Source organism: Streptomyces sp. NRRL F-5122 (assembly GCF_001507435.1).
Taxonomy (GTDB): Bacteria; Actinomycetota; Actinomycetes; order Streptomycetales; family Streptomycetaceae; genus Streptomyces; species Streptomyces lannensis.
This window is the reverse complement of sequence record NZ_LMWH01000245.1, coordinates 1-83,903: the sequence shown is the minus strand read 5'-3', so window position 1 is coordinate 83,903 and position 83,903 is coordinate 1. Positions and strand designations below refer to the sequence as shown.

Here is an 83,903-nt window from a genome sequence, read left to right as displayed (position 1 = left end):
TCACGACCCACGCGACGATGCCACCGTCCTGTGCCTGGACTGGCCCGGGCCGTGAGCACCTCGGCAGCCGCTTCACCGAACCTCGACCGACGATCCTGACACCGTCGTGGCGCGAGTCGCCGTGGGTTCAAATCACACATCCACCGCGCAAGCGAACAGCCGCTGACCAGGCGTTACGGTCAGGGCTGCCGCGTTGTGCGGTGCCCGCTCGACACCGTGATTCCCCACGGTTCCCCGAGCGATCGGGCACGGATGGGGCGCGGGCACCTTCTGATCCACAGCTCTATGCAGAACGGTCGCTGGTGGTCATATCGGCGCTGCCTGGGGCAGAGAAAGGCGACTCGGTTCGTCGACGGCTGCCGTGGTTGCGGCACTCCGCTGCCGTACACATCATCACGATTCACGATTCCCTGAGTTCAGGATTCCATGTACTGTCTTGGTGTGCTCACCGTAGCTCCCGACATCGAGGTGCTGGCCCGCTTCGGCCGCGCGCTCGCCGATCCGATCCGCTGCCGCATTCTGCTCACCCTGCGACAAGCCCCGGCCTACCCCGCCGATCTTGCTGATGCGCTCGGCATTTCACGCACGCGCCTGTCCAACCATCTGGCCTGCCTGCGGGACTGCGGCCTGGTCGTGACAGTGCCGGACGGTCGACGCACCCGCTACGAACTCGCCGACGAACGCCTCGGCCACGCACTGGATGACCTGCGGACCACCGTGGTGGCCGTGGAAAGCGACCGTACGTGCCCCGACGCCGACGAAAAGGGCTGCTGCCGATGACCGCGATATCCCTTGGCCCATCGCCCTCCCGACGCGATGGGCTTGCCCGCCGAATACGTCTGCTGGTTGCCGCGACCATCACCTATAACGTCATCGAGGCGGTCGTGGCCATCTCGGCCGGCACCATGGCGTCCTCCACCGCGCTGGTCGGCTTCGGTCTCGACTCGATCATCGAAGTGTCCTCTGCGATCGCCGTCGCCTGGCAGTTTTCCGCCCGAGTGCACGCCGTGCGGGAAGCCCGCGAGAAAACCACGCTGCGGATCGTCGCCGTCTCGTTCTTCGCGCTCGCGGCCTACGTCATCGTCGATGCAGTGCGCGCTCTGGTCGGCTCCGGTGAGGCCGACCGTTCCATCCCTGGCATCGCCCTCGCCGCCCTGTCGCTGGCGATCATGCCGTTCCTCTCCGCGGCCCAACGTAAGGCCGGACGCGAACTCGGCTCGGCCTCCGCCGTCGCCGACTCCAAGCAGACCCTGCTGTGCACCTACCTGTCAGCCGTGCTCCTGGTCGGCCTGGTCCTGAACGCCACCGTCGGCTGGTCCTGGGCCGACCCGATCGCCGCCCTCGTCATTGCCGCCATCGCCGCCAAGGAAGGCCGCGACGCCTGGCAGGGCAAGGGCTGTTGCGCTACGCCACCTGCAACGCCTGCGAGCAACAGTGTCGAGGACTCGTGTGGATGCAGCCCCGGATGCGCTTGCTGCAACTGACCGCAGGAGCGCCACTGCCTCACGTCGAGCACCGTCGGTGCAGGTTCAGTGGTGGCGAGCGAGCTTGACCGAGGGAAAGAGCAGGATCACGGCTGGCACGGGGATGGGCACCGTCTCGGAGAACACTCCGGCCGGCAGCCCGCCCGGCAACGCACCTGCAATCGACCCTCCGGCCATGGTCATGGGTGATGTCGCCGGCCACGACATCCAAGCCGCCTCCCGCATGAGCGAACTGCGCAACATGCTCCGGGCCTTGGCGGTCGACCGCCCCGACGAGTCCCCGGGCCAGATCCTGCGTCGCCTGGACACTGCCCAGGCCCGCCTGACCCTCGCGGACTGCGCCACCGCGATCCTCGCCCGCCTGCACCGAACCGCTGACGGGGCCTGGCAGGCGTCCTGGTCCGTTGCAGGTCCCCCCGCCCCTGCTGATCACCGCCGACGGTAACGCGAGCTACCTCACCGGGGGACACGCCATGCTCCAGGGGCTCCGCCCCACCGAGCGCCCCACCACTCAGAGCTCTCTGCCTGACGGCGCCACGCTCCTGCGCTACACGGACGGCCTGGTCGAATCGCGAACCCGTTCCCTCGACGACGGCGTGACTCGCCTACGTCAGCACGCCACCACCCACCGCCACCTACCTCTGCACCGGCTGTGCGCCGAACTCGCCCACGATTCCGGTGACACCCGCGACGACATCACCCTCATCGCCGTCCGTACCCCCATCCGGCCGCAGTTCGGCTGACCGCTGAAACGGGCGCACGCTCACACGCGGTGGGGTTTCACCGACACACGAGGCTGCACGAATATCAGGCGCCGCGGCGTTCACCCATCGCCGGCTGGTCTGCACGGACGGGCGAGTCCTTGAACCGGGTCAACGCTCGCTGCAACTCATTCCGTTCGGCGTCCGGCAAGCTGCCGCCGCGGGCGAATTTCAGCACATCCTCGGCGACGACACGCAGCTTCGTGTTGGTGTGCTGCGAGACGGCCCGAAGCGTTCGCCACGCTTCGTCGGGTGGAATCTGCCCGAGAACCACCAGGGCGCCCATGGCCTGATCGATGATGGCGTGGGAGGTCACGGCGTGTTGAAGCTGCTCGTTTTCCGCCTGGAGACGCTCGTTCTCCGTCGCGAGGTCGGTGGCGGACATCTCTGGGGAGCGGTGCTTGGAGACTGCGAAGAACGCCATGAGACCACCCGGTCAAAGGGGGCGGGACCCTGTACAGCTACCCCGCTTGCATGGGGATAGTTTCCCGCACGCAACCTTTACCTGCGACCTGGGAACCCTTCACGCCGCACACGCGAGGGCTCTCCGCTAACGGTGAACGGAGAGCCCTTGCGACGGGGCACGCTTCCTGACCCCGCTCTTGGCGAGTAGCCCTCGCTCTGCAACCTAACCTGGCTCGCCGATGTCAGCCGACTCTTTCTCGGCTCGCCACGACCGGCCGACAGCCGTGAGAATGCATGAGGTGTACCTGCCGGATGGCGCAGGAGCCGAAGCGGGTCTACGGCACGACCTGTTACTGGATCTTGCAGGGCAAGTGCCTGGCTGGTCCCCACGGCGGCTCCCGGTCTGAAGAAACGACTCGAAGCCGCCGGAGACCGGTCCCGTTCGCCCGAGGTCGGCTGACTCTCCCGGCGGAGAACTTCGCCGCGTATTTGCCGCAGCCACCCGCAATAACCCGGTGACAGCCGGACAGCCCGGCGCCTTCCCTTGTTCTTCGGGGGAGTGCCCGGGGCTTCGCCGTGCCGCGTCGCACCTGCTCCGACCAGCAAAAAGGCCCTCCCGGAGGGAGGGCTCTCAGTGGCGCCCCCGGCAGGACTCGAACCTGCGGCCAAGCGCTTAGAAGGCGCCTGGCGGGACGGATACCACACCTCCGCTGACCCGGGTCTTCTGCTGAACTTGATGTCCCGTCGACTGGTCTTCGACACGCATTCGACCCGGCTCGGTCTACTCGTACACGGTCGCCGCTTGCAGAGCTCGTGCGAAGAACTTCCAGTCACCGCCGGGCGGCATCTCCAGGCCGCTGTTGGTGTACCAGCCGTCTGCGTCGTCGATCCAGCCTGCCAGGGCTTCCAGAAAGCTCGCAAGGCCCGCGTTCTCCCACAAGCTTCCGCCCTCGGAGTGACTGCGACGCAACGAACGAAGGCGGCCAGGTCTTCTCAGCTGTCGACGTGACTAGATGACTGATTCCAAGGGTTAGTGGTCGTAGTCGGTCAGGGACCGCGGGACGGGCCGGCCGGTGTGGTGGTTGTGCCATGTCGCGGCGGTCAGGGCGAGGAGTCGCTGGAGGATGCGGACTGCCCGGTCACCGGGTGAGCGGCCGCCGTGCCGTTCCAGGCCGAGCCGGCCTTTGAGGGTGTCGTTGACGGGCGAGGTGGTCTGCGCGGTCCGCCCCGAACCGGCGCAGTAGCCGTGCCGCCCCCTGCTACGAAGCCGCCCCGTCAGTCCGTACGGCGAGGCGGCTTCAGCGTGTTGGACACCGTCCAGATCATCCGCCCCGGCATCGCTACCAGCCGGGGTGGGCGGCGGCAGCCCCGTGCCCACCCCGGCTCCGCAGGTGCGTGTAGGACTGCGGCGGCCCTGGATCACTTCGCACCACGCACCCGGGCCCTGTGCCGTCAGAAGACCGTCTCTGCGATCCGACCCGCGAGGGTGAATGCGTGTGTGCCGTAGACGGCGAAGACCGCGATGGCGGCGAGGACGATCAGCCCGAGCGGGACAGCCCAGCCGAGACGAATCTTCATGCGTGCTCCTTGTTCTTGACGGGCCCCGGCTCCGTCGCACTTCCGACAGCCAGTACGGTGTCGCAGCGGTCTCGGACGGCGTCGTTGTGGGTGGCGATGACCACGGCGCAGCCGTCGTCACTCATCGTGCGGAGAATATCCACCACCAGGGTGGTGTTCTCGTGATCGAGGGCGCCGGTAGGTTCGTCGGCCAGCACGAGGGCCGGTTCCTTGACGATGAGGCGAGCGAGCGCAACGCGCTGCTGTTCGCCGCCGCTGAGCCTATGGACCTGCTCCTTCTCACGGCCGTCGAGCCCGACACGTTTGAGGGCGTCGGCGACGGTCGGGGAGCCTCCTCGCTTCCTGCGCGGCTTCATGGCTACTTCGAGGTTGGCGGCGACCGTCGCGTTCTCGATGAGGGCGTAGTTCTGGAAGAGATAGCCGAGGACATCGCGCCGGTAGCGCCGGGCCGCGCCCGGTCCGAAGCCCGTGATGTCCTTGCCCTCGTGGTGGATCGCTCCTGTACTGGGGCTGTCAAGAAGCCCGAGACAATTGAGCAGGGTCGATTTGCCGGACCCACTCGGGCCGACCAGCGCAAGCAACTGACCGCGCTGGACGGTGAAGTCCAGGCCGGACCAGAGGGTTCGGGGGCCGTAGGACTTGCCGAGTTTTTCGATCTTGATCATGCGCTGGCTCCGGGAGAACGGTGCGATGTCATGCTTCTGCCGCCCCTTCCTTGACGATCCGGCGGTGGAAGACCGCCAGTGCCACGACAACCGCCGTGACCTCGACGGCGACGAGCAGGGCGTTGGCGGTGAGATCGAGGCCGGTGATCTCAATGAGGGCAGTGGGCCGCGCCGCTCCCAGGGCGGCCCGCTCAAGGTTCTGCTGGTTCTCCCGCCATATCTGGAACGGCATCCAGACAGCGAGAAGAACGGCCAGGACACCCTCCAAGGCCAGGAGAGAGCGGTGGGTGACGGGGAACCGCCAGCCGCTGATGTGCCGGGCGAAGATGGTCTGTGCGTTCTTCCGGGCATGGACGATGCACGCTCCCACGCCAGTAATGAGCAGGACCGATATCGCTACCGCCAGGTTGAAGAGCTGAAGCCTGAAGTCGGCGACGAGGTCCCGGAGGTTGAGGGCGGCGTTCTGGCCGACCGGGCTCATGCCGGTGACGTAGGTCTCCAGGTGGTACTTCGCGATTCCGGCCGTGACATCGTCCGGGTCCTTGAAGACGAGACTCTGCTGCGAGGCGTAGGACATGTACCCACGGTCACTCATGTAGGGAGACCCGTCGGGAAAGACGATGAGAACGGGATCTTGTACGAAGGACTCGTCCGCATCCGGGTTGGTTCTCCGCTGCAGCCGACCTCGGGGGTTGTAGGTGAAGAGACGTTGACCGTCTTCGATGGAGACAGCGGATACCCGCTTGCCGGGGACCTTGCCCGGTTCGTTCGGGTTCAATGTCTCCGGGACCATGGCGGCGAGCCGGTCGGTGTAACGGCTCAGACCCTTGGGCACCAGCAGCCGTATCCGGGTGCGGTCGGCTGTTGTCTCGGGAAGGCGCCGACCGCCCGCGTCGAGGACCGGCTGCGCGGCGAGATAGGACTCGTTGACCAGAAGAAGATCACGGTCGGGGAGTGCGGCCCGGTTGGCGGAATCCCGGAAATGCCGGTGTCCGACGACAAGAACCTGTCCGTTTTTGTCCGCCTGGCGCAGCCACCCCCCTACCTGATCGGTGAGCGCCTTCAAGCCGCTCTCGCTTGCGACACTGCCGTTGAGAGCGAGCGCCGTCGTGTCCCCGATCTCGCGGTAGGTTTGGATGCTTGATTCACGGGCCATGATGTTCTGGCCAGCCAGGACGACGTCACCCGTGATGCCCACCGCGAGCAACAGGGCGGGAATCCGTACGAGGTAGGTGCTCACCGAAGCGGTACGGGTGGGCAGTTCACCCTTGAGGGCGCGCAGCAGCTCGGCCCGGAAGGTCAGCTGGAGGACGATCGAGTGGGCCGTCAGGGCGACGAGGCCCAGCGCGGCGGCGAACCCCAAGGCCACGAGAGCGAAGGTCCCGATCCAGGCCAGCCCGTTGTACCAGGCCAGCAGAAGGAGGACCAGGGCGGTCACGACCAGGAGTGCGGCCATCCAGAAGACGGCCAGCTGACGGAGGTCCCGCAGGAGTATCCGCCCGAAACTTCTGCCCTGCAGCCGTTGGACCCCGTACGCCTTGGCGCTGAGCATGACGCCGGCACCTGTCATCGTCACGACGGCCAGGGCGACGACGAAGAAGGAGCGGAGAAGAGCGCTGCCGCTGTAGACCGGAGTCAACTGGTCGATGGAGTAGGGGTGGTATACCGCGGCCTCGAATCCGAGGCCTGCCAGGACCTGGACGAGTCCGCCGGCGGCTTGGTCCGGTCCGAACACGTAGTAGTAGCCGCGGGGATCGCGATTGCCGAGTTCGGCGATGGGGTGCACCTCGGTGCTGTAGTCGCGGTCGAACGCGGGGTAGCCATCGCGCAGCCAGTCGGAGCGGGGCCCGCCGGCGGTGAGATAGAGGTGTCGACGGCTGTACGGCGCCTTGAGATCGGGGGTCTCACGGGCGATTGTCGCCCGGTGGGTATCGGCGAACTCCGTCAGCACGTGGGTGACCTGTGCACCGCTGGTCGCACCGTGCGAATCCGTCACCCATACGACAGCTGAATGCCCCATGGCCCAACGCCCATCGAGGTCTCGGATGAACAGAAAGGCGAGTACTGCGGAGAACACCAGCACAGCGGCGTGAACGAACTTGATACTTCGGTGCAGCATGAACGACCCGGGATCGGGGAGCGCGGCTCCGGAAGGGCAGAGTCAGACAGGTGACGGGCCGTCCGCGCGAGACCTGGCGTCTGCGTCCGCGGGCGACCCGCTCACCCTGTGGTCAGCGGGCGGGCAGGCCCGCCCGCATCAGCAAGAGGTGTTGTAGTAGGCCTTGTTCCCCGACAGCGCCACGTCGGCCTGCGCGAAGGACCAGCTGCCGCTGGCTGCCTCGTCACTGTCGATGTACTTACCGACGGCGGTCGAGCCGTGGCACTTGCTCCCGTGGTAGTAGTCCGACCACACGATCGCCGTTCCGGCTCCGTGGTCCCAGGTGCCGCCCTCCGCCGGGTAGGTGATGGTCGCCAGCGCCGGGGTGGCAGCCGCGATGACCAAGGCGCCAGCTGCCAGGCTAGCCTTCAGACCACTCTTGATCTTCATAGTCAACCCTCAAGTCGTCATGTGGAAGTCAATGGATGACATGGCCATGCAGATGATTCAAGATCGTCGCCCCCCCGGCTAGATCATTTTTCGGTCACCTTGCGGTTGACGGATCGTCGCGTTCAGGCGAGAGCCAGAAGCCTTGGCGAGTGGCTGGAACGCGCTGGGGCAGCGTCCGCGCGGCGCGGAGTTGGCGCGAAGCAGGCGCTCAGCGCGCCCGGCCGGCGACCGGCCCCGTTTCTGTTTCCCCTGGTCAGGGCGCTATAAAGATGACGAACGGTGACTTTGTATTCAGCGTCACTCACTGCCTGGCGGGCCGGATGCCCAGCAGACCGAGGCGAACCGCAGGCATCCGCACGGGACCGGCTCACCGGCCGCGCGACTGCTCAGCCTCCGCCGCTACGTGGTCCGCCCACGCTGGGCCGCTCACGGGGTGGACGGCCACCCGGCTTCGACGAAGACCGGTACCAGGAACACGACACCATCGAGCGGGCGATCGACCGGCTCAGGCGGCCGCGACGGACCATGCTCACTCTCGCGGAGGTCTGCGAGGAACTGGCCGTCTCCCGCTCGACCTTCTACGACTGGCGGGCCGGACGCCGCGCGCCGCGCTGCATCAAGCTCCCGAACGGCCTGCGGCCCACGACCCGAGGAAGCCGTGGCCATGCGGGTGGATGACGTGACCCTGCCCGAGCCCGACGCCGACGACCAGTGGTGCGAGGTGCTGATCCACACGGCGACCCCGGCGGTCGGCAAGCAGTGCACCGACCCGGGGGAGATCCACGAACCACGCGAGCTGAAAGGTCGTGCGGAGGGTGAAACACGCACGGTGCCGGGGCATCCCGCCCTGACACGCATCCTGCGGCAGCACATCGCGGACGAACAGGTCAGGCCGGGTGATCTGCTCTTTCAAGATGAGAACGGCGGCATCCTCGCCGGTTCCGTCATCCGTCGGGCGTGGCGCAGCGCGCGTAGGGTCGTGCTGCCCCGCACATGTTCGACTCGCCCACCGGGCGGTGCGTGTACGACAACCGGAACACGCGCCTCACGAAGTGGCTCAACGACGGCATCCCGCCCGCCCGGGTGGCGGAGTGGGCCGGGAACAGCGTCGCCGTGCTCCTGTCCACTTGTGCCCGCTGCATCGACGGGCAGCTGCCGGACCTGAAACGGCGGCTCGAAGCTGCGGGCGACCTCCCTGAGGTGCCGGGCGCCGGCTGACCTCCGGCCGGGAACTTCGACACGTATTCGACACGGCCACCCGCGAAAACCCGGTGACAGCCGGACAGCCCCGGGACGTTCCCTTGATCATCGGGGGAGCGCCCGGGGCTTCACCGTGTCGAGCTGCATCCGCTCTGACCAGCAAAAAGGCCCTCCCGGAGGGAGGGCTCTCAGTGGCGCCCCCGGCAGGACTCGAACCTGCGGCCAAGCGCTTAGAAGGCGCCTGCTCTATCCACTGAGCTACGGGGGCCGGTGTGGTGGCCTGTCGTGGTGCCCGGGTGTGGGCCGTTCCGTGACCTTGCCGGGGACAAGGATAGGGCTCTCCGCTCCTCGTCCCTGGTGCTTCACCTCCGTGGCTCGATGTGGAGGTTCAGTGAAGCGGTCCGATAATCGCAGGCAGGTGCGAATCCTGCATCGCTTTTGACGCCTGGCGCCCCGGGTGTTGTGCACTCGTTATGCCTGCGTCCCAGTCGCGCCTTCCGTCCCTTGTGTCCTGTCGGCGCGCAGGAACGCACATATGCTTCATAAAGCCAACAAAAGCGGGCATTCTTCGCATGTGGTGACCTTGGACGTACGGCCTCAGCTGCTCGACGCACTCTCCGCTCTGCGTGAGCGTGTCGCCGCCGCACGCTTCCCGCTGCCCCTGATGGGGGCTCCACGCGCGCGTGCGAACCGCGACGAGCTCCTCGCGCAACTCGACGACTATTTGGTGCCCCGGCTGAGAGAGCCTGAAGCGCCTTTGCTGGCCGTGGTCGGGGGCTCCACCGGAGCGGGCAAGTCGACCCTCGTCAACTCCCTCGTGGGGCGCAAGGTGAGTGAGGCGGGCGTACTGCGGCCCACGACGCGTACTCCCGTGCTCGTCTGCCATCCCGCAGATCACCACTGGTTCAGCGGCATGCGCGTACTGCCCGATCTCACCCGCGTCTGGGTGCCGCATCAGGAGACCGGCGACGATCTCGAGGGGGTCGGCGGGCGCGAGGAGCGGCTGCTGCGTATCGAGACCGCCGACACGCTCCCGCGCGGACTCGCCCTTCTGGACGCGCCCGACATCGATTCCCTGGTCGCCGACAACCGGATGCTCGCCGCGGAGCTGATCACCGCCGCCGACATCTGGGTCCTGGTCACCACAGCCGCCCGGTACGCCGACGCCGTCCCGTGGCATCTGCTGCGAACCGCCAAAGAACACCGGGCGACGTTCATCACGGTGCTCGACCGGGTGCCGCACCAGGTCGTGTCCGAGGTGTCGCGGCAGTACGGGGCCCTGCTCACCAAGGCGGGACTCGGCGCCGTGCCCCGCTTCACCGTGCCCGAACTGCCCGAGTCCGCCTGTGGCGGCGGGCTGCTGCCCGCCACCGCCGTCGCGCCCCTGCGGGCCTGGCTCACCCTCCAGGTGAGCGATCCCGCCGCCCGGGAGACGGCCGTGGCGCGTACGGCGCACGGCGTGCTGAACTCGCTGAAGTCGCGACTGCCCGAGCTGGCCGGCGCGACCGCCGCGCAGTACGCGGCAGCATTGAGGCTCACCGCGGCCGTCGACACGGCCTACGACGGCGAGTACGCGCGCGTGCGGAGTCGTCTGGACTCGGGGGCCGTGCTCGCCGGCGACGCCCTGAAGAGGTGGCACAGCTACCCGCTGGACTGCACCGCGGGCGAGCTGCTGGACGCCCTCGTGGAGAGCCTGGGCTCCCTGCTGCTGTGCGCCGTCACGGCGGCCGACGAGCGCGTCGACGAGGCCTGGCGGCGTGAACCGGCCGCCGAGGCAGCCGAGCTGACCAATCGGGATCCGGCCCTGGAGAACGCCGAGCACCGCATCGGGATGGGCGTACGGCGCTGGCGCCGCGTCCTCGAGGAGTACGCCGAGGAAGCGGTCCGCGACATCGACAAGAGCGTCGCTCCGGACACCGAGGTGGTGTCCGCCCTTGTCGCCACCGCACTTCTCGGCGGACGCCGGGCGGGGGCGGCGGGCGAGGAACTCGCCGAACGGATCGGTGCCCAGGGTGCCTTGCGGCTGCGTGACCGTGGATCACGACTGCTGTCCGAGTATCTCGACCGTGCGCTGCGCACGGAGCGTGAGCGCCGCCTCGCCCCCCTCGACGCCCTCGGTGTGCACGCCGAGCCCCAGGCCGAACTCATCGCCGCGCTGTCCGTACTGCAGAAGGAGAGGTGACCACGGTGGCTGCCGTCACTGACCGCACGGATCACGTCGAGGGCCCCGAGGGCGAACCATCGAAGGCAGGGGCCGCGGCGGCCGAGGAGCGACCAGAGGGCGAGGGGCGTGGTCCGGCTCTCCGCGAGTCGGGCCACCAAGGCGGACACGCACGCGTGCAGCGCGGATCCGGCCGGGCGCGGCGGGACCGGGGCGCGGGCGCGGCGGAGGACGAGGCGGACAGGGACACGCACGACACGTCCCGGGAGGCTCGGTCGGAGGACGGGACTCCGCAGGCGGACGACGGGGAGAGTGCCCTCCACGCGCGCGTGGAGCACGGCACCGGGCACGCGCGTGTGGAGGGCGACGATCAGGCGGACCGCGGCGAGGCGGCGGGCGAGTGGGACGACGGGCTGATCGCCCGGCGGCTGCCCGAACCGGCCGTGGCCCAGCAGGAGATCACGATCGTCGAGCCCCGTTCGCCCAGCGCGCGACAGCCCGCGCAGCTCGCCTACGAAGGGCCCCTGCGATCGCGTCTGGACGCGTTGCGCGAGCTCGTGGGACTGTCGCGCACCCGGCTGGACAGCAACACGCTCGCCGAGGCCGGCCGGGTCCTGGACGAGGCGGCCGCGCGCCGCAGACTCTCCGGGGAGCACACGGTGGTCGCCATCGCGGGCGCCACCGGCAGCGGCAAGTCGACGCTCTTCAACGCGCTGGCCGGGGTCGCTCTTTCGGAGACGGGGGTGCGGCGGCCGACCACGGCAGCACCCATGGTGTGCAGTTGGAGCGACGGCGCGGCGCCACTCATCGACAGACTCGGCATCCCCGGGCGGCTGCGCCGGCGCCCCTTGCAGACCCCGGACGGCAAGACGCAACTACAGGGGCTTGTCCTGGTCGATCTGCCCGACCACGATTCCGCGGTGGTGCAGCACCGGGAGCAGGTCGACCGCATCCTGGCGCTCGTGGACGCGGTGATCTGGGTCGTCGATCCCGAGAAGTACGCCGATGCCGTCCTCCACGAGCGCTATCTGCGGCCGCTGGCCGGGCACGCCGAGGTCATGTTCGTGGTCCTGAACCAGGTGGACCGGCTGCCGGGGGAGGCCGCCGAGCAGGTGCTGGACGATCTGCGGCGGCTGCTCGACGGGGACGGGATCGCCCTCGGCGAGTACGGCGAGCCGGGCGCGACCGTGCTCGCGGTGTCCGCCCTCACCGGAGAGGGGGTGGACGAACTCGAGGAGGTGCTGGGCCAGTTCGTGGGCGAGCGTGGCGCGGCCGCGCGGCGCATCTCAGCCGACATCGACGCGGCCGCCGTCCGGCTGCGGCCCGTTTACGCGACCGGTGGGCGCGGCGGGCTCAGCGAGGAGGCACGTGAGGACTTCACCGGACGGCTGGCGGACGCGGTGGGTGCCACCGCGGCGGGGGAGGCCGCCGAACGTGTGTGGCTGCGCCATGCCAACCGTGCCTGCGGCACTCCCTGGTTGCGGCTGTGGCGGTGGTACCGGGAGCGGCGCGAGCCCTCCACCGGACGGCTCCCGGCGCAGGCGCCCGCGGACGAGGAGGCCACCGCCCGGCAGCGGGTGGAGCAGGCCGTCCGGACGGTGGCGGACCGGGCCGCGCTCGGGCTGCCCGCGCCCTGGGCCCTGGCGGTGCGGGAGGCCGCGGTGCGCGGCGCGCAGGGGCTGCCGGAGGCGCTGGACGAGTTGGCCGCCGGTTCCGCGGTGCCGCAGGGTCGGCCGCCCCGGCCCGGCTGGTGGCCCGCTGCCGTCCTCGCCCAGGCCACGATGACGCTCTTCCAGGTCCTGGGGGTGCTGTGGATGTCGGGGCAGGTCGTCGGATTCCTGCCGTCGAACTTCGGTGTGCCGGCGCTGTTCCTGCTGGCCGGTCTTGTCGGAGGCCCGGTCATCGAGTGGACCTGCAGGCTTGCCGCGCGTGGTCCGGCGCGACGTTACGGGCTCGAGGCGGAACGTCGGCTGAGGGAGGCGGCGGCCGGGTGCGGGCGGGCCCGGGTGCTGGACCCACTGGCGGCGGAGCTGCTCCGGTTCGGGGAGGTGCGGGAGGAGTACGCCAAGGTCACGGGAGCTACGGCGGGCGCGCGTGTGGGGTGAGTTGCGTCCGGGCGACGTGAGCCGCGTCCGCGCGAGGTGAGCCGCGTCCGGTCGGCAAGGAGGACAGGGGGCAGAAGTACTCGTTCGGGTGGCGGAGTTGTCCACAACCGGCCAGTGGCCCACAGCGCTCAGCGGGCCCGGCCCGGCGGAGGCAGTCTGATCTCGCGGCGATCGCAGCGAAGGCGATCGGCGCGGGGGGCGGCGACACGTGACAGGTCACCGCCGCATCAGACGCAGCCGTACGGGACGGGCCCGTACGCGTTTCTGCCCGGCCCGCAGGCCGGGGTGAGGGAGGGGTTCCGTATGAACGAGACGATGGTGTGCGTGGTCGGCAACGTCGCTACGCAGCCGGTGTACCGGGAGTCGCCGACGGGTCCCACGGCACGCTTCCGGCTGGCCGTGACCGCACGTTATCTGGACCGCGAGAAGAACGCGTGGACGGACGGACACACCAACTTCTTCACGGTCTGGACTCGCCGCACCCTGGCCACGAACGTCGCGGCGTCCGTGGCGGTGGGCGATCCGCTGGTGGTCCAGGGGCGCCTGAAGGTGCGGACCGAACAGCGGGACGGGCAGGGCTGGTTGTCCGCGGATCTCGATGCGGCGGCGATCGGCCATGATCTGTCGCGCGGCACGTCGGCCTTCCGGCGGTCGGCCAGGCCCGACGTGCAGACGGGTGCGCCACCCCAATCGGAGCCCAGTTGGGAAACCGAACCGGAGACAGAGGCGGCCGGTCGGTCACAGGAGGCGGAACAGACCGAGAGCGCTCCCCAACCGCAGTTGGAGCCGGCCGGGGCGACCTGAGGGCCGGCGCGGGACGACGGCTGCGGTGGGCGCGCCGAGCAGTGGCGGTCAGGGGCAGGGACCTCCGCGGCGGCCGGCCGGATTCTAGCGCGCTGCCCCAACTGCCGCTTATCCACCACTACATCGGTCGGCGTCCGAACGGTCCACATGTATTCGAGCGGTAAGCGCAGCTCACATGCTGTGTGTGCGATAACGATTCCGATTCGGATCGGTTATCTGACGATCTGGCTGGGGAGAGGGGTGTGCCGCGCTCCCTAGGATGCCAGGCATAGCTCTTGTGGCTTCTGATTCTGCTGGTGGGACCGTCCCCCCATGTCAACGGGTCCTGCTCGAAGGGGAATTCTGTGTTTTCTTCGTTGTCTGCGTCGTCCGCGTTCAGGCGAGGGGCTATCACCGCCGCGACGCTGGTGTCCGGACTCGCCGTGGCGGCTCTGCTGGGTTCCGCGGGGATGGCGGCCGCCGACACGACACCGCAGAGCGAGGGCGGGGCGACCGCGACCATGGGCGGCCTCAAGACGTACGGTGCCGCCGTCATCCACGACGGTGGCACCGACGAGCAGGTGTCTGCTGGTCTGTTCGAGATGTCCGTCGACGGCGGCGGCACCCTGCAGACCTACTGCATCGACATCCACAACCCGGCGCAGAAGGATTCCAGGTACCAGGAGACGCCCTGGAGCGGTACGTCTCTGAGCGGCAACAGGAACGCCGGGAAGATCCGCTGGATCCTGAGCCACTCGTACCCTCAGGTGAACGATCTCGCGGCACTGGCCGCCGAGGCCGGCGCCAAGGGCCTGACCGAGCAGGACGCCGCGGCCGGTACGCAGGTGGCGATATGGCGGTACTCGGACGACGCCGACGTGGATGCCGTCGACTCCCAGGCGGAGAAGCTCGCGGACTATCTGCAGAAGCACGCACAGAACATCCCGGAGCCCGCGGCGTCCCTGACTCTTGAACCGGCCGCCGTCTCGGGCCACCCCGGCGAGCTGCTCGGCCCGGTCACGGTCCACACCGACGCCGACAGCGTCACGGTGACCCCGCCGGTGGACGCCACGACCTCGGGCGTCAAGATCGTCGACAAGGACGGCACGGAGATCACGTCCGCGACCAACGGTGAGCGCGTCTACTTCGAGGTGCCGGAGAAAGCGCAGAACGGTTCGGCCGAGGTGACCGTGCAGGCGTCGACCACCGTGCCGGTCGGCCGGGCCTTCGCCTCCGAGACCCGCAGCCAGACGCAGATACTCGCCGGCTCCAGCGAGTCGACCGTCGCAGCGACGGCCACAGCCAACTGGGCTGCCACCGGAGCGATACCGGCGCTCTCGGCGGAGAAGAACTGCGCCAAGGGGGGCGTGGACATCACCGCGGTGAACAAGGGGGACGAGGCGTTCACCTTCGAGCTGATGGGCGTCTCCCACACCATCCCGGCGGGCAGGACGCAGATCGTCACGATCCCTCTTCAGGAGGATCAGGCGTACGACTTCACGATCAAGGGCTCGGACGGCTACGAGAAGTGGTTCAAGGGTGTTCTCGACTGCAAGACGGAGAGCAGCACGGGCGGTCTGAGGGCGCAGACCTTCAGTGAGCCCAGCCCGGCGACCGTGGGCGGCACGGCGGCGACGGACACCAACCTGGCCGAGACGGGCGCCTCGAGCATGACCCCGATCATCGCCGGCACGGCCATCGGCCTGGTCCTGATCGGCGGTGCGACGCTCCTCCTGCTCCGCGACAAGCAGCAGCCCACCCGCGACTGACGGGCACGGCCCCGGGCCCGGCATGTCACCGGGCCCGGGGCCGCCATACACACCCTGTGGACCGCGACAGACGTCACCGTCGCGGCTGAGAAGACCCGTGCGCTGCATTCAGCTCACCTGGGCCCCTGGTCCGCCGTATGAACGCCCAGGGGACCCTCCCAAGACATCCGGTTCAAAAGGCAGCCGGACGTCCGGGCCGCAAAAGATGCGTCCCGGGTGCAGAGATCCAACTGGGAAACGCGCAACCCGCCACCTGCACGCAGCCGGCCGCGGGGGCGCTTTCAGCAAGGACGGCCGGTCAGCACATCTTGTAGTCGACCCGAGTGGAGTTGTACGAGCAGGAGTCGATCCGGCTGCTGCCCTTGTACAGGGTGGCGGTGTCCTTGTCGTTGTTCCACACGTACCAGCCACGGCCCTGGTACACGTGGCCGCCGCTCTTGGTGCCCTTGCCGGTGTGGACCTTCACGGTCTTCCCCGCGCCGATCTTGTACGACGGGAACGTGTACCAGTGCCCGGACGCGTCCTTGACCCGGTAGCCCCGCAGTTCGATCGCCGAACGGCCGGTGTTCTTCAGCTCGACGTACTCGGCGTTGAGCGAGGCGTTGCCGCCGCGGTCGGAGCCGGGGCTGTCGTAGTAGATCTTGTAGATCTGAATGGAGCTTGCGGCCTGTGCCTGGGACGGCATGAGCAGCACAGTGGCGCACCCTGCCGCCACGAGGGCAGGCAGGACTGTACGGATGCGAGTCATCGGTTCCCCCCAATGATCAAGCCGCGCACACCCTGGCGCGCGGCAGGACCGACAATCTACAACACCGTTTCTTCACAACTCCACCATCGAGTGATTACATCACCGGCGTGCACCCTCTGCGGTAGAGGCTGCGGTTGAAGCAGGGGGGCGCCAACAACTACTCGCAGCGGCTCCGATGCCCTCGCCAACAGCGTGAACCAGGTGTTGTGGCACTGGATCAGCGAACCGTCGGGAGTCGGCGTGTGCGCTCGTCGGACGGTTGTTGAGACTCCGCGGGCCCGCGGGTGCGTTTGCGCCGGCCGCAGGTGTCGTAGGTGCGCTGTACGGTCCGGTCGAACGACAGGAGGGTCCCATGGCGACCGCATGGAGTTTGACGATCGACTGCGCGCGTCCGAGGAGGCTGGCCGAGTTCTGGGCGCTGGCATTGGGCTATGCGGAGAGGCCCGCACCCTCGGGGTTCGGGAGCTGGGAGGAGTGGTTCTCCCGTCACGGGGTTCCGGAAGAGGAGTGGGACGACGGCGCGTATCTCGCTGATCCGGACGGCCTGGGCCCCAATCTGTCCTTCCTGCGGGTGCCGGAGTCGAAGGTGGTGAAGAACCGGCTGCACTTGGACGTGCAGGTCGGGGGCGGTCGCGAAACCCCATGGGAGGTTCGGTGGCCGCGAGTGGCCGAGGCGGTGGAGCGGCTCACTGCTGCGGGGGCGACCGTGGTCCGTGAGGAAACCTTGCGGGGCAGGCCCGACCACATGGTGATGGCCGACCCGGAAGGAAACGAGTTCTGCCTGGTCTGACCGCGGCAGGGAGCGGGCGCGCGTCTTTGAGGGATCCGCCGTCGACTGGCCAAGGAGCGGAGACGGCGAGTGACTTCGGCATCGGAGCCCTTTTGGCTGCCAGGCCGTTCGTACAGTGACGCGCTTTTCCCGGACGCCATGAACCACGTCCGCTCCACGATGTGTGCCTCGACGGTGGACGGGGTGGGAGCTTGGACGGTGACGGGTTGAGGTGATGGGGACAAGGCCGCGGTTTAAGCTCCCGCCAGGGTTAAGAGGGGGCGGACGCTCGTGCAGCAGCAGTGGCCGGAGGGGCCGAACGCAGATCCTGATGCGGCAAGAGAGCGCTACAAGGCAGACATGCAGGCATCGCGGGGAGCGTTGCGGGAGCTGCTTCGCGTGGAAATGCCCGTTGCCCACCTGGGCTTGGCGATAGCGATCATTGCGACCATCGTCGCAGCAGTGGTCTGGTCGCCCAGGACGGGCGCAATCATCGCCGGAGCCTTTGCCGGGCTGTTCGTGATCGCCCTGGCTGTGGGCTCCTGGCAGGCAGCCAAGGTTGGGATGCGGCACGCGCCGCCTACAGGTTCACCTTTGGCTGGGCGGACTGGATCACGCCCTGACGGCGTGCCGCATCCATGCCCGACAGACGGGGAACTCGCGGAGATCCACGGTTACCAACGGGCAACGCGGATGACGAACCTCCGGCCGATGTTCCTGGTCAGGGGCCTTCAACCTGCGTGGTGGGCGGGGGATTTGCACCCACGGTGACTCGTGCCACGACGGTTTTTCAAGATCGATCAATCACCGACGAACCAGAGGTATCGGTGTGTACCAGCCTGAACAATCTGGCACAACTCCCGAGCTTGCTCCAGCCCCGTACCGCCGTAGGTTTCAGGAAGCCGATCAAGCTCTGCCAGCAGCAAAGGAACCTGCCGCTCATTGAAGGCGGCGTCCCCATACGGATTCAAGGCCCACAGCATCGGGAAGTTCATCGGGTCCAGCGCAGGAAAGAGGTCCGTCCACTCCGGTCCGACCTGGGCACGAGTGATGGACTTTCCCGGATCTCCGCGTACCTGCATATTGATGACGCGATGACCGTACCGGCAGCCGGCGTCTGCATCGGGTTTTCCAGCGGAGGAAACCTGCAGTCACGAGTGTCCGTCTCAACGCCGGCGGACAACTGCGAGCAGAGCCGCACGCCTGCGAGTGATCGGAGCAGCTCAGGCGCGTACCACGTCAAGGTCGAGCGGACATCTGAGTTGTTTTGGGATGAAGAGGTCGTGAGGTGAAGGAAGTCGCGCTCGATCAATGAGCCGTCAGGGCTCACTGCTAGCTCAGCGCCATCGCTCCTGAGGGGCGAAGACGCAGATGGCCGAGATCTCGAGGAAGGCTCAGGGCAATAATTATCCCAAGTCTGCATCCAGTGGCGGATCTGGCAGATTGTGCCACTCGTGACCACACCTCTTGGCGCAATGCGTCCGCCTGCGGGTGTCTGCGATGGTGAAGAGGCTGACGAGCAGGCGAAATAACTTCGCGAGTTCATAGGCCGGAAGCTGCTCCATCCCGAAGCGCCACTCGGCAAGCATCACTGCCGGCGTGTGAGTCGGGCGAACGCCAGAACGCGCGATGCTCTCCGGCACATCATCCTGCCGGGCACGTGCCTGCCCGCAGAACAGCACCAGCGCGTGCAAGACCTTGCGTTGCCCATCCTCCGGAAGGTCCTCGAACCATTCGACACCCTCAGCCGTCGGTCTGAGCCCCTGCGCGAGTTCGTTCAGGATCACCTCGTGTGCGTACAACACAGGCTTCCACCCCCATGGTTCAAACCGACGGTATCGGCCACGACCGCCCATGAGCTCGCTGCACGGATGCGGAGTCGGTTGGCGAGCGTGGAGAAGTCAGCGTTTTTGAGCCCTTTGGTCGGGTCGACGCGATGGAGGAGCGACGGACCGGAATGTTGGGCAGCGCCCCAGAGGCCGTCCATAGAGTTGTCTCGTCACCGACCCGGATGAATGGGCGGCGATTGGCCCACTCGACAGGATGACCGGTCGTCCAGCGAAGGCCGCGCGGGCTGTCGTCGGCCAGGGCGTCCGGCCACTCCACGACGGGCAGCCTTGGCAGTCCGATGTATGGGGCGACCGCCTCGTTCGCGTCATCCATCCAGGTGGCGGCCCACACGATCTGACGACCCGGCCGGCCGAGATCACCGCCATGCCGCGCGGGATGGAGTTGCCCCCGTGGGCGCCACGCGGAGGGTGAGGTGGTTGATCATGCTCACCGCAACCGTCAGGTGAAGATTCGACTGCCTGTTGATCGCTCCCGGGCCGTCGCTGGGCCGGGCGAGGTCGCCCGAGGGCGCTCGACGGCAACCGGCAGTGACAGGAAGCCATAGTCGCCAGCGGTGAAACCCCAGGTCAGCGCCCCCGCGTCTAACGGGTTTCCGTCCAGGGGTGGCGGTCAGGCAAGATGGGGTGTATCTGCCCACTGCCAGATTTCAAGCTGCCGGACGGTTTCTCTTGGCTGAGTTCATTTACACCATGCGCAAGGCGCGCAAGGCGCACGGCGACAAGGTGATTCTCGACGACGTCACCCTGAGCTTCCTTCCGGGTGCGAAGATCGGCGTCGTCGGCCCGAACGGCGCCGGTAAGTCCACCGTCCTCAAGATCATGGCCGGTCTTGAGCAGCCGTCGAACGGTGACGCCTTCCTCACGCCCGGTTACAGCGTCGGCATCCTTCTCCAGGAGCCGCCGCTGAACGAGGAGAAGACGGTCCTGGAGAACGTCCAGGAGGGCGTCGCCGAGATCAAGGGCAAGCTCGACCGGTTCAACGAGATCGCCGAGCAGATGGCGGTCGAGTACACCGACGAGCTCATGGACGAGATGGGCAAGCTCCAGGAGCAGCTCGACCACGCCAACGCCTGGGACCTGGACGCACAGCTGGAGCAGGCCATGGACGCCCTGGGCTGCCCGCCCGGCGACTGGGCCGTGACCAAGCTCTCCGGTGGTGAGCGCCGCCGCGTCGCGCTCTGCAAGCTCCTGCTCGAGCAGCCCGACCTGCTGCTGCTCGACGAGCCCACCAACCACCTCGACGCCGAGTCCGTGAACTGGCTGGAGCAGCACCTGGCCAAGTACGAGGGCACCGTCGTGGCGGTCACCCACGACCGGTACTTCCTGGACAACGTCGCCGGGTGGATCTGCGAGGTCGACCGCGGCCGTCTGCACGGCTACGAGGGCAACTACTCCAAGTACCTGGAGACCAAGGCCACGCGTCTCAAGGTCGAGGGCCAGAAGGACGCCAAGCGGCAGAAGCGTCTGAAGGAAGAGCTCGAGTGGGTCCGCTCCAACGCCAAGGGGCGGCAGGCCAAGTCCAAGGCGCGTCTGGCCCGCTACGAGGAGATGGCGGCCGAGGCCGACAAGATGCGGAAGCTGGACTTCGAGGAGATCCAGATTCCGCCGGGCCCGCGTCTGGGCAGCGTCGTGGTCGAGGTCGACAAGCTCAACAAGGCTTTCGGCGAGAAGGTCCTCGTCGACGGCCTCAGCTTCACCCTGCCGCGCAACGGCATCGTCGGTGTCATCGGTCCGAACGGCGCGGGCAAGACCACGCTGTTCAAGATGATCCAGGGCCTCGAGGAGCCCGACGCCGGCTCGATCAAGGTGGGCGAGACCGTCAAGATCTCGTACGTCGACCAGAGCCGCGAGAACATCGACCCGAAGAAGACGCTGTGGGAGGTCGTCTCCGACGGTCTCGACTACATCAACGTCGGTCAGGTCGAGATGCCGTCGCGGGCGTATGTCTCCGCTTTCGGCTTCAAGGGCCCGGACCAGCAGAAGCCGGCCGGTGTGCTCTCCGGCGGTGAGCGCAACCGCCTCAACCTCGCGCTCACCCTGAAGCAGGGCGGCAACCTGCTGCTCCTCGACGAGCCGACCAACGACCTGGACGTCGAGACCCTGTCCTCGCTCGAGAACGCCCTTCTCGAGTTCCCGGGCTGCGCCGTGGTCGTCTCCCACGACCGCTGGTTCCTCGACCGTGTGGCCACGCACATCCTGGCCTACGAGGGCGACTCCAAGTGGTTCTGGTTCGAGGGCAACTTCGAGTCGTACGAGAAGAACAAGATCGAGCGGCTCGGCCCGGACGCGGCCCGTCCGCACCGTGCCACCTACAAGAAGCTGACCCGGGGCTGATCTTGCGGCACATCTACCGCTGCCCGCTGCGCTGGGCGGACATGGACGCATACGGCCACGTCAACAACGTGGTGTTCCTCCGTTATCTGGAGGAAGCGCGTATCGACTTCCTGTTCCGCCCGGACAAGCAGTTCAAGCAGGGGTCCGTGGTGGCGCGCCATGAGATCGACTACAAGCGGCAGCTGGTCCACCGGCACGCGCCGGTGGACATCGAGCTGTGGGTCACGGACATCAAGGCCGCGTCCTTCACGCTCACCTACGAGGTCAAGGACCCGGACCAGATCTACGTCCGGGCCTCGACGGTGATCGTGCCCTTCGACTTCGAGGCGCAACGGCCGCGCAGGATCACGGCCGAGGAACGGGAGTTCCTCACGGAGTACCGGGATGACGAGGGGGAGGCCGTCGCCGCATGACGGTGCTCCATCTCGCCGACGAGGGGGAGGCGGCGGACTTCGCCGCCTTCCTGGCGCGTCTGATCCACTACGACCGCGGCGCCGCCGTGCGTCTGCAGGCGACCGGGAAGACGCTGGCGGTGTTCGGGCGCCCGCCGTCGTTCGAGGTGCTCGCCATCCGTGCTGTGCGGCTCGCCAAGCCGTACGAGAACGGGCTGGAGGCCCGGCTCGATGTGACCGTCTCGGCGGGCGAACTCCTGGAGTCCGTAGACGAGGCGGCGGCGACGGCCGAGGTGCCGGCGGCCGTCACCGGGCCCCCGTGGGCGGGGGTCCTTCCGCCGCGCGGCGGCTGGCGTCCCCGGCCGGGACTGCCTGCCACGGACGTCCTGCGGGCCACCGTGGCCGCGGCCGTCGGTGAATTCCGTTCGCGCACGGAGGAGTTGGCGCCCGAGCAGCGGACCCGTGTCGCCCTGGACCGCATAGGCCGGGAGATCTGGTCCCGCACGCTGGGGGACACCGAGCTTCCGGTGCGGGCGGTGCATGCCGCGCAGTCGCTCGGCTTTCTGCGGCCCGTCCCGCAGGCCTCCGACAGCGAGCCGCCGGCGTTGTTGTCGTCGGGCACCTGGCTGAGGCTGCGCACACCGTTCGGTTCGATCGCCGTGCGCCGGGCGGGACTCGGCGCCCTGGATGTCAGCGTCCGCTGACCTCTCCTGTCGGGGGCCGGGCTGACGACGGGCCGGAATCCGGTGCACCGGCGGCCCGCGGGCCGGACGGCCGCCGGCTCACTCCGGGGTGTTCACCATCGAGGCAGCGGCGTACGTCAGGTAGTTCCAGAGCGTGGTCCTGTGCTCTTCGGACAGGCCCAGTTCGTCGACGGCGACGCGCATGTGCCGGAGCCAGGCGTCGTGCGCGGCCTGGTTCACGGCGAAGGGGGCGTGACGCATCCGCAGACGGGGATGGCCCCGGTTCTGGCTGTACGTCGTCGGACCGCCCCAGTACTGCATCAGGAACAGGGTGAAGCGCTCCTCGGCCGGGCCCAGATCCTCCTCCGGGTACATGGCCCGCAGCAGCGGGTCCTCGGCGACTCCCTCGTAGAACCGGTGCACCAGGCGGCGGAAGGTCTCCTCACCGCCGACCTGGTCGTAGAAGGTCTGCTCCTGAAGCGTGCCGCGCCGAATCTCTGTCACATGCTCCATGGTCTCAGACGCGGAGACCGAGGACCCGAGGCTTAGGACCCGCCCTCCCGTGGGACCCGCCCTCTCGACGGCAACCGGTCCCACGGGCGGATACGCGATTCCGGCGCGGGGAGGGGGGCTCGCCCCCGGGCCGTCTCCCGCAGCACAGTGGAGGTATGGCCACGCACTCTCTTGAACGTGAGCTGGAGGCCCTCGCGGCCTCGGCGCGGGCGGAACTCGTGCGCGAGATCGATGCGAGCGGCGTCTGGGAGACCGATCCGGGCTGGCGGGAGGTGTTCGAGACGGTGCCGCGCCATCTCTTCGTGCCGTACTACTACGTGGGCGCCGCCGACGGTTACGAGCGCAGATCGGGCGACGACCCCGACCCCTGGCGCAGGGAGCAGTGGCTGCGCGGCGCCTATGAGGACGCCCCGCTGGCCACTCTCGTACGGGGCGACGAACTCGTCTCCTCCAGCAGCCAGCCCTCGCTGATGGCGCAGATGCTGACCGAGCTCGAGGTCGAGGAGGGGAACACCGTCCTGGAGATCGGAGCCGGCAGCGGGTACAACGCGGCGCTCCTCGCGCACCGGCTCGGTGACGATCTGGTCACCACCGTCGACCTCGATCCGGAGATCACCGAGTCGGCCCGGCAGCATCTGGCCGCCGCGGGACACCACCCGGCCGTGGTCACGGGCGACGGCGCTCGCGGTGTGCCGGAGCGGGCACCCTTCGACCGGATCATCGCGACCTGCGCGCCGACCACGGTGCCGGCGGCGTGGCCGGCGCAGTGCCGCCCCGGTGCGCGGATCCTCGCGCCGTTCGCGACCGGCCTCATCTCGCTGCGGGTGGGGAGCGCCGGGCACGCCGAGGGGCGCTTCCTGCGCACGCCCGCCTACTTCGTGCCGCTGCGCGGCGGAACGCGGGTCGAGCCCGAGGCGCTGTACCTGGACGGGCTGCCGTCCCGGGCCCGCGGTCACGAGCTGTTCAGGTTCCTGCTGGCCCTGACGCAGCGCAGCCTGGACCCGTACGAGGCGTACGTCTTGTGGGAGCGGGAGGGGCGGCCCGCACGCGAGCGGTTCGGGATCACCGTCAGCGGAGACCGCTCCTGGGCCTGGCTGGACGACCCGGAGGGGCCGAACCGCTGGGCGCTGCCGTGACGGCCGCGCCACGGCCGCAGGGAACGCGGGCCGCGAACGCCGAGACAGCCGGCCACGGTGAGCGGATCCCGCCGATTGCGCGTACGAGAGCCCATGAGGGCCCTCGCACGCGCAGAGCAGCCGCCGTACTCAGCCGCGACGGATCGTGATCGTCGTCCACGCGCCCACGTGCACCCGGTCCCCGTCCTGCAGGGGCACGGGCACGAAGGGCTGGATGGGCTCCTCACCGCCGTTGACCGTGGTGCCGTTCGTGGAGTTCTGGTCGACGACCGCCCACGAGCCGTCCGGCTGCTGGACCAGGAGCGCGTGCTGGTGCGAGACGCCCGGGTCCTCCGGCGGCACGGACAGGTCGATGTCCGGGGTGTCACCGGTGGAGTGGCGGCGGCGCCCGATGGTGATCTGGTTGCCGGTGAGCGTGCGCTGCTGCTCCGGGGAGTAGGCGGGCAGGTTCAGGCCGGCGGCCTCGGGACCGGAGCGCTGCATCATCGCCATGAAGTACTCGCGGTCCGGACCGATGGTCGCGGTCCAGGTCGCCGGCTGCTGCTCGTAGGGCGACGGCGGTGCCTGGGCGGCGCCGGGCTGCGGGAAGCCGTAGTCACCGCCCTGGCCGCCGGCCCCGGGGGCACCGGGCGCGGGGGAGTTCGACGGCGGAGAGATCACCCAGTCTTCGTCACCGCCGCCGAAGGACGGACCGCCCTGCTGCGGCGGGGCGGAGGGTGGGAAGCCCTGGGACGAGGACGAGGAGGGCGGGGTCGGCCGCCGGAACACGGACGGGGCACCGCCCTGGAAGGCCGACGGTGCACCCGGGGCACCGCCCTGCTGACCGCCGGGGCCGCCGGCGGCGGGTCCGGGCGGCGGCCCCGGACGCGTGGGATCCGTACCGTAGGGAGGCTGGGGCGAGGTGTCGCCGCCGAAGGCGGGCGGACGCGGGGGCTCGTTCCCGAACACGGACGGACGCGAGGAGGCACCGCCGAAGCCCGTGGGACCGGAGGGCTCGTCGCCGAAGGGCGGGCCCGGCGGAATCGGTTCAGCGGGCCGGTTCACCTGCGACGGCCTGGACCGCTCGTAGTCGAACGAGTCGGGACCCGGCATCGTCTGTCCGCCCTGCTGGAAGCGCAGCGCCGGGTTGGGCGCGGGCGGGCGCGGGGCGGCCGGGGTGTAGGAGGTCGCCGTGTTGGTCAGGAAGTTCCAGCGGCACTCCTCGCAGAACGGGGCGCCGCCCTCGCGGGGCGTGCGGCACTGCGGGCAGAGTTCCGGCTCGAGGTTCGGCATCGCGGACTGCGGGCGGCCTCCGGGCCGGCCGCCGGGCCCCGGAGGGGGCGGGGCCGAACCGGGCGGCGGAAAGCCGTAGCCGGCGGTGGGCGGCGGTGGAGGCGGCGGGGGTACGGCACCGGCCATACGGTGACCGCAGACCTCGCACCAGTCGTCGGAACCCGACTGGTGTCCGTTCGGGCAGGTCGGCATGTCGGCGCTTCCCCCTCTCCGTCTCCGGTCGCTACGACCGGCGTGGTTCTCCGACCCACCGGGGGCCGGGCTCGTTGCTGTCGGAACTCTCAGGTCACTTCTTTACACGAACAGTCTTTGTGGACCGTGTCTCGAGAGTCATCTCGTCGGCTTCCGTGACCTTTGCCTTAAGTCGCACAGTACCTGTCGCGGCGTCGACCACGTCCACCACCTTCGCAAGCAGTTTCGCAGTATCTGCGTTCCCCGAGACGCTCGCGAGCTGAACGGCGCGGCCCAGTTTGGCCGTTGCGCCATCAAAATCGCCCACTTTGCGCAGATCCAGACCCTGCTGGATGACCTGGGCCAGTTCGGCCTGCCCTGTGTAGTGGGCGACCTGGGGGTTGATCGACGTGGACGCCACCATGTCGTCGGTCCACACGGCCCGTACGAGCCCCTGGGCCCCGAGGTTCTGGGCGGTGCCCCCGGCCTGCGGTATCACCAGCGAGACCCGGGCGGCCAGCATCTCCTGGCCGAGCCCGGCGGTCGGGACCTGGACGCACACGTGGTAGTCGCGGGACTCGTCGCCCCACGAGCCCGTGGGGTAGTCCCCGGCGCGCGGACCGGCCTCGGTGCGACGGTCGGTCAGTTCCTCGACCGTGGGGGCCACCTGCTTGACGAACTTGATCTCCGTACCGACGGGGGTCCACAGCCGCAGTGAGACATCGGCCACTTCCTTGCCCATGGCCGTCTCCATCATCCGGGTGAAGTCGGCGGCCAGTCCGGCCGGATCGGCGACGATGTCCGCGGTGCCGAGCAGCGCCGAGGCGATCCCGGTGACCTCCTTGACCTCCCAGTCGGTGCCCACTCCACGCGCGTCGCATGTGAAACGGCCGGCGCAGGCGTCCAGCGTCGCCTTCAGGTCCTCGGGCGACTCGTGTTCGTTGCGGCCGTCGGTGAGCAGGATGCCGTGGCGTATGGAGACGTCCGCCGAGGACAGCAACCGGTCCGCCAGACGCAGCCAGGTGCCGATCGCGGTCCCGCCGCCCGCGCTGATCCTGCGCAGCGCCTGCTTGGCCTGGTCGCGGGTGGTCGCGTCGGCGACGGCGACCCGGCCGCCGCCCGGGTAGACCTCCTTGGCGACATGGGTGCCGCCGATGACCGCGAAGTGCACACCGTCGCGCAGGGTGTCGATGGCGGCGGCCGTGGCGTCGCGGGCGTTGCGCATCTTGGTCGGCGGGTAGTCCATCGATCCCGAGCAGTCGACCATCACGGCCACGGCGGCGCTGGGGCCACGTCCCGGCGAGTAGAGGTGGGGCGCGGCGGACGCGCTTCCGATCGTGCCGCCCCCGGTGGCCGTCACCGTCACGATGGCATTGACCTCGCGGCCGCCCTCCGGCAGGTATTCGTTCTGGTAGACGTCCACCGAGAACTGCGGCACGTTCGACTTCGAGAAATTGGCCATGCCCTCTTCGAGCCCCCTCGAGAACCCCAGCGCTGTGGGGTGATGACTGGTTGCGGACCGGTCCCCTCCGGTCCCGTGGCCGGTCCCGCCGGCTCCGGGTGTGTCCCCCGGGACACGCCTCAGGCGGATCCTGCCCCCTGGAGCGGGGCCGGGAACGGCAGGACCGCCACTGTTACGTTGTCGTGGCCCCCGCCGTCCAGGGCGTGGCCCACCAGGACCTGGGCGGCGTGCAGCGGACGCCGTTCGGCATCGGACGGCACCGCCTCGGCCATCTCCTCGGCGGCCTCGGCGTAGTTCCACAGGCCGTCCGTGCACACCACCACCACACCGGGCCGGTCCGGCTTGAAGGAAGCGGTGTGCGGCTCCAGTTCGTACGCGTCAGCGCCGAGCCAGCCGGTGATCGCGTGGGCGCGCTCGTCGGCGTATGCCTCCGTCTCACTCATCAGGCCTGCGGCGACCATCTGAGCGGCCCACGAGTCGTCCTCGGTGAGGCGGCCCGGGGACGCGCCGCGGTCGACGGGGATCCAGTAGACGCGGCTGTCGCCGACCCAGCCCACGACGAGCAGGCTGGTGGTGACGACGGCGCCGACGAACGTGCACGCGGGGGCGTTCTGGTGTGGTGAGTGCTCCTGGGCCGTCTCCGGCTCGGTGGCGAGCGCGTTGACTGCGTGGGACGCCGCGATGATCGCGTCGTGCATGGCCTGCTGGGGGTGCGTGCCGAGCGGCAGCGCCGCGAGCAGCGCCTCGTTCGCGGCCCCGGCGGCGGCGATCGACGCCTCGTCGGGCCGGGTCGCCGAGGAGACGCCGTCGCAGACGACCGCGACGACGGCGGGCGAGCCGTCGGGCAGCGCGGTCGAGGAGACGGTGAACGCGTCCTCGTTGCGGTGGTGACGCAGGCCCCGGTCGCTGACCGCGGCGACCGCGTCCAGCTCCTGCTCGACATGGTCGCGTTCGCGCGGCTGTGCGTGGCCGCAGTTCTCGCAGTAGCCGTCGCTGTCCACCCGGCCGCTGCGGCAGGCCACGCAGACCTTCGTGCCGGCGGGGGGAGTCGAGGGGACCGAGGTGCGCGGGTCGACGGGCTGCGGTGCCGCGAGGTGGTAGTCGTCGGCGTCCGACGGGCGGTCGAACCGTACGCCCTTGGACACGCCCTTGGCCGGGGTCGTGGCGGGCAGTTGGGAGCCGCCCGAGTCCGTGCCCTGGATGTCGGAGGGCAGATGCACCGCGGCCGGCGTGTTCACGCCGCCCGCCTCGGGAGCGGTCGGCCAGTCGACGGCGGCCGTCTCCGAACGGGGGTGCGGGGCCATGCCGTTCATGGTCAGGGTCGGGGTGTCCGGCGGAGGGGCCGGCACCACCGAGAGGTCGTACCCGCAGGCGCCGCAGAAGCGGTCACCCGACTCGAGGGGCTCCTCGCAACTGGGGCACCTGGACAGCGCCGTCGACTGGGGCATCTGCGACATCGATCACACCCACGTCCGGGGGCGGTAACGGTTGGCACGTTCCACCAGGTCGATCCTCTCATCGCTGCCCTGTGCGAGCCGGGCCAGCGTGCGGTACGAGCGCTCCAGGCCGAAGCGCAGGCCACGCTCGTCCAGATCACTGCCGAGCAGTGCCCGCCCGCCCTCGGCGGACGGCTCCGGGCCCTGGCTACCGGAGAGTACCCAGTCCAGGGCGCAGCCGAGGACCTCTGTGGACAACTGCTCGCGTCGTACGGCGTCCAGACCGTACCCCTCGAGCGCCTGGATCTGTCCCGCGGCGGCGACGAGGTCGTCCAGGAAGGCCGGGTCGGGCACCCGGCCCGCACGCTGCCGCAGCCGCGCCCGTACGGCGGCGACGCGTGCGGCGGTGTAGTGGATGGACGCCTCCGGCACGGACTCCAGTGTGCGCACGGCGTCGTTGCGGTCGCCGGCGGCGAACTGGACGCGGGCCAGGCCGAACGCCGAGCTGACGTAGCTGGGGTCGGTACTCCACACGAGGCGGTAGTACTCGGCGGCGTTGTCGAGCTGGCCGAGGACCTCCGCGCACAGGGCAAGGGCCAGCTTCGGAGCGGGCTCGCCGGGGAAGGCGTCGTAGATCGCGTCGAAGGAGACGGCGGCGGCCTCGTGGTCGCCGGTGACGAGCGCGGTGACACCGCGGTACCAGACGACCCGCCAGTCGTCGGGGTGGTCCGCCTCCAGGGTCTCCAGGGCGCGCCCCGCACTCGCCGTCTCGCCCATCTCCAGCCGGGCCCGCAGCTCGCGCAGCCGCAGTTCCAGGGAGCTGCCGGGTGCCGCGCGCAGCGCCGCGATCAGCTCGCCCGGTGCGGACGTCATGAGACCCGCGAGGAAACCGGCGTTGGGATCACCCGGATCGACCAGCGGGACGGGCAGCGCGAGGGCGGCGGCCGACGTGTCGACCGGCTTGACGAGGGCCGGCGCGGCAGGAGCGCCGGTGGCTCCGGCGTCCGAGGCCCCGCCGGAGCGGGGGGCGGGCACCATGACGCCCGCCCGGGCCGCGGACGCAAGGGAGCCGGCCGGGGATGCCGCGGGCCTGCGCCGCGAGGGCACCACTCGTGCGCCCAGCCGTGACACGTCCTCGTCCAGCTTCGGGAACATCTCACTGTCCGTGACCTTGACCTCGGGCCCGAACAGCGTCGACAGAGCGGGCCGCGGGCGACCGGTCTGGACGGCGACGACCTCCCGGAGCACTCCCGTCAGCTGCTCCGACATCTCCTGCGCCGAGGCGAACCTGCGGGCCGGGTCCGGGTCGGTGGCCCGGACGAGCAGACGGTAGAAGGACTCGTACCGGCGGAACACCTCGATGGTGTCCGGGTCGGGCAGGGAGTCAGCGAAGACGGTCGTGTAGCCCTGGAAGTCGAAGGTGAGCACCGCCAGGGTGCGCGCGACCGTGTAGAGGTCGCTCGCCACCGACGGACCGACGTCCGCGACCTCGGGCGCCTGGTAGCCCACCGTGCCGTAGATCGCCGACTCGTCGTCGTCCATCCTGCGCACGGCGCCCATGTCGATCAGCTTAAGCTGGTTCTCGGTCTGGATCGCGTTGTCGACCTTGAAGTCGCAGTACAGGAGATTGCGGCTGTGCAGGTGGCCGAGGGCCTCGAGCGCCTCGATGCCGTACGCGCACGCCTGCTCGACGGGGAGCGGATCGCGTCTTCCGTCGGGTGTGCGGCGCTCGTTGGCGATCTCCTTCAGCGACTTGCCGCCGACGTACTCCATGACGATGTAGCCGTCGAGGGAGCCGGTGCGCTGGTCGAGGTGCTCCACGAAGTTGTAGATGCGCACGATGTTGGCGTGCTCGATCTCGGCGAGGAACCGCCGCTCGGAGATCGCCGCGGCCATCGCGTCCTGGTCACCTGTGTCCAGCAGGCCCTTCATGACGACCCACCGGTCGGAGACCGCGCGGTCCACCGCCAGATAGATCCAGCCGAGCCCGCCGTGCGCGAGGCAGCCCACGACCTCGTACTGGCCGTGCACCACGTCGCCGGCGTGCAGCTTGGGCACGAACGAGTACGGGTGGCCGCACTTGGTGCAGAAGCCCTCCGTGCGACCGGCCCGCTCGCCGCGCGAACGCCCCACCGGGGCACCGCAGTCGGAGCGTGAACAGAACCGCTTGCGCTCCGGCACCTCGGGGTTCTCGAGGACCATCGCCCGGGGGTCGGGCCGCGGTACGTCCGGGACCTGCACCAGGCCGAGGCCGAGCCGGGCACGGCCCGAACTCCCGCTCGCGGTGCCGGAGCTGCGCACCGACACCGAGCGGCCGGTGGAACTGCCCGTCAGCCGCCCCGACACCGAGCGCCGGGACTGGGACGACCGTGACGACGTACGGGAACTGGAGCGCGAACTGTCACCGTCGGACCCCTTGCCGCTGGCCGTGACCCCGGTGGCCGGGGAGCCGACCGCGCCGTTCGCCGAGACGACCGGCGCGAGGCCGCACGTGTCGCAGTACAGCTCGCCGCCGCCCACGTCCTCGTACGACCCGTCGCACCCGGGGCGCTGGCACTTCTGCCCAGCCTGACTCATGCTTCCCCCCTACGATCGGCCGGCTCGCCCTGCCGGGGCACGCGCGGTCCGAGCAGTTCCGCGGCAGCCCGCTGGTAGCGCAGCACAGCCTCTTCGGCGACCCTGAGGTCGCACGGCGCGCTCCACAGCATGCGGCGCGCCGCGTCGTACCGCTCGACCAGCAGCGGGTCCTCCGCGAGTCCGTGCCGGGCGACCTTCGCCTTGTACGCGTCCAGCCGTCCGCGCAACTCGGCACGGACCGCGAGGGGAGCGGTGACCGCCGTCAGCGACTCGCGGGCGCGCAGCAGTTCCTCCTCGGCGTCCTGCTCCAGCGATTCCAGGAGCGGCGACAGACGGTGCCACTGCGCGTGTCGGCGGTACTCGGCCGCCGTCGCCAGTTGCTCCTGCAGCGCGGTCGGCGGACCGCTGACCGCGGGCACCTCCGAGGCGGCGATCTTCGCGAGCACCTCACCGCGTGCGTTGCGGGCCTCGGCCAGTGTGCGATCGGCACGGCTGAGCAGGTCGCGCAGCTTGACCAGCCGGGTCTCCGCGTCCTGGCGGACGGCGAGGACGGCGTCGATCTCCCGGCGCACGTCCTCCAGGGAGCGCGCCTCGCGGTCGTACGTCGATGTGTCCGGCCTGCCGCCGCCGGGCGCCGAACTCCCCTGCGAGGGGACCCAGTAGGCGAGGGGGTCGGAGATCACCTGCTCGCGCAGGTGGGTCAGCGTGCGGGTGATGCGCTCCAGGTCGTCGCCCGCCGGATGCTCACCGGGACGCACACCCACGGAGTGCGCGAGCTGCCGGGTGCGCTGCAACTCGGCGGCCAGTAAATCGATCCGGGCGGGCAGGGCCGACCACACCGCGTCCGCGGCGACGACCATGTCGAGCGAGGAGGCGTACAGGTCGTTCATCCGCTCCACGAGCTGTGCCAGCGTGAACTGCTCGCTGAGCCGCGCGGCGCCCGCCGACGTGTTCGCCCCGCCGCCGGCGACGGTGACGCCGGTGCCGCGCAGCAGCTCGGTCAGCTCGACCAGGTCCTCACGGCTGGACCAGCGCCGCCGGGTGCGGATCTCGCGCGCGCGTCGCAGAGCGCCCGTGTAGGCGTCGAAGTACGTCCACAGCAGGGTGATCGATGCCTCCGCCGAGGTCCAGCGCTCCTTGGTGACGCCCGTCAGCTCGGCGCCCTCGAGGAGTCTGCGGCCCGCGTGGTCCTGCAGGGCGAGGAGCGAGGTCTCTATGGCCTCGTGCTCCGCGCCGAGCCGCGCCAGCGCACGGTCCACCTCGTCCCGGTCCAGCACCGGCCCGGTGGGTCCCGTGACGCCCATCGATCACCTCTCGTCCTGTCGTGCCCAGTGCGCGTGTCCGGTGCGCCGGGGGTAACTCTCCAGTGGTATCAGGTCGGTTGCTTCGGTCAGGAGGAAGGCGGCCGTGACGCCGCCGAGTCCGTGCCCAGCGTCGGGGACAGCCATTTGTCGTACGAGGTCTGCCAGCCGTCCTTGCGGTAGTCCACGAGCACCTGGTTGACCCGGCGTACCAGATCCCCGGCACCCTTGTTCATCGCCACGCCGTAGTACTCGGTCGTGAAGGGCTTCCCCTTGAGCTCCACGGTCGGGTCCTGGGCCGCCTGGCTCGCGGCGAGCGCGCCGTCGGTGACGATCGCGTCGACCTCGCCCAGCTGCAGTTTGACCAGGCAGTCGAGCTGATTGGGCACGGTGGTGGAGATGTCCGTGGAGGCCGCCAGCTTGTGGTTCTTCTTGTCCTGCGTCAGCGCGGTGTTGGCCGTCGACCCCTCGGCGGTGCAGATCTTCTTGCCGGCCAGCGACGAGTCGTAGCCCGTGATGCCGGACGCCTTGGGGGCGAGGACCTGCTGCCCGGTCGCGAAGTACGGGTCGGAGAAGGCGACTTCCTTCAGCCGGTCGCAGGTGATCGTCATGGTCCGCACCACCATGTCCAGCTGGCCGCTCTTGATCGCCGGGATGCGCTGGTTGGTGGGGATCGCGTGGAAGCGGACGGCGTTCGGGTCGCCGAGGAGCTGCCGCGCGATCTCGTGGGCGAGGTCGATGTCGAAGCCCTCGAGGTCGCCGCCCGAGCTGTTGGGGTCGCGGTAGCCCCAGCGGTAGCTGTTCTGGTCGACGCCGACCGAAAGATAACCGCGCTGCTTGACGGCCGTGACCGCGGGGCCGCTCTCGTCGCCGGACGGCTGCGGGCTCAGCTGCTCGGGGTGCTTGCCGCAGGTGTCGGCCTTGGCCTGGGTCGCCTCGGCGAGCCTTGTGCTCCCGGAGCCGGGCGCGGAGTCCACGGGCGCGTGGGTCAGCGGCAGCAGCAGGGCGAAGGCCACGGCGAGGACACAGACGCTCAGCATCGCTCCTACACCGCCCCAGCCCTTCAGGCTCGCCCTCAGGCGTCGAGCGATCATCGCCCGTCCCCCTCTCACCGGTACTCCGAAAGCCTGCGTCCGATGCCCAGCAGCGCGCCGGACGCGGCCAGCACCGCGAGGACCGCCGCGCCGACCGGCAGTCCGGCGATGGCGTTCCGGCCGTCGCCCGCCCGGTGCTGGAACTCGCTCTCCTCGTGGCCCAGCGCCTTCGCCAGGTTCTCGTCGACGCTGTCGAAGCACTCACCCGTCGGCTGGTCGGCCGCGGAGCCGATGATCTTGTTCAGGGCGGCCTGGTAGTTGCCGTCGTCGTCGGCGGTGCGGGCCTGCTTGTGCCGCTGCTGCCAGACCTTCATATTGCCGGTGGCAGCCGTCACAGGCGCCCTGCCCGTCTGGTCGTCGGCGAGTGTCACGGCCTTGGCCAGCCCCGCGGAGAGTGTCTTCATGTCCTGCTGGAACGCGTAGTCGTACGCGTCCTCGACCGTCCCGTCGGGCAGTTGCTTGGTCTCGGCGCCCCGGCTGACGAGGGTCAGGTTCTCGTTGCCGCGGGCGTTCAGGGAGGCGATGCGCGCGTCGTGCAGCACGTTCAGCGAGCGGACGCCGTGGTCGTAGGAGGCGTTGAGCCCGGCGCGGGCGACGCTGTGGCCGACGACCGTCCACAGCAGGACGATCGCCGAGGCGGCCGTTGCGGCGACCAGTCCGCGGTTCAGCAGGCGGTTCGTGCGCCGGTAGTTGCGCCGCTGCGTCCAGCCGAGGGCCGCGAGCGCCAGCACACCGAGGGCGATGGCGAACCATGGGTAGGGGGTCGCGTCGGCGTAGTCCGAGCGCAGCCGCTCGTTCTCCTTGGTGTACAGGTCCTGTGCGGCCGGCAGCATCTGCTTCTGCATCACCTCGTTCGCCGTCCGCAGATAGGCGCCGCCCACCGGGAAGCCCTGCCGGTTGTTGGCACGGGCCCGCTCGATCAGGCCCTTGTACTCCGGAAGCAGCTTGTTGAGCTTGGTGATGGTGGCTGCCGAGGGTGAGCCCGGCTCGGTGCTGGCGGCCGCCGTGACGAGCCCCGCGGCAGCCGTTCGGATGTCCCGGTCGTACCGCTCGGTGGTCGCCCTGGGCTCCTGGCCGCCGGCCAGGAAGCCGCTGGAGGCGGTGGTGTTGGCGTCCGCGAGCGAGCGGTAGATGTCCGCGGCTCCCGCGCTGAGCGGCTGGCTGCTGTGCAGCACGTCGTCGGCGGCGTTCGAGCGGTCGGTCATCTGCCAGGCGGTGACGGCCCCGAACGCGATGACGAGCAGGGCGAGGACGGCACCGATGACGCGCAGCCGGCCCGGCTCGGTGGTGGCGGCCGAGCGCAGTCGGTCGGCGCCCTCGGCGAAGGCGGTGCGACTCGGCGGGCCCGGCGGGTCCTGTGGCACGGCGGCACGGCGCCCCCCGGACCCCGCCGTGGCCCGCGCCGGTGCATCGGGCATCGTGGGCGTCGCGGGTGGCGCGCCGCTCTGCTGCGGGTGTGTCACTCGACCTCCCCCATGGTCATCCGTCGGTCGCCTCCGCCCGGAGCGTGGGAGCGGACACAGGTGTACGGCGGCAAGTATCGCCGCCGGGACGGGTATCCGCACAGGCCTTTATACGATCTTGTTTCCGGATCGCAGCGTTTGTGCGGATGCCCCTTCACGCCGTTGCCGCGCACCACCCCCGCTCATGAATACGCGACGTGCCTGTGTTCGGTTCCCAGGGGTGGCGCCGGGCCTCGAGCCGGGGGTCGCTAGCGCTCGAAGTGGGCCCGCACCCGCGCGTGCGCCCGCCCCGCCGCGCGTTCGTGGTCCAGGCCCAGAAGGGCGGCGCCCAGGACCGGTCGGGCCGAGACCACCTGGGGGACCGCCTTGGGCGCGCGGACGGTCAGCAGCTCCCGGACGCGGTCGTCGAGTTGGGGGTGGCGGGCGGCGAGGATGCTGCCGCCGAGCAGGACGGGTGTCTCCTCGTCGAGCAGGTCGAGGCGGGTCAGTGCGACCGTCGCCATGACCACCACCTCCTCGGCGAGCCGGTCGACGATCGCGCGCGCCACCGGATCCCCCTGCCCGGCGGTGGCGAACAGCACCGGCGTCAGCTCGTGCCGCCGGTTGTGCTCGATGTGCTCCAGATGGAGCGCCTCGATGAGCGCGTACATGGAGTCGAGCCCGAAGTGCGCGGGAAGGGTGCGCGCCAGTTCTGTGGGCCCGCCCCGGCCGTCCTCCGCGCGGGCCGCCCACCACAGGGCCTCGTCCGCCAGACCCCAACCACCGCCCCAGTCACCGGAGATACGGCCGAGTGCCGGGAAGCGGGCGGTGCGGCCGTCGGGACGCATACCGACGCAGTTGATGCCGGCCCCGCACACGACCGCCACCCCCCGGGGCGCGGAGACACCGGCCCGGAGGATGGCGAAGGTGTCGTTGCGCACCTCCACGGTCGTGCCCCACCCGCGTGCCCGCAGCGCGGCAGCCAACTGCTTCTCCTCCACCGGAAGATCGGCGTTGGCGAGACAGGCCGAGACATGGTCGGCCGCGGTGACCCCGGCCCGGGCGAAGGCCTCCCCGATGACCTCGCCCAGGGCGTCCACGGCCGCCTCGACACCCACGACCGGTGGCCTGAAGCCCCCGCCCCGCGCGGTGCCGAGGACCTCGCCGTCGCCTGCCACGACGGCGACGTCGGTCTTGCTGTTGCCCGCGTCGATGGCGAGGACACTTGCGGTCAGGCCCACGCGAGGTGCTCCCGGTTGTGCGCGATCAGCAGATCGGTGAGGGCGTCGGCGTACGCGTACTGACCGACTAGGGGGTGGGCGAGCAGCGCCCGGAAGACGCGGTCACGGCCGCCGTGCAGGGCCGCCTCCAGGGCCAGCTCCTCGTAGGCCGTCACGTTCGCCATCAGGCCCGCGTACAGCGGGTCCACCTCCGCCACGGGCAGGGGGGCCGGGCCCTGGGGCCCCACCGCCGCCTGCACCTCGATCACCGCGTCGTCCGGCAGGAAGGGCAGCGTGCCCTTGTTGTACGCGTTCACCACCTGGTAGGGCGAACCCCCTCCGCCCAGCAGGGACGCGGCGAGGTCGACCGCGGCCTCCGAGTAGTAGGCACCGCCGCGCTTGGCCAGCAGCGCGGGCTTCTCGTCGAGCGCCGGGTCGCCGTACATCTCCAGCAACTGCCGCTCCATGGCGGCGACCTCGGCGGCGCGCGACGGCTTCGTCCTCAGTTCCCGTACGACCTCGTCGTGCGCGTAGTAGTAGCGCAGGTAGTAGGAGGGGACCGCGCCGAGCCGGTCGAGGAGGGCGCGCGGCAGCCCCATGCCCCCGATGATCGAGTCGCCGTGCTCGGCGATCAGCTTGGGCAACACGTTCTCGCCCTCGGGGCCGCCCAGGCGCACACCGGTCTCCCAGGTGAGGTGGTTGAGGCCCACATGGTCGAGGTGGACGTCGGCGGGGGTGACCCCGAGGAGGCGGGCGAAGGACCGTTGGAAGCCGATCGCCACGTTGCACAGACCGACCGAGCGGTGGCCTGCCTGGAGCAAGGCGCGGGTGACGATGCCGACCGGATTGGTGAAGTCGATGATCCAGGCCTTCGGGTTGGCGTTGCGGACCCGTTCGGCGATGTCGAGGACCACGGGCACCGTGCGCAGGGACTTGGCGAGACCGCCCGCGCCGGTCGTCTCCTGGCCGATGCAGCCGCACTCCAGCGGCCAGGTCTCGTCCTGCTCCCGCGCGGCCTGGCCGCCGACCCTCAGCTGGAGCAGCACGGCGTCGGCGCCCTCGACCCCCTGGTCCAGGTCGCTCGTCGTCACGACGCGCCCGGGATGACCCTGCTTGGCGAAGATGCGCCGGGCCAGTCCGCCGACCAGCTCGAGGCGTTCGGCGGCCGGGTCGACGAGGACGAGCTCCTCGACGGGCAGGGTGTCCCTCAGCCGTGCGAACCCGTCGACGAGTTCGGGTGTGTAGGTCGAGCCTCCGCCGACCACGGTGAGTTTCATTGCGTTGCTAGCCCTTCACTCCGGTGAGCGTGACACCTTCGACGAACGCCTTCTGGGCGAAGAAGAACACGAGGATCACGGGGGCCATGACCAGCACGGTCGCGGCCATGGTGAGGTTCCAGTCGGTGTGGTGTGCGCCCTTGAACGACTCCAGGCCGTAACTGAGCGTCCACGCACCCGGGTTCTCCGAGGCGTAGATCTGCGGGCCGAAGTAGTCGTTCCAGGCGTAGAAGAACTGGAAGAGCGCTACGGCGGCGATGCCCGGCCTGGCCATCGGCAGGACGACCTTGAGCAGCGTGCGCAGGTCACCGCAGCCGTCGACCCTCGCGGCGTCCAGGTACTCGTTGGGGATGGTCATCAGGAACTGGCGGAGCAGGAAGATGGAGAACGCGTCGCCGAACGCCATGGGGATGATCAGCGGCCACAGGGTGCCGGACAGGCCCAGCTGCTTCGCCCAGAACAGGTACATCGGGATGATGATCACCTGAGGCGGCAGCATCATCATCGAGATCACCAGCATGAGGGAAAGATTGCGCCCCGGGAAGCGGAACTTGGCGAGTGCGTAGGCCACCGGGATCGAGGACACGACGGTCAGGACGGTGCCGAGGCCCGCGTAGATCAGCGTGTTCTTCCACCAGGTGAGGAAGCCGGGTGTGTCGAAGACCTTCTTGTAGTTGCCCCATTCCCAGGTGTGCGGGATCAGATCGCGGCTGAGCGCCTGGGTGTCGCTCATCAGCGAGGTCAGGAACACGAACACGAAAGGCAGGGTGAAGAAGAGCGCGGCGGCCACGCCGAGGGAATGGACGCCTATCCACTCGAGGAGGGCCTTGCGGCGTGCGGTGCGTTCGGCCGGCGAGACGGGCGTCCTCGACTCCACCGGCTTGTCGAGTACTTGGGTCATGGTCAGTCACCTGCCAGATTGAGGCCGCCCCGGCGCCGCATCAGGAACGCGGTGAACACCATCGACAGGGCGAAGAGCACGAGTGCGACCACACAGGCCGAGCCGTAGTCGAAGCGCTGGAAGCCGAGGTTGTAGACGAGCTGGGGCAGGGTGAGCGTGGACTTCTCCGGATAGCCCGGCTCGAACTGCGTCCCGGCGCCCTGGATGACGCCCGAGGCGACCTTTCCGGCGATGAGTGGCTGCGTGTAGTACTGCATGGTCTGGATCACGCCGGTGACCACGGCGAACATCACGATCGGCGAGATGTTCGGCAGGGTGACGTACCGGAAGCGCTGCCAGGCCGACGCCCCGTCCAGCTCGGCCGCCTCGTACTGCTCCCTGGGCACGTCGAGCAGCGCCGCCATGAAGATGACCATCAGGTCGCCGACGCCCCACAGGGCCAGCAGGGTGAGCGCGGGCTTGGACCAGGTGGGGTCGTTGAACCAGCCCGGCGCCGGTATCCCGATCTTGTCGAGGATCGCGTTGACCGGGCCCGTACCGGGGTTGAGGAGGAAGGCGAAGGCCATCGTCGCGGCGACGGGCGGGGCGAGGTAGGGCAGGTAGAAGAGGGTGCGGAAGACGCCCGTGCCCGTCCTGATCTTGGTGATGAGCATGCCGACGCCGAGTCCGAAGACGACCCGGAGGCTGACCATGACGAGCACCAGCCACAGGGTGTTGCGCAGGGCGGGCCAGAAGTACGGATAGTCGTTGAAGACGTACGTCCAGTTCTTCGTCCCGCTCCACGACGGAGGCCTGAAGCCGTCGTAGTGCATGAACGAGAAGTAGACCGTCGAGATCAGCGGGTACGCGAAGAAGACCGCGAAACCGATCAGCCAGGGCGACATGAAGGCGAGCGTGCGAAGCGCCGCCCGGCGGCGCTTCGACGCGAGGGTGATCGTGCTCATCGCTACTTCGCCTGCGCGATGTCCGTGTCGATCTGCTTGGCCGCGCCGGCGAGGCCCGCGTCGAGGTCCGTGACCTTGCCGCTCTCGTAGTCGTAGCCGAACTGCTGGATGGTCACGAGGTACTGGCCGCCGTTGATGGAGGCGGGCGTCGTGGTCGAGTTCGGGTTCGCCGCGATGTCCAGGAACGTCTTGAAGCGCGGGTCGTACTTCAGCTTCGGGGACTTCAGCGCCTCCAGCGTGGAGGGCACGTTGTGGATGGCGTTGGAGAAGCCGACGACCGCGTCCGTGTCCGTGGTCATGTACTTCACCAGTTCCCAGGCCGCGTTCTGCTTCTTGCTGGTGGCTGCGATGCCGGCGATGGTGCCGGTGATGTAGCCCTTGCCGTACTGGTCGGCCTGGTCGTCGGGCACGGGCAGCGGGGCCACGCCGATGTCGAACTTCGGCTTCGCGTCCAGGGCCATGCCCAGGCGCCACTCGCCGTCCAGCTGCATGGCGACCTGGCCGGTGTGGAAGGGGTGCTTGGGACCCCACTCGTCGCCGAGCTTGGAGCGGTACTTCTCCAGCTTCTGGAATCCGCCCAGTTCGTCGACCAGCTTCTTCTGGAGCGTGAATCCGGCCTTGAACGCCGGGTCCTTGGCGAGGCCGGACTTGCCGCTCGTGTCGAAGTACGTCGGGGAGAACTGCGCGAAGTAGTGCTCGGTGGTGGTCTCCCAGCCGTGGTAGTCCGGCATGAATCCGAGCTGCTTGTAGCCGTCCCCGGCGGGGATCGTCAGCTTCTTGGCGTCGGCCTCGAACTCGCTCCAGGTCTTGGGCGGGTTCGTGATGCCCGCCTTCTCGAAGGCCGTCTTGTTGTAGTAGAGCCCGTAGGCGTCACCGAGCAGCGGCACCGTGCAGCGGTTGCCGTCGTACTGGGTGTACTCGTTCATCGCCTTCGGGAAGGTGGCGTCCGGGTCGACGCCGGACTCCTTGAAGAACGGGTTGAGGTCGATCAGGGCGTCGGAGGAGCAGAACTTGCCGACGTTATTGGTGGTGAAGGAGGAGATGACGTCGGGGGCCTTGTCGCCGCCGGTGCGCAGGGCCTGGTTCATCTTGTCGTCGGTCATGTTGGCGACGACATTGACGTGGATGTTCGGGTGCGCCTTCTCGAAGCCCGCGATCAGGTCCTTCACGGCCTTCGTCTCGGAGGGCGCGCTCCAGGCGTGCCAGAAGTTGATGGTGGTGTCCTTGGAGGCGTCGTCGTTCGCGCCGGAGGAGGACTGACCGGTACAGGCGGTGGTGAGGAGTGCGAGGGACGCGGTGAGGGCGAAAGCCGTCTTTCGGATCACTTTGGGCATGACTTCGGGCATGACGGGGTCTCCCTGGGACGGGCTGGGTGTGATTCGACCGGAGCGGGTGCCGGGGCCGGCGCCCATGGCTCAGCGCGAGGTGTCGAAGACCTCGTCGCGGGTGGTTGCGAGGGCGCTCTCCAACGCGCCTCGCAGTACGGGGTGTTCGCGTACATCGCCGACGACGAGGCGCGGCCGGGACGCGGCCAGCTCCTCCAGTTCGGCCTGGAGCAGGGTGCGCAGCGGCTCGCCTCCGGCGGTGAGCGAGGCGCCGCTGAGGACGACGAGTTCGGGGTCGAGCACGGAGACGAGCGCGGCGAGGCCGGTGGCCAGCCGGGTCGCGTACGTCTCCAGGAGCCGTCGGTGGGGGCCGGTGGTGCTGTCGGCGCCCAGGGCGACGAGGGTGGCGGCGACCTCGGTGTACGGACCGGAGGGCACGTCCGTGACACCGAGTTCGCGGGCGAGCCGGGGGATGGCCTGGGAGCCCGCCAGTTCCTGGTAGCCGCCGCTGTTGGCCTTCGTCACCTGGCGGACCAGGGGAGCCCCGGGGACCGGCAGGAATCCGACCTCGCCGGCGCCGCCGGTCCAGCCGCGGTGCAGCCGGCCACCGAGGACGAGTGCGGCACCGAGACCGCCTTCGTTCCACAGCAGGACGAAGTCCGCGTGGCCCTTGGCCGCGCCGAGCCGCTGTTCGGCCAGGGCGACGAGGTTGACGTCGTTCTCGTACTCGACGGGCATCGGGAGGCCGGCCGCGAGTTCGTCGAGCAGCGCGGGGGTGTGCCAGCCGGGCAGGTGGGAGGCGTAGCGCAGCCGGCCGGTGTTGGGGTCGAAGGCGCCCGGGGTGCCGATGACCACCCGGTGCACGTCGGAGACGGCGAGCCCGGCGGCCTTCACGGCGCCCTCGAGCGCGTCGGTGACCTGGCGTACGACGGGTTGGGAGGGGCGGCGGCCCGGGGTGGACAGTCTGTGCTCGCCCACCGTTCTGCCGGTGATGTCGGCGACGGCGGCGAGGATGCGTTCGGGGGTGACGTCGAGGGCGGCGACATGCGCGGCGGCCGGGTTGACGACGTACAGCTGTGCGCTCGGGCCCGGCCGGCCCTCGCTCGTGCCGGTCATCAGGACGAGACCGGCCGCCTCGAGGCGTGCGAGGAGCTGGGAGGCGGTGGGCTTGGACAGTCCGGTGAGCTTGCCGATGCGGGTGCGGCTGAGCGGACCGTGCTCCAGGAGGAGGTCCAGGGCGGCGCGGTCGTTCATGGCGCGCAACACACGCGGGGTGCCCGGTGTGCCGGCGGATCCTGCCATGTGTGTCGCCACCTGCCTTTCAACGGCCCAGCTTCTCAGCGGGGCCGCCGGGAAGTCCACCGGGTGATCGTTCGGGGGATTTCCCGTGTTCGGGGCGGCCCCTGGAGATCACTGTTAGGAAAGTTTCCTATTGGTGACAGGAAGGTAGGCCCGCCGCTACGAAGGCGTCAATACCGGCCACTGGCGGCAACCAACTCGTTACCTGACGGCCTTGAAGGCGGGCGCCTGGCCCGGCCGGTCGGACGGCTGGAGCCGGTGCCCAGGGGCCGATGGCGCGCACGGTTCGTCCGGCGGACCGCCATGGCCCGACCCGGGGGCGACGGCCTTCGGGCACGAAAAAGGCGGCGCCCGGTGGACACCGGGCGCCGCCTCCTTGTCGTCGGACCGCTACCGCGCCGCCGGCCGCGGTGACGCGATCGGCGCCGCCGCCTCCGCCTGGGGCGAGGCAGTGTTGGAGTAGACCGAGGGGGCCGCCACCGTGGCCGCCGGGTCGGGAGCGGCCTCCAGCGCCTCGACCGTCGGCAGGCCGCCCACTATGCGGATGCCCGCCTCGTCGAAGGCCCGCTTGATGCGCCAGCGCAACTCGCGCTCCACCGACAGGGCCTTGCCCGGCATCGTCTTCGCCGTGAGGCGGACCACCATCGATTCCAGCAGCACGCTGTCCAGGCCGAGTACCTCGATCGGCCCCCACAGGCGCTCGTTCCAGGGCTCGTCCTTGCTCATCTGCTCGGCCACCGCCTCGAGGATCGCCTTCACCCGGTCCAGGTCCTCACTGGGGCGGACGGTCACATCCACTCCGGCGGTCGCCCAGCCCTGCGAGAGGTTGCCGATGCGCTTGACCTCGCCGTTGCGGACGTACCAGATCTCGCCGTTGTCGCCGCGCAGCTTGGTCACCCGCAGGCCCACCTCTATCACCTCGCCGGAGGCCACGCCCGCGTCGATGCTGTCGCCGACGCCGTACTGGTCCTCCAGGATCATGAACACGCCGGACAGGAAGTCCGTCACCAGGTTGCGCGCGCCGAAACCGATGGCCACACCCGCGACACCGGCGGACGCGAGCAGCGGCGCCAGATTGATCTGGAAGGTCGACAGGACCATCAGTGCCGCGGTGCCCAGGATGAGGAACGACGCCACCGAGCGGAGCACCGAGCCGATCGCCTGCGAGCGCTGCCTGCGGCGCTCCGCGTTCACCAGCAGGCCGCCGAGCGCCGTGCCGTCCACCGCCTGGACGGTGCGGGTCATACGGTCGATCAGCTTGGTGATCGCCCGCCGCACCATCACTCTCAGTACCGCCGCGACCACCAGGATCAGCAGGACCCTGAGACCGATCGCGAGCCACGTGGACCAGTTCTGCTGGACCCAGCTCGCGGCGTTCGTCGCACTCTCCTGGGCGTCCTGGAGGGTGGGGACCGCCGGAGGCGTCGACTGCGACGGCGACGGCGAAGGACTGGCAGCGCCGGCGAACGACAGCGCGGTCAGGGACACGGCAGGTACCTCCTGGTGCAGCGTCTGCCTCCGGCACGAGCGGGCACGGTCGTCAGGGTCGGCGAGGTCACGGAGAGGTCACCGGATGGGCAGCCCCACCACACTAACGGGGCATCGTGTGAGGATCATGCCGAAGTGGCGAGGAGAGACGGTGCTCACCCGGAGAAGTCACGGGGCGCATCTCGGGGAATGCTTGAGGTGTGGTCGAAAACACTCCCAGCCCGTTACCGGGACATGGTGGCGCTTCCACCAGGCATGAGGGGAAACTGGCTGCAGATCGTCCCGGCGCGAGCCACGCGCCGCCGGCGTACAAGGAGGCATCCGTGCCGCACGTCCTGGTCCTCAACGCGTCGTACGAGCCACTCGGCGTCGTACCGCTCCGCCGCGCGCTCGTCCTCGTCCTCGAGAACAAGGCCATCTGCCTCGAGGAGTCCGGCGCCTTTATGCACAGCGCAACCGTTACTGTCCCCGCACCCAGCGTGGTCCGGCTGAAGCGATTCGTGCGGGTTCCCTATCGGGGGCCCGTTCCTCTTACCCGGCGCGCGCTGTTCGCGCGCGACGGCGGCCGGTGCATGTACTGCGGTGGCGTCGCAACCAGCGTCGACCACGTCATTCCGCGCAGCCGCGGTGGTCAGCACGTCTGGGACAACGTGGTGGCGTCCTGTCGCCGCTGCAATCACGTCAAAGCCGACCGGCACCTGTTCGAGCTGGGCTGGCGCCTGCGCCACAAACCCGCTCCACCCACAGGGCTGGCCTGGCGCATCATCGGCACCGGGCATAGGGACCCGCGCTGGCTGCCATACCTGCAGCCGTTCGGCGCGGACGACGCCTTGGCCCGGATCGACGGCATTTCCGCCTGACGATCCGGGCTTTTGCATACCCGGAGAGGAGGCCCGCGTCTCAGACGCGGGCCCCCTCGGGGCGCGCTCCGCGTGCCACGTACAGGGCTCCGCCCGCGGCGAAGGCGGCGAGGGCGGCCGCCCAGGCGCCCGTCTGTGGGCCCGGCTGCATCGGCCAGGCCCACACCGTGACCGCAGGTCCGCGCGCGCCGCCGGAGGCCAGGTACACCGCACTCACATAGCCGAAAGCCGGCAGCCAGCTCAGCCGTGCGCCGAACAGCACGGCCGCGGCCGCCGTGACGCCCGTGCTGCCCAGCGTGTTGCGGATCATGGCAGGCGGCCCGAAGACGAGCGTGTCACCGAGCACGGCCGTCGGCAGCAGCGCGGCCGCCACAGCGCTCAGGCCCAGCAACTGCACCAGTCGCCGCGGCCACCACGGGCGGACGGCGGTGCGGTCCAGTTCGTCGGACGCCGTGTACAGGCTCGTACCGATCACGGCGGCGGCCATGAGCGGGGCCAGTGCCACGACCGGCACCCGCCGGGACGGGTCCAGGTAGGCGTCCATGAGGTGTGCGGCCCACAGGGCGAATCCGGTGGTCCCGACGAGCGCCGCGAGGGTGGGCCACAGCGCGCGGGAGCGGGCGTACAGCCGGGGACCGATGGCCGTCACAGGGCCGGCACCCCCCGCGCACCGCAGCTGCCTGCCGTCGCGAAGTACGCCGACAGCCAGATGCGGCGCTCCTCCTCGCCCATGGACGCCAGCCGGGCCCTGGCCCGTTGCCTGGCCGTCAGCTCGGCGCGCTCGGCGGCACTGCCCTCGGCTGCCAGTTTGTCGAAGTATTCCTGGTGAGGGCCGGGGGCCAGATAGTGCTCGACCGCGTCGTCCGCCCTGCGCACGCGCGGGTCCACTGTGCTCTCGCAGTCGCCGCGGCCCTCCAGCTCCACCACCGCCTCCCACGCGTACTGCTTCGGATCGGTCAACCGCCCCCGGACGACGGACCAGCCGAACGGCGCCAGCATCGGCAACTGCGCTTCGCCGTGTCGCGGCGCGCCCGGACGGTCCTCGAACCGGACCGGAAGGTTCTGCACGCCCTCCAGTCGACCGACGACTTCTGACAGGGCCCCACGTATTTGGGGCAACAGGCCCTCGTAGCGGGCGTTCACACAGATCTGGGGTGTGGTCGACGTGTCGCAGACCTGACGGCTCGCGAGCGGGTCGTCGTGCCACAGACCGTCCCCGGTCCGTACCAGAAGGGCGCCGGCGGCGATCGCCGCGGCGAGTGGTACCAGCGCCGTGTACCGGCGCCGGGCGGCGTACGCCAGTACCGCTGCCGACGCCAGACCGCCGGTCCACACCGCCATCACCACCGGCTGCCACCAGACCGGGTCCGAACCGACCGGCGCCGGAAAGGCCGCGTCCAGATGGCGGCCGGCCCCAGGGGAGGCCATCGCCGGAACGGCCAGAACGAGGTACCCCGCCATCGCGAGCACAGGGGCCGCCGGCCGCCAGGCCACGAGCCGCCCCACGACATGACCCGCCACCGCACAGGCCGCCAGCAGCACCGCGTCCCCCGGCAGCAGGCCGAGGTGCGGACGATCGCCCTGGGCGTAGGGCCAGGTGGCGAGCAGGGCCAGGGCCGCTGCAGCCGCGAACCCGGCGGCAGCCCACAGCGCGACCGGCATGGCCGACGCGAGGAACCGTGCGAGTCGCCCGCGTACGGCGGTCTCCCACAGCTCGTCGGTACGGCGCCGGCGTTCCCGCCCGCCCTGCAGGCAGCCCGCGGCTGCCGTGAGGGGGGCGATCACGAGCATCGAGTCGTGCAGCTGGGAGCGGGTCTCGGCCCAGCCGCCCTGCCACCGCGCGGAAGTGCCGGTCAGCAGCACGCCGAGCGTCAGCAGCACGACGGCTCCGGTCCAGGGGGCGAAGCCGCGGACGACTTCGGCGCGCAGGGGGTGAAGCGGGCGCGCGGGCGGCTTCCTGCCATCGGCCGTGAGAGTCATGGCGAGACCTCCCGGGCGGCCGACGGTGCGCGGTGCGCCCGCAACGCCGCCATGAACCCACGTTCGATCGCGCTGTCACCACTGCCGTCTTCCGATCCGCCGAGCGCGGCCAGCGACCCGGGGGTGCCGCGGTAGGCGATCTGCCCCGCGTCCACAAGGGTGACCTCCGTGCAGGCGGCGGCCACGTCCTCCACCAGATGGGTGGAGACGATCACCGTGGCGTCGGCGCCCAGCCGGCGCAGCAATGCACGGAACTCCACCCGCTGCTCGGGGTCGAGTCCGGCCGTCGGCTCGTCGAACAGCAGGATGTGCGGTTCGTTGACGACGGCCTGGGCGATACCGACGCGGCGGATCATGCCGCCGGACAGTGTCCTGATCTTCGCGTCGATGCGGTCGGTCAGCCCGACCCGGGCCACGGCCCGTTCCACGGCTGCCGGGGTGGCGGTGGCCGGCATCTCCTTCAGCCAGGCCACGTACGAGACGAACTCGCGCACCGTGAACCCCGGGTAGTAGCCGAACTCCTGGGGCAGATAGCCCAGACGACCGCGCACCCTGCCACGACGGCGGTGGTCGCCGACATCCTCTCCGAGGATCTCCACCCGGCCGTCGCTCGGTGCGGCCACCGTGGCGAGGACGCGGATCAGGGATGTCTTGCCCGCGGCATTGGGGCCCAGCAGTCCGTGCACGCCCGGGCCGAACGCGAGGTCGACCCCGTCGAGGGCGGTGGTCCTGCGGTGCCGCACACGCAGACCGGTCACTCGTATCGTGCTCAACGCTTCTCCAGAGGGGGGCGGCGACGCGCGCCGGTGGGCTCGTACAGGGGCTCTCGGGTCGTCAACGCTGCTCCCCGTGGTCGAAGGTGGCCCGGCGGGCGACCAGCAGGGCGACGCAGAGCGTGGCCGCGGCCGCCCAGGCGCCCTGCGCCGGGGCCCCGTCGAGGCAGCGGGAGAGTTGCTCGGCGAGGCGGGCCGTCGGGTGGCCGCCGTGGGCGGCGAGTGCCCGGGCAGGCACGGCGCAGAGCCAGCCGCCCGCGATCACGGCCGTCGCGGTGCGGCAACCGACGTAGGAGCCGAGGGCCAGCGAGGCCGATGTCAGTGCGAGCCCGGGCAGCAGCCAGGCGGCCGCGCCCGGCGCGCCGGATGCGGGCAGCAGCAGCCCGGCAAGGGTCAGCAGCGGCAAGCTCACGGCCAGCACGGCGGCCGTGCGCGTCAGCACCAGTCGCAGGCCTCCGGAGGGGGTGGCCGTCACGATCTCGTGCAGCGGGTCGGCGTGCGCCCCGTAGGAGAGGGCGACCCCTGCGACGGGCACGACCGGCGCGACGGCGAGCAGCAGCGGCCGAGTCCCGTCGAAACCGCCCGCATGTGCCAGCGCGACAGCTCCGAGGGCCACGAGCAGCACGGCCGCCGGCCAGGCTCCGCGGACGGCGGGGCCGGCGGCCCACAGGACGCGGGCCAGACGGGGGCGGGAGGAGGGGAGGAAGACGCGCGGCGACCACAGCCGGGCGTTCGACACGCGCCTTGCGGGGGCCGGGACGGGAGCCGCTGCCAGTACCGCCGTCCGCACGTCCACCAGGACAGCGCCCGCCGCCGTTTCCCGTACCGCCCGCGACACGCGTGTCGCGCAACTGCCGCACTCCTCCAGATGCTTCTCCAGCGACCACGCGTCCGGCTCCGGCAGCGCGTCGTCTGCATAGCGGGTGACCAGGTCGTCGGGCGCGTGCCAGCCGGTCATGCCGGGCCTCCCAGCGGTGTCGGGCTCAAATGGGCAAGGGCCGAGCGGAGTTCGGCGCGGGCGCGCATGGCGCGGCTCTTGACCGTGCCTTCGGGTATCCCGAGCAGACGGGCGGTCTCACGGGTGGTCAGCCCGTCGACGACCGTCGCGCGCAACACGTCCCGCAACTCGGGGGAGATCCGGTCGAGAGCGGTGCCCACGTCGCCGAACTCCAGCCTCGCGAGCACCCGTTCCTCCGTGGACGGCGCCGCCACCGACGATTCGTGCTCGACCCGTATCGCGTCCATCGGTGACGTCTCGATCCGTGCGGTGCGCTCCTGTGCGCGGCGCGCGTCGACCAGACGCCGTGCGGCGATCGTCCACAGCCAGCCGCCGACCTCCTCGCCGCGGTGTGCCGCCGCCGACCGCCACACCGTCACAAAGGTGTCCTGCAGGACCTCCCGCACCGCTTCGGCGTCGCCGCAGCGCCGCGCGAGCCGCATGTGCAGCCATCCCGCGTGCCGGTCGTACAGGGCGGCCATCGCCGTCGAATCGCCGTCCGCGACCGCGCGCAGCAGGGCCGCGTCCGTGTCCTTCTCCCGGTGGCCCCCCATGGGGCGGAACAGTCTCACACCCCGTCTATCGCTCCGGTGGGGACCGCCGGTTCGCAGGCGGCCTCCTCCGGTGGCGCCCGGCGACGTCGAAGACGCCGCCCTCCTGACTAGAGTGTCGACGGGAGTGGTCGATGTGTCGCGTTTTGCCCCTTGGGTGGAGGTGCACGGGAACGAAATGTGACCAGACACACGTTGTTCGTCCTCGTACGTCTGCGAACGCGCCCACTGGGTAGGGCTGCTCTCACCCGCATCTGTCGTACGACGACGAGGAGGCCCCCGTGGCCGCACCGGTACACCCCTTGCTCCCGGCGCAGTACAAACCCGACGCGGTGCCGTCCGCCGACGCCGACGCCCTGCTGTGCGTGCTCAGCGCCGAGGGCGCCTGCGCGGAGGCGCCGCTGACCAGCGAGCCGCCGCTGCCCGACGCCGAGCCCCTCACCAGTGAACCGCCCCACACCGATCTCACGCCGCTGACCAGCGAGCCCTCGGCCGCCGGTGCGGACCCCACGGGGTACTAGATGACGTCGGCCGACCCCGCGCGCGACGGGACGCCGCTGGCCCGGCTCGCCGCGCTGCACGGCGTCGCCACCTCCTACCGCCCGTCAGCGGACCGTACGGTCGCGGCGTCGGACACCGCCGTCACCGCCGTTCTGGCCGCGCTCGGCGTGGACGCGGGCACCCCGGACGCCGTGCGGCAGGCCCTGGCCGCCCGCGAGACCGAGCTGCGTGAACGCCTGCTGCCGCCGACCGTGGTGTGCTGGGGCGGACGCGCGCCCGCGGCGCTCGCCGCACTCCCGGACGGCAGCCGCGTCACGGTCGAGACCGAACAGGGCGAGACGCGCGCGTCGGCCGAGCAACTCCCGCCCGGGGTCCACGCCCTGCACGTCACCGCGCCCGACGGACGCACCGCCCGGGCCCATCTGATCGCCGCGCCCGCCCGGCTGCCCGTACCTCCGGCCCGCTCCTACGGACTGCTCGTCCAGCTCTACTCCCTGCTGTCCCAGAGGTCCTGGGGCATGGGAGACCTCGGTGACCTCGCCGAGGTGACGGCCTGGGCCGGACGGGCCCTCGGCGCCGGCTTCGTCCAGGTGAACCCGTTGCACGCGGCCGTGCCCGGCGTACCCACCGATCCCTCTCCGTACCGCCCCTCCTCCCGCCGTTTCCCCGACCCCGTGCATCTGCGTGTCGAGGACGTTCCCGAGTTCCCGTACGTCGAGGACCGGACCCGCCTGCGTACGCTGCTGGAGCGCGCCGCGCGACTGCGTGAATCCGTCGTCGAGAAGGGCGAGTTGATCGACCGGGACGCGGTGTGGGAGCTCAAGCGCGAGGCGCTCGAACTTGTGCACGCGGTGCCGCTCGGCCCCGGACGGCGCGCCGCCTACGCGGACTTCCTCGCCCAGGAGGGCGAGGTCCTGGAGGACTACGCGACGTGGTGCGCGCTCGCGGAGGCGTACGGCGCCGACTGGCACTCCTGGCCCCCCGGGCTGCGCGATCCGCGTTCGCCCGAGACCGCCCGGGCCCGCGCCGAGTTGATGGAGCGCGTCGACTTCCACAGCCATCTCGCCTGGCTGACCGACGCCCAACTCGGCACCGCCCAGCGCACCGCGAGGGACGCCGGGATGGCGGTCGGCCTGATCCACGATCTCGCGGTCGGCGTGCACCCCGGCGGCGCCGACGCCTGGGCGCAGCAGGAGCACCTCGCGGCCGGAATGTCGGTGGGCGCTCCGCCGGACGCCTTCAACGCGCGCGGCCAGGACTGGGGCCTGCCGCCCTGGCGCCCCGACCGCCTGGCGGCGTCCGGCTACGCCCCTTTCCGCCGGCTGCTGCGCGCCCTGCTGCGGCACGCCGGCGCCCTGCGCATCGACCATGTGATGGGCCTGTTCCGGCTGTGGTGGGTACCGCAGGGGCAGCCGCCCACGGAGGGGACCTACGTCCGGTACGACGCCGAGGCCATGCTCGCCGTCCTGGTGCTGGAGGCCTCGCGGGCCGGGTCGCTCGTCATCGGTGAGGACCTCGGGACCGTGGAGCCCGGGGTGCGTGGGACGCTGCACGAGCGCGGTGTGCTCGGCACATCCGTGCTGTGGTTCGAGCGCGACTGGGAGGGCACCGGGAAGCCGCTGCCGCCCGAGCGCTGGCGCGCGGACTGCCTGGCCACCGCCACCACCCACGATCTGCCCTCGACGGCCGCCCGGCTCACCGGCGAACACGTCGAACTGCGCGACCGGCTCGGTCTGCTGACCCGCCCGCTCGACCAGGAGCGGGCCGCCGCGGCCACCGACACCGGTGAGTGGCTCGCCCTGCTGTCCCGGCTGGGACTGCTGAAGGGAGGGAGCGGCGGGGTCTCGGTGGTGTCGGAGGAGATGGAGATCCAGGCGGTCCATCGCTTTCTGCTGCGCACCCCGGCCCGGTTGATCGGCGTCTGGCTTCCGGACGCGGTGGGCGACCGCCGCCCGCAGAACCTGCCGGGCACATGGGACGAGTACCCGAACTGGCGACTGCCGATAGCGGATGCGGAGGGACAACCCGTGACCCTGGAGGATCTGGCGGCCTCACCGCGGCTGCACGCGCTGATGGGAGTGTTGCGGGGCAGGGCCGGGTGACGGCCGGCGTGAGCCGTAGCGCACCCCCGGGCGCGCGGGCCGTTCCGGCGTTCGCTACTTTTGCACCGTGGACAAGAAGAACGCCCTGCGCGCCGGCGCCCTGGCCGCCGGTACGACGCTGATGATGCTGCTCATGTCGTCCCCCGCGCTCGCGCTGACCCGCGACGACGGTGACGACCCCGGCACGGGCCTGAGCGTGGCGGAGACGCTGGGGCTCTTCGTGGCCGCGCCGATCGTGCTGTTCGCGATCATCGCCGGTCTCGTCATGGTCACCGACAAGACCCGCAAGCAGGCGAAGCAGGGCTGACGCCCCGCCGCGCCGTGGGCCCGGGCCAGGCCCGCGGGGCAGCCGCCTCCTTCCCCTTCCGCGAGGGAGTCCGCGCACCTGTACGGGGCGCGGACTCCCTCGATGCCTTTCACCCGTACGGACGTAACCCGCGTGGGTTTCCGGCGTGCGCTCGCCCGTCGTTCCGTAAGCCCCCGTCCGGGCCGCGTTCTCCTCGACGGGAAACCCGGGCACGTGCCGAACGGGCGGCGGTCAGTCGGCCGGGCCGGCGCCGACCGTACCGGCGAGCAATCGGCGCAGCAGGTCGGCGAGGTGCCCGGCCTGCTGCGGGTCCAGGGCGCCGAGCGCCTCGGTCTGGACGGCCAGACCGGCGCCCACCGCCTCGTCGATCAGCCGGAGGCCCTCGTCCGTGAGGGTCACCTGGAGTCCGCGCCGGTCGTGCGGATCGGGCGAGCGGCGCACCAGCCCCGTACGCTCCAGCTTGTCGAGGCGGCCGGTCATCCCGCCCGTGGTGAGCATCAGGGTCGACGAGAGCAGGCGCGGGGAGAGTGTGTACGGCGCACCGGAACGGCGCAGGGCCGCCAGCACGTCGAAGTCGCTGCGCCCGAGCCCGAACCGCCCGTAGGCCTTCTCCATCCGGTCGCCCATCTCCCGTGAGAGCCGGAAGACGCGCCCGAAGACCTCCATCGCGGCCGTGTCGAGGTCGGGCCGCTCGGTGGCCCACTGCTCGATGATCGCGTCGACGGGATCCCTGGGCGCCCGGTGTCCTTCGTCGTTGTTGTCCCTGGCCATGGGGACAGTATCCGCTCCGATCAGGTCGCATGGGAGAAAGCGACTTGACGGTAAGTGGCTTGGAGCCATGCCGGCTGCTGCCCGTCGGCCGATGCACGGCCGGACAAAAGCGCGTGGCCGGGGGCGACGCCGTATCGCGCGAAGGGCGCCCGGCACACGGCCGGGCGCCCTTGGTGTTCGGGGTACGACTAGGAGGCGGCCGCGTCCGCGGCCTGTGCCTTCAGCGCGCGTTCGACGCCGGCGCTCGACTCCATGATCAGGCGACGCAGCGCCGGGGACGGCTCGGCCGAGGCCAGCCAGGAGTCCGCCTTCGCCGACGTCTCAGCGGAGACCTGGATCGACGGGTAGAGCCCGACCACGATCTGCTGGGCCATCTCGTGGGAGCGGGAGTCCCAGATGTCCTTGACCACCTCGAAGTACTTCTCCGTGTAGGGGGCGAGCAGTTCGCGCTGGTCGGTCTGGACGAAGCCCGTGATCACCGCCTCCTGCACGGCGTTGGGCAGCTTGTCGGACTCGACGACCGAAGCCCAGGCCTCCGCCTTGGCCTCCGGCGTGGGGCGCGCGGCCCGCGCGATCGCCGCGTGCCGCTCTCCGGCGGCGGTCTTGTCCCGCTCCAGCTCTCCCGCGATCTCGGTCTCGTCGAAGCGGCCGACGGCCGCGAGCCGTTGCACGAACGCCCAGCGCAGCTCGGTGTCGACGACGAGGCCCTCCACGGTCTGCGAGCCGTCGAGCAGCGCTTCCAGCAGGTCCAGCTGCTCCGGCGTACGGGCCGTGGCCGCGAAGGCGCGGGCCCACGCCAGCTGGTGGTCGCTTCCCGGCTCGGCCGAGCGCAGATGGGCCAGGGTCGCGTCCGTCCAGCGGGTCAGCAGCGCCTCCCGCGCGGACGGGTCCGCGTACAGGTCGACGGCCAGCTTCACCTGGCGGTGCAGCGACTGCACGACACCGATGTCCGACTCCTTGCCGATGCCGGACAGGACCAGGGACAGGTAGTCGCGGGTCGCCAGCTCCGCGTCCCGCGTCATGTCCCAGGCCGAGGCCCAGCAGAGGGCGCGCGGCAGCGACGAGTCGAAGTCCCCCAGGTGCTCGGTGACGAAGGCGAGGGACTGCTCGTCCAGACGGACCTTCGCGTACGACAGATCGTCGTCGTTGAGCAGGATGACGTCGGGACGGCGCCGGCCGGTCAGCTGCGGCACGGCGGTGAGCTCGCCGTCGACGTCCAGCTCGATCCGGCCGTCCTCGGCGCGCAGCAGTTTGCCGCTGTCGCCGTCGAGGTCGTACAGGCCGACGGCGATGCGGTGCGGACGCAGGGTGGGCTCGCCCTTCGCGCCGGCCGGGAGGGCCGGGGCCTCCTGGCGGATGGCGAAGGAGGTGATGACGCCGTTCCCGTCGGTCTCGATCTCCGGGCGGAGGACGTTGATGCCCGCGGTCTCCAGCCACTTCCCCGACCAGGTCTTCAGGTCGCGGCCGGAGGTCTCCTCCAGGGCGCCCAGCAGGTCGGACAGGCGCGTGTTGCCGTAGGCGTGCTGCTTGAAGTACGCCTGCACGCCACGGAAGAACTCGTCCATGCCGACATAGGCGACGAGCTGCTTGAGGACCGAGGCGCCCTTGGCGTACGTGATGCCGTCGAAGTTGACGAGCACATCGTCCAGGTCGTTGATCTCGGCCATGATCGGGTGCGTCGACGGCAGCTGGTCCTGCCGGTACGCCCACGTTTTCATGGAGTTGGCGAACGTGGTCCAGGAGTGCGGCCAGCGGGACCCGGGGTGGTGCGCCTGGCAGGCGATGGACGTGTAGGTGGCGAACGACTCGTTCAGCCACAGGTCGTTCCACCACTCCATGGTCACGAGGTCGCCGAACCACATGTGGGCCAGCTCGTGCAGAATGGTCTCCGCCCGCACCTCGTACGCGGCGTCCGTCACCTTGGAGCGGAAGACGTACTGGTCGCGGATCGTGACCGCACCGGCGTTCTCCATCGCGCCCGCGTTGAACTCCGGCACGAAGAGCTGGTCGTACTTCTTGAAGGGGTACGCGTAGTCGAACTTCTCCTGGAACCAGTCGAAGCCCTGGCGGGTCACGTCGAAGATCGCGTCCGAGTCGAGGAACTCGGCGAGGGAGGGCCGGCAGTACACGCCGAGCGGGACACTCCGGCCGTCCTTCTCGTACACGCTGTGCACGGAGTGGTACGGGCCCACGATCAGCGCGGTGATGTAGCTCGAGATGCGCGGCGTCGGCTCGAAGACCCAGACGTCGTCCTTGGGCTCGGGCGTGGGCGAGTTGGAGATGACGGTCCAGCCGCTGGGCGCCTTCACCGTGAACTGGAAGGTCGCCTTGAGGTCCGGCTGCTCGAAGGACGCGAAGACGCGACGGGCGTCCGGCACCTCGAACTGGGTGTACAGGTAGGCCTGGTCGTCCACGGGGTCGACGAAGCGGTGCAGACCCTCACCGGTGTTGGTGTACGCGCAGTCGGCGACCACGCGGAGCACGTTGCGGCCCTCCAGAAGGCCGGGCAGCGCGATCCTGGAGTCCTTGAAGACCTCGGCGGGGTCGAGGGCGTCGCCGTTCAGAGTGACCTCGTGGACGGTCGGTGCCACCAGGTCGATGAAGGACTCCGAGCCGTTCTCGGTGGAGTCGAAGCGCACCGTGGTCACGGACCGGTAGGTGCCGCCCTCCTGCGCGCCGGAGAGGTCGAGATCGATCTCGTACGAGTCAACGGTGAGCAGCTTCGCCCGCTGCTGCGCCTCTTCGCGAGTCAGGTTTGTGCCAGGCACGCGGTCATCTCCTCGTTATGTGTGGGTTGCGCCATCCTTCCATGTCACCTGCGTCTCGGGCGATGACCGGGGCCCGCTCGGCCCCCGGCCCGGCCCGGCCGGGGAACGCGATGTCCGTTTGCCGCCGGTGGACGGGGCGGACGAACGGGAGCCTGGAGCCATGACGACGTACACGGCACGGCCCATCGGCCCGGCGACCCTGAAGGAACTGCGCACCGCGGACGACGCGGGCCGCCCCATGGGCCCCTTCGTGGACGAGGAGGAGGGCGGCGCCCCGCTGCGCTGCTGTCTGCGACGCAGCACGCCGGGCGAGCGGATCGCCCTGGTCTCGTACGCACCCCTGCGGCGCTGGGCGGGGGAGACGGGCGTGGATCCCGGGGCCTACGACGAACAGGGACCGGTGTTCCTCCACGCGGACCCGTGCGAAGGCCCCGACCTCGACGGGTATCCGTTCACGGGCGCCCACCGCACGGTCCGCCGCTATGGGCGGGACGGCCGTATCCTCGGCGGCCGCCTGGTCGAGGACGGCGTCGGGCCGGCGATCGAGGAGGCGTTCGCGGATCCGGACGTGGCGCTCGTCCATGTGCGGGCCGTGGAGTACGGGTGCTTCCTGTACGAGGTCCGCAGGGGTCGGTGAGCACGGCGCGGGGGCGCCCACCGAAGTGGTGGGCGCCCCCGCGCGGCGTCCCCTACCGGTTGAGTTCGGCCGCCACCAGCTCCGCGATCTGCACCGCGTTCAGGGCCGCGCCCTTGCGCAGGTTGTCGCTGGAGACGAACAGGGCGAGGCCGTTCTCCACGGTCTCGTCCGTGCGGACGCGGCCCACGTACGAGGGGTCCTGTCCGGCCGCCTCGAGCGGGGTCGGGATGTCGGAGAGGACGACACCGGGGGCGCCGGCCAGCAGCTCCGTCGCACGCTCCACGGACAGCGGACGCGCGAAGCGGGCGTTGACCTGGAGGGAGTGGCCGGAGAAGACCGGGACGCGCACGCAGGTGCCGGAGACCTTCAGACCGGGGATCTCGAGGATCTTGCGGGACTCGTTGCGGAGCTTCTGCTCCTCGTCCGTCTCGTTCAGCCCGTCGTCCACGAGATTGCCCGCGAAGGGGACCACGTTGAAGGCGATCGGGCGCTTGTAGACCTGCGGCTCGGGGAAGTCGACCGCCGCGCCGTCGTGCGTCAGCCTGTCGGCGTCCGCGACCACCTTCTGGGCCTGGTTGTGCAGCTCCGCGACGCCCGCGAGGCCCGAACCGGACACCGCCTGGTAGGTGGTGGCGACCAGTGCCTCGAGGCCCGCCTCGTCGTGCAGCGGCTTCAGCACCGGCATCGCGGCCATCGTGGTGCAGTTCGGGTTGGCGATGATGCCCTTCGGGCGGTTCACGACCGCGTGCGGGTTCACCTCGGAGACCACCAGGGGCACGTCCGGGTCCCGGCGCCACGCGGAGGAGTTGTCGATCACCACGGCGCCCTGCGAGGCGACCTTCTCGGCCAGCGCCCTGGAGGTCGCGCCACCCGCGGAGAACAGCACGATGTCCAGGCCGGTGTAGTCGGCGGACGCCGCGTCCTCCACCGTCACCCCGTCGAGAATCGTCCCCGCCGAACGCGCCGAGGCGAACAGGCGCAGCTCCGTGACCGGGAAGTTCCGCTCGGTGAGGATCCTGCGCATGACCGTGCCGACCTGACCGGTGGCTCCGACGATTCCGACCCTCACGGTGACTCCCTCTGCGTGTCTTTACGTGTGTGTTGCTCGGCCGAGGCTTTTCCATCATGCGGCCGGCCCCGGGCCGCCTGTCCAATTCTTTGCGCCGTACGCCCGGGGTATGGGACGCGACGGCCCGGACGACGGTTGCGGACATTCGGTGTCCACCCGCACTGAGCTGGAGAAATTCGTTCGGCGGGCACCCTCCGCCGCAAGCTCTGCTGTCCCGTGCCTGCCCGCGGGCCCCGGGTGCACGCAAGGTGTGACGTACGCCTCTGCGGCGACTCGCACGAGAGACCCGAACGTTTCCGGCCGCCGCGGCGTCGTAGAGGTAACGCGCAAGGGGAGGGGTGGCTGTGCTGCGCAGAAACGCCCGCCGCGGGCGGGGGGCCGACCACGCGGTGGACGACCCCCTGGACGCGGCCCAGGAACGTCGGGTGAGGGCGGTGCTCGCACTCGGCGGGGTGCCGCAGGCGGACCTGCCGGACGGGGTGCAGCAGGTCCGCCTGCGGCTGCTGGAACGGGCCGCGAGCGGGCGCGAGGCGCCGCGGGACGTGTCCGCCTGGGTGGCCGTCGTCGCCTCGAACCTGGCGATGGACTGGCACCGTGCCAAGCGCCGCCAGGAACGCCTGGGTGAACGGCTGGCCTCCCTCCGGGAGCCGGAGCACGCTTCGGGCGAGGACTCCCGCCTGCTCCAGCTCGCCGTGGCCCAGGGCCTGGACGAGTTGCCGGACGCCCACCGCCAGGTCCTCGTCCTGCGCTTCTACGCCGACCTGCCCGTCCGGGGGATCGCCGAGGAACTCGGCATCCCCGAGGGCACGGTCAAGAGCAGGCTCCACTCGGCGGTGCGCGCGCTGCGCGACCGTCTGCACGAGGACGAGGTGGTGTGACGTGGCCGCCGAGTACGACGGCGCCGATGCGCTGATGGCCGCGATCACCGGCGAGCCGCTGCCGGAGGCCGCACGGGCCGACGCCGAGTTCATGGCCGGGCACCGGGCGGCAGTGGCCGACGTGGCGCTGCTGCGCGAGCAACTGTCGGCCATCGGGGACATGCTGGCGGCTCCGCTGGCCGGGGCTCACTCCCCGGTGACGGCCCCGAGCCGTCCGCGCGCCCCGCGGCCCGCGAGGCCCGTGCGCCGCGGCCGCGCCCTGCGCATCGCCCTCGGGTCCCTGGCGGCCGTGGTGGCCCTGTCGGCCGTCGCCGGGCTGGCCCGGCTCGTCACGGAGAACAGCGGCAGCGACGCCCAGGCGGCCAAGAGCGCCGGCGCGGCGGACGCCAAGGGCGGCCCCGGTGAGGCGGACCGGCGGTCGGGCGACGGGCCCCCGCCGTCCGATCCGGAACTGACCCTGGCCTGCGACCGGCTCGTAGTCGAGGGCACCGTGGCCCGGGTGGAACCGAAAGGCGGGCAGGGCAGCCGGATCGTGCTGACCGTCACCCGCCGGTACAAGCCCGACCGGGGCCCGGCCCAGGTCGCCTTCCTCCTCGCCGAGGGTGCGCATCCGGGGCCCCGCCGGGGTCAGCATGTGCTGGTCGAGGTGGCGCGGGGCACCGACGACGCGAGCCGGTGGGCCGTGGGCGAGGACCGCGTGGCGGCGAACCGGGCGTGGATCGTCAAGGCCCTGTCCGGCTCCCGTCACACCGCGTGTCCTTCGGACGGGTCGACCTGAGCCGGACGGGCGGTGCCGACCGCGCGGGGCCGGACACCGTCCGGGACGGCGAAGGGCGGGCGCCCGTCACGGACGCCCGCCCCCATGGCCGCGATCGCTACGGAGTGACCTTCTCGATCTTCACGCTGCCCAGCCCCGCGGTGGTCCCGCGCGCGTTGACGAGACGGACCTGGCCGAAGAACTCCCGGCCCTCGGGAGCCGCCGCGGTCGCCGTGACCGTGCCGGACACCGTCGCGGAGCCACCCGTGCCGAGCTTGACCGGGGCGGACTCGTCGACCGTCACCTGGCCGAGAGCGGGGGAGAAGAACACATCACGGTAGTCGTACGCCGTCGAGCCGGACGGGACCGAGAAGCCCACGATCTCGACGGTGTACGTGCCGGCGGCCGGCGAGGGGATGTGCACCGATTCCTCGGAGTCGCCGTCCGCGGACTGCGCGACCTGGTTGCCGCTCGCGTCGTAGACCGTCAGGTCCAGGTCGGCGGCGGTGTCGGAGACGTTGCCGATGGCGACGTCCAGCGATGTGGCGCCCGCGGGCACCTCGACCGTGCCGGTCTGCGTCTCGCCGCCCTTGATGGTCGGCCGCTCCGACTTCGAGGAGCCGAGCGGGCCGCCCTTGAGACCACCGGAGAGGGCCGCGTACTTGTTGGTCACCTTCCAGGAGACGGCGGCCGGGGTGCCGACCTTGGCCTCGGGCACGGTCACGGTCTCCGGGTCGAAGGCCGCGCCGAGCACGGTGACGTCCAGCTTGTAGGGGTTGTCGAGCAGCGGCGACGTACGGCGCGACTCGACCTCGATCTCCCAGACACCGGCCTGCGGGTCGGCGTACGAGCGGACGTCGGGCTTGCAGCCGTTGCCGTCGAGGTAGTTGTTGTAGCAGACCGGGGTGGACGTGTCGTCGACCGGAACACCGTACGGGTGGATCGCGATGAACCGGGTCTGGCTCTTGTCCTTCAGCCCGCCGATCGCGACCTCGAGCGACTTCGCGCCCTCCGGCACGCTCAGGAAGTACGAGCGGGTGCTGTTGCGCTGCACCGAACCCGAGGCCGAGTACGTGTACTTGACCGGGGTCGACACCACGACCGTCGTCAGGATCTGCTCGTCGAGCCCCCCGGTCCTCGGGTCGTCGACCTCCAGGATCGCGCTCTTGATGCCGGCCGACCGCGGCGAGGCCTGGACCTTGACGGTCACCGGCCGGCCGAGCGGCAGGCTCACCTCGTCGGAGCCGATGACCCTGAAGGTGTCGTCGTAGTTGTTGGCGAAGTGCAGCTCGTGGCGCACCGCGCGGTCCGGGCCGGACGTACGGGTGACGGTGATCTCGTACGTCTTCCGCTCGCCGGCCTTGAGTCCGCCCTCGCGGTCGTACAGGCCGGTGCCGAAGCCCGGGGTCTTCAGGGCGAAGTCGATCGCGGTGTCGACCGGGGCCTTGACCGTGTAGCCGTGGGCGGTGGCGTCGTCCTCGACTGCGTCCCAGGCGTCCTCGATGTCGATACGGCCCGCGCCCTCCTCGTAGGCCTGCACACCCTTGATGTGGTGGGCGGTCGAGGTGAGGGCCGTGCGCAGCTTCGCGGGCGTCAGGTCGATACCCCTCTGCTTGGCGGCCGACAGCAGCAGCGCCGAGGCGCCCGCGGCCTGCGGGGACGCCATCGAGGTGCCCTGGAGCATCGAGTAGCCGGCCGGCAGAGAGTAACCCGCCTCGGGGACCGGGGCGCCCGGCAGCCACGTCTGGGTGCTGTTGATCGCGGCACCGGGCGCGACGAGTGTCGGCGTGAAGCCGCCGTCCTCACGCGGACCACGCGAGGAGAAGGGCATCAGCGCGTAGTCCTTCTCCACCCGCGAGCCGTAGTCGGCGGCCCAGGTCTCCTTGGAGATGGCCGCGCCGACCGAGATCACCTTGTCCGCGAGGCCGGGGTCGCCGATGGTGTTGGCGCCGGGGCCCTCGTTGCCTGCGGAGATCACCAGCTGGACGCCGTAGGTGTCGATGAGCCGGGTGTACAGCAGGGCGCGCGCGTTGTTGCCGTCGTTCAGCGCCGGGAGGCCGCCGATCGACATGTTGACGATGTCGACGCCGCGGTTGACGACGAGGTCCATCATGCCCTCGGTGAGCGCGACGTTGGTGCAGCCACCGGTCCAGGTGCAGGCGCGGGAGGAGACGATCTTCGCGCCCGGGGCCGCGCCGTTCATCTTGCCGCCGAACAGGCCGTTCGCCGCGGTGATGCCCGCGACGTGCGTGCCGTGCTCGGACTGGATGACGCCGATGTTGACGAAGTCGGCCTTCTTGCCGACCCACGTCCCGCCGTAGGGGTCCATCGGCACGTCCTTGCGGATCTGCACGACGAACGGCTGGCGCTCGACGACGTCGGTCTTCGGGTCGTCGGTGCCGAAGTAGCCGATCTGGTAGCCGTCCCTGTACGGCTTCATCGGCTGGTCGTCGGTGAAGTCGCCGTTGTTGTTCAGGTCGACGCGGACCGTGCCGGCAGCGGCGTCGTAGAGGACACCCCAGGAGTCGGTGGTGTCGCCGTCGCGGTTCGCGTCGCCCGCCGCGTCGCCGCCGGTGGTGTACGACTCCTTGAAGGTGCTGATCCCGTACGAGCCCGACGGCGCCGTCCAGGTCTGGCCGTTGTAGGTGAAGGTGGGCCCGGAGACCGCGGCGACCATCGGACGCCAGGTCGCGTCGTTGTCGACGATCGGGTCGGTCGCGGTGACCCAGTCGACGATCTTCCGCTCGCCGGTGGTGGTCTTCTGCAGCGCCGGATGCCCGAGGTCCACGCCCGAGTCGAGGATGCCGATGGTGATGCCCCGGCCGTCCGCCTTCGGGTGGTCCTGGACGAAGTCGACGGCACCGGTCTCGAACGACGGGTTGTAGGGGTTCTTGGCGGGGGTGTGCCGGTCGGGACCGGAGTGGCCGGCCGCGCCCGTGCCCCTGCCGGCCGCCCCCTTGGCCATGTCCGCGCTCGGCGTCGGGTCGTCGAGCGCGATCTCCTGCCGCAGGTCGATGGCGTGCACGGAGGACAGCTTCTCGGCGGTGGCGATGGCCGAGTCGGCCCGGCCCGTCGGCACGGTGGCGCGGACGTAGCCGAGCTTGTCGTACGTGCGGCCCACGGAGGCGCCGCTCACCGCGTCCAGCTTCTCGGTGACCTGCTCGGTCTGCCCGGGCGCGGTCGCGATCATCATCGTGACGTTCTTGGCGCCGTCGGCCTTCGCCTCGGCGAGAAGGTCCGCGTCGTCCGAGCCGAGCTTCGCGCCGGCGGACTTGGCGGCCGGGTCGGTGGAGGCGGGCGGATGGTCGGCGGAGAAGGCCAGGGGTATCGGCCCGGCCGCCGAGAGCGCGGCCACGAGACCCGTGGCGACGGCTATGCGGGCCACGCGTCTCGCGCCCGATATCGGGGCGCGGTGAGGCTCGGTGGTCATCAGCATCCCTTGTAGGTAAAGGAACGAGAACGGCGCGGCCGGAGCCCGAAGGTGATCAAGTCCTGACCGCGGACGTCCGGATTTCGGGTCCGGACGATCGCTCTGGTTTACCCAAGGGATGGATGTTTGTGGAGAGTTGACCGAGACGGGATGGAGTCATGGCGTGATTCCGCCATACGCCATCGGGGACTTAGCGGTGCAGGCCATGACATTCCTGTGAGCCGGCTGTCCCTGTTACGCGTGTAGTGCGCGGGTTCTGCCGCTGTGTGTGAGCACATGGTGACGGACGGCTCCATGCGACCGCGGGTGGCCGCGGGAGGCCGGACGGCGCCGTTCCGGGGCGGGCCGCAGAAGGGACGGTGGCTGCCGTGGTGGCGCGCGGTCCCCGGCCGAATACCCGCCTGCCGATTCCGGCGCGGCGCGTTAACGTCCCCGAGTGCGCAAGAACTTGAGGGTGGCGGCCTACGCCGTCTGTGTGCGTGACGACCGCCTGCTGCTGGCCCGCATGACCGGAGCCGACGGCACATCCGAGTGGACCCTGCCCGGCGGTGGCATGGAGCACGGCGAGGACCCCTACGACACGGCCCTGCGCGAAGTGGAGGAGGAGACCGGCTACCGCGTCGAGCTCGTCGGGCTGCTCGGGGTGGACTCGATCCGCCGCAGCCTCAGGGGCCGCTTCGGCCGCACCGTCGACCATCACGGCGTACGCCTCGTCTACGAGGGCCGTGTCATCGCGGGCGAGCTGCGCCACGAGGTCGGAGGCTCCACGGACATGGCCGCCTGGCACGACCTCACCGCCGTGTCCGGGCTGCGACGCATCGGGCTCGTCGACGCCGGGCTCGCGCTGTGGCGGCAGCGCCCCGCCGCGGGCCGGTCCGCATTCCCCGGGGAATAGCTTCGGATACCCCGGAAGATGAACGCTGAGTGACGGTCTTCCGGCCGGTCGGAGAGGTGTCGCCGACGCGCCGGTCGGTCCAAGATCCACGTACGGCGATCGGCGCTGTGCGTTGCCGCCTCGTTAACGTCCAGGTCATCCCCGGTGCGAACGATCCAGAGTGAGCGGGAAGTTCGCGACTGCGACCGACCCGCGACCACTGCCGACGCGTTCGCACTCGGGGAGACGCGCCATGTCGCGCATACGCTCTGTCGCCACAGCGGCTGCTCTGAATCGTCGCAACCTGCTTGCCGCCGCCGGGGCGGTGTCCCTCACGGCGGGCCTCGGGCTCGCGCTGCGCCCCGAGGACAGCCTCGCCGCCGGAGCCTCGGCTCGCCGCGCCTCCGGCGCTTCGGCCCACCCCGCCGCCGGCGAAACCCCCGCCGCCGTCTCCCGGCAGGCGGTGTCCGCGGCCCTCGCCCCCTACACGGCGGGCACCACACTCGCCGGTGTCGCGGCGCCCCGCACCTCTTCGGGGTACCGCCGCCTCGGTGACGGTCCCGGCTGGAGCCGCGTCGTGCGCGGCGAGCTGGCGGCACCCCGGTCGGGCCGCGCCGAGCGGCGCACCGCGCTCGCCGCGTTCGTGCAGTTCACCGATCTGCACCTGATGGACAGCCAGCACCCGCTGCGCCTGGAGTTCCTGCGCTCCAACGACCGGCACGCCTGGCGGCCCCACGAGGCGCTGACCGTGCCCGGTGCCGTCTCGCTGGTCGAGCGCGTCAACTCGCTGCGCGGGGCACCCGTCACCGGAACGCCGCTGCACTTCGTGATGACCACGGGCGACAACACGGACAACAACGCGAAGTCCGAGCTCGAGTGGTTCATGAAGATCATGAGCGGCGGCCGGATCACCCCCAACTCGGGCGACCCCCGCCACTACGAGGGTGTGCAGAACAGCGGGCTCGCGCTGTACTGGCAGCCCGAATCGACCGTGCGTGACGCCGACAAGCAGCTCGGATTCCCGCAGATCCAGGGGTTCCTGGACGCCGCGATCCGCGAGGTGCGCAGCCCCGGCCTGAACCTGCCCTGGTACTCCACGGTCGGCAACCACGACGCTCTGCCGCTCGGCTGCTACGCGCACGGCGACCCCTACCTCGCCGAGTACGCGATCGGCGGAAGCAAGCTGATGAGCCTGTCCGCCGACGAGGCGAAGAAGCTCCAGGACGCGATCAAGAACGCCACGGACCCCATGGGCCTGCAGTTCCGCGATCTGCTCAAGGCGCACACGCGCGACCTGCGCTCGGTCACCCCGGACGAGAAGCGGGCCCCCTACACCCCCGCCGAGTACCTCAAGACCCATCTCGACCCCCAGTACACGGGTCGCGGTCCGGTGGGGCACGGGTACTCGTCGGCGAACGTGGACGCCGGCACGCAGTACTACTCCTTCCGCATCGCCGACGACGTCATCGGAATCAGCCTCGACACCACGGACGCGGGCGGTCACTACGAAGGCTCCATCGGCACCGCCCAGTTGAAGTGGCTGGACAAGACGCTCCAGGACAACAAGGACGCACACGCCGTCGTCTTCAGCCACCACACCAGCCAGTCGATGGACAACACCCACCCCGACCCGGCCCGCCCGTACGAGGGGCGGCACAGCGGTGCGGAGGTCGTGGCCCTGCTGGGCCGGCACCCCAACGTCCTGGCCTGGGTCAACGGCCATATCCACAAGAACGTGATCACGCCGCACTCCGGGTCCGACGGCAACTCCTTCTGGGAGATCTCGACCGCCTCGCACGTGGACCACCCCCAACTCGCCCGCGTCATCGAGCTGGTGGACAACAAGGACGGCACACTCTCGATCTTCACGACGCTCATCGAGTCCGCCGCCCCGCACCGCACGGATTTCGCGGACCTCAGCCAGACGGGTCTGGCCGCCCTCTACCGTGAGCTGGCCTACAACGCCCCCGGAGCCAACATGACCCTGGCCGGCAACGCGGTGGACCGCAACACGGAGCTCGTGCTGAAGAAGGGCTGAAACCCGCTCAACTCGCGCACCACGGGCAACCCCGCCGCCCCGGGCGCGGTCCCTCCCGCCGACCGGTGCTCATCGGTGACGAGGGGGATGACATGTCCGTACGCAGGGGACTGCTGGGAGCCGGGGCGACGGCGGCCGTGACGGCGTTGGCTCTCACCACGCCGGCCATCGCCGCTCCGGGAGCGCTGGACCACACCGCGACCCGGCAGGCGATCGACGCGGCCGTCAAGGACGGGGTCCCGGGCGCGACCGCCACGGCCAGGGACGTACACGGCACGTGGAGCGCGGTCTCGGGGGTAGGCGACCTGCGCACGGGGGCGCAGCGTTCGGCGCGGGACCGCTAGTCGCGTCGGCAGCATCACCAAGACGTTCGTGTCGACGGTGCTCCTCCAACTGGAGGCCGAGGGGCGGCTGTCGCTCGACGACACCGTGGAGAAGTGGCTGCCCGGCCTGGTCCACGGCCACGGCCACGACGGGCGCCGGATCACGGTCCGGCAGCTTCTGAACCGTACGAGCGGCATCTACAACTACACGGCCGACGACACCTTCGGCCGTACGTACTTCCTCAAGGACGGCTTCCTGCGGCACCGCTACGACACGCTGCGGCCGGAAGCTCTGGTGCGCATCGCGACCTCCCACGAGCCGGACTTCGCCCCGGGAGCCGGCTGGAACTACTCGAACACCAACTACGTGCTGGCCGGGATGGTGATCGAGAGGGTCACGGGCCACGCCTACGCGCGCGAGATCCGCACCCGCATCGTCGAACCCCTGGGTCTGCGCGCCACGTCGCTCCCCGGCACGAGGGCCACGGTCCCGCGGCCGAGCAGCCGTGCCTACGGCAAGCCGGCCGAGACGGCGACCGGCCCGACGTACGACGTCACCACGCTCAACCCCTCCCTCGCCTCCTCGGCGGGCGAGATGGTCTCCGACTCCGCCGATCTGATCCGCTTCTACTCGGCCCTGCTCAGGGGCGGGCTGCTGCCGCCCCGGCAGCTGAAGGAGATGAAGACGACGATCAAGGCCGAGGGCATCCCGGACGCGGGCTACGGGCTCGGACTGATCGAACGGGAACTGAGCTGCGGAGTGCATGTCTGGGGCCACGACGGAGGCATCCAGGGCTCGTCGTCCTCGGCGGTCACCACGGAGGACGGCCGCCACTCCCTCGCCTTCAACGTCAACGGCGACTGGTCGGGGGACGGCGACGCGGTGCTCGAGGCGGAGTTCTGCGAAGGCTGAGGCACCCCGGGGCCGGTCCTCCCGGGTCGGGACCGGCTCCGCCTGCCCCACGGCAGGGCACCGGCGCCCGTCGAGCGGTCGGCGGGGCCGCGCGCCGCCGACCCCGATCACGGTCACACCGGGAATACCGGCGGGACCAGCGCATTCCCCGGCCCCCGGGATTCCGGTGTAAATCGATCCGACCCGGACATGAGACGCGCCGTTCATTTGTCTGAAACATCTATGCCGCCTCATATCGGACAACCCGCTGTTCACGGGGATGGTTCGATAGTTGTGCAAGGCGGGTGGTCGTGTGCTGACGAGGCACGGTCTGCGCGTGCTCTCGGTCTACGAGGGCTTCTTCTCCGGTGGCGCCCGGATCCTCCACACCGATGTCGTCCTGGGTCTGCAGGAAGGCGGTCAGCATCACCGTGTGCTGAGTGTCCACGGGGAAGTGCTCCGTGAGGCCACCCGGCAGCGGATGGAGGACGACGCCTCCTACCGGTCGCTGACCGCGGCCGGCGTGGAGGTCGGCACTCTCGGCCGCACGTTCGGTCTGCCCGGCGCCCTCGCGTCCGATCCCACCCGGTTCACCGGTCCGGAGCTGGCGACGACGGCGAGGGCGATGGCGGGCGCCGATGTCATCCTGTCGCTCAAGGAGCAGCCGCTCGGTCTGCTCAACCAGGCGGGCCTGCCGCGCCGGCCGGTGGTGGTCGGGCTGCACCGCTCGGATCCGGAGAACCAGGGCGCGGCGCTCGGCGAACTGAAGGCGGCCATCGCCGACGGAACCGTGGCGGCCTGCGTCTGCTGCGCCGAGTCGACCCGGTCCGCCTACGAGGCCGCCGGTGTCCCGCCCGAACTGCTGCACGTCATCCCCAACGGCGTCGATCTGCTCCGCTTCCGGCCCGACCCGGCCCGCCGGGTCCAGCTGCGTGCCGCGCTCGGCATCCCGGACACGGCGCCGGTCGTCGTGTTCGCGGCCCGGTACGACGCGATGAAGAACGTCCCGCTGTTCCTGCGCGCCGCCCGGGAGTGGCTGCGGCACGAGCCCGACGGGCACGTGCTGATGTGCGGCGCCGGCATGAGCGAGGACCAGCCCGGGCTGTGCGCCGACATCGGCATCGCGTTCGGGGACGACCTGCGGCTCACCGAGCGGCTGCACCGGCTCGGGGTGCGGCGCGACATGGAGAGCCTCTACGCGGCCGCCGACGTGGTGGCGCTCACCTCGGCCTGGGGCGAGGCGGCCCCGCTGTGCCTGATCGAGGGCATGATGTGCGGTGCCGTCCCGGTGTCCACCGATGTGGGCGACAGCGCGGCGATCGTGGCCGGGCACGGTTTTGTCACCCCGCCGGACCCCGTCGCGATCGCGCGGGCCTGGAGCGACGCGGTCGCCGCCCGGCCCGGCCTCGAGCCCGTCCTCGCCCGCAGTCGCGAGCGCTTCAGCCGTACACGCATGATCGCGTCGTACGGCGCGCTCCTCGACCGGGTTCATACGGAGCCGATCAGGCCGTCGCTGCCCGAGCCGCCCCTGCCTGAACCGCTCTGACCGGGACGGCGTCGGCCGTCGTGGGTCCCGGGGCGTGGGGCCGGACGGTGCGCGCCGGCCGTGGAGGAGGGGCGGCCGACGTCTCGGCGGCCCCTCCTCTCCCCCCGACCGGCGGGTGACGCCTAACGGGGCAGCACCACGACATGGGCAGCCGGCTCCCGGTCGGCCGACGCCATCAGGGCCGTGCGGACCACGGTCGCCTGCTGCTCCAGCCCCTCGCGCAGCTTCTTCGGCGTGATGTGGACGACCGTGATGCCGAGCCGCTCCAGGTGTTCGCGCTTGCGGGTGTACTCCGACCACACGGTGTCGTTCTCCTGGCCGACGTCCTGGCGCGGGGTTCGGGCGTCGAGTTCCAGGGCCACCGCCTGCTCGGGCCAGTACGCGTCCAGGCCGCCGAGGTAGGGGCCGCCCGGGAGCCTCAGGTCCACGTTCCACACCGGGTCCGGGAGCCCGTACTCACGCACCATGCGGTACAGGCGGTCCTCTGCCCTCGCCCGGCCCTCCGCCAGGAGGGATTCCACGGCGTCCACCACGTGCGGGCGGCTCAGTAGTTTCGCCTGGTTCAACTCCCGCACGATCGCGGTCGGTTCGCAGTGGCCGGCGTGCACCGCCTCGGCCAGTAACCGGCGTACGGCGGCCGCGTCCGGCAACTGCGCCACCGCGTCGGCCACGGCGCGTGGCACCGGCGCCACGGGCAGTCCGGTCACCAGCCGGGCGGCCGGCAGCGCCGCTGTGCGCACCACCCGGGCGCAGCCGGAGCTGCGCAGCCGCCGCATACGGGGGACCAGGAGGTCGATCTTCTCCAGCGACGTCAGCGGGGGCGTGCAGCCGAAGCCGTAGAGCGCCAGGGCGGCCAAGCCCGTGATCATCGCGTCCGTCTGGCGCACCGAGGGGTGTGCGCCGGCGGAGCCGGGCTGGGGCGGGACCCCGGGCGCCGGGTCCTCGAGCGACGAGCGCGACGCGTAGAGGAGCACCGCGTGCAGGCGCTCCTCCGAGGTCGGCGGGCCGGGGTGCAGCAGGTACACGCCCGGCAGGAACTGCTGCCAGGGGCCGCCGGGCCGGCAGTGCCCGGTGGTCTCGGCGGCGGTCACACCGTGGGCGCGCAGTTGTGCCGTGGTCAGCACCCGGCGCTGAACCTCCGTCAGGTGACGGAGGGGGCGGGGGGAGAGCGGGGTGTTGTAGGTCATGACCCCGGAGTTCCCGCGCCCGGTCCGTCTCCTAACCGCTGTTACACGGCTGTCGGCAAATACGGACAACACGGCTCTAAAGTACGCACGTTCGACTGCCGAAAGAGGCTGGTCCGAGTGGGGGAAGGGGCGGGTTACGGGTTCAGATTCTCGTATTTCGTAACTGTCGTCCCTGCGTATCCACCGACCGGGTTCCTTCGGCGGGAACTCGTCCCCCGAAGGAACCCGTGGCCCGAGGTTGTCTAGCGGGTCGCCTGCGCGTCGCACACCTGGCCGCGCAGGGTGCGTGCCAGGTCGTCGCGTGCCTCGAGCACCAGCCTGCGCAGCGCCGGCGGCGCGTCCTCACGGGTGGTGAGCCAGGCGTCGGTGGCGTCCAGCGTCCCGGGGAAGTCCTGGAGCGAGGGGAACAGGCCCCTCACCACGTCCATCCCGATCTGGATGGAACGCTCGGCCCAGACACGGTCGATGGCCGCGAAGTACTTCTCGGCGTACGGCGCGAGCAGTTCCCGCTGCGACGGCTGCACGAATCCCGCGATGGTCGCCTCGACCAGCGCGTTCGACAGGGCGTCCGACTCCACGACCTGGGCCCAGGCCTGCGCCTTGACCGCGGCCGAGGGGCGCGCTGCCAGGCAGCGGACCTGGTGGCGCTTGCCGGATGCCGTGTCGTCGCGCGTCAGTTCCGCGGCGAGCACCGACTCGTCCGCGGCTCCGTGCGCGGCGAGCGGCTCCAGGAACGCCCAGCGCAGCTCCTGGTCCACGTCCAGACCGTCGATCTTCTCAGTGCCCTCCAGCAGGCCCCGCAGCTGTTGCAGATCGCCCTCGTCGGACGCCACCGCCGCGAAGAACCGCGCCCACGTCAACTGGTGCTGGCTGCCCGGCTCCGCCTGCCGGAGCTCGCGTTGCGCACCCTCCGCGAGCAGCCGCCCGCCGGTCTCCCGCCACCCGGGCGCGGCGTAGTGGGTCAGCGCCGAGTCCGCCCAGGCGTGCAGCATCTGCAGAACGCCGATGTCGGACTCGCGACCGGCGAACCGGAGCACCAGTGCGATGAAGTCCCGCGCCGGCAGCAGTGCGTCGCGGGTCAGGTTCCACAGCGCGGACCAGCACAGGGCGCGGGCGAGCGGGTCGGTGATCTCGCCGAGCCGGTCCTTCAGGGTCGCGAGGGACGTGTCGTCGAAGCGGATCTTGCAGTACGTGAGGTCGTCGTCGTTGACCAGGACCAGGTCCGGCGCCTCCACCCCCGACAGTTCGTCGACCACCGTGCGCGGACCGTGGACGTCCAGTTCGGCGCGCGCGTACCGGACGAGTGCGCCCCCCTCGCTGCGGTACAGGCCCACCGCAACCCGGTGCGGCCGCAGCGTGGGATGCGACTCGGCGGCCTCCTGGAGCACACTCAGCTCCGCGATCCGGCCGTCCGCTGCGAGCAGCACCTGCGGGGTCAGCGAGTTGACCCCCGCGGTCTGCAGCCAGGACCGCGACCACGCCGCCATGTCCCGGCCGCTCGTCTCCTCGAGGACCGACAGCAGGTCGCCGAGGCGCGTGTTGCCATAGGCGTTCCGCTTGAAGTAGCGCCGGGCGCCCTCCAGGAAGGCGTCCCGGCCCACGTACGCCACCAGCTGCTTCAGCACCGAGGCGCCCTTGGCGTAGGTGATGCCGTCGAAGTTGAGCTTCGCGTCCTCCAGGTCGCGGATGTCCGCGGTGACGGGGTGCGTGGACGGCAGCTGGTCGGCACGGTACGCCCACGCCTTGCGGTTGTTGGCGAACGTGATCCAGCCGTCGGTGAAGCGGGTCGCCTCCACCAGCGAGAACGAGCCCATGAAGTCGGCGAACGACTCCTTCAGCCACAGGTCGTCCCACCACGCCATGGTCACCAGGTCGCCGAACCACATGTGCGCCATCTCGTGCAGGATCACATTGGCACGGCGCTCGTACGACGCCTGCGTGACCTTTCCGCGGAAGATGTACTCCTCGCGGAAGGTGACCAGGCCGGGGTTCTCCATCGCGCCGAGGTTGTACTCGGGCACGAAGGCCTGGTCGTACTTCCCGAACGGGTACGGGTAGTCGAAGTGGTCGTGGAAGAAGTCCAGGCCCTGCTTGGTGACCAGGAAGACGTCGTCCGCGTCGAAGTGCTTCGCCAGGCCCCTGCGGCACATCGCGCCGAGCGGGATCTCCAGCGTCGTTCCGTCCTCGAAGGTGCGGGAGTAGGTGTCCGTGACGTAGTGGTACGGACCCGCCAGCACCGTGGTGATGTACGTCGAGATCGGCTTCGTCTCGGCGAACCGCCAGACCCCGTCGTGCGGTTCGCCCGCCCCGTTGCTCCACACCGTCCAGCCCTCGGGGGCGCGCACCTCGAAGCGGAAGGGCGCCTTGAGGTCGGGCTGCTCGAAGTCGGCGAAGACGCGGCGCGCGTCGGCGGGCTCGTACTGGGTGTACAGATACACCTCGCCGTCCTCCGGATCGACGAAGCGGTGCATGCCCTCGCCGGTGCGGGAGTAGGCGCACTGCGCGTCGACGACCAGCTCGTTCTCGGCGGCCAGGTCCTCCAGCTGGATGCGGGTGCCGTCGAAGACCTCGCCCGGATCGAGGTCCTTGCCGTTCAGCGAGACCGCGGTGACGCTCGGGGCGATCAGGTCGGCGAAGCTCGCGGCGCCCGGCTCGGCGCAGCGGAAACGGATCGTGGTGACGGAGCGGAACGTGCGCGGTCCGGCGTCCGCGTCGCCGGGTGCCTCGCCCACGGCGGAGCGGAGGTCGAGCGACACGTCGTACCCGTCGACGGACAGCAGGGCGGCCCGCTCGCGGGCCTCGTCGCGGGACAGGTTCTCACCGGGCACGGGCGGCACTCCCTCAGGATCGGCTGGGTGGGGCGAACAGGACCGATCCTCCCATGTGCACCTGACGCCGGGCAGAGGGGCGCACCACCTCGTGAGAAACGCGGGAATGCCCGGTGCGACCTCGGATGTTGCACGATGAACAACCGCTTCCCTAGGAGAGTCATGTCCGAGACCGTGACCGCTTCCGGCAAGACCCCCGTCGACTTCTGGTTCGACCCGCTGTGCCCCTGGGCCTGGATGACCTCCCGCTGGGTCCTGGAAGTGGAGAAGGTGCGGGACATCGAGGTCCGCTGGCACATCATGAGCCTCGCCGTCCTCAACGAGGACAAGCTGGACCAGCTGCCCGACGAGTACCGGGAGATGCTCGCGACCAAGGCGTGGAAGCCGGTGCGCGTGGTCACCGCGGCCTGGCAGAAGCACGGCGACGACGTCCTCGGCCCGCTGTACACGGCGCTCGGCACGCGTATCCACAACCAGGGCGAGGGCCCGACGCTCGAGGCGATCGCCGGTGCGCTCGCGGACGTGGGCCTGCCCGCGGACCTGATCGACTACGCGGAGCAGGAGGACTTCGAGTTCGACGCCGAGCTGCGCTCCTCGCACAAGGAGGGCATCGAGAAGGTCGGCCAGGAAGTGGGCACGCCGGTGATAGCGGTGCCGGGCTCCGACGGCGAGCAGATCGCCTTCTTCGGACCGGTGGTCACCCCCGCTCCCAAGGGCGAGGACGCCGCGAAGCTGTGGGACGGCACCCTGGCGGTCGCTTCCGTGCCGGGCTTCTACGAGATCAAGCGCACCCGGACCAAGGGCCCGGACTTCAGCAACCTCTGACCTGAACCCTTCCACGGGCTCCCGCCGGCCCTCGGCCGCGGGAGCCCGTCGGCGTTGCGGTCCGCTCCCGGGCCGCTCGCCGACCTCGCGCCCCTCGGCGGGCAGCGGCAAAAGCGGCTAACGGGGTGTGCGGACCCGCTGCCAGGTGTAGCCCACGGCCGCCAGGATCAGCGTCATCGCGCCGGTCGAGTACAGCTGCACACGGGTGTCCGGCTGCCGTGCCATGAGGACGAAGATCCCCGCCATACCGGCCAGTGCCACCCAGGTCAGCGCCGGGAACGCCCACATCCGCACCACCAGCTTCTCGGGCGTCTCGCGCTCCAGCCGGCGGCGCAGACGCAGCTGCGAGATCGCGACGAAGAACCAGACGACCAGGATGACCGCGCCGATCATGTTCAGCAGCCACGGGAAGACGTCGTTCGGGCGCCAGTAGCTGAGCACCACGCAGGCGAACCCGAACACGCAGGAAACGAGCACGGCGACACGCGGGACCCCGCCGGGGACACGGGCCAGCGCCCGGGGTCCCTGACCGCGCTGCACCAGCGAGTACGCGATGCGTGAGGCGCCGTAGACGTTGGCGTTCATCGCGCTCAGCAGCGCCACCAGCACCACGACGTTCATCAGCGGGCCCGCGCCGGGGATGCCGAGGCGGTCGAGTGCCGCGACGTAGGGGCCCTTCTCGACGACCTCCTTCGAGTCCCACGGGACCAGGGTGACGATGACCGCCATCGAGCCGATGTAGAAGACCGCGATGCGCCACATCGCCGTACGGACCGCGCTCGCCACTCCCTTGACCGGATCCTCCGACTCGGCCGCCGCGATGGTCACGGTCTCCAGACCGCCGTACGCGAAGACCGACGCGAGCAGGCCGATGACGAGGCCCTCGCCGCCGTGCGGCAGGAAATGGGTGAGGTTCGAGGCGCCGGGGGAGTCCGTGCCGGGCAGGACGCCCGCGATCGCCAGCACGCCGAGCAGCAGGAACAGGCTGATGGCGCCGACCTTGAGCGCCGCGAACCAGAACTCGAACTCCCCGAAGTTCTTCACCGCGGCCAGGTTCGTCCCGCAGAAGACGACCATGAAGAGCGCCACCCAGGCCCACTCGGGCGTGCCGGGGAGCCAGCCGGTGACGATCTTCGCGGCGCCGATGCCCTCCAACCCGACGGCCGTGCACAGCAGCACCCAGAACGACCAGCCGGCGGTGAAGCCCGCCCACGGCCCGATCGCGCGCTCGGCATGCGCGGAGAAGGAACCCGACGAGGGGTGGGCGGCCGACATCTCGCCGAGCATCCGCATCACCAGCATCACGAGGAGACCGGAGACCGTGTAGGCGAGGACGATCGAGGGACCGGCGGCGGCGATGCCGGCGCCGGAGCCGACGAACAGGCCGGCGCCGATGACACCGCCGAGGGCGATCATCGACAGATGGCGCTGCTTGAGGCCGTGGGAGAGGGGGACGTCAGGGGATCCCCCCTGCTCCGGGAGATCCACCCGCTCGGGCGAGGCCGGGCTGGGGGAGGGGGCTGACGGCTCGGACGTGGTGCGGGGCATGGAGCGGCTCGTTCGGTGCTGTGGGGGGCAAAAACGCCCCACAGTCTGGGTGGGTTCGCCGCTCACATGGGCAGGCCGCCCACCATCCGGACATGCGTCGCACGGACCGTGAGGGCCCCGTCACGCAGCGGCCGGACGCGGTGCGAGGCGTTCCCCTGGTCGGGCGGCGGGTGGACGCCGGGGGGAGAGGTGTTGGCGAAACCCTACAGGCGCCGCCGGAATCGGCCCCGTGATGCCGACGGCCCCACCTCAGTGACCCGTATCACGCCGCGTCAGGTGTAACTCGCAGCTTTTGTCGACAGCCCACCAAGCCCCGGATCCTCGCTTTGTCGAGCGGTGACGGTGATCGGCTCATGGCCCCTGGGATAGCGTCACCGTGTCCCGAACCGTCCTCAGCGCCGGAGTGAGTCCTCATGAGCACCGCCACCGCCATCACACGCCCCGGCGAGGTCCTCGCCGACCTGCTGCCCGCGTCCCGCGTCCGTGACATCGCCCTCGTGGCCGGCGGCGCCGTGCTCACCGGTCTCGCCGCGCAGATCGCGGTGCCCGTGCCGGGCTCCCCGGTGCCGGTGACCGGCCAGACCTTCGCCGCGCTGCTGGTCGGCACGGCCCTCGGAGCGCGCCGCGGTTTCCTGTCGCTCGCCCTGTACGCGCTCGCCGGTGTCGCCGGTGTCCCGTGGTTCGCCGGTGGTGCCTCGGGTGCCGCCGCCCCGTCCTTCGGCTACATCCTCGGCATGCTGCTCGCCTCCACCGTCGTGGGTGCCCTCGCCCGCCGCGGCGCCGACCGCTCGGTGCTGCGCACGGCGGCCGCGATGCTGCTGGGTGAGGCGCTCATATACGCGGTCGGCGTCCCGTACCTGGCCCTGGCCACCGGCATGTCCGCGAACGCGGCGATCGCCGCCGGGCTCACCCCCTTCCTCGTCGGTGACGCCCTGAAGGCGGCCCTGGCTGACGCGGCGTGATACGGGTCACTGAGGTGGGGCCGTCGGCATCACGGGGCCGATTCCGGCGGCGCCTGTAGGGTTTCGCCAACACCTCTCCCCCCGGCCGTTCCCTCACCGCTTGGGCCGTGGCCTGCGGCGTGTGACCCACAGGCCCGCCCCACCCGCGGCGATCAGCGTCGCGCCGGCCGCGCCGAGCGGAAGGACCCGCTCGTCCGTACCGGTCCTGGGCAACTCATCACCGCCCGGACCCACCGGTGTGTTGTCGGTGCCGAGCAGCAGCGGGGTCGCCGGGGCGTTCGGCGTCGGCTTCGACGCGCCGAACGGGACCGGACCCTGCTGCCAGTACGTCTTCTTCCCGTCGCTCGTCTGGACCGGCAGGCAGATCCTGCCCGTCTTGCCCGTGTCGAAGGTGGCGTCGACGGCGTAGGTCTTCGAGGAGCCCGCCGCCAGATTGTCGACGGCACAGCTGAAGGCACTGTTCGAACCGCGCGGGAGATCCTTTTCGGCGATTTCCGAACAGCCCTTGACGTTGGTGACCGCGAGGCCGTCGAATCCGGCGACCAAAAGCCGGATCTTTCCGCTTTCCTTGGTTCCCCCGTTCTTCACCACAGCGGTAATCGCCGTTTTGTGCGATCCGTTGTCGACCGAGATCTTCTCGGGCAGCAGTGTGGTCAACTCCACCCCCGCCGGAGCCTTGTCGACGGCCTTTCCCCCTTTGCTGCTCATCCCTCCCTGGTCATCCGCCGTGGCGGCGCACGCAAAGATCAGAACCGCCGAAAAAGATGCAGTGACCAGCGATCCCGTGATGGCAGTCGTGTACCGAGAACCCATGTTCGTCCCCCTTGGCTGCGCCTGATTCCGCAGTACTTGAAGAGGTACCACAAGATTTCTCCGCACTATGCTGGTACGGCCCGAAGTGTGACCATTGTGTTTCCGCTGAGGCGGGTGTTGAGGGGGTGCAGGGGATTGCCGGGAAATGCGAGCGGCGGTATTCCTGGTTTATTGGTGACGGGCCGATATCGCCTGGTCGAGAGCATAGGTCAGGGGGGAATGGGGCGCGTGTGGCGTGCCGCCGACGAAATGCTCGACCGTCAGGTGGCCGTCAAGGAAATACGGATGGACGGACTCGACACGGAGGACGTCCGGACCCGCCGCGAACGCACCCTGCGCGAGGCCAGGGCCACCGCCCGGATCGACCACCCCAACGTCGTACGCATCTACGACGTCGTGGACGAGAGCGACCGCTTGTGGATCGTCATGGAACTCGTGGACGGCCGCTCGCTGGAACGAATCCTGGTGGAGGAGGGACCGCTCGCAGTCCGCGAGACGGCGCGGATCGGTCTCGAACTGGTGGCGGCGCTACGGCAGGTGCACGCGGGAGGCGTCCTGCACCGGGACATCAAGCCGGGGAACGTGCTTGTGGAACGCCGGGGGCGGCGCGTGGTCCTCACGGACTTCGGCATCGCCGCGATCCAGGACGCCAAGGCGCTCACCATGGTCGGGATGCTGGTGGGCTCTCCGGACTACATGGCCCCGGAGCGGATCTCGGGCCGCCCGCAGGGTCCGCCGTCGGACGTGTGGTCCCTCGGCGCGACGCTCTGCGCGGCCCTCGGCGGGCACTCGCCGTTCTCCCGCTCGACGACCCTGGCGACACTGCACGCCGTGCTGTACGAGGAACCGCAACTGCCCGCCTCCGCAGCGGGGTTGACAGGGATCCTGGCCGTCCTCCTGGACAAGGAGCCGGCGGTGCGGCCGGGCCTCGAGGAGGTCGCGGAGGAACTGGGGCGGGTCGTCGGGGACGCCACCGGTGCATGGGCGGGAGGAGGGCCCGGGACCTGGGCCGGCGGCGAGGAGCACGGAGGGGAAGGGGAGGGCGTCGCGCCGGCGCCGGGTGGGGCGCAAGCACCGGAGCCCGGAGGCGCGTCGACGACCGCGGTCGCGCCGGAGGCCGGGGAGAGCGCCACCCCTGCGTACCTCGACCCGGCTCTGATCCGGGCGGCGCGGCGCCCGTGGGGCGGCGAGGAGAGCGCCGTGAGTCCGTATGACGGGGCCTTTCCGGCGGACGGCGTGCCGGAGGAACCCGTCGTCGAGGATTCCGTGCCCGTACCGCGTACACCGGCGGCGCCCGACCGGTCCGCGACTGCAGGCGCGCCGAACGGGCGGGCGGCCACGGTCCGTTCGGATTCCCCCGCGAAGAGCGCGGCCGAGTGCGGCGGCCCGGATGCGGAGCCGGGCGAAGCGAGCCGCAACGCCTCCACCGAGACCTCCGCCGAACCGGTCCCCGCGGTCCCGCCCACGGCACCGACCCGGGTGCACCCCACCCCGGCGGAGCCCTCCGGCGTCCCCACGGCCGGAGCCGGTCCCGCCATCCGGAGCCGTCCGCAGGGCGCCCTCGGAGGCACCTCGTCGGCGCCGGGGGCCGCGGCCCGCCGGGCCGAACCCCGGCCGGGCGCCTCGGCCGGGCCGGTCGCGCCGCCGTTCGGCCGCGCAGACCCGCCGTCGGTCTCCTCGGCGTCCCCGCACAGCGCTCTCACGCTGCCGCTGAGCACGGCGTCGGCCGGCACCGCGCGATCCGGCGGCGGCCGGACCGCCCCCGGTCCCTCGCCCGACACCGGGCTTCCGGGCCCCGCGCACCCTTCCGCCCCTCGGCGCAGCCGGCGCCGGGCCGCGGTGGCCGCCGTCGTGGGGGCCGTGGTGGCCGGTGCGGTGGCCGGGGCCGTGATCGCCGCCGAGGCCGGATCGAACGGCCGGACGCAGGGCACATCGGCCGGGTCCGACCACCCGTCCGTCTCCTCCGGCGGCCGGAGCGGCACGGGCGGCACACCCACCGTCGCGGGAACCTCGCGTCCGGCGAGCCTGCCGTCGGGCGCCCGCACGGAGGCGGGACTGTACGCCTGGGTCCCGCCGCCGGGCTGGCAGCGGGTGGCGGAGAGCGGGGCGGAGGTGCACTACTCGTCTCCCGACCGCTCCCAGGAGATGGTGGCCAACGCGACCCCGGCCCGGGGCGATCTGCTGGAGCAGTGGGAGCAGGCGGAACAGGAGCGCAGGAAGGGTCTCGGCTACCGGCGGATCCGCCTGGACCGGGGCACCTTCCGGGGCGGGCCCGCGGTCGTCTGGGAGTACACCGTCATGGCCAAGGGCCGCCCCTGGCACGTACGGCTGCTGGGCTTTCGCGAGCACGGGACGTCGTACGAGGTCAGCACCTGGTACCACCCGGACGTCGAGGACCGCGCGACCAGGGTCTACGACGAGGTCAAGGAGGGGTTCACACCGCTCTGAGCCGTGACGGCCGGGCAGAGCGAGGGCCCCGCGGAGTCACCGCGGGGCCCTCGCCCGTGCTCATGTGCGGACGGCGGTCAGACGCCGACCTCGGCCCGTTCCGTCTCCGGGTCCCGGGCGGCCCCGGCGGTCCGGGAGCCCATCTTCTGCCTGACCACGGCGATGACGAGCACCACGGCGGCGACGAGCAGCGACAGCAGGACCGTCTCACGTCCGTCGTGCTCGGTGTCGGTCAGCATGTAGCCGAGGACGAACACGATCAGTGCGGCCGTGGCCCAGGTCAGATAGGGGTACAGCCACATCTTCACGATCAGCTTCTCCGGCGCCTCGCGCTGGATGATCTTCCGCATCCGCAGCTGCGAGAAGCAGATCACCAGCCAGACGAACAGGGCGACCGCACCGCTGGAGTTGACCAGGAAGAGGAAGACCGAGTCCGGGTACTTGTAGTTGAAGAAGACGGCGAGGAAGCCGAAGAGCACGGAGACGACGATCGCCGTCATCGGCACACCACGACCGGTGGTCCGGGCGAAGGCCCTGGGCGCGTCGCCCCGCACGCCGAGCGAGAAGGCCATACGGGAGGCCGTGTAGAGCCCGGAGTTCAGGCAGGACAGCACCGAGGTCAGCACGATGAAGTTCATGATCTGACCGGCGTGCGCGATGCCGAGGGAGTCCAGGGCGGCGACGTAGGAGCCCTTCTCCGCGATCGATGCGTCGTCCCACGGCAGCAGGGAGACGACCACGAGGATCGAGCCCAGGTAGAAGACGGCGATACGCCAGATGATGCTGTTGGTGGACTTGGTCACCGCCCGCCGCGGGTCCTCGGACTCGCCGGCCGCCAGCGTGGCGATCTCACTGCCCATGAAGGAGAAGACGACCAGGAGCACACCGGTGAGGATGGCGCCCGGTCCGTGCGGCAGGAACCCGCCGTGACCGGTGAGGTTGTCCAAGCCGGCCTTGTCGCTGTGGACGCCGGGCAGCACCCCGAAGACGGCGAGTGCGCCGACGACGATGAAGGCGCCGATGGCGACGACCTTGATCCCGGCGAACCAGAACTCGAACTCGCCGTAGGAGCCGACGGAGACAAGGTTGGTGGCGGTCAGCACGATCATGACGATCAGGGCCCAGCCCCACTGGGGCACGGCCGGTATCCAGCCCTCGAGGATCTTGGCCCCCGCTGTCGCCTCCACCGCGAGCACGACCACCCAGAAGAACCAGTACAGCCAGCCGATGGAGAAACCGGCCCAGCGGCCGAGTGCGCGGTCCGCGTGTGCGGAGAAGGAGCCGGAAGTGGGGTTCGCGGCGGACATCTCGCCCAGCATGCGCATCACCAGCACCACGAGCGTGCCGACGAGGGCGTAGGAGAGAAGGATGCCGGGACCGGCGGTGGCGATGCCCGCGCTGGAACCGACGAACAGCCCGGCACCGATGACGCCGCCGATGGCGATCATCGTCAGGTGACGGTTCTTGAGTCCGGCCTGGAGGCCGCCGCCGGGTTCTCCGGGGCCGCCGGGGACGTGTCCGGCCTCTGTGGGGGTCGGCTTCGAGGTCATGTAGGGGATTTCCTTTGAGCCGGGTGTGGGGAATGTGGGGGACACACGTAGTACGTCCCGAACGAGCGGAAGGGATGCTCGTCCGAGCGGTGTACGAGTCGGTCCAGTGAATCCGAGGCGAAGGAATTCAGAAACCTTTGAATCCGGATTGTTACTTGAGGTTTCCTTGAGGTTCTATAGCCTGGCTCACATTTTTCGGGGCAAGTACCCCGCGCAGCCGATCGGCGACAGCCGTGACACACTCGGACCATGCGCGTGTACCTCGGCTCAGACCATGCCGGTTTCGAACTGAAGAACCACCTCGTCGAGTGGCTCAAGGCGGCCGGCCATGAGCCCGTCGACTGCGGGCCCCACATCTACGACGCCCAGGACGACTACCCTCCGTTCTGCCTTCGCGCGGCGGAGCGGACGGTCGCCGACCCCGGCTCCCTCGGCATCGTGATCGGCGGCTCCGGCAACGGTGAGCAGATCGCCGCGAACAAGGTGAAGGGCGTACGGGCGGTCCTCGCATGGAGCGAGGAGACCGCGACGCTCGGCCGGCAGCACAACAACGCGAACGTCGTCGCCGTCGGTGCGCGCATGCACTCGCAGGAGGATGCGACCACGTTCGTCGAGACCTTCCTGAACACGCCCTTCACGGGCGAGGAGCGCCATGCACGGCGCATCGAGATGCTGTCGGCGTACGAGACCAAGGGCGAGCTCCCGCCGATCCCCCCGCACCACCCGCAGGGCTGAGCCCGCCGCCCGGGGCTCCGGCTCCCGGAGCCCTCACCGGCGGGGCGGGACCCGATCCGTGACCGCCGGAGGGGGCGCAATCGCTCCCGCGACCCTGTGACGACCACCGGAGGTAGGGCGACCGTGCCGGAAGGGCACACCATCCATCGGCTGGCCGAGGACTACGCCGCACGGTTCGCCGGCGGTGTGGTCGGTGTTCGCAGCCCGCAGGGCAAGTTCGCCGACGCCGCCGCCCTACTCGACGGGTCAGGGCTGCGGACGGCCGATGCCCACGGCAAGCACCTCTTCCTCGGCTTCCGCGACGGCGACTGGGTGCACATCCACCTGGGCCTCTTCGGGAAGGTGGCGTTCGGGGACGCACCCGCGCCCCCGCCCGGTGACACGGTCCGTCTCCGCCTCACGAACGAGGCCTTTTACGTGGACCTCGTCGGCCCCACCACCTGTGCGCTGATCACCGACGACGAGAAGGCCGCCATACACCGCCGGCTCGGCCCCGACCCGCTCCGCGACGACGCCGACCCCGCCGCCGCGTACCGCCGTCTCTCCCGCAGCCGTACGTCCCTCGCGGCCCTGCTGATGGACCAGAAGGTCATCGCCGGCGTCGGCAACGTCTACCGCGCCGAGGTGCTCTTCCGGCACGGCATCGACCCCTACCGGGCCGGCAAGGACGTCACCTCCGCGGAGTGGGACGCGATCTGGGCCGACCTCGTCGACCTGATGCGCGAAGGTGTACGGAACAACCGCATCGACACCGTCCGCCCCGAACACACCCCCGAGGCCATGGGCCGCCCGCCGCGCGTCGACGATCACGGCGGCGAGGTGTACGTGTACCGCAGGGCGACGCAACGCTGCCACATCTGTGGCAGCGAGATCCGCACCGCCGATCTCGCCGCCCGTAATCTGTTCTGGTGCCCGGGCTGCCAGAACGGCCCGGGGAACTAGAACCCGTGCGGCAGCCACGGCGCCACGGCCGAACCGAACGCGAGTGACGCCTCCGCCAGCGCGCCCTGCCGCAGCTCGCGCACCCGCCCGGCCGCAGCCAGCGACGCGAGCGACACACCCCCGAGGTACGCCGCCCCCAACTCCCGTACGGACAGCGCAAGATCGGCGGCATCCGCGGTACGCGCGCACGCCGCGCCCTTCGCGTCGCCCGTGAGCCGCCAACGCCCCTCGTTCCAGGGGCAGAAGGCGTCCTCGACCTCGAACACCACATCCACCGGGGTCTGGTAGGTCCGCACCTCCAGCGCCGCCGCGGCGTCGACGAGGCGCACATGCAGGGCGTCCCGCAGTCGGGGCCGGCAGCGCCGGATGTCGGACACCAGATGCTGCCACCCCTCGTCGACCGGCCGCCCGTGCACGGCCAGCGTGGTCATCAGGTCGATGCCGAACAGGAAGCGCCACAGAGCGGCGTCCGTCGCCGGATCCAGCGCGGCGAGTGCCGACACGGTCACCGTGCCGTCGTGCCCGCCGACCCCCCAGCCGGGCTTGGCGCGGAACCTCGCATAACCCGTGATCTCGCCGCCGCGCTCGGCGATCACGCACTGCAGCGCGGAGGCGCCGTTCCGCTCGCTCGCCGGGTCGAGCAGCCCCACCCGCTCCCAGCCCGGCCTCCGCGCCAGCATGCCGGGCCGGCCGGGGACCAGTCGCGCGTACACGGCCTCGCAGGCGTCGAGTACGTCGGCAGGTGTCGCGTACCGCACCCGAACGTCGTCTGTACCGTCCGGAACGGCCAGCTCCACACGGCTCGTGTCGATCTCGGCGCCGAGCTGGAAGGTGGCCGCGCCGTATCCGAACCGGGAGTAGATCGCCGGCTCCGACGCCGTCAGCACCGCGAGCGGCTCCCCCCAGGAGCGGACGTCGTCCAGCTGCCTGCGCATCATCGACGTCAGCACACCGCGCCGGCGGTGCGTGCCCGCGACGCTCACCATCGTCACACCGGCGGCGGGGACCGAGGCACCGCCGGGGACGGTGAGGCGGAAACTGAACGCGCCTGCCGTGCCCACACAGGAACCTTCGTCCCATATGCCTATGGATCGATCGAATTCTGTGAGTTCTTTCCAGAGTTCCCGCTCTTCGGTTGATTCCTCCATGCCGCCGAAGGCCCGGAGGAGGTTGCCGTACCAGTCGTCCCACTCGGTCTGCCGCAGCACCCGCAGCTCGGTCGTCATGGGTCATACCTACCAGGGCAATGCGGGGCGAGCGAGGGGATTTCCCCCGGCCGCCGAAGCCCGGAACCTGTGAAGTTCAGCGCTCGGACGGGGGACAAGTGGGACCTCCCGTGCCAAGCGGCTGGTCGGATGGATAGGGTCCCGAACAATGGCAGCAGGACGAGAGCGGCGCGCGGAAGCCGAGACGTTCGCGGCCCGGTTGAAGAAGCAATGGCACCGGGCCCGCACCGGCCTGCGCAGATCCGCCGTGGACTACTTCCGCGGGGACGGCTCGGACTGGGTCGCGCTGGCCGGTCTGCTGCTCACGGTCCCGCTGATAGCCGCGACCACCCTGATCGACCCCGTGTGGTGCTCGCCCGCCGTGCTCGTGCTGCCGATCGTGGCGGGCGGCCTGCTGCTGCGGCCCTCCAGCCTGCTCGGCCTGTACGCCGCCGCCGCCACCGCGCTGATCATCGAGTCCGTCAAGCTCGGCCCGTACACGGAAGGGCCGTCGCGCGTCACCCCCGGCATCGTGCTCGTGGTCGCCGCCTGCGGATTCTTCGGTCTGCTGATCGCGCAGTTCCGCAGCCGGGTCGGAGTGCCGTGGCGCCGCGGTGGAACCATGCTCTTCGACCTGCGCGAACGCATTCGGGTGCAGAGCAAGCTGCCCAAGCTGCCCACGGGCTGGCATCGGGAGATGTCGCTCAGACCGGCGGGCGGGCAGTCCTTCTCCGGCGACTTCGTGGTGGCGGCGCGAACGAACGGCGGCCGCACCCTCGAGGTCGTCCTGACGGACGTCTCGGGCAAGGGGATGGACGCGGGCTCGCGCGCCCTGCTGCTCTCCGGGGCGTTCGGCGGCCTGCTGGGATCGCTCCCCCCGCACGCCTTCCTCCCCGCCGCCAACGGCTACCTCCTCCGTCAGGACTGGGACGAGGGCTTCGCGACCTCCATCCACCTGGTCCTCGACCTGGAGTCCGGCGACTACGAGCTGTACTCGGCCGGACACCCGCCGGGCCTCCAGCTCAGCGCGGGCACCGGCCGCTGGGAGGAGAAGGCGTCGGAAGGCCCGCTCCTCGGGGTCTACGACGGCGCCCAGTTCGACCCCGTGAAGGGCACGCTGCGCCCCGGAGACGTCCTCATGCTGTTCACCGACGGTCTGGTGGAGACGTCCGACCGGGACATCGTCGAGGGCATGGACCGCCTCACGGGCGAGGCCGACCGCTATGTGGCCGGCGGCTTCCACGGTGCGGCCTGGCACCTCATCGAGGCGGTGGCCAAGGACGTGAACGACGACCGGGCGCTGCTGCTGATCTGCCGGGAAGGCCCTACGGCCCAGGCGATGCGCTGAGTCCGGTGCCCCGGGCACCTGCTTCGCGGCTTCGCTCCGGACACCCGTTCGCGACGGTGATCGTCGTGTCCGCACCCCACGGCGGCCCTCGGCCGCCTCAACTGCCCCTGCCGGGCCGCTCCCACGTGCGGTTCGGGGTGAATGTCCCGGACTCGGCGACGGGTTGGTCACACCTTTGTGGCAGTCCCGTCCGCTCTGATTGCACGGGCAATCGCGGAGTTGATAGAGATGGATGCGCGCAGGCCGCACGCCGGCAGGTCGGGAACGGGGAGGCAAGATGAAGTTCGATATGGGGGCGCAGACCCTGTCGACGCTGATGAAGGATTCGCGTGGGTCGAGTGATGATCTGGGGACGTTGATCCGTC

The 83,903-nt window shown here is 70.5% G+C and carries 69 protein-coding genes, 1 tRNA gene and 3 pseudogenes; 32 read left to right on the top strand and 41 right to left on the bottom strand.

The window, feature by feature from the left end; translation table 11 throughout:
• The first annotated feature begins 441 nt into the window (after positions 1-441).
• From ADL25_RS29780 to ADL25_RS52275, 3 genes and pseudogenes are all read left to right on the top strand, one after another.
• Positions 442-780, top strand: coding sequence for an ArsR/SmtB family transcription factor (locus ADL25_RS29780; protein ID WP_059130959.1), 339 nt, complete (start codon positions 442-444; stop codon positions 778-780).
• The gene (locus ADL25_RS29775; protein WP_059130958.1) at positions 777-1,484 is read left to right on the top strand and encodes a cation transporter; all 708 of its coding nucleotides are present in this window, start codon (positions 777-779) and stop codon (positions 1,482-1,484) included. The genes ADL25_RS29780 and ADL25_RS29775 overlap by 4 nt, the downstream gene beginning before the upstream one ends.
• Before the next feature lie 103 nt (positions 1,485-1,587).
• A pseudogene (locus ADL25_RS52275) lies at positions 1,588-2,227 on the top strand (PP2C family protein-serine/threonine phosphatase).
• Positions 2,228-2,291: 64 nt separating this feature from the next.
• On the opposite strand, the gene ADL25_RS29760 reads toward ADL25_RS52275, so the two are convergent.
• The 7 genes and pseudogenes from ADL25_RS29760 to ADL25_RS29735 all read right to left on the bottom strand — a co-directional run bounded on the left by ADL25_RS29760 (position 2,292) and on the right by ADL25_RS29735 (position 7,441).
• Complete coding sequence (locus ADL25_RS29760) at positions 2,292-2,669, bottom strand: ANTAR domain-containing protein (protein WP_079050649.1); 378 nt, start codon at positions 2,667-2,669, stop codon at positions 2,292-2,294.
• Between the two features lie 762 nt (positions 2,670-3,431).
• On the bottom strand, positions 3,432-3,620 hold the full coding sequence (locus ADL25_RS29755) for a DUF7660 family protein (protein ID WP_420711377.1): 189 nt from the start codon (positions 3,618-3,620) through the stop codon (positions 3,432-3,434).
• A 60-nt stretch (positions 3,621-3,680) separates the two neighbouring features.
• Positions 3,681-3,857 (bottom strand): annotated as a pseudogene (locus ADL25_RS50800) (IS982 family transposase); the annotation flags it as partial.
• Positions 3,858-4,102: 245 nt separating this feature from the next.
• Positions 4,103-4,228, bottom strand: coding sequence for a hypothetical protein (locus ADL25_RS51620; protein ID WP_267889283.1), 126 nt, complete (start codon positions 4,226-4,228; stop codon positions 4,103-4,105).
• The gene (locus tag ADL25_RS29745) at positions 4,225-4,893 is read right to left on the bottom strand and encodes an ABC transporter ATP-binding protein (protein WP_059130953.1); all 669 of its coding nucleotides are present in this window, start codon (positions 4,891-4,893) and stop codon (positions 4,225-4,227) included. The genes ADL25_RS51620 and ADL25_RS29745 overlap by 4 nt, the downstream gene beginning before the upstream one ends.
• Before the next feature lie 28 nt (positions 4,894-4,921).
• Complete coding sequence (locus ADL25_RS29740; RefSeq protein WP_159045029.1) at positions 4,922-6,913, bottom strand: bacteriocin-associated integral membrane family protein; 1,992 nt, start codon at positions 6,911-6,913, stop codon at positions 4,922-4,924.
• A gap of 237 nt (positions 6,914-7,150) precedes the next feature.
• A complete protein-coding gene (locus ADL25_RS29735; protein WP_059130951.1) occupies positions 7,151-7,441 on the bottom strand; it encodes a lactococcin 972 family bacteriocin in 291 nt (96 codons plus the stop codon).
• A 525-nt stretch (positions 7,442-7,966) separates the two neighbouring features.
• On the opposite strand from ADL25_RS29735, the gene ADL25_RS49915 reads away from it, so the two are divergent.
• Both ADL25_RS49915 and ADL25_RS49910 read left to right on the top strand, forming a co-directional pair.
• Positions 7,967-8,119 carry a helix-turn-helix transcriptional regulator gene (locus ADL25_RS49915; RefSeq protein ID WP_181923050.1) on the top strand — a complete coding sequence of 51 codons (153 nt, stop codon included), beginning with the start codon at positions 7,967-7,969 and terminating at the stop codon, positions 8,117-8,119.
• A 342-nt stretch (positions 8,120-8,461) separates the two neighbouring features.
• Positions 8,462-8,659 carry a hypothetical protein gene (locus ADL25_RS49910; protein WP_234381085.1) on the top strand — a complete coding sequence of 66 codons (198 nt, stop codon included), beginning with the start codon at positions 8,462-8,464 and terminating at the stop codon, positions 8,657-8,659.
• A 174-nt stretch (positions 8,660-8,833) separates the two neighbouring features.
• Here ADL25_RS49910 and ADL25_RS29720 read toward each other — a convergent pair.
• Positions 8,834-8,909: transfer RNA gene (locus ADL25_RS29720), tRNA-Arg, on the bottom strand.
• 306 nt (positions 8,910-9,215) lie between these two features.
• Here ADL25_RS29720 and ADL25_RS29715 point away from each other — a divergent pair.
• From ADL25_RS29715 to ADL25_RS29700, 4 genes are all read left to right on the top strand, one after another.
• Positions 9,216-10,823 (top strand): dynamin family protein, encoded by a 1,608-nt coding sequence (locus ADL25_RS29715; RefSeq protein WP_181923049.1) that lies wholly within the window; start codon positions 9,216-9,218, stop codon positions 10,821-10,823.
• Between the two features lie 5 nt (positions 10,824-10,828).
• Complete coding sequence (locus ADL25_RS29710; RefSeq protein WP_059130965.1) at positions 10,829-12,907, top strand: YfjP family GTPase; 2,079 nt, start codon at positions 10,829-10,831, stop codon at positions 12,905-12,907.
• A 303-nt stretch (positions 12,908-13,210) separates the two neighbouring features.
• Positions 13,211-13,711 carry a single-stranded DNA-binding protein gene (locus tag ADL25_RS29705; protein WP_059130948.1) on the top strand — a complete coding sequence of 167 codons (501 nt, stop codon included), beginning with the start codon at positions 13,211-13,213 and terminating at the stop codon, positions 13,709-13,711.
• Positions 13,712-14,055: 344 nt separating this feature from the next.
• A complete protein-coding gene (locus tag ADL25_RS29700; protein ID WP_420711376.1) occupies positions 14,056-15,459 on the top strand; it encodes a Cys-Gln thioester bond-forming surface protein in 1,404 nt (467 codons plus the stop codon).
• A 298-nt stretch (positions 15,460-15,757) separates the two neighbouring features.
• Here ADL25_RS29700 and ADL25_RS29695 read toward each other — a convergent pair whose 3' ends face one another.
• Positions 15,758-16,144, bottom strand: coding sequence for a lamin tail domain-containing protein (locus ADL25_RS29695; RefSeq protein ID WP_234381084.1), 387 nt, complete (start codon positions 16,142-16,144; stop codon positions 15,758-15,760).
• A 415-nt stretch (positions 16,145-16,559) separates the two neighbouring features.
• On the opposite strand from ADL25_RS29695, the gene ADL25_RS29690 reads away from it, so the two are divergent.
• The gene (locus ADL25_RS29690) at positions 16,560-16,997 is read left to right on the top strand and encodes a VOC family protein (RefSeq protein WP_059130946.1); all 438 of its coding nucleotides are present in this window, start codon (positions 16,560-16,562) and stop codon (positions 16,995-16,997) included.
• Between the two features lie 779 nt (positions 16,998-17,776).
• On the opposite strand, the gene ADL25_RS46625 is transcribed toward ADL25_RS29690, so the two are convergent.
• Positions 17,777-17,971, bottom strand: coding sequence for a hypothetical protein (locus ADL25_RS46625; RefSeq protein ID WP_234381083.1), 195 nt, complete (start codon positions 17,969-17,971; stop codon positions 17,777-17,779).
• Positions 17,972-18,382: 411 nt separating this feature from the next.
• The gene (locus ADL25_RS29685) at positions 18,383-18,763 is read right to left on the bottom strand and encodes a DUF5958 family protein (protein WP_234381082.1); all 381 of its coding nucleotides are present in this window, start codon (positions 18,761-18,763) and stop codon (positions 18,383-18,385) included.
• 732 nt (positions 18,764-19,495) lie between these two features.
• Here ADL25_RS29685 and ettA point away from each other — a divergent pair.
• From ettA to ADL25_RS29670, 3 genes are read left to right on the top strand one after another with little or no spacing between them, the layout of a single operon-like run.
• A complete protein-coding gene (gene ettA / locus ADL25_RS29680; RefSeq protein ID WP_059130944.1) occupies positions 19,496-21,160 on the top strand; it encodes an energy-dependent translational throttle protein EttA in 1,665 nt (554 codons plus the stop codon).
• A 2-nt stretch (positions 21,161-21,162) separates the two neighbouring features.
• Positions 21,163-21,573, top strand: coding sequence for an acyl-CoA thioesterase (locus tag ADL25_RS29675; RefSeq protein ID WP_059130943.1), 411 nt, complete (start codon positions 21,163-21,165; stop codon positions 21,571-21,573).
• Positions 21,570-22,256: a hypothetical protein gene (locus tag ADL25_RS29670; RefSeq protein WP_059130942.1), complete on the top strand. Its 687-nt coding sequence runs from the start codon at positions 21,570-21,572 to the stop codon at positions 22,254-22,256. The genes ADL25_RS29675 and ADL25_RS29670 overlap by 4 nt, the downstream gene beginning before the upstream one ends.
• 78 nt (positions 22,257-22,334) lie before the next feature.
• Here ADL25_RS29670 and ADL25_RS29665 read toward each other — a convergent pair whose 3' ends face one another.
• A complete protein-coding gene (locus ADL25_RS29665; protein WP_059130941.1) occupies positions 22,335-22,748 on the bottom strand; it encodes a globin in 414 nt (137 codons plus the stop codon).
• 155 nt (positions 22,749-22,903) lie between these two features.
• On the opposite strand from ADL25_RS29665, the gene ADL25_RS29660 reads away from it, so the two are divergent.
• A complete protein-coding gene (locus ADL25_RS29660; protein WP_059130940.1) occupies positions 22,904-23,884 on the top strand; it encodes a methyltransferase domain-containing protein in 981 nt (326 codons plus the stop codon).
• A gap of 129 nt (positions 23,885-24,013) precedes the next feature.
• Here ADL25_RS29660 and ADL25_RS29655 read toward each other — a convergent pair whose 3' ends face one another.
• From ADL25_RS29655 to ADL25_RS29640, 4 genes are all read right to left on the bottom strand, one after another.
• The gene (locus tag ADL25_RS29655; protein ID WP_059130939.1) at positions 24,014-25,348 is read right to left on the bottom strand and encodes an FHA domain-containing protein; all 1,335 of its coding nucleotides are present in this window, start codon (positions 25,346-25,348) and stop codon (positions 24,014-24,016) included.
• Between the two features lie 94 nt (positions 25,349-25,442).
• Entirely contained in the window at positions 25,443-26,789 is a 1,347-nt protein-coding gene (locus tag ADL25_RS29650) for a vWA domain-containing protein (RefSeq protein WP_059130938.1), read from the bottom strand.
• A gap of 119 nt (positions 26,790-26,908) precedes the next feature.
• The gene (locus ADL25_RS29645; protein WP_059130937.1) at positions 26,909-28,246 is read right to left on the bottom strand and encodes a PP2C family serine/threonine-protein phosphatase; all 1,338 of its coding nucleotides are present in this window, start codon (positions 28,244-28,246) and stop codon (positions 26,909-26,911) included.
• Between the two features lie 3 nt (positions 28,247-28,249).
• On the bottom strand, positions 28,250-30,532 hold the full coding sequence (locus ADL25_RS29640) for a tetratricopeptide repeat protein (protein ID WP_420711375.1): 2,283 nt from the start codon (positions 30,530-30,532) through the stop codon (positions 28,250-28,252).
• On the opposite strand from ADL25_RS29640, the gene ADL25_RS52270 reads away from it, so the two are divergent.
• Positions 30,510-30,797, top strand: a complete 288-nt coding sequence (locus ADL25_RS52270; protein ID WP_420711374.1) for a hypothetical protein — start codon at positions 30,510-30,512, stop codon at positions 30,795-30,797. The two genes, ADL25_RS29640 and ADL25_RS52270, sit on opposite strands and share 23 nt — an antisense overlap.
• A gap of 1 nt (position 30,798) precedes the next feature.
• Here ADL25_RS52270 and ADL25_RS29635 read toward each other — a convergent pair whose 3' ends face one another.
• From ADL25_RS29635 to ADL25_RS29590, 10 genes are all read right to left on the bottom strand, one after another.
• Positions 30,799-32,106, bottom strand: coding sequence for a hypothetical protein (locus ADL25_RS29635; RefSeq protein ID WP_059130935.1), 1,308 nt, complete (start codon positions 32,104-32,106; stop codon positions 30,799-30,801).
• A gap of 86 nt (positions 32,107-32,192) precedes the next feature.
• Complete coding sequence (locus tag ADL25_RS29630) at positions 32,193-33,197, bottom strand: glutamate ABC transporter substrate-binding protein (RefSeq protein ID WP_059130934.1); 1,005 nt, start codon at positions 33,195-33,197, stop codon at positions 32,193-32,195.
• 14 nt (positions 33,198-33,211) lie between these two features.
• The gene (locus ADL25_RS29625) at positions 33,212-34,615 is read right to left on the bottom strand and encodes a hypothetical protein (RefSeq protein WP_059130933.1); all 1,404 of its coding nucleotides are present in this window, start codon (positions 34,613-34,615) and stop codon (positions 33,212-33,214) included.
• A gap of 293 nt (positions 34,616-34,908) precedes the next feature.
• Positions 34,909-35,880 (bottom strand): N-acetylglucosamine kinase, encoded by a 972-nt coding sequence (locus tag ADL25_RS29620; protein ID WP_059130932.1) that lies wholly within the window; start codon positions 35,878-35,880, stop codon positions 34,909-34,911.
• On the bottom strand, positions 35,871-37,136 hold the full coding sequence (locus ADL25_RS29615; RefSeq protein ID WP_059130931.1) for a 6-phospho-beta-glucosidase: 1,266 nt from the start codon (positions 37,134-37,136) through the stop codon (positions 35,871-35,873). The genes ADL25_RS29620 and ADL25_RS29615 overlap by 10 nt, the downstream gene beginning before the upstream one ends.
• Before the next feature lie 7 nt (positions 37,137-37,143).
• Positions 37,144-38,037, bottom strand: coding sequence for a carbohydrate ABC transporter permease (locus ADL25_RS29610; RefSeq protein ID WP_059130930.1), 894 nt, complete (start codon positions 38,035-38,037; stop codon positions 37,144-37,146).
• Between the two features lie 2 nt (positions 38,038-38,039).
• The gene (locus ADL25_RS29605) at positions 38,040-38,981 is read right to left on the bottom strand and encodes a carbohydrate ABC transporter permease (RefSeq protein WP_059130929.1); all 942 of its coding nucleotides are present in this window, start codon (positions 38,979-38,981) and stop codon (positions 38,040-38,042) included.
• Between the two features lie 2 nt (positions 38,982-38,983).
• Positions 38,984-40,315, bottom strand: a complete 1,332-nt coding sequence (locus ADL25_RS29600; RefSeq protein ID WP_059130963.1) for an ABC transporter substrate-binding protein — start codon at positions 40,313-40,315, stop codon at positions 38,984-38,986.
• A gap of 81 nt (positions 40,316-40,396) precedes the next feature.
• Entirely contained in the window at positions 40,397-41,608 is a 1,212-nt protein-coding gene (locus ADL25_RS29595; protein WP_059130928.1) for an ROK family transcriptional regulator, read from the bottom strand.
• Between the two features lie 387 nt (positions 41,609-41,995).
• Positions 41,996-43,093 (bottom strand): mechanosensitive ion channel family protein, encoded by a 1,098-nt coding sequence (locus ADL25_RS29590; RefSeq protein WP_059130927.1) that lies wholly within the window; start codon positions 43,091-43,093, stop codon positions 41,996-41,998.
• A 323-nt stretch (positions 43,094-43,416) separates the two neighbouring features.
• On the opposite strand from ADL25_RS29590, the gene ADL25_RS29585 reads away from it, so the two are divergent.
• The gene (locus ADL25_RS29585) at positions 43,417-43,953 is read left to right on the top strand and encodes an HNH endonuclease (RefSeq protein ID WP_059130926.1); all 537 of its coding nucleotides are present in this window, start codon (positions 43,417-43,419) and stop codon (positions 43,951-43,953) included.
• 40 nt (positions 43,954-43,993) lie between these two features.
• On the opposite strand, the gene ADL25_RS29580 is transcribed toward ADL25_RS29585, so the two are convergent.
• From ADL25_RS29580 to ADL25_RS29560, 5 genes are all read right to left on the bottom strand, one after another.
• Complete coding sequence (locus ADL25_RS29580; RefSeq protein WP_059130925.1) at positions 43,994-44,602, bottom strand: hypothetical protein; 609 nt, start codon at positions 44,600-44,602, stop codon at positions 43,994-43,996.
• Complete coding sequence (locus ADL25_RS29575; protein ID WP_059130924.1) at positions 44,599-45,933, bottom strand: hypothetical protein; 1,335 nt, start codon at positions 45,931-45,933, stop codon at positions 44,599-44,601. Before ADL25_RS29575 ends, ADL25_RS29580 begins: the two co-directional genes overlap by 4 nt.
• Positions 45,930-46,706 carry an ATP-binding cassette domain-containing protein gene (locus ADL25_RS29570; RefSeq protein WP_234381081.1) on the bottom strand — a complete coding sequence of 259 codons (777 nt, stop codon included), beginning with the start codon at positions 46,704-46,706 and terminating at the stop codon, positions 45,930-45,932. Before ADL25_RS29570 ends, ADL25_RS29575 begins: the two co-directional genes overlap by 4 nt.
• 61 nt (positions 46,707-46,767) lie before the next feature.
• Positions 46,768-47,664 carry a zf-HC2 domain-containing protein gene (locus tag ADL25_RS29565; RefSeq protein WP_059130922.1) on the bottom strand — a complete coding sequence of 299 codons (897 nt, stop codon included), beginning with the start codon at positions 47,662-47,664 and terminating at the stop codon, positions 46,768-46,770.
• A complete protein-coding gene (locus tag ADL25_RS29560; RefSeq protein ID WP_059130921.1) occupies positions 47,661-48,257 on the bottom strand; it encodes an RNA polymerase sigma factor in 597 nt (198 codons plus the stop codon). Before ADL25_RS29560 ends, ADL25_RS29565 begins: the two co-directional genes overlap by 4 nt.
• A 278-nt stretch (positions 48,258-48,535) precedes the next feature.
• On the opposite strand from ADL25_RS29560, the gene ADL25_RS29555 reads away from it, so the two are divergent.
• The 3 genes from ADL25_RS29555 (at position 48,536) to ADL25_RS29545 (ending at position 51,164) form a co-directional block, all read left to right on the top strand.
• On the top strand, positions 48,536-48,775 hold the full coding sequence (locus ADL25_RS29555; RefSeq protein ID WP_107116734.1) for a hypothetical protein: 240 nt from the start codon (positions 48,536-48,538) through the stop codon (positions 48,773-48,775).
• Positions 48,776-50,857, top strand: coding sequence for a 4-alpha-glucanotransferase (gene malQ, locus ADL25_RS29550; RefSeq protein ID WP_059130920.1), 2,082 nt, complete (start codon positions 48,776-48,778; stop codon positions 50,855-50,857).
• Between the two features lie 67 nt (positions 50,858-50,924).
• Positions 50,925-51,164, top strand: a complete 240-nt coding sequence (locus ADL25_RS29545; protein WP_059130919.1) for a hypothetical protein — start codon at positions 50,925-50,927, stop codon at positions 51,162-51,164.
• A 231-nt stretch (positions 51,165-51,395) separates the two neighbouring features.
• Here the strand turns inward: ADL25_RS29545 and ADL25_RS29540 are convergent, their stop codons facing one another.
• Both ADL25_RS29540 and pepN (ADL25_RS29535) read right to left on the bottom strand, forming a co-directional pair.
• Complete coding sequence (locus ADL25_RS29540; RefSeq protein WP_059130918.1) at positions 51,396-51,935, bottom strand: MarR family winged helix-turn-helix transcriptional regulator; 540 nt, start codon at positions 51,933-51,935, stop codon at positions 51,396-51,398.
• A 188-nt stretch (positions 51,936-52,123) separates the two neighbouring features.
• The gene (pepN, locus tag ADL25_RS29535; protein ID WP_059130917.1) at positions 52,124-54,703 is read right to left on the bottom strand and encodes an aminopeptidase N; all 2,580 of its coding nucleotides are present in this window, start codon (positions 54,701-54,703) and stop codon (positions 52,124-52,126) included.
• A 160-nt stretch (positions 54,704-54,863) separates the two neighbouring features.
• Between pepN (ADL25_RS29535) and ADL25_RS29530 the strand changes: the two genes are divergently transcribed.
• Complete coding sequence (locus ADL25_RS29530; protein ID WP_059130916.1) at positions 54,864-55,340, top strand: DUF1203 domain-containing protein; 477 nt, start codon at positions 54,864-54,866, stop codon at positions 55,338-55,340.
• A 52-nt stretch (positions 55,341-55,392) separates the two neighbouring features.
• Here ADL25_RS29530 and ADL25_RS29525 read toward each other — a convergent pair whose 3' ends face one another.
• A complete protein-coding gene (locus ADL25_RS29525; protein WP_059130915.1) occupies positions 55,393-56,409 on the bottom strand; it encodes an aspartate-semialdehyde dehydrogenase in 1,017 nt (338 codons plus the stop codon).
• A 338-nt stretch (positions 56,410-56,747) separates the two neighbouring features.
• On the opposite strand from ADL25_RS29525, the gene ADL25_RS29520 reads away from it, so the two are divergent.
• Together ADL25_RS29520 and ADL25_RS29515 are read left to right on the top strand one after the other, a co-directional pair.
• A complete protein-coding gene (locus tag ADL25_RS29520) occupies positions 56,748-57,287 on the top strand; it encodes an RNA polymerase sigma factor (protein ID WP_181923048.1) in 540 nt (179 codons plus the stop codon).
• A gap of 1 nt (position 57,288) precedes the next feature.
• Positions 57,289-58,065 (top strand): hypothetical protein, encoded by a 777-nt coding sequence (locus ADL25_RS29515; protein ID WP_059130913.1) that lies wholly within the window; start codon positions 57,289-57,291, stop codon positions 58,063-58,065.
• A gap of 97 nt (positions 58,066-58,162) precedes the next feature.
• Here the strand turns inward: ADL25_RS29515 and ADL25_RS29510 are convergent, their stop codons facing one another.
• Entirely contained in the window at positions 58,163-61,474 is a 3,312-nt protein-coding gene (locus ADL25_RS29510) for a S8 family serine peptidase (RefSeq protein WP_059130912.1), read from the bottom strand.
• A 436-nt stretch (positions 61,475-61,910) separates the two neighbouring features.
• Here ADL25_RS29510 and ADL25_RS29505 point away from each other — a divergent pair, with 436 nt between their 5' ends.
• The 4 genes and pseudogenes from ADL25_RS29505 (at position 61,911) to ADL25_RS29490 (ending at position 67,147) form a co-directional block, all read left to right on the top strand.
• Positions 61,911-62,369, top strand: coding sequence for an NUDIX hydrolase (locus ADL25_RS29505; protein WP_079050645.1), 459 nt, complete (start codon positions 61,911-61,913; stop codon positions 62,367-62,369).
• Positions 62,370-62,601: 232 nt separating this feature from the next.
• Positions 62,602-64,386 (top strand): TIGR03767 family metallophosphoesterase, encoded by a 1,785-nt coding sequence (locus tag ADL25_RS29500; protein ID WP_059130910.1) that lies wholly within the window; start codon positions 62,602-62,604, stop codon positions 64,384-64,386.
• 92 nt (positions 64,387-64,478) lie between these two features.
• A pseudogene (locus ADL25_RS29495) lies at positions 64,479-65,622 on the top strand (serine hydrolase domain-containing protein).
• Positions 65,623-65,938: 316 nt separating this feature from the next.
• Complete coding sequence (locus ADL25_RS29490) at positions 65,939-67,147, top strand: glycosyltransferase (protein WP_059130961.1); 1,209 nt, start codon at positions 65,939-65,941, stop codon at positions 67,145-67,147.
• Between the two features lie 122 nt (positions 67,148-67,269).
• Here ADL25_RS29490 and ADL25_RS29485 read toward each other — a convergent pair whose 3' ends face one another.
• Together ADL25_RS29485 and pepN (ADL25_RS29480) are read right to left on the bottom strand one after the other, a co-directional pair.
• Complete coding sequence (locus ADL25_RS29485; protein ID WP_059130909.1) at positions 67,270-68,334, bottom strand: hypothetical protein; 1,065 nt, start codon at positions 68,332-68,334, stop codon at positions 67,270-67,272.
• A gap of 242 nt (positions 68,335-68,576) precedes the next feature.
• Positions 68,577-71,162 carry an aminopeptidase N gene (gene pepN / locus ADL25_RS29480; RefSeq protein WP_059130908.1) on the bottom strand — a complete coding sequence of 862 codons (2,586 nt, stop codon included), beginning with the start codon at positions 71,160-71,162 and terminating at the stop codon, positions 68,577-68,579.
• Positions 71,163-71,324: 162 nt separating this feature from the next.
• Here pepN (ADL25_RS29480) and ADL25_RS29475 point away from each other — a divergent pair, with 162 nt between their 5' ends.
• Positions 71,325-71,987, top strand: a complete 663-nt coding sequence (locus ADL25_RS29475; protein ID WP_059130907.1) for a DsbA family protein — start codon at positions 71,325-71,327, stop codon at positions 71,985-71,987.
• 117 nt (positions 71,988-72,104) lie between these two features.
• Here ADL25_RS29475 and ADL25_RS29470 read toward each other — a convergent pair whose 3' ends face one another.
• The gene (locus ADL25_RS29470; RefSeq protein ID WP_234381080.1) at positions 72,105-73,535 is read right to left on the bottom strand and encodes an amino acid permease; all 1,431 of its coding nucleotides are present in this window, start codon (positions 73,533-73,535) and stop codon (positions 72,105-72,107) included.
• A 413-nt stretch (positions 73,536-73,948) separates the two neighbouring features.
• On the opposite strand from ADL25_RS29470, the gene ADL25_RS29465 reads away from it, so the two are divergent.
• Entirely contained in the window at positions 73,949-74,497 is a 549-nt protein-coding gene (locus ADL25_RS29465) for a biotin transporter BioY (RefSeq protein ID WP_059130906.1), read from the top strand.
• A gap of 93 nt (positions 74,498-74,590) precedes the next feature.
• On the opposite strand, the gene ADL25_RS29460 is transcribed toward ADL25_RS29465, so the two are convergent.
• The gene (locus ADL25_RS29460; RefSeq protein ID WP_059130905.1) at positions 74,591-75,310 is read right to left on the bottom strand and encodes an LPXTG cell wall anchor domain-containing protein; all 720 of its coding nucleotides are present in this window, start codon (positions 75,308-75,310) and stop codon (positions 74,591-74,593) included.
• Positions 75,311-75,529: 219 nt separating this feature from the next.
• Between ADL25_RS29460 and ADL25_RS29455 the strand changes: the two genes are divergently transcribed.
• On the top strand, positions 75,530-77,758 hold the full coding sequence (locus ADL25_RS29455; protein WP_234381079.1) for a serine/threonine-protein kinase: 2,229 nt from the start codon (positions 75,530-75,532) through the stop codon (positions 77,756-77,758).
• A gap of 77 nt (positions 77,759-77,835) precedes the next feature.
• On the opposite strand, the gene ADL25_RS29450 is transcribed toward ADL25_RS29455, so the two are convergent.
• Entirely contained in the window at positions 77,836-79,308 is a 1,473-nt protein-coding gene (locus ADL25_RS29450; protein ID WP_059130903.1) for an amino acid permease, read from the bottom strand.
• Between the two features lie 249 nt (positions 79,309-79,557).
• On the opposite strand from ADL25_RS29450, the gene ADL25_RS29445 reads away from it, so the two are divergent.
• Together ADL25_RS29445 and ADL25_RS29440 are read left to right on the top strand one after the other, a co-directional pair.
• Positions 79,558-80,043 (top strand): ribose-5-phosphate isomerase, encoded by a 486-nt coding sequence (locus tag ADL25_RS29445; protein WP_059130902.1) that lies wholly within the window; start codon positions 79,558-79,560, stop codon positions 80,041-80,043.
• Positions 80,044-80,166: 123 nt separating this feature from the next.
• A complete protein-coding gene (locus ADL25_RS29440) occupies positions 80,167-80,985 on the top strand; it encodes an Fpg/Nei family DNA glycosylase (RefSeq protein WP_059130901.1) in 819 nt (272 codons plus the stop codon).
• On the opposite strand, the gene ADL25_RS29435 is transcribed toward ADL25_RS29440, so the two are convergent.
• On the bottom strand, positions 80,982-82,211 hold the full coding sequence (locus tag ADL25_RS29435; RefSeq protein WP_059130900.1) for a GNAT family N-acetyltransferase: 1,230 nt from the start codon (positions 82,209-82,211) through the stop codon (positions 80,982-80,984). The two genes, ADL25_RS29440 and ADL25_RS29435, sit on opposite strands and share 4 nt — an antisense overlap.
• A gap of 148 nt (positions 82,212-82,359) precedes the next feature.
• Between ADL25_RS29435 and ADL25_RS29430 the strand changes: the two genes are divergently transcribed.
• Positions 82,360-83,538: a PP2C family protein-serine/threonine phosphatase gene (locus ADL25_RS29430; RefSeq protein WP_059130899.1), complete on the top strand. Its 1,179-nt coding sequence runs from the start codon at positions 82,360-82,362 to the stop codon at positions 83,536-83,538.
• Positions 83,539-83,903 lie beyond the last annotated feature (365 nt).

Bases quoted from the DNA above. Each gene is read 5' to 3' on its own strand.
- ADL25_RS29775 (WP_059130958.1), top strand. From the start codon at position 777: ATGACCGCGATATCCCTTGGCCCATCGCCCTCCCGACGCGATGGGCTT.
- ADL25_RS29760 (WP_079050649.1), bottom strand. From the start codon at position 2,669: ATGGCGTTCTTCGCAGTCTCCAAGCACCGCTCCCCAGAGATGTCCGCC.
- ADL25_RS51620 (WP_267889283.1), bottom strand. From the start codon at position 4,228: ATGAAGATTCGTCTCGGCTGGGCTGTCCCGCTCGGGCTGATCGTCCTC.
- ADL25_RS29745 (WP_059130953.1), bottom strand. From the start codon at position 4,893: ATGATCAAGATCGAAAAACTCGGCAAGTCCTACGGCCCCCGAACCCTC.
- ADL25_RS29740 (WP_159045029.1), bottom strand. From the start codon at position 6,913: ATGGGGCATTCAGCTGTCGTATGGGTGACGGATTCGCACGGTGCGACC.
- ADL25_RS29735 (WP_059130951.1), bottom strand. From the start codon at position 7,441: ATGAAGATCAAGAGTGGTCTGAAGGCTAGCCTGGCAGCTGGCGCCTTG.
- ADL25_RS49915 (WP_181923050.1), top strand. From the start codon at position 7,967: ATGCTCACTCTCGCGGAGGTCTGCGAGGAACTGGCCGTCTCCCGCTCG.
- ADL25_RS29705 (WP_059130948.1), top strand. From the start codon at position 13,211: ATGAACGAGACGATGGTGTGCGTGGTCGGCAACGTCGCTACGCAGCCG.
- ADL25_RS29695 (WP_234381084.1), bottom strand. From the start codon at position 16,144: ATGCCGTCCCAGGCACAGGCCGCAAGCTCCATTCAGATCTACAAGATC.
- ADL25_RS29690 (WP_059130946.1), top strand. From the start codon at position 16,560: ATGGCGACCGCATGGAGTTTGACGATCGACTGCGCGCGTCCGAGGAGG.
- ADL25_RS46625 (WP_234381083.1), bottom strand. From the start codon at position 17,971: ATGAACTTCCCGATGCTGTGGGCCTTGAATCCGTATGGGGACGCCGCC.
- ADL25_RS29670 (WP_059130942.1), top strand. From the start codon at position 21,570: ATGACGGTGCTCCATCTCGCCGACGAGGGGGAGGCGGCGGACTTCGCC.
- ADL25_RS29665 (WP_059130941.1), bottom strand. From the start codon at position 22,748: ATGGAGCATGTGACAGAGATTCGGCGCGGCACGCTTCAGGAGCAGACC.
- ADL25_RS29660 (WP_059130940.1), top strand. From the start codon at position 22,904: ATGGCCACGCACTCTCTTGAACGTGAGCTGGAGGCCCTCGCGGCCTCG.
- ADL25_RS29655 (WP_059130939.1), bottom strand. From the start codon at position 25,348: ATGCCGACCTGCCCGAACGGACACCAGTCGGGTTCCGACGACTGGTGC.
- ADL25_RS29650 (WP_059130938.1), bottom strand. From the start codon at position 26,789: ATGGCCAATTTCTCGAAGTCGAACGTGCCGCAGTTCTCGGTGGACGTC.
- ADL25_RS29645 (WP_059130937.1), bottom strand. From the start codon at position 28,246: ATGTCGCAGATGCCCCAGTCGACGGCGCTGTCCAGGTGCCCCAGTTGC.
- ADL25_RS29635 (WP_059130935.1), bottom strand. From the start codon at position 32,106: ATGGGCGTCACGGGACCCACCGGGCCGGTGCTGGACCGGGACGAGGTG.
- ADL25_RS29630 (WP_059130934.1), bottom strand. From the start codon at position 33,197: ATGATCGCTCGACGCCTGAGGGCGAGCCTGAAGGGCTGGGGCGGTGTA.
- ADL25_RS29625 (WP_059130933.1), bottom strand. From the start codon at position 34,615: ATGCCCGATGCACCGGCGCGGGCCACGGCGGGGTCCGGGGGGCGCCGT.
- ADL25_RS29615 (WP_059130931.1), bottom strand. From the start codon at position 37,136: ATGAAACTCACCGTGGTCGGCGGAGGCTCGACCTACACACCCGAACTC.
- ADL25_RS29610 (WP_059130930.1), bottom strand. From the start codon at position 38,037: ATGACCCAAGTACTCGACAAGCCGGTGGAGTCGAGGACGCCCGTCTCG.
- ADL25_RS29605 (WP_059130929.1), bottom strand. From the start codon at position 38,981: ATGAGCACGATCACCCTCGCGTCGAAGCGCCGCCGGGCGGCGCTTCGC.
- ADL25_RS29600 (WP_059130963.1), bottom strand. From the start codon at position 40,315: ATGCCCAAAGTGATCCGAAAGACGGCTTTCGCCCTCACCGCGTCCCTC.
- ADL25_RS29595 (WP_059130928.1), bottom strand. From the start codon at position 41,608: ATGGCAGGATCCGCCGGCACACCGGGCACCCCGCGTGTGTTGCGCGCC.
- ADL25_RS29575 (WP_059130924.1), bottom strand. From the start codon at position 45,933: ATGACTCTCACGGCCGATGGCAGGAAGCCGCCCGCGCGCCCGCTTCAC.
- ADL25_RS29565 (WP_059130922.1), bottom strand. From the start codon at position 47,664: ATGACCGGCTGGCACGCGCCCGACGACCTGGTCACCCGCTATGCAGAC.
- ADL25_RS29560 (WP_059130921.1), bottom strand. From the start codon at position 48,257: ATGGGGGGCCACCGGGAGAAGGACACGGACGCGGCCCTGCTGCGCGCG.
- malQ (WP_059130920.1), top strand. From the start codon at position 48,776: ATGACGTCGGCCGACCCCGCGCGCGACGGGACGCCGCTGGCCCGGCTC.
- ADL25_RS29540 (WP_059130918.1), bottom strand. From the start codon at position 51,935: ATGGCCAGGGACAACAACGACGAAGGACACCGGGCGCCCAGGGATCCC.
- ADL25_RS29530 (WP_059130916.1), top strand. From the start codon at position 54,864: ATGACGACGTACACGGCACGGCCCATCGGCCCGGCGACCCTGAAGGAA.
- ADL25_RS29510 (WP_059130912.1), bottom strand. From the start codon at position 61,474: ATGACCACCGAGCCTCACCGCGCCCCGATATCGGGCGCGAGACGCGTG.
- ADL25_RS29500 (WP_059130910.1), top strand. From the start codon at position 62,602: ATGTCGCGCATACGCTCTGTCGCCACAGCGGCTGCTCTGAATCGTCGC.
- ADL25_RS29485 (WP_059130909.1), bottom strand. From the start codon at position 68,334: ATGACCTACAACACCCCGCTCTCCCCCCGCCCCCTCCGTCACCTGACG.
- ADL25_RS29475 (WP_059130907.1), top strand. From the start codon at position 71,325: ATGTCCGAGACCGTGACCGCTTCCGGCAAGACCCCCGTCGACTTCTGG.
- ADL25_RS29470 (WP_234381080.1), bottom strand. From the start codon at position 73,535: ATGCCCCGCACCACGTCCGAGCCGTCAGCCCCCTCCCCCAGCCCGGCC.
- ADL25_RS29465 (WP_059130906.1), top strand. From the start codon at position 73,949: ATGAGCACCGCCACCGCCATCACACGCCCCGGCGAGGTCCTCGCCGAC.
- ADL25_RS29460 (WP_059130905.1), bottom strand. From the start codon at position 75,310: ATGGGTTCTCGGTACACGACTGCCATCACGGGATCGCTGGTCACTGCA.
- ADL25_RS29455 (WP_234381079.1), top strand. From the start codon at position 75,530: ATGGGGCGCGTGTGGCGTGCCGCCGACGAAATGCTCGACCGTCAGGTG.
- ADL25_RS29450 (WP_059130903.1), bottom strand. From the start codon at position 79,308: ATGACCTCGAAGCCGACCCCCACAGAGGCCGGACACGTCCCCGGCGGC.
- ADL25_RS29445 (WP_059130902.1), top strand. From the start codon at position 79,558: ATGCGCGTGTACCTCGGCTCAGACCATGCCGGTTTCGAACTGAAGAAC.
- ADL25_RS29435 (WP_059130900.1), bottom strand. From the start codon at position 82,211: ATGACGACCGAGCTGCGGGTGCTGCGGCAGACCGAGTGGGACGACTGG.
- ADL25_RS29430 (WP_059130899.1), top strand. From the start codon at position 82,360: ATGGCAGCAGGACGAGAGCGGCGCGCGGAAGCCGAGACGTTCGCGGCC.